The sequence below is a fragment of the uncultured Roseovarius sp. genome, from assembly GCF_963972555.1.
GTDB classification, from domain to species: domain Bacteria; phylum Pseudomonadota; class Alphaproteobacteria; order Rhodobacterales; family Rhodobacteraceae; genus Roseovarius; species Roseovarius mucosus.
On record NZ_CAXAUM010000004.1, the window covers coordinates 1 to 115,343 of the forward strand.

Below are 115,343 nucleotides of genomic sequence, written 5' to 3' on the forward strand. Positions count from 1 at the left end.
TGGAGGCGAGTAGGAGAATCGAACTCCTGTACACGGATTTGCAATCCGCTGCGTCACCACTCCGCCAACTCGCCGTTCCATGTGGTTGGGATGAATTATCTGATCGGGCCGGGTGGCGCAAGTGGGCAAAGCGGGCTTTGAAGGGTCAATTTGCAAGTTGAAATTGTCCCGCGCCTTTGGGTCCTATAGCCGTTGCCGCCGAACGGGTTCTGTGCGAAAACCGAAAGCGACAGGATTCCGAACTTAAGAGCTTAGATCATGACAGACTATGCCGCGCGGCGCACGATGATGGTGGACACGCAAGTTCGCCCGTCTGATGTGACCAAATTCCCGATCATCGACGCCATGCTCTCGGTCCCCCGTGAGGCGTTTGTTCCCACCGCTCTGCGCGAGGCGGCCTATATGGGCGAGAATCTCGATCTGGGCGAGGGGCGGGTGATGCTCGATCCGCGCACATTGGCCAAGATGCTCGATGCGCTCGAGATTGAGAATGATGATCTCGTGCTCGATGTCGGCTCGGTCTACGGCTATTCGGCGGCGGTGATCGCGCGCATGGCAGAGGCGGTCGTTGCGGTTGAGGATAAGGCATCGGTGGTCGCCGAGGCACAGCGCACGCTTTCCGAGCAAGGTGCCGACAATGTGGTTCTGCACGAGGGGCCGCTGGGTGGCGGTGCGCCGGAACACGGGCCCTATGACGTGATAACGTTGCAAGGGGCGGTTGAACATCTGCCTGAGGGTCTCGTGGCGCAACTCAAGGAGGGAGGCCGCATGGCGTGCCTTTTCATGGAGGGTGCGCTTGGGGTGGTGCGGATCGGTTACAAGATCGACGGGCGTATCAACTGGCGCTACGCCTTCAACGCGAGCGCCCCGGTACTGCGCGGATTTGAACGGCATGCGGCCTTTACCCTGTGAGGGGTGCGGCGCGGCAAAATAGGGACGACAGGCGCATGAGAGCAGACAAGTTGCGGGCCTTGGGCGGTGTTTTCGGGTTGGCGCTGCTTAGCCTTGCACCAGGCGCGGCCAAGTCTGAGACCCTCGCGGATGCGCTCAAGAGTGCTTATATCAACAGTGGCCTTCTGGACCAGAACCGCGCCCTCTTGCGTTCTGCCGATGAGAACGTGGCACAGGCTGTGGCAAGCCTGAGGCCGATCATTGACTGGACATCGGGGATCACCCTCGACTCTACGGATACACGCGCACAGGGCGTCAATCGCAACAACACATCGACGGCGCTCAATCTCGGGATCACCGGCAGCCTTTTGCTCTACGATTTCGGGCGCAGCGATTTTTTGACTGAATCCGCCAAAGAGACTGTGCTGGCCACGCGCCAGACACTGATCAGTGTTGAGCAATTCGTTCTGCTGACAGGCGTTCAGGCCTATATGAACGTGATCCGTAATCAGGAATTCGTGGACCTGCGACAGAACAACCTGCGTTTGCTGCGAGAGGAATTGCGCGCCGCACAGGATAGGTTCGAGGTCGGCGAAGTGACTCGTACCGATGTGGCGCAGGCGGAATCCGCCGTTGCACTTGCACAGAGCGGATTGGCGGCCGCTCAGGGCGATCTGACTCGTGCGATCGAAGAATTTCGCGAGGCGATCGGGCGCGATCCGGGTAGATTGCAGACACCAAACGATCTGCCGCAACTGGGGCAGAATGTCGATGTCGCCAAGGCGGCAGCGCTGCGTCGTCATCCAGATCTTCTGCAGGCGCAGCACAACGTTGCCGCAGCCGAGTTGAACATCCGCGCGGCTGAAGCAGCGCTGTTGCCTACGCTTAATCTTACGGCGCGTGTCGGGGCGTCTGAGGATATTGACGGATCTGACATGTCGCGCACCGGCAGTCTTGGCGTCGAATTGCGCGGCCCGATTTATCGCGGGGGGCGTCTTACGTCGCAACAGCGTCAGGCCATGGCTCAGCGCGACGCGCAATTGGCTCAACTGCATCTGGCGGGACTTCAGGTCAAACAGGATGTCGGCGACGCCTATGCCAACCTGCGCGCCGCCCGGGCCAGCCGCACTGCCAGCCGCGAGGCGGTACGTGCCGCCCAAGTGGCCTTTGATGGAACCCGCGAAGAGGCGACGTTGGGAGCCCGCACCACGCTGGACGTGCTGGATGCGGAACAGGACCTGCTGGATGCTAAGGCCAATCTGATTTCGGCCAATGCGGATGTGGTGATTGCCTCCTACTCTGTGCTTGCGTCGATTGGTGAGTTGACGGCCCGGGACCTGAACCTTGGGGTGCAGACCTATGATCCGGCGGCCTATTACGAACTGGTCAAGGATGGGCCGATCCAAAGCAGTCCGCAGGGTCAAAAGCTTGACCGCGTCTTGCGGGCCTTGGGAAAAAACTGAAAAGTTTTTGAATCGGTTGTGTGGCGGGGCGTGCAGCGGTAAGCTCTGCATAGGCAAGAATGGTACAAGAGCATGTCCGACCCCGTAACCAATGTGGAAATCGAGGATGTCCTGTCGTCGATCAGGCGGCTGGTATCGAATGGCCAGTCTGAACGCCTGAACGTAACCGTGGCCGCGCCGCAGGGGGCTGAGGTGCAAGGTGCGGATCGTCTGGTGCTGACACCGGCCTTGCGGGTGGATGAGCCCATGGCAGAAGTGCACGCCCACTCGGCAGAAGCTGCCGAGCCTGAGGCTCAGAGCGTATGGACTGATACGGTCGGACCAGAGGCTGAGACCGAGTTCCAGAATGAGGGCACCCCAGAGGGTATCGAGGCAGAGGACGCTCAGGTCGACGACGCGCCTGATGTCCCGTCGGAGCTGAGCGCGCAGGCGGCGGAATTCGAGGCGGTGGTCGCTGGGCGGGACGATCAGTGGGAGCCGGATGGCACCTCTGATGATGATTACGCCGGGGATACTGCGGCATCGGCGCTGAGTTGGTCTGAGACGAACGAGGTTGAGGCAGAGGTTGACGAAGACGAGGCTGCGCCTTCAATTGATCCCGATTGGGACGAGGCTGACGATCTTGCCTCGGACCGCCATGTGCAGGACTGGCAGGATGCTGATGCAGACGCGGAAGCGGTGCGCCCGACACCTGCTGCAGACGCGGACCATGGCGAGGGTCTGCTGATGGATGACGCGGTGCTGGATGAAGAGGCGCTGCGCGATCTTGTGGCCGAAATCGTCCGGCAAGAGCTACAAGGTGCGCTTGGCGAGCGGATCACACGCAATGTGCGCAAGCTTGTGCGCCGCGAGATTCACAGGGCATTGACCAGTCAGGATTTCGACTGAGCCGCGGTTTCCGCGCTGAGGGACAAGAGTAGGTCCAAATCCATATGCTCCTCCAGATGCGCGGCGAGGGCGTCGAGCGTGTCCTCGACATCTGCCACATAGTGCAGATCGGACGGCGCGCCCAATTCCGCCAAAAACGCCCCGCGAAATGCATCTGAGGCGAAAAGCCCGTGCAGATAGGCCCCGCGCACCCGGCCATTGATTGAGGCAGCACCCTCGGGTCGATCCCCGACTTGCAACCATGCCTGCGCGCAATCGGGGCCGGTGGTTTCCCCCAGATGGATTTCATATCCTTCGACAGTTTCGCCACTGGCGAGATAAGTGGCCTGTGTCAGGGCAAGCCGTTTTTCCGGCTTCATGATCGTGACCACATCGAGATGTCCCAGACCGCTGACCGACGCGGGCGGTCCCTCGATCCCCTCGGGGTCGTCGATCCGATGGCCCAGCATCTGATAGCCACCGCAGATGCCCAGCACATGCCCCCCGCGCCGGATATGGGCGGCAAGGTCGATGTCCCAGCCCTGGGCCCGGAAATGCGCCAGATCGGCAATGGTCGATTTGCTGCCGGGGATGAGCACCAGATCGGCATCGCCGGGCAGGGGGGTCCCTGCGCTTATGATCTCGACGGTTATGCCCGGTTCGCTGCTGAGCGGGTCAAGGTCATCAAAATTCGCGATGCGGCTTAGGCGTGGAACTGCAACCTTGAACGCGCCGCCCTTGGTCGAGCCGATGTCCATTACATCCTCTGCCGGAAGCCGCCACGCATCGGAAAACCATGGCACCACACCCAAGGAGGGCCAGCCGGTGCGTGCCACGATCTCGCGCAGCCCTTCGTCAAAGAGGCTGACATCGCCGCGAAACTTGTTGATGGCAAAGCCCTTGATCCGGGCGGCATCCTCGGGCGGCAGCACCGCCTGGGTGCCCACAACCTGCGCGATGACCCCGCCCCGGTCGATGTCGCCCACAAGAATCACCGGAACGCCTGCGGCCTCGGCAAAGCCCATGTTGGCGATATCACCTGCGCGCAGGTTGATTTCTGCCGGGCTGCCTGCGCCTTCGATCAGCACCAGATCAGCGGTGGTGGCGAGGCGGTGAAAACTCTCCAGCGTGGGGGCCAGCAATTGCGGTTTGGCGCGGGCGTAGTCGCGCGCGCGCAATGTGGCAAACCGGCGGCCTTGCACGATGACCTGTGCGCCGATGTCGCTCTCGGGTTTGAGGAGGACGGGGTTCATATCGGTATGTGGCGCGCGGTAGGCGGCCAGCGCCTGGAGCGCCTGCGCGCGTCCAATTTCGCCGCCATCCACCGTCACGGCGGCATTGTTGGACATATTTTGCGGCTTGAAGGGAGCCACGCTCAGGCCGCGCCGGGCATAGGCGCGCGCCAGCCCGGCCACCAGCATGGACTTGCCCACGTTCGAGCCTGCCCCTTGGATCATGATCGCGCGTGTCATTGCGATGCCCCTCTTGCCACCCTGTGCTGATACCTTTTGCCGGGGCAGGGGGCCGGTTGGTTTCCGTCACAAAGGCCTGTTTTCCCGACCGTAATGCAAAAGCCCTGCCGAAAGGGCAGGGCTTTGCGAATTGGTAAGGCAAGTATGCTCAGGCGGCTTCGGCCTGTGCCGCTGCATTGCGGCGTTCACTTTCCTCGCGCGACAGGGCCACGGAGGTGCGCACGCCCTTGGATACGAAATCCATCAGGCCAGCCACAACCCGCTCATTCGGGTCAATCCCGGCGCAGGACAATACTTCGCGGCCATCGCGAGACCGTGCCCAGCGGGCGATCTGCTCGGGGCCATTGCCATATTTCTTGTCATCGGAAATGGCATCATCCAGCGCGGCCAGCACGACGGCCGCAAAGAGTTTACGAGCACGGTTGCCCTGTTCGGCGTTGAAAGCCGTACCGTCAACGAAATCCTTCATCATTCGTCCTTGTTCTTATTGCTCTTGCGTTTTGGGCGTGACGGACCTTATGGCGGAGTTTTTGCGATTCGGATAGAGCGCAGTTGCATAACTTCTATGCGAATTTTGCATATCTCGACCCGACACATCACGACATTTCGTTGTCTTGCCACCCATCATCCCTCCAGATATAGGGAGGATCAATCTCACATCAACCTTTTGACACGGTTTGAACGCAATGCCCAAGATCAATGGAAACGAAATTCGCCCCGGTAATGTACTGGAGCATAACGGTGGCCTCTGGGCTGCTGTGAAAGTCGAACATGTCAAGCCCGGCAAGGGCGGCGCCTTTGCGCAAGTCGAAATGAAGAACCTGCGCAATGGCACCAAGCTCAATGAACGCTTCCGCAGCGCCGACAAGGTGGAGCGCGTGCGTCTTGAGCAAAAGGACCAGCAATTCCTCTACGAGGAAAATGGCAAGCTGGTGTTCATGGATACTGAAACCTATGAGCAGATCGAATTGCCCGCCGACCTCTTGGGTGAGCGTCGTCCGTTCCTTCAGGATGGCATGACCATCACCGTGGAATTCCACGAGAGCGAAGCGCTGCATGCCTCGCTGCCGCAAAAGGTAATCTGCCGCATCGTCGAGACGGAGCCGGTTGTCAAAGGACAGACGGCAGCCAACAGCTTCAAGCCTGCGATCCTCGATAACGGGGTCAAGGTCATGGTGCCACCCTTTGTCGGCCCGGATGAGGACATCGTCGTCAACACCGAGACGATGGAATATTCCGAGCGCGCTTGAACAGGCCATGCCATAGGACACAAGACGGGGGCAGACCAGCAATGGCCTGCCCCCGTTTTTTTCGTCAAGCAAGTGTCAGCCGCGGCGGGCGCCTGTCAGAACGGCGGCGAACCCTGCGATCAACACGCCGACACAGATGATCAGCAGTTGTTCGTATTTATGCGCCTCAGGCAGGATTGCCATGGCCCATTCTGCCCCGCGTGCGAAATAGAGCGCGGCCCCGAACATGGCTGCCCCGAAGGCCGTGAGGTAGGACCAAAGCGCAATCTGCCGTCCCATCACCAGCCCTACGATAAGAATGGGGGTGAGGAACATGCTGGCGGTGCCGCTGATGGCCACCGCATCAAACAGCGTCTGATTGCCCCAGAGTGTGAGGCCCGTGCCCAGCACCATGAAGGCCACCATCGCCGCGCGCCCGCCCGCGAGCGACCTGCGCCCAAGCCTGAGTTCGTCCACCACAAGCCGTGCGGCGCTGGCCAGTGCCGAGTCAAGCGTGCTGAGCGCCGAGATCAAGAGCGACACCAAAAGGGCAACAAAGAGCCAGGCCGGGAACATCGCGGCCCAGGTGCCGATCAACTCGCCCTCGTACTCCGCCCCGACCAGCCCGGCCTGAATGCCGAAAAACCCAAAGCCGATAATGCAGAGTGTCGAAATCCAGAAGGCATGCAGGAACGAGCGGCGTGTGGTTTCGGGATCGGCGATAAAGCCGCGATCCATCATCACCGGGTCATGCGCCGGGTAAGAGAAGACCTGTAGCAGGGCGACCACCAAAAGGACCTGACCATTCCACGCCCCAGAGGTTCCCGGCGCGGTCAAAACGGCCCCGAGATCAAAGCCGGGGCTGACGATCAGAGCCACAAAGGCCGCCGCGAAAACCAAAAGAAACACCACCATCTGCAACACATCGGTGCGCAGCGCGGCACTGAGCCCACCCCAGGCGCTATAGGCGAGGCCCAGCACCGCAACGATCAGGATCGAGGCATCGCGCGCTGCGCCCATCTCGGGTATCGCAGCGGCAAAGATCAGCCCCACCACCAGCAGGTTGGCAAAGACTTCGGACAAGAGCCGCAGGCCGATCACCAGATTGTAACAGGCCTTGCCAGTGGCGCCAAAGCGCGCGCCAAGCCAGTCCTGCACAGATCCCGCGCCGCCTGCGCGCAACCGGCCCACGATATAGCCGCCTGTCAGAAAAGATCCGTAGTAGGCGGCATAAGCCAGCGTGCCCCAGATCCCATAGAAATAACCCAGAATCGCCGAATTCATCAGGGAACGGGCGAAAATCCAGGTCGTGACCTGGCTCAGCACCAGCACCCAGAGACCGGGTGCGCGGCCATCCGTGCCCGTGCCACTGAAAAATCCTTCGATGGTGGCGCGACGGGGGGCGACCAATAGGCTGCCCAAAATGACCAAGCCGAAAAGGCCAATGATCGCCATTGCTTGCATGATAGATGTTCCCCTGTGGTTATGATGCCTTAGTGCTAATGAGCGGCTCTCTCAGGCACCAGAGCCTACGCGCGCGCCTCCCGGTTTCGTGATCGCGCGGGTCAGAGCGTCGCGTTCACACCGCCACCATCGAGCAGGATGTTCTGTCCCACGATAAAGCCTGCATGCTGGCTGCAGAGAAACGCACAGGCCGCGCCGAATTCCTCTGCGGTGCCATAGCGCCCCGCTGGAATGCCGGCGCAGCGGCGCGCTTTTGCCTCATCCATGCTGATTCCCTGCGCTTCGGATACGCCCCGATCGAGTGAGGTGGCGCGGTCCGTGGCGTGGATGCCCGGCAGCAGGTTGTTGATCGTGACGCCCCGGCCCGCAACCTGGCGCGACGTGCCCGCGACGTAACCGGTTAGCCCCGCGCGCGCCGAATTGCTGAGGCCTAGCGCAGGGATAGGAGCCTTGACCGATTGCGAGGTGATATTGACCACCCGACCCCAACCGCGCGCCATCATCCCCGGCACCAGCGCCTTGATCAACGCGATGGGGGTTAGCATGTTGGCATCGAGCGCGCGGATGAAATCCTCGCGCTCCCAGTCCGTCCACATCCCCGGTGGTGGGCCCCCGGCATTGGTGACAAGAATATCCACGTCCTGCGCCACAGCGAGCACGGCGGTGCGCCCGGTTTCGCTGGTGATGTCCGCCGCGACCGTCTGAACGCTAACCCCGAACTCGGTGCGAATGGCCGCGGCTGCCGCCTCGAGCGCCTCGGCACCGCGCGCGTTCATCACCAGATCGACCCCAGCCTCGGCCAGCGCCCGGGCCGAACCCAAGCCCAGCCCCCTGGACGCGGCGCAGACCAGCGCCCGCTTGCCCCTGATCCCTAGATCCATCTTCCACCCTCCTGTTGCATCAACGTCGAATTAACACCCTCTGGGCGAGAATGGCCAGATGCTTGCACAAGGCCTGATGCGGGCCACGAACGGAAATGGATTTTCCACTACATTGACGTCACCGCACCACAATTCTAAACTACGCTGCCTGAAAGAAAATTATGTCCCTAGCCCCGTCTGGATCGCCTGCGCTCATGCCCTCTGATCTTGCCAACTCCGACCACATCCTGCCCGTGTATACCGGGCTGGATTTTCGCGTGGTCAACGGGGCCAACATGGGAGATGCGTTGTCTTTTGCGAGTGAGCTCGACCTGGATGACGTTTACGAGCTGCAGCCGCAGGCCCGGCAACTCCGCCTGTCGCTCTCGCTGGCGGGTGGGGCGCCCTTCACCGTTGCGCAAGAGTCCGACGTTGGCCGCCCCGGCGCGCAAATTCATCTCGATTGTTGTCTCACGCTGATGTCGGGTACCGGGCGCACCACTGAGATGATCGTGTTGGTCGAAGTGGACGAGGCTGGCAATATGGTCGAGATTTTTGCCATGCCCCTGGCGCAGATGCGGCCCAAGACCGGTTATGCGCTGGTGGGGGTCGACGTTGACAACGTGCTGCAACGCTTTGCGCAGGTGGCCTGCGTGTCGTTTTCGCGTGGGACGCATATCACAATGGCCACAGGCGAACAGCGCCGGGTTGAAACCTTGGCTCCCGGCGACATGGTCCTGACCCGCGATGACGGGGTGCGACCGATCCGCTGGGTCGGGCATTCGACGGTGCGGGCGGTGGGCGATTTCGCCCCTGTTCGGATTGCGGCAGGGGCCTTGCACAATGAAAATGACCTGCTGGTCAGCCCGGATCATCGACTCTTCATCTATCAACGCTCGGACGCCCTTGGGGCGGGCCGCGCCGAGGTGCTTGTGCGCGCGCGGCATCTGGTCAACGGTGATACAGTGCGGCGTGAGAGCGGCGGCTTTGTCGATTACGTGCAGCTGCTGTTTGACCGGCATCAGATCATCTATGCCGAAGGGATCGCGGCCGAGACGCTATTGGTCGATCCTCGCACCTCTGCGGCACTGCCTGCCGATCTGAAAGAGGCGCTGAGCCAGCAATTGACGGGGCAGGGCGCGCCCAGCCACCTCCAGTTCGAGGTTGGGCAGGCATTGCTCAATCACCCCAATGCGGCGGATATTCTCAAGCGTGCATCGACACGCTGACATCAGCCGAACCGCGATGACCGCATTTCAGCTTGGATAAGGGCCGTCATCTAAAATCCTGAGTCATTGGCGATCCCGGGAGGACTCGAACCCCCAACATCCTGATTAGAAGTCAGGTGCTCTATCCAGTTGAGCTACGGGACCGCTGAGCAGGCTCTTAGCGTGCCAAGGGCGCAAGATCAAAGCCTAATCTTGGGCGGCAAAGGGGTCATGCTCATAGCCGACCCCCGCGAGATAGAGACCATGAGGCGGGCAGACCGGGCCACAGGCCGCACGGTCGCGGGCGTCGAGGGCGGCGCGCACCTGGTCGGGATGCCAAGACCCCGCACCCACGCGCTCGAGCGTGCCGACGATGCTGCGGACCTGATTGTGCAGGAAAGACCGCGCGCGCAGGCGAAAATGAATCTCGGTGCCTGCAGGTCCAAGTTGCTCGGAAATCTCGACCTCGTCCAAGGTCTTGATCGGGCTCGCGGCTTGGCAGATTGTCGAGCGGAAGGTGGTGAAATCATGCAGCCCGATCAGGTGCTGCGCTCCTGCGCGCATCGCGGCGATGTCCAGTTTTGGCCGCACATGCCAAACCCGCCCGAAATCCAGCGTGACCGGCGCGCGCCGCGACATGATGCGGAACAGATAACGCCGCTCGTTTGCAGAAAACCTTGCGTGCCAGTCTTCGGACACACGCGCACAGTCTGTAATCGCCACAGGCAGGGGTTTGAGATGATAATTGAGCGCCTCTGACAGGCGAAACGTGGCCCAATCCCGCGACAGGTCGCAGTGCGCCACCTGTGCCAGCGCATGCACGCCCGCATCGGTGCGCCCCGCTGCGGCGATAGTGTGGGGGCCGGGCTCGATCCGCGCCAAGGCGGCCTCGATTGCCCCCTGCACCGTTGGGTGTTCGACCTGCCGCTGCCAGCCGGCAAAGGGCGCGCCGTCATATTCGATCCGAAAAGCGTAGCGTGGCATGGGAGGCGGTTCTTGTTTCTGCGGAGGGGATCATCTGGCCCGAAATACCTTGGGGGCCCGGGGGCAGTGCCCCCATCCGGCGCAGGTGTCAATAGTCGGGAGTGCCGCCTTGCTGCCAGGGTTTGACCAGATTGCCAAAGCGGGTGAACTGCGCCTCAAAGCTCAATTCGACCGTGCCGATGGGGCCGTGGCGCTGCTTGCCGATGATGACCTCGGCCTTGCCATGCAGCCGCGACATCGCCTCTTGCCACTCTGCCATCTTGTCCATTTCGTGATCGCCCGGTTTCTCGCGTTCTTTGTAATACTCTTCGCGGAACACGAACATCACAACGTCGGCGTCCTGTTCGATCGAGCCGGATTCGCGAAGATCCGAAAGTTGTGGACGTTTGTCCTCGCGGCTTTCGACTTGGCGCGACAACTGCGAAAGGGCAATTACGGGGATGTTAAGTTCCTTGGCTATCGCCTTGAGGCCCATGGAAATTTCGCCGATTTCCTGCACCCGGTTGTCGGAGGAACCGCGCACCAGTTGCAGGTAGTCGACAATCAGCAGGTCAAGGCCATGGGTCCGCTTGAGGCGGCGTGCGCGGGCGGCCAATTGCGAGATCGGGATTGCCGCAGTGTCGTCGATATAGAGCGGGCAGGATTCGAGCGTCTTGGCCGCCTCGACAAAGCGGCGAAACTCGCTTTCGTCCATGTCGCCCTGACGAATCTTGTGCGATGAGATTTCCGACGCCTCGGCCAGCACCCGTCCTGCCAGTTGCTCGGCGCTCATTTCGAGAGAGAAGAAGCCGACGACACCGCCATCCACAGCCCCTTCGGAGCCATCTGTCAGGGTGCCACGGCGATAGGCCTTGGCCACATTGAAGGCGATATTGGTGGCCAGCGAGGTCTTGCCCATCGAGGGGCGACCGGCGAGAATCAGAAGATCTGACTTGTGCAGTCCGCCCAGTTTGCTGTCGAGATCGACCAGACCGGTCGAGATACCTGCGAGCCCGCCTTCGCGTTGATAGGCGGCGTTGGCCACGTTAACTGCGTCCGTTACCGCTTTGAGAAAGCTTTGAAATCCGCTCTCGGCCTGACCTTGTTCCGCGAGTTGGTAGAGCTTTTGCTCGGCCTCGACGATCTGATCTTTGGGCTCGCTGTCGACATTGACGCGCGCGGCCTTGCCCGCGATGTCATGGCCTAGGGCAATCAGCGCGCGGCGGATCGCCAGATCATAGATCATCTGCGCATAGTCGCGCACCGCAAAGGTGGAAATCGCGGCACCTGCCAGTTTGGCAAGGTACGCAGGCCCGCCAAGTTCTTTCAGTCCTTCGTCGTTTTCCAGAAAGGCGCGCAGGGTGACGGGCGAGGCAAGGTTATTTTTGGCGATGCGGGCGGCGGCGGTCTCGAAAATGCGGGCATGCACGGGGTCGTAGAAGTGTTGCGGCCCTATGACGGCGGCGATGCGGTCATAGACATCGTTGTTGGTCAGGATCGCGCCAAGGAGTTGCTGTTCGGCCTCGATGGAATGCGGCACACTTTCGGCGGATTGAATCTCGGCCCCGGTCGGATTGAAAGCGGTGATCTCGTTCATGCCTGCGTTCCCCGTGTGTCGGTTTTTTATCGGTTTTGTGTCGGTCGTGTTGGTTCGGCAGTTCTAGGCCAAGCACGGCGCGCGCGCCACTTGTATAAAGCTGTGGACGTTCGGCGGGATAAACCGGTGGATAGAGGGCAAGCCGCCTGCAGGCCGCCCGTATCCTGCGTCTACATGACAGCATCCTACCATATCTGGAGGCGCTTGGCGATTCGAGCGGTGGGTTATCCTCAGCCCCTGGGGATAAATTATTTCTGGCGCGCCGCCTGCCACTTACGTGGATCGCGCAGGAAATCCTCGACCGCGTTCAGCGTTGCGGCATCGAAAACCGCCTGCGTGCGGGCCTCGGCCAGAACATCCCACCACGTGCAAAGGTGATGCAGGGCGACGCCATGATCGCCCAGGGTTTTTTCGGTCTCGGGGAAGATGCCGTAGTAAAAGATCACTGCCGTATGACCGCAGGTTGCGCCGGTTTCGCGAATGGCATCGACGAAAGAGAGTTTCGAGCCGCCATCCGTGGTCAGGTCCTCGACCAGAAGAACGCGCTGTCCCTCGGTCATGGCTCCTTCGATGCGGGCGTTGCGCCCATAGCCTTTGGGCTTCTTGCGCACATAGGTCATGGGCAGGGCCATACGCTCGGCCACCAACGCCGCAAAGGGAATGCCCGCCGTCTCGCCACCCGCGATATTGTCAAACGCCTCAAACCCGGCCTCGCGCATCACGGTGACGGTGAGAAAATCCATCAGGGTCGAGCGGATGCGCGGGTAGGAAATCAGCTTGCGGCAGTCGATATAGGTGGGTGAGGGCAGACCCGAGGCCAGCGTAAAGGGCGTGTCCGCGTTGAAATGCACCGCGCCGATTTCCAGCAGCATCCGGGCGGTGAGGCGGGCGATTTCATCCTTGGGCGGGTAGGTGGCAGGGATCATGACGGAGTCCTTGGTTTGGGCGCTGCGCCGGAGAGTTATGAGGCCTCCGACGGGGGTATCAAAGGAACGATGACACTCAGGTCACGTGCCAGTCGAGCGTGAATCCGGGGTCAAAAATGGTGACGGGCCCATCGCCGGTGTCGATTTTTTTGGGGTATGTGATCGGGTCGCCCTTGGTCAAAGTCAGGGTGGTTTCATTGGCGGGCAGGCCATAGAAGGCCGGGCCGTTGAGGGATGTGAACGCCTCAAGCTGTGCGAGCGCGCCTTCCTCCTCGAACACATGCGCGAGGATTGACATCGTGTTGGTCGCGGTGAAACAGCCCGCGCAGCCACAGGCGCTTTCCTTGAGCGGATCAATATGCGGTGCGCTGTCAGTGCCCAAGAAGAACCGCGCATCACCCGAGGTGGCGGCGGAGCGCAGGGCAAGGCGGTGTTCCTCGCGCTTGGCCACAGGCAGGCAGTAGTAGTGCGGCTTGATCCCGCCCACGAGGATATGGTTGCGGTTGATCACAAGGTGATGGGTGGTGATCGTGGCCCCAAGATCGCGCTCATGGGCGCGCACATAGTCCACGCCATTGGAGGTCGTGATATGTTCCATCACCACCCGCAGGCCGGGGGTGGCGCGGCGCACCGGGTCGAGCACGCGGTCGATAAAGACCGCCTCGCGGTCGAAGATGTCGACACTCGGGTCCGTCACCTCGCCATGCACGCAGAGCGGCAGGCCGATTTCCGCCATCTTTTCCAGCACGGCGCGCACCTTGTCGAAATCGCGCACGCCCGAGGCGGAATTGGTGGTGGCCCCGGCGGGGTAGAGCTTGACCGCTGACACAAGCCCGCTGGCATGGGCGGCGGCCACATCCTCGGGGTCGGTTTCTTCGGTGAGATAAAGGGTCATCAGCGGGGTGAAATCCGCGTCCGCGGGCATGGCAGCCAGGATCCGCGCGCGGTAGGCGGCGGCATCTTGGCCCGTGACCACCGGCGGCACCAGATTGGGCATCACGATGGCGCGTGCAAAGTGCCGGGCGGTTTCTGGCAGAACGGCGCGCAGCATAGCGCCATCGCGCAAATGCAGGTGCCAATCATCGGGGCGGCGGAGGGTCAGGGTCTGGCTCATGGCTCTTGCGCATACACAATCGCGTGGGCCAAGACCAGAGGCCGCCTAGTCCTGCGCGACGTCTTTGTCAGGGGATTTCGAGAGCACATGCCGCAGGGCACGGCGGAAGCGGGGGCCACCCACACCTCGCGCGATGGCGTTACGGCAATGCAGGATGGTCAGATGATCCCGCTCATCGGCCATCAGGCGTTGCATCACGCTGGCGAGATAGGGCGTATCTTCGCGCCGTTTGCGATAAAGCTGTGCGAGGCTGAGCCGGGTGAGGCGGTTGGCGCTCAGTTGCGCCAGCAAGCGAAACAGCACGCCCATGCGCAATAGCGCCGGTTCGATCTGATACCCCAGATAGCGGGTGCGGAATTTCATCACATTGGGGCGGGTGAAAAGAGCGGCATGCATGGCATCAAGCTCGATCTCGGGATCGTAGAGCAAGACCGCCGCGGCGGCGGCATCGAGCATATCGGGGGCATAGCCATAGCGGTCGCTGAACGACACGCGCCGCATCCGCAGGAATCGGTCGTCCCATTCGGCGACGCGCGGGTCCAGTGACGCCTGTGGGCTGAGCATCACCACCTTGGCACCGGGGGCCGACACGGAAAAGGCCGCGGCCGCATAACCGCAGGGACCCGCGCCGTAAAAGATCACCTGTTCGAAATCGTCAAAAAAGCCATCATCGATCAGCCGGTCGAAATACCCATAGACCCGTTTGTCGCGAAACCATGTGTCGCGCTCGCTGATTAGGCAGAGATGCGACCAGCCCAATGCCTTGGTCAGCGCCCAGCCTAGGGGCTGGGCCTGCGGCGAGAGCGTCGGCAGACGGTGAAACGCCTCGAAGGAGACGAGCAGCGTGGGCTTGCGCTCGATCAGAACGGCGGCGTGTCTGTCGCCCAGGCGCTCGGCATAGCCGTCATCGCCTGCCAACTCGTTGGCGCGCTCGCACCACGCGGCCCAATCCAGGCCGGAGAGATCGGCATCAAAGATATCGGCATTGTCCTGCATGGTCGCTCAAGTCCTCGATCGTCGTGGCACCGTTCGGATGCGGGCCTGTTGCACGTGAGAGTGCCGGTGAAATCGGGCGAAACTTTGGAGAAAGCGTGGGCTTTCAAGGAAGGCTCGCACGATTAGGCGAGGGCGCTGCCCTTGACCCGGGGGCACTTGCGATGCAGTTCTGTTGCAGGCGGCGGCAAGCGGAGGCTTTAGCGTGCAAAACCCCACATCCATTGACGCGGTACAGCGCATACTCGCGGAGCAGGATTATGTCTGTGGTCGGGCGTTGGGCACCGTGACCTATCTGGCGCTGACGCTGGGCCGCCCACTCTTTCTCGAGGGCGAGGCCGGCACAGGCAAGACCGAGATCGCCAAGGCGCTGGCGCAGGCGCTGGGGCGGCGGTTGATCCGCTTGCAATGCTACGAGGGGCTGGATGCCGCGAGCGCGGTTTACGAGTGGAACTTCACCGGCCAGATGATCGCCATCCGCGCCGCTGAGGCATCCGGGGGCGTGGATCGCGGCCACCTCAAGGATGAGCTTTTCACCCAAGAGTTCCTGATCGAGCGCCCGCTCTTGCAGGCGATGCGCCCGCAGCCGGGCGGCGCACCGGTGCTGCTCATCGACGAAATCGACCGCACGGACGAGCCGTTCGAGGCGTTTCTATTGGAGGCCCTCAGCGATTTTCAGGTGACGATCCCTGAATTGGGGACAATCCATGCGCCAGAGCCGCCGATCGTCATTCTCACCTCGAACCGCACCCGCGAGGTGCATGATGCACTCAAACGGCGCTGTCTCTATCACTGGGTCGACTATCCGACTTTCGAACGTGAAATCGAGATTTTGCAGGCCCGCGCGCCTGAAGCGGCAGAGGTGTTGAGCCGCGAGATCGTGGCCTTCGTGCAGCGGTTGCGCACCGAGGATCTGTTCAAGAAACCGGGGGTGGCGGAAACGATTGATTGGGCCAAATGCCTGCTGGCACTGGATGTGATCAGCCTGAGCCCCGAGGTGATTGCCGATACGCTGGGAGCGATCCTGAAATATCAGGACGATATTGCAAAATTGCAGGGCTCCGAGGCCAAGCGCCTGCTGGATGAGGTGCGCGCGGGGCTGGAGCCAGCGTAATGTTTCAGCTGGCTCAAAATACCTCGGGGGTGTGGGGGCAGCGCCCCCATGTCGCGCTATGACCGAATACGCGCCGCTCGACCTGCCCGACGATCCCAAGCTGAGCCATAACATCACCCATTTCGCGCGCGCGCTACGGGCGGCGGGCCTGCCGGTTGGGCCGGGGCGGGTGCTGGATGCGATCCGGGCGGTGGCGGTGGCGGGGTTTTCCAGCCGGAGCGATTTCTTTTACACTCTGCGGGCCTGTCTTGTGACCAAGCCCGAGCATCTGGTGGTTTTCGCGCAGATTTTCCGGCTCTACTGGCGCGATCCGCGCTACATGGAACATATGATGGCAATGATGCTGCCCGCCATTCGCGGCGTGCAGGAGGACCGCAGCGCGCAGGCCGCAGAGAAGCGCGCGGCCGAGGCGCTTCTCGACGGGGTGATGCGCGATGCGCCGCAGATCGAAGAACACGACGATGACGAGGTGCAGATCGACATTGACGCAACCGCCACGATGTCGGGCGAGGAACGTCTGCGGCGTCTCGATTTCGAGCAGATGAGCACGGCAGAGGCGGCAGAGGCCAAGCGTATGTTGGCGCGGCTCACGCTGCCGGTAAAACCCTTTGCCTCGCGGCGCGGCATGGCGGCGCCGAATGGCGCGCGGATGGATGCGCGTCGGACCCTGCGCGCAGGCCTGCGGCATGGGGGCGAGTTGCGCCGGATTCATTGGCAAAAGCCACGCGAGCGTTGGCCGAACCTCGTGGTGCTTTGCGATATTTCTGGTTCCATGAGCCAATACAGCCGTATGGTTTTGCATTTTCTCCATGCCGTTGCCAATCACAAAGGGGCGGGCTGGGCAAAGGTGCATGCCTTTACCTTTGGCACGCGACTGACCAATATCACCCGGCAATTGGCGACGCGGGATGCGGATGCGGCCCTTGCCGCCGCCGGAAAACAGGCGCAGGATTGGGAGGGTGGCACGCGCATCGGTGCCTGTCTGCATGCCTTCAATCGCGATTGGTCGCGGCGGGTGATGGGGCAGGGGGCGGTTGTGCTCTTGATCACTGACGGGTTGGACCGCGATGCGCCCGAGGCCCTGAGCCACGAGATGGAGCGGCTGCACCTCAGCGCACGGCGGCTCATCTGGCTGAACCCGCTCTTGCGCTGGGAAGGCTTCGCGCCCAAGGCCCAAGGGATCAAGGCGATGTTGCCGCATGTGGACGCGTTCCGCGCGGGCCATTCCATCGCCACGCTGGAGGAACTGGCCGAAGCCATCTCGCGCCGCGATGACAGTGGCGAAAAGGCACGGCTGATGGCGGCCATGCAGGGGAGTTGAGAGAATGGATCGCTTTGACGACATCCCGGAGACGGCGCTGGCCTGGCATCAGGCAGGCAAGGGGGCGGCCTTGGCGACAGTGGTCGAGACCTGGGGCAGCGCGCCGCGCCGTGTGGGCAGCCAATTGGCGATTTCTGGGGAGGGTGAGATTGCCGGATCGGTGTCGGGCGGCTGTGTCGAGGGCGCAGTGGTGGCCGAGGCGCTTGACGCAATAGAGGCGGGTCGGTCGGTCATGCTGGAGTATGGCGTGTCGGATGGCGATGCGTTCGCCGTGGGACTGGCCTGTGGCGGCACCATTCGGGTGTTGGTGGAACCCATCGGATCGGTGATGCCCGAGGCGCTGCTGGCCGATCTGGTGCTGGCACGGGAGGCGCGGCTGCCAGTGGCCTATGTCACCGGGCCGGGTGGGCGGCGGCTGGAGCGCGAGGGCCACGTGGCGCGATTTCGCATGGATCGTTCGGGCTTTGAGGACGATGGCGAGACCTTCGTGGCCATTCACAATCCGCCCTTGCGCCTCATTATCGTGGGGGCGGTGCATATTGCGCAGGCCCTCGTCCCGATGGCGCGGATTGCGGGTTATGATCCGCTGATCATCGATCCGCGCGACAGCTTTGCCTCAGAGGCGCGGTTTCCGGGCGAGACTGTGGTGCATGACTGGCCCGACGAGGGCGTGCGTGCCTTTGGTCTGGATGCGCGCACCGCATTGGTGCTGCTGACCCATGATCCCAAGCTGGATGATCCGGCGTTGATCGAAGCGCTGCGTTCGGAGGTCTTTTACATCGGCGCCTTGGGATCGACCCGCACCCATGCCAAGCGGGTGGCGCGTTTGCAGGAGGCGGGCTTTGCCGAGGCTGACATCGCGCGGATCCATGGCCCCGTCGGGCTGAACATTGGTGCGGCGAACCCGTCCGAAATCGCGGTGAGCATCCTGGCCGAGATGACCCGCGTGCTGAGGCACGGCGCATGAGATTTGGCCCCGTGCCTTTGGAAGAGGCGGAGGGGGGCATTCTTGCGCATTCCGAGCAGGTGGCGTCGGGGCGACTGCGCAAGGGGGCCATTCTGGATTCCGCGCAGATCGCGGCGCTGCGCGCGGCGGGGTATCGCATGGTCACGGTGGCAATGCTGGATCCAGAGGATATGCACGAGAACGAGGCCGCAGCGGGGCTGGCCGCAGCCTTGGCCGAGGGGACAAGCGGTGTGATATGCGGCGCGCCCTTTACAGGCCGGGTGAACCTGATGGCCGAGCGGCCCGGCGTGGTCTGTCTCGATGTGGCGGCGATTCATGCGGCCAATGCCGTTGATCCGATGATCACGCTGGCCACCGTGGGGCCACATCATCAAATCCACGCAGGCGGTATGATCGCCACGGTCAAGATCATCGCCTATGGTGTGCCGCGCGCGGCGCTGGAGCGGGCGGCAGAGGCCGCGCGCGGCGCGGTGCGGCTGGCGGTGGCGCAGTATCGCACGGCAAGCCTGATCATCACCGATGTACCCGGCGGGCCGGGGGACAAGGGGGGCGATGCGATTGCGGCGCGTGTCACCGGGCTGGGCATGGAAATGGTGGAAACGGTGCTCTGTGCGCATGAGGAGGCGGCGCTGGCGGCGGCAATCACCGGGGCCAAGGGCGACATCGTGCTGATTCTCACCGCGTCGGCCACGTCGGACCCCTTTGACACCGCACCGCAAGCGCTGCGCGCAGCCGGCGGAATGGTGGAGCGGTTCGGGATGCCCGTGGACCCCGGCAACCTGCTCTTTCTCGGCCGTCAGGGCGCACGGCCTGTCATCGGCCTGCCCGGCTCGGCGCGCAGCCCGGTACTGCATGGGGCCGATTGGGTGCTGGCACGGGTGGCCTGTGGTCTGCCTTGTGGTGCAGCCGAGATCGCGGCAATGGGCGTGGGCGGGTTGCTCAAGGAAATTCCGACCCGGCCTCAACCGCGCCGGGGTGGCCGCGGCTGAGGCGCAAGAAACCGGGTTCTCAAGTCGTGGGAGGCATGCTTTAGTCGCACTGGACAGCGGGGCCTTTCCTACTAAGGTCTCATGAGGAGACGGACAATTCAAACCGGGAGGAGCCAATGCCTGAGGTCAAGATGACCGTGAATGGCAAGCCAGCGTCGGGCCAGATCGAGGGCCGCACGCTTCTTGTCGAATTTCTGAGAGAGACCCTTGGCCTGACGGGCACGCATGTGGGCTGCGATACCAGCCAATGTGGGGCCTGCGTGGTGCATGTCGATGGCAAGGCCGTGAAATCCTGCACCATGTTCGCGGCTGAGGCGGAGGGCGCCGAGATCAAGACGATCGAAGGCATGGCCGAGCCGGATGGCACGCTGCATCCGATTCAGCAGGCGTTCCAGGATCATCACGGGCTGCAATGCGGGTTCTGCACGCCGGGCATGGTGATGTCTGCGGCGGCGCTTCTGGCCGAGAACCCGACGCCGACAGAGGCGGAGGTGCGGGATTATCTAGAGGGCAATCTCTGCCGCTGCACGGGCTATCACAACATCGTCAAGGCGATCTTGGCCGCCAGCGGTCAGGATGTGAGCCGGATCGCGGCGGAATAACCGAAACACTGGGGGCGCCGCCCCCGCGCCTGCGGCGCTCCCCCGGAGTAGTTCTGGAACAGTGAGTGCGCTGAGGGTGATCATGGGGGCAGACCCCGTTCGATCAGGGAGGAGAACGACATGCCGAAAGACGGAGGCATTGGCGCCAGCACCAAGCGGCGCGAGGATATCCGGTTTCTGACCGGAAACGGCAATTACACCGATGACATCAATCTGCGCGGGCAGGCCTATGTGCATTTCCTGCGTTCGGATGTGGCGCATGGGCGGCTGAACAAGGTGGATACCAGCGCCGCCGAGGCCATGCCGGGGGTCTTGCGGATCTTTACCGGCAAGGATTTCGAAGGTGTGGGCGGCCTGCCCTGCGGCTGGCAGGTCACCGACCGGTTTGGCGAGGTGATGCAGGAGCCGGGACATCCGGTGCTGGCACAAGGCAAGGTGCGTCATGTGGGGGATCCGATTGCCGCCGTGGTGGCCGAGACCTATGCGCAGGCGCGCGATGCGGCCGAGGCGATCGAACTCGATATCGAGGAACTGCCAGCGGTCGTGGACATGAAGAAAGCCCTCGAAGAGGGCGCCCCCTTGGTGCATGACGAGTTGAAGAACAACCTCTGTTATGACTGGGGCTTTGTCGAAGAGAACAAGGCAGCGGTGAACGAGGCCTTTGAAAAGGCGGCGCATGTCACCACGCTCGAGTTGATCAACAACCGGCTGGTGGCCAATCCGATGGAGCCGCGCGTGGCGGTGGGCGATTTCAACCGCTCGACCGGCGACTCGACGCTCTATACAACGAGCCAAAACCCGCATGTGATCCGTCTCTTGATGGGCGCGTTCGTCTTGGGCATCCCGGAGCATAAATTGCGCGTGGTGGCCCCTGATGTGGGTGGTGGATTCGGCTCGAAAATCTTTCACTACGCGGAAGAGGCGTTTTGCACTTTTGCCGCCAAGGCGCTCAATCGTCCGGTGAAATGGACCTGTTCGCGGTCCGAGGCCTTCATGACCGATGCCCATGGGCGCGATCACGTGACCAAGATCGAGTTGGCGCTGGATGCGGAGAACAACTTTACCGCCATCCGCACAGATACCTACGCCAATATGGGGGCCTATCTCAGCACCTTTGCGCCGTCGGTGCCGACATGGCTGCATGGCACGCTGATGGCGGGGAATTACCGCACGCCGCTCATTTATGTGAACGTCAAGGCGGTGTTCACGAATACCGTGCCGGTCGATGCCTATCGTGGGGCAGGCCGCCCCGAGGCCACGTTCCAGCTGGAGCGGGTGATCGACAAGGCGGCGCGGGAACTGGGCGTTGATCCCATCGCGCTGCGGCGCCAGAATTTCATCACCCAGTTCCCCTATGCCACGCCCGTGGCGGTGGAATATGACACTGGCAACTATCACGCCACCATGGACAAGCTCGAAGAGATCGCGGATTTCAGCGGATTTGAGGCGCGGCGCAAGGCGAGTGCGGCCAAGGGCAAGCTGCGCGGTCTGGGTATCAATTGCTACATCGAGGCTTGCGGCATCGCGCCGTCGAACCTTGTGGGGCAATTGGGGGCGCGCGCGGGTCTCTATGAGAGTGCCACGGTACGTGTCAATGCCACGGGCGGTCTAGTGGTCATGACCGGCAGTCACAGCCACGGGCAGGGGCATGAGACCTCTTTCGCACAAGTGGTGGCCGAGATGATCGGAATTGACGCCAATATGGTCGAGATCGTGCATGGCGACACTGCCAATACGCCGATGGGCATGGGCACCTATGGCAGCCGCTCGATTGCCGTGGGCGGGTCGGCCATGGTGCGGGCTACTGAGAAGATCATCAACAAGGCCAAGAAGATCGCAGCGCATCTGATGGAGGCCTCTGAAGCCGATATCGAGTTGAAAGATGGCAAGTTCAGCGTGGCAGGTACGGATAAATCCGTGGCCTGGGGCGATGTGACCCTCGCCGCCTATGTGCCGCACAACTATCCGCTGGCGGATATCGAGCCTGGGTTGGAAGAGACGGCGTTTTACGATCCGTCGAATTTCACCTATCCGTCTGGCGCCTACGCCTGTGAGGTCGAGGTGGATCCGGACACGGGCAAGGTGACGATCGAGCGGTTCGCCGCCGCCGATGATTTCGGCAATATCATCAATCCGATGATCGTGTCGGGGCAGGTGCATGGTGGTATCGGGCAAGGCATTGGCCAGGCGCTGCTCGAATCCTGCGTCTATGACGAGAACGGGCAGCTTCAGACCGGCTCTTACATGGATTATGCCATGCCCCGCGCCGACGATGTGCCGTTTTATCAGGTGGATCATTCCTGTCAGACGCCCTGCACGCACAACCCCTTGGGCGTCAAGGGCTGTGGCGAGGCAGGGGCCATCGGCAGCCCGCCTGCGGTGGTCAATGCGGTGATTGATGCGCTGCAATGGTCCGGGCGGAACATCACCCATATTGATATGCCACTGTCGCCGTCGCGCGTCTGGCAAGCGATGCAAGGGTAAGGAGAGCGATCATGTATGCATTCGATATCGAACGTCCCGCTACCATCGCTGATGCCATAGCGGCTCTGGGCACGGAAGAGGCGCAGGCGCTGGGCGGGGGGCAGACCCTGATCCCGACGCTGAAGCAACGTCTGGCCGCACCTGCCAAGCTGGTGTGCCTGTCGGCCATCAAGGAGATGCAGGGGATTTGCACCGCTGATGACGGCGCGCTCTGCATTGGTGGGGGAACCACCCACGCCGAAGTTGCGGCGGGGGCTGGCGTCTATCCGGCGCTCGCATCGCTCGCGGCACATATCGGCGATCCGGCGGTGCGCAACCGGGGCACCATCGGTGGCAGTCTGGCCAATAATGACCCCTCCGCCTGTTACCCGGCGGCGGTTCTGGGATCAGGGGCGACGGTGATCACCTCAAACCGCAGCATCGCGGCGGATGACTATTTTCAGGGCATGTTCACGACTGCGCTGGAAGATGGCGAGATCATCACCGAAGTGCGGTTTCCCGTGCCGGAGAAGGCCAGCTATCAGAAGTTCGAGCAACCCGCCTCGCGCTTTGCCCTCGTGGGTGTGTTCGTTGCCAAATACGCGGACGGCGTGCGTGTGGCGGTGACAGGAGCCTCGGAAGAGGGCGTGTTCCGCTGGACCGAGGCCGAGGCGGCGCTTTCGGACAACTTTGCGCCCGAGGCGCTGGATGGGCTGAGCCTGTCGGGGGACGGCATGATCTCGGACCTGCACGGATCAGGGGCCTACCGCGCGCATCTTGTGGGCGTGATGACGCGTCGGGCAGTTGCGGCAGCAAGCTGAGCGCTGTTAGAGTGAGGTGAGGTTTGAAATGGCGGGTCTCAGGACCCGCCATTTTCATAAGGAACAGGGGAAGAGATGCAAGAGATCGACAATCCGTGGCGCGGCACCGGCTTGCCCGAGGCGGTGCTGACGGGGGCGCCATGGCCGAGTGTGGACGCGAACGCGGTGCTCGGGTTGTTGGGGCGGTGCCCGGCGGCGGCTGAAACGCCGCTGGTGCCTGTGGCAGGATTCGCGGCAAAGGTCTGGGCCAAGGATGAGCGCGGGCGCATGGGGCTGGGCAGTTTCAAGGCGTTGGGCGCGGCTTATGTGATCGCGCATGAGGCGGCAGAGACTGGGGCCGCGGATATGTCCTGCGCGCTGGCGGGGCGCACCTATGTGACGGCGAGTGCTGGCAATCACGGCATGTCGGTCGCGGCCGGGGCGCGCCTCTTTGGGGCGCGGGCGGTGATCTATCTGGCCGAGACGGTGCCAGAGAGTTTTGCCGCGCGACTGCGCGCCAAGGGGGCCGAGGTGGTGCGCGAGGGCGCGGATTACGAGGCCAGTATGGTCGCTGCGGGGCGTGCGGCGCTGGATCAGGGCTGGACGCTGTTATCCGATAGCTCGTGGCCGGGGTATTTCGATCTGCCACATAGGTTGATGGAGGGCTATCTCGCGATGGCCGAGGAAGCCGCGCGCCAGATGCCGGAGGTGCCCACCCATATCCTCTTGCAGGCGGGTGTTGGGGGGCTCGCCGGGGCCTGTGCGGCATGGTTCCGGCAGATCTGGGGCGCGACGCCCCGGATCATCGTGGTGGAGCCTGACCGCGCGCCCGCCCTTTTCGAGAGCATCCGTGCGGGGCGACCTGTTGAGACAGCCGGGCCGGTGTCGAACATGGGACGGCTTGATTGCAAGGTGCCGTCGCTGATTGCACTCAAGGGGTTGGCGCGGGATGCCGATGCATTCGTGACAATCACGGATCAAGAGGCCGAGGCGGTGTTGGAGGGATTGGCCGCACAAGGGCTGGCCACGACGCCGTCCGGCGCGGCGGGGGTGGCGGCGCTGGCGGGGTTGGCGCTTGGGGCCGATGCAAGGGTGCTGTGTATCCTGAGTGAAGGGCCCGAAGCATGAGGCGCGGGTTCGCGCCGGATGAGTTTCAGGCGCGGCTGCGCAAGGCACAATCCGGCATGGCCGAGGTGGGGCTTGGTGCGCTCTTGCTGACGACAGAGCCGGAAATCCGCTATTTCACCGGCTTTCTGACCCGGTTCTGGGAAAGCCCGAGCCGCCCGTGGTTTCTGATCCTGCCTGCGATGGGCGATCCGGTGGCGGTGATCCCTGCGATTGGCGCGCCCTTGATGGGGCGAACCTGGGTAAGGGACATTCGCACTTGGGCAGCCCCCGATCCCGAGGATGATGGCGTCTCGCTCTTGGCCGACACGCTGCGCGAGATTGGCGGTCCTGTGGGTATGCCTTCTGGCCCCGAAAGCCACTTGCGCATGCCTTTGGCGGAATTCGAGCGGGTGAAGCGGGCGAGTGCCCTCGCGTTTCGCGATGATGCCGGGATCGTGGCGGGGCTGCGTGCCGTCAAATCCGAGGCTGAGATCGTCAAGATCGCGCATATCTGTGGGATTGCCGGGCGCGCCTTTGACCGTGTGGGCGAGATTGCGCAGCCGGGCGTGCCGCTCAGCACGGTCTTTCGCAATTTTCAGCGGCTTTTGCTGGAGGAAGGGGCGGATTGGGTGCCCTATATCGCTGGGGGTGCCGGGCCAATGGGCTATGCCGATGTGATCTCGCCTGCGGGAGAGGCGCCATTGGCAGCGGGCGATGTTCTGATGCTCGATACCGGCGCGGTCTGGGATGGGTATTTCTGCGATTATGACCGGAATTTCGCGATTGGTCATGCCACGGCAGAGCAGAGCGCTGCCCATGCGCGGCTGATCGAGGCGGCGGAGGCTGGGGAAGAGGCCGCGCGCGTGGGGGCCACAGCCTCTGACGTCTGGCGGGCGATGGCGCGGATCACGGGCAGCGATGAAACCTCAGGGCGTTTGGGGCATGGGCTGGGCATGCAACTGACAGAAGGTCTGTCGTTGACACACAAGGATCATAGCGTGCTCAAGCCCGGCATGGTGATCACGCTTGAGCCTGGCCTAGAGCTCGCGCCGGGCATGATCATGGTGCATGAGGAGAACATCGTGATCCGCGAGGGTAGGACACAACGCCTGTCCCGTTTCGCGGCATCGACCCTGCCGGTGATCTGAGCGGTCTGCCTCAAATTGCGGCGGAACGAAAAAAAAGGCCGAGCACTAAGCTCGGCCGAAGTCCAACAGGGAGGTATGAAGGTGACCGCCTTGCGGCTATCACCGTCACGATTGGCAAATAAGGGCGCAGTTCTGACCAATCAAGATTAAAATTGCCGCAGGTGCATCATGCCCGCTATGCGGTTTGCGCATGGCTGGGGCATGATCTGCGCGAAACCTCAGCTAACCGCCTGTTCCTTAAGCGTTTTGCGATAGGATATGATTTCGTCCTGCACAAAGTCGCGAAAGGCGGCAATCCGCTTGGAGTGGCGCAACTCCTCAGGATAGGCGAGAAAAACCGGCACTTCGACCGATTGCACTTCGGGGAGGACGCGGACAAGCTGTGGAAAATCGCGGGTCAGGTAATCGGGCAGCACACCGATCCCGAGATTATTGAGCACGCCCTGAAGCACGCCAAAGTAGTTGTTGACGGTCAAAAGTGTGGAGATGTCATTGGTCATCAACTCATTCACCAGCATCGCGCCTGCGCCCACCTGTGCCGAGCGCGGGTTCTGACAGATCAGGCGGTGCGCGCTCATGTCATCAAGCGAGGTGGGCTCGCCTCGCGCATCGAGATAGGCTTGGGTGGCATAGAGGCACATATGCACACTCATCAGGCGCTTGCGGATCAGATCGGCCTGCGAGGGTTCCTTCATGCGAATGGCGACATCGGCCTCGCGCATGGGCAGGTCGAGCACGCGTTCTTCGAGCATGAGGTCGATTTTGAGGTCGGGATACTTTTCGTAGAGTTTGGGAAGGCGTGGGGCAAGCCAGAGCGTGCCAAATCCAGTGGTGGTGGTGACGCGCAGATCGCCGAACACCTCTTCTTCGCTATCGCGAATGCGGGCGGTGGCGGCGTCGAGACGTTTCATCATCGCGCGGGTGGCGTCGAACAGCAATTCCCCCTGTTCGGTGAGAATCAGCCCGCGTGCGTGGCGGTGGAAAAGCGTGGCATTGAGTGATTCCTCAAGCGCGCGCACCTGCCGACTGACCGCGGATTGCGAGAGGTGCAGTTGCTCTCCGGCATGGGTGAGACTGCCCGCATCCGCGACGGCATGAAAGATTCTGAGCTTGTCCCAATCCATAACTTTCGCTTTCTTATGAAGCCGGCACCGATAACGTAATAGCAGATAATCATCCATCTCTTATAGGACAGCTGCGACATTTTCACAAAATTCTCCTTGGTAGGTCATAAATTATGACCTAATATCGCCCTATATTGAGGCATGGCCCTCAACCAAGGGAGGCACGCTATGACCACGCAAAAGGTAACGCTGAACGACCGTTTCGATCTTGAGAAATCTCCTGTCCTGCTCAATGGCACGCAGGCATTGGTGCGGCTGATGCTGATGCAGGCGGCGCGGGATCGGGCGGCGGGGATGAACACTGCCGGGTATGTAACGGGCTATCGCGGTTCACCTCTTGGAGCAGTGGATCAGCAGATGCGGCGCGCGGAAAAGGTGCTGCGCGCGGCGCAGGTGCGATTCGAAGAGGGGTTGAACGAGGATCTGGCGGCGACCGCCCTCTGGGGATCGCAGCAGGCAGAATTGCGCGGCGAAGGTAAATATGACGGTGTTTTCGGTCTCTGGTACGGCAAGGGGCCTGGGGTTGACCGCTCGGGCGATGTGATGCGCCATGCCAATATGGCGGGCACGTCCAAACATGGTGGCGTGCTGATGGCGATGGGCGACGACCACACCGGCGAATCCTCGACCGTGCTGCATCAGAGCGAATGGGCGCTCGTGGATGCCTATATGCCGGTTGTCAGCCCGGCGGGCGTGCAGGAAATTCTCGATTACGGTATTTACGGCTACGCGCTCAGCCGGTTTTCCGGGCTCTGGGTCGGGCTCAAGACGATGAAGGACACGGTTGAGGCGACCTCGGTCGTGGATGGCCACCCGGACCGCGTGCAGCTTGTGACGCCCGATTTCCCGATGCCCGAGGGCGGATTGAACATTCGCCTGATCGACACGCCGCATGCGCAAGAGGCGCGGATGATCGACTACAAGCGCTTCGCCGCCGAGGCATTTTCCCGCGCCAATGGCATGGACAAGCGGATCCTGGGCAAGCCGGGGGCCAAGATCGGCTTTGTCGCGGCGGGCAAGAACTGGCTTGATCTGGTGCATGCGCTCGACCTTCTGGGGGTCGATGCCGCAGAGGCGGAGCGGTTGGGGATCACCACCTACAAGGTGGGGCAGGTCTTTCCGCTCGACATGCAGGGGTTTCACGACTGGGCCGAAGGGCTCGACCTGATCGTGGTGGTCGAGGAAAAGCGCAAGCTGATCGAGGTGCAGATCAAAGAGGCGATTTTCGACGACCGGCGCGGGCGGCGCGTTTATGGCTGGTACAAGGGCGGCGCTGGCGGCATGCACCGCGAGGAGCTGTTTCCGACGCGCGGCGCGCTCGATCCGATCTGGATCGCGGAAAAGCTGGGGGCTATCCTCATCGAAGAGGGGCGCGGCACCGACCGGATCAAGGCGGGGCTCGACGCGCTGAGCGAGGCGCGGCGCAACGACAACGCCACCGAGATTGCCAGCCGTCTGCCCTATTTCTGCTCGGGTTGCCCGCACAACACCTCAACCCGCCTGCCTGAGGGCGCGCGGGCCTATGCCGGGATCGGTTGTCACTACATGGTGCAGTGGATGGACCGCGAAACGACCGGCTTTACCCATATGGGCGGCGAAGGGGCGAACTGGATCGGCGAAGCACCGTTTTCGACGCGCAAGCATGTGTTCCAGAACCTTGGCGACGGCACCTATAACCATTCAGGCGTGCAGGCCATTCGCGCGGCCTTGGCCTCGGGCACGACGATCACCTATAAAATTCTCTACAACGATGCCGTGGCCATGACCGGGGGACAGCCAAACGAAGGCGGGTTAAACGCGCCGCGCATTGCCGCCGAACTGCGGGCGATGGGGGTGCAGAATTTGGCGGTCGTCTATGACGAGAAAGAGGATGTGGACCTTAAGTCCTTTCCGCAAGGTGTTGAATTCTCGGAACGATCCGAGTTGATGTCGGTGCAGGAGCGGCTGGCCGAGGTCGAAGGTGTGAGTGTGATCCTCTATATCCAGACCTGCGCGGCAGAAAAACGCCGCCGCCGCAAGCGGGGTAAATTCCCCGATCCGGATCGCCGCGTGTTCATCAATACGGACGTCTGCGAGGGCTGCGGCGATTGCGGGGTGCAATCCAATTGCGTCTCGATCGTGCCCGTGGAAACCGAACTGGGCCGCAAACGGGCGATTGATCAATCCAGCTGCAACAAGGATTTCTCTTGTCTCAAAGGGTTTTGCCCGTCCTTTGTCACGCTGGAAGGCGCGAAGGTCCGCAAGGACAGCACTGCCGATTTGACGCTGCCGGAGATGCCCGCGCCTGCGCTTCTGGCGATTGACGGCACCTACAATGTGGTCATCACCGGCGTGGGCGGCACCGGGGTTGTCACCATCGGCGCGGTGATGGCGCAGGCGGCGCAGATTGATGGCAAGGGGGCTGGCATGATGGAGATGGCCGGTCTCGCACAAAAGGGCGGTGCGGTGCATATCCATTGCCGTCTGGCTGAGAATCCCGAGGACATCAGTGCAATTCGCGTGGCAACGGGCGAATGTGACGCGCTCATCGGTGGCGATCTGGTGGTCAGCGCCGGGGCCAAGACGCTAGGCCTCACACGTCAGGGGCGCACCGGGGCGGTGGTCAACAGCCACGAGATCATCACAGGCGATTTCACCCGCAACACCGAATTCACCCTGCCTGCCGACCGGCTGCGTCTGGCGCTCGAGGCGCGGTTGCGCGACGGGGTGCAGATGTTCGATGCCTCTGATCTGGCCAAGACCGTGATGGGCGATTCGATCTATTCCAACATGATGATCTTTGGCGCGGCGTGGCAGCGGGGGCTGATCCCGCTCAGCCATGAGGCGATCGCAAACGCCATTCGCCTCAACGGGGCGGCGGTGGATGCCAATCTGAGGGCGTTCGAGGTAGGCCGTTGGGCGGCGCTCTATCCGGAGGAGGTCGAGAACCTGTTGACGCCCAAGGTGATCGCCAAGCCGAAAACTTTGGCCGAGCGCATCGCCTATCGTGAGGCGCATCTGACCGCCTATCAGGGCAAGCGGCTGGCCAAGCGTTATGGCCGTATGCTCGACAAGATTACCGACGAGGGCGTCAAGGACGCGGTGGCGCAGGGGTATCACAAGCTCTTGGCCTACAAGGACGAATACGAGGTTGCCCGTCTGCATCTGGAAACGGCAGAGAAGGCGCGGGCCGAGTTTGACGGCGATTTCACGCTGAAATTCCATCTCGCGCCGCCGATGCTGTCAAAAACGGGCAGCGACGGGCGCCCCAAGAAACGGGAATTCGGTGCCGGCATCCTGCGGAGCTTCGGTCTCCTGGCGCGGCTCAAGGTGCTGCGCGGCACGCCGCTCGATCCTTTTGGCCGCACCGCCGAACGGAAAATGGAGCGGGCGCTGATCAAGGAGTATGAGCGGGACATGACCGAAGTTCTGCCGATGCTCAATGCCCGCACCCGCGACGCGATCATCGCACTGGCGCTCTTGCCTCTGTCGATCCGGGGGTTTGGCCCGGTGAAGGAGGCCAACGCCGCCAAAGCTGCGACCCGGCGCTCAGAACTGCTTGCAGTGATCCAGTCGGGTGGGGCGGAAATGGCACAGGCGGCGGAATAGGCGTCACGAAACTGTCACGTGATCTGGTCACATCTGTCGCATAATTTTAACGAGACGCGACTCAGCCGAGGATCGCCCATGCGCACAGATCGCCAGATCGCCCGTGACATTTCCTATTCCTACTCTGCCCAGACCAAGGGCGGGCGCGCGATGATCCGCACGATGGAAAACCTCACGGGGAGGATTTCGCTGATCAAGCGCGCGGCGGGCTATGAGACCGAGGTGTCACGTGGCCGTGATTTCTGGGAAGTGATTGTCGAGCGCTATGGCCTCACGCTGGACGTGGTGGGCGGTAGCCTGTCGAATATCCCGAAAGAGGGTCCTTTGGTTCTGATTGCCAATCACCCTTACGGCATTCTTGACGGGTTGATGATGGGCCATATCCTGAGCCAGACGCGCGGCGATTTCCGCATTCTGGCGCATCAGATTTTCCGCAAGGCCGAGGATCTCAACAAGGTCATTCTGCCGATCAGTTTTGATGAAACCAAGGAAGCCGTCGCACTCAATCTCGCCACGCGCAAGACAGCACTTGATTATCTGGGGCAGGGCGGTGCGATCGGTATTTTTCCGGGCGGCACGGTCAGCACGGCGGCCAAACCCTTTTCGCGCCCGATGGACCCCGGTTGGCGCGGCTTTACTGCCAAGATGATCGCCAAATCGCAGGCGTCCGTGGTGCCGGTTTATTTCGATGGGCATACGAGCCGCCTGTTTCAGCTGGCCAGCCATCTGCATGTGACGCTGCGTATGGGCCTCTTGATCAAGGAATTCCGCAAGCGCGTGGATACGCCCGTGCGCGTCGTCGTGGGCGACCCCATTCCGCGCAGCACGCTGGCACAATATGCGGGTGATACGAAATCCCTCATGGCGTTCCTGCGCGCCAAGACCTATGAATTGTCCCCAAGCCCGATTGTCGCCTCTGAAATCGGGTTCGAATTCGAGTAACGGCACTGGACGTGGGACATGGCGGTAGGGATTTTCGACAGCGGGCTGGGCGGTCTGACGGTGTGGGATGCGGTGAGCAAACGCTTGCCGGACGTTCCCTTTGTCTATCTCGGCGATAACGCCCACGCGCCCTACGGCGTGCGCGATGCCGATGACATTTATGACCTGACCACCAGGTCGGTGGATCGCCTCTTTTCAGCGGGCTGTGATCTCGTGATCCTCGCTTGCAACACCGCGTCGGCAGCGGCGCTGCGGCGGATGCAGGAATCCTGGGTGCCGCGTGACAAGCGCGTGTTGGGCGTTTTCGTGCCGTTGATCGAGGCCCTGACAGAGCGGCAATGGGGCGACAATTCCCCGCCCCGCGAGGTGGCGGTCAAGAATGTGGCGCTCTTTGCCACGCCGGCGACCGTGCGCAGCCGCGCATTTCAGCGCGAATTGGCATTTCGCGCGATTGGCGTTGATGTCGAGGCGCAGGCCTGTGGCGGCGTGGTCGATGCCATCGAGGATGGCGACATGATCCTGGCCGAGGCGCTGGTGCGCAGCCATGTCGATGCGCTCAAGCGCAAGATGCCGCATCCCGAAGCGGCAGTTCTGGGCTGCACCCATTATCCGCTGGTGCAAGAGGTGTTTCAGGACGCGCTTGGCCCCGATGTGGCGGTCTACTCGCAGCCCAATCTTGTGGCCTCGAGCCTTGCGGATTACCTCGGACGCCACCCGGACAAGATCGGGTCGGGCACCGAGGCTGCGTTTTTGACCACCGGTGATCCCAAGCGGGTTTCCTCGCGCGCCACACAGTTCTTGCGACGAGAGATAACGTTTGTGGCGGCTTGACGCGCAGGCCTTGGGCATCGCGCCGCATTGCGGCGGTGCCGGAATTCTAATATCCTTAATCCATCTGAAAGTGAGGTCGCGATGACCCATAAAATCGCCATCCTGGGCGCCTCGGGCTATACCGGGGCCGAGCTTGTCCGGCTTATTGCCACCCATCCCGGCATGCAGATCAGCGCGCTTGCGGCCAATTCCAAGGCGGGGCAGAGCATGGGCCAGGTATTTCCGCATTTGCGGCATCTCGATTTGCCCGATCTTGTCACCATCGAAGAGATTGATTTCTCTGGCATCGACCTCTGTTTCTGCGCGCTGCCGCACAAGACCAGCCAAGAGGTGATCGCGGCCTTGCCGCGGGATTTGAAGATCGTGGACCTGTCCGCGGATTTCCGACTGCGCGATCCAGAGGCCTATCGGAAATGGTATGGCAATCCCCATGCCGCGCCGGAGGTGCAGAAAGAGGCGGTCTATGGCCTCACCGAATTTTACCGCGAGGGTATTCGGGCGGCGCGGTTGGTGGCGGGAACCGGCTGTAATGCGGCCACGGGGCAGTATATCCTGCGCCCGCTGATTGCGGCCGGGGTCATTGATCTGGATGAAATCATCCTCGATCTCAAATGCGGCGTGTCCGGGGCGGGGCGCAGTCTCAAGGAGAACTTGCTCCATGCAGAGTTGAGCGAGGGCTATCATGCCTATTCGGTCGGCGGCACGCATCGGCACTTGGGCGAATTCGATCAGGAGTTTTCCGCGCTTGCCGGCCGGCCGGTCGAAATCCAGTTCACCCCGCACCTCATCCCCGCCAATCGCGGGATTCTCGCCACCGGCTATGTCCGGGGCGAGGCGGCGGAAATCCATGCGACGCTGGCGGCGGCCTATGCCAACGAGCCCTTTATCGTGGTTCTGCCGATGGGCGAGACCCCCAGCACGCGCCATATTCGCGGCAGCAATTTCTGCCACATCGGCGTGGTGGCGGACCGGCGTGCCGGCCGCACAATCGTTGTGGCGGCTCTTGATAACCTGACAAAAGGTAGCAGCGGCCAAGCGTTGCAAAACGCCAACCTGATGTTATCTGAGCCTGAGACGACGGGGTTGATGCTGGCCCCCGTGTTTCCGTAAAAGGGACTACACCGATGAAATCGCTCAAGAAAAAGCGCCGCGTTCAGATCATTGCGATTGCCGCCGTGGCCTTGGTCATGGCGACCGGTCTCATTGGCTACGGAATGCGCGACGGGATCAACTTCTTTCGCTCGCCGACGCAAGTTCTGGCCGAGCCGCCCAGCCCCTCGGAGGTCTTCCGTATCGGCGGGTTGGTGGAAGAAGGCAGTCTCAAGCGCGGCGAGAGTGAAACCATCCGGTTCAATGTGACCGATGGTAACGGTGTGGTGGCTGTGACCTATAAGGGTGTGCTGCCTGATCTCTTTGAAGAAAATCAGGGTATGGTCGGCACCGGCAGCTATCGTGACGGGATATTTGTCGCTACCGAAATCCTCGCCAAACATGATGAGACCTATATGCCCAAGGAAGTGGTGGACGCGCTCAAGGCGCAAGGCGTCTACAAGGAACCGGACGGTAGCTAAGGCCACCGTTAACCCATCGGCCTCAACCTCTTGCCAGAAATTGGCAACAGGTGGGGCTGATGAGAGACATAGCAGAGCTTGCAAGTGAGATTATCGCCCGTGAGGGCGGTTATGTGGATGACCCCGACGACCCCGGCGGGGCCACCAATTTTGGCGTGACGATCCATACGATGCGCCGTTTGGGCATGGATTTGACGCGCGATGGGGTTGTCGATGCGCTGGATGTGCGGGCGCTCACGCGCGGTCAGGCGGTCACGCTGTTTCTCGGCCATTACTACGAGCGTCCCGGTATTGCGCGCCTGCCGGAACGCCTGCAACCGAGTGTGTTCGACATGTATGTCAACGCGGGGACCAACGCGGTCAAGATCTTGCAACGGCTGCTGCGCGAGATGGGGCAGGGAATCGAAGTGGATGGTCTCATTGGCCCGCAGACCGTCGCCGCGGCAGAGGCGGCGGCCAAGGCCGCGCCGGATCATATTGCAGATGCCTATGGAATCGCGCGGCGCAATTATTACCTGAGCCTCGCCGACGCTCGCCCCTCCAGCAGAAAATTCGCACGCAGCCGCGCAGGCGGTAAGGGCGGCTGGATCAAACGTGCGGAAGAGTTCATCTCGCCGCGCTTTCATCTCTCAGAGGCAGAATTCAAAGCGAGGATCAGCGCATGGTGATGGACATTCTACGGGCGCTTTTCGGCAGCGGTGCCAATGTGGTGCGCGAAACCGCCGAGGTTTTCCGCGTCAATGCCGAGGCCGCCGACCAGCGCAGTGTCGAGACGCAGCGCGCGGCGCTGGAACAGATGGCGGGCGAGTTTCGCCTGGAGAATCGGGGCCTGTTCGACCGGATCATTGACGGGTTGAACCGCATTCCGCGCCCGGCGATGGCACTTGGCACGATCGGTCTTTTCGTGGCGGCCATGGTTGATCCCTTGTGGTTTGGCGAACGCATGGCGGGACTGGCACTTGTGCCCGAACCGCTCTGGTGGCTGTTGGGGGCGATCGTCAGTTTCTATTTCGGCGCGCGCTATCAGGCCAAGGGGCAACAGTTCCAACGCGCGATTGCCAGCACCATTGCCCGCGCCCCGCAGGTGGCACAGAGCATCCAGAGCTTGCGCAGCTTGCGTCCCACCAGCCCCGGAGTGGCCGATAGCAGCAATGATGCGCAGGTCGCGCTGAGCGCGCTAACCCCAACGGACAATCCCGCGTTGGCAGAGTGGCGGCGGCGTGGTTGAGCCCCGCGACAATGTGAACCGCACGCCGTGACGATTGCGATTGGCCGGGGCGTGGTCCTGTCCTATATTCAGGGCATGATTACAGAACTCGGTCACTTCGCCCTCATCCTCGCCTTTCTGGTGGCCTGCGTTCAGGCCACTATTCCCCTTATAGGTGCCTATAAACGCTGGCCGGGTTGGATGGCGCTTGCCGAACCGGCGGCCACGATCCAATTTTTGTTGACGGCTGTGGCCTTTGCCGCGCTGACATGGGCCTTTGTCACGTCAGATTTCTCGTTGCGTCTGGTGGTGCTCAACAGCCACACGGACAAGCCGATGCTCTACAAGGTCACGGGCGTCTGGGGCAATCACGAAGGCTCGATGCTCCTGTGGGTGCTCATTGTCACGCTCTTTGGTGCGGCGGTGGCGTGGTTCGGCTCCAATCTGCCGCCGTCACTGCGCGCGCGTGTTTTGAGCGTGCAGGCCATGGTAGGGGTGGCGTTCTTTGCCTTTATTCTGCTTACCTCCAACCCGTTCTTGCGCATGGCGGTGCCGCCCTTCAACGGGCAGGATCTGAACCCGCTCTTGCAGGACCCCGGTTTGGCGTTTCATCCGCCGTTCCTCTATCTCGGCTATGTCGGTCTTTCGATGACCTTCTCCTTTGCCGTGGCCGCTCTGATAGAAGGGCGCGTCGATGCTGCTTGGGGGCGGTGGGTGCGGCCCTATACGTTGGCGGCGTGGATTTTCCTGACCATCGGTATCGGTCTTGGCTCTTGGTGGGCCTATTACGAATTGGGTTGGGGTGGCTTCTGGTTCTGGGATCCGGTGGAAAATGCCTCGTTCATGCCATGGCTGATTGCCGCCGCCCTCTTGCATTCCGCGATTGTCGTGGAAAAGCGCGAGAGCCTGAAAAGCTGGACCATCCTCTTGGCGATTATCGCCTTCGGCTTTTCCATGGTGGGCGCGTTCATCACCCGCTCCGGTGTGCTGACGAGCGTGCATGCCTTTGCTACGGACCCTGAGCGCGGTGTGTTCCTGCTCGCCATCCTCGCGGTGTTCATGGCAGGGGCGCTCACGCTCTTTGCCGCACGCGCAGGCGTGATGCAGGCCAAGGGCGTGTTCAGCCTTGTCAGCCGCGAATCCGTTCTGGTGCTCAATAATCTCTTGCTGGCGGTGGCCTGTTTCGTGGTCTTCATCGGCACGATCTGGCCGCTCATCGCCGAAATGCTGTTTGATCGCAAGCTTTCGGTGGGCGAGCCGTTTTTCAACGCGGCCTTCACGCCGTTCATGGTGGCGCTTGGCCTTATCCTGCCGGTGGGGGCGATGTTGCCATGGAAGCGCGCCACTTTGGGCCGGATTATCCGGCAATTGGCACCTGTCTTTGCGCTCGCCGTTGCGATTGGCGCTCTGGCTTGGGCGATGCAGACCGGCCGCTCGGCGCTTGGGCCTGTGGGGCTCTTTCTGGCGGCATGGTTGATCGGCGGCGCTGCTGTCGATCTTTGGTCGCGCACCGGGCGTGGCGCCGGGCGGTTTGCCCGCCTGACACGGTTGCCGCGTGCCGATTGGGGCAAGGCGGTGGCACATGGCGGTCTGGGTGTAACCATGGCCGGCATTGCGGCGATGATGGCCTGGCAACAAGAGGATATTCGCATCCTCAAGATCGGTGAGCAGTTCGACATCGCAGGCTACACCCTGCGCCTCGACGAGGTTCACGACGAGCAAGGACCAAATTATTTTGCAACGATGTCGACCTTCACGCTGTCCAAGGACGGGCGCGAGATTTCGATCATGACACCAGAAAAGCGCGAATATCCCGTGGCGCAGATGCCCACGACAGAGGCCGCGCTCGATAATGGCTTCCTGCGTGATATCTATGTTGTGATCGGCGATCCGCAGATCGGCGGAGGCTGGGCGGTGCGCAGCTATTACAAACCGCTGGCGAATTGGATCTGGGGTGGCTCTATCCTGATGGCGCTTGGCGGGGTTCTGTCACTCAGCGATAGGCGTTACCGCGTGGCCGCCGGGGCGCGCAAGGTGCCGCACGGGGTGCCTGCGGAATGAAGCGTCTGATCCTTGCGCTCTGCGTGATCGCTGCACCGGTGTTTGCGGTGCAGCCAGATGAGATCCTGGATGATCCTGCGCTTGAGGCGCGGGCGCGGGATATTTCCTCGGGCTTGCGCTGTTTGGTCTGCCGGAATGAGAGCATTGACGATTCCAACGCGGAATTGGCCCGCGATCTGCGGCTTTTGGTGCGCGAGCGTCTGGTGGCAGGGGATACCAACGATGAGGCGGTCGATTTCATCGTGGCGCGCTATGGTGAATATGTCCTGCTCAAGCCGCGTTCGGGCGGCGCCAATATGCTCTTGTGGTGGGCGGGGCCGCTCATGCTGGGGGCTGGCCTTTTGATCGGCGCAGTTTACCTGCGCGGTCGGGCACGCACGCCCGAGACCGAAGTTGCCCGGTTGAGCGAGGCCGAGGAAAACCGTCTGCGCGAAATCCTCAAGGACTGACGCGCGGTTTCGCTTGGCGCGGGGGGTGGTCTGGGGTTTGATGCCGAAAACCAGACCGAAAGGCCCGAATCCGTGAAAGACTATCAAACCATCACGCTAGACATCAGCGACGGTGTTGCGCTCCTCAGCCTTAACCGCGCCGACAAGATGAACGCGCTCAACACCCAAATGCGGGCCGAAATCACCGATGCGATGATCCATGCGGGGCGCGTGGCGCGGGTCGTGGTTCTGACGGGTAAGGGCAAGGCGTTCTGCTCGGGGCAGGATCTGAGCGATGGGGGCAATGCCACGACGCTCGATCTCGAACGGGTGCTGCGCGAGGAATATGTGCCGATGTTGCAGGCCATCACCGATTGCCCGGTGCCCACCGTCAGCGCCGTCAATGGGCCTGCGGCGGGGGCAGGGGCCAATCTGGCGCTGTCTGCGGATGTGGTGATTGCGACGGAAAGCGCCTATTTCCTCCAGGCCTTTGCTCGAATTGGCCTCATTCCCGATGCGGGCGGCACCTATGCGCTGCCGCGTCAGATGGGCATGGCCAAGGCGATGGGGGCGGCACTCTTTGCTGAACCGATTTCCGCCCGGCAGGCCAGCGATTGGGGCATGATCTGGGAGGCGGTGGCCGATGATGCGTTCGATGCCCATTGGCGGGCGCGGGCGGCAAAACTGGCTACGGGGCCCACGCAAACCTATGGGGCGATCAAACAGGCGATCCGTGGCACATGGGACAATACGCTTGAGGCGCAATTGGATCTAGAGGCCAAATTGCAGGGCGCTTGCGGACAAAGCCGCGATTTCAAGGAGGGCGTGGTGGCCTTTCTGGAAAAACGCCCCCCGAGTTTCGAGGGGCGCTGAGCAATTACGCGGCGGCTGGTGCGCGCGCGATAAGCGCGACATCGGCAGCGGTCAGCGTTGTGCCTGCGCCCAGCACTCGGGCCACCGCGATCCCATCCGCAAGCACGGTGACATCCCCGGTGGCGCTGGTCGCGAGGGTGATAACCGGCGGTGGTGCATCTGCAGTGGCGGCTGTGTAGACATAAGCGATCTGATCATCGGCCCGGTCGAAATCGGTGATCGTGGCTACATCAGCACCGCTTCCCCATTCACCTAGCCAGAACTGATCTTCGCCCACGCCGCCCGTGGCCGTATCGTCCCCGCCGATGATAAGCACGTCGTTTTCACTGCCACCGAACAGACTGTCGTCGCCGCTTGTCTCTTCTGCAGGGCTACGCGCAATGTCATCGAGCAGGGCACGCGGTGCGGCAGGGTCGAGACCCTGCGCCGCGATGTCTGCGGCACTGCCTGATCCAATCTCGATATCAACCCCAACAATCAGGTCATTGCCCGAACTGCCGAACAGTACATCGCGCAAAGCACCTCCGATCACGACGTCATCTCCGGCCTCGCCCCAAACGCTGTCCGAGCCGGTGCCCCCGTCGAGAACGTCATTGCCGCCGCCCCCGAAAACCTGATCATCGCCGCCACGCGCGCCGACCACGTCATCGCCGTCCAATGCGCTGATTTCATCGCCGATCGAGCGCCCGGTGATCAGATCGTTGGCGCCGCTGCCTGTGATTTCATTGAGCGCGGTCGCACGTTCTACCAGCACGATTTCGGCGACTGTCAGGGTGCTGCCCGCACCCGCGACCTCGGCGACGGCCACGCCGTCTGCAAGAATGATCGCGTCTCCGGCCGCGTTGGTGGATAGGGTGATCACAGGGGGCGTTTGCCCAGCAGCTAGGGGGCTGTGGTAATAGACGATCTGGTCCGCAGCAGGGTCATAATCCGTGATCGTGGCCGTGTTCACACCGCCGACCCATTCCCCAAGCCAGAAGCTGTCATCCCCGGGTCCGCCGGTCGCGGTATCGTCGCCGCCAATCACCAGCACATCGTTGCCGCTGCCGCCCAAGAGGGTGTCATCGCCGCTAAGCTCGTCAGCCGGGGTTCTTGCCAGACCTTCAAGGATCGCTGCAGGTGTTGCGGGATCGAGGTTAAGCGCCGCGATGTCTGTGGCGCTGCCGGACCCAAGCGGAATGTCGAGCCCGAGGACAAGGTCATCACCGGCATTGCCCTGGAGGGAATCGCCACCAGCACCGCCGATGACCACGTCATTGCCAACACCGCCCCAGACGACATCCGCAGCATTTCCACCAGAAACGATATCATTTCCGTCCCCGGCGAATACCATGTCACGCCCACCGTTGGCCGCAATCACATCGTCGCCTTCTTGGCCAGAGATCTCATCGCCAACTTCCCGTCCGTCGATGAGATCGGCCTCGCTTGTGCCCGTTATGATGTTAAGCCCGGTATCGGATGTGTCATCGCCTGCTCTCTCGACGAGGGTCACTGCCGAAGCGGTCAAGGTCGAGCCTGCACCGGTGACTATCGCAACCACCTCGCCATCGACACTCAGCAAGGCGTTGCCGTCGTCATCCGGTGTCACACTGACTTGGGGCGCTGTTCCTGTGTTCACATAGCTGTATTCCAGAAAATCAGCGGCAGGGTCATAGTCGGTGATTGTGGCCACGCTTCCAGCTTCGATCCAGTCACCGATGATGAAGCTGTCTTCTGCTGCGCCGCCGGTGCCAACATCGCCGCCACCGAGAAAGAGCGCATCCTCTCCGTCGCCGCCAAGCAGGGTATCGGAGCCGTGTCGATCCTCGCCTTCGTCAGGAAACGAGGCATCACCGATCAGACCGCGTTGCAGTAAATCGTCCAATTCGCCGGTGGTCTGGCTGTTCAGGCCGCGGTCGATCCCGACAAGCACATCATCGCCAACGCCGCCTTCAAGAACGTCGTTCCCGGTGCCTCCAATCAGAACATCATCCCCGCCGTCGCCCTCGAGCGTATCAGCGCCACTGCCGCCAAGAATGAGGTCAGTTCCGGCGCCACCTTGAACGAGGTCATTTCCCCCGGCCGCCGACACGATATCGTCACCACCACGTGCCAAGATATCGTCCGCGCCTGACGTTCCATCAACGGAGTCATCACCGGCTGTCCCGGTAATGCTATCATCATCGTTGTCGTCATCCAATTCGTCGATAACGAATGCCGTCAGACCTACACTGGCCAAGAGACCGAGTAAAAGCAAACCACCCATAATTCAAAGTCCCCCCAGACCAATCAAAAACTCGCATCCGCGCATACATTCTCACACTCCAATACGTTCCAAATATGTTGAAAATCAATCATAAACTCGGTTTCAATCGAGTTTCTGGCAGCATCGGAAACAATGTCAGGTCGCGGATGTGGATTGTTGTTGAAGGCTTTCCAAACAGAAACCCCGGCCTTTTAGCCGGGGTTGGGGGCCGTGTGTTTGAGAGCTTAGCGCTTCTCGATGTCCACGTAATCGCGCAGCGTCGCCCCTTTGTAGAGCTGGCGAGGACGGCCGATCTTGAGCTGCGGATCGGCAATCATTTCCTTCCACTGGGAAATCCAGCCGATGGTGCGGCTGACCGCGAAGATCGGCGTGAACATCGAGGTTGGAAAGCCCATCGCCTCGAGGATAATGCCCGAGTAGAAATCGACATTCGGGAAGAGCTTCTTATCCGCAAAGTAGGGATCAGCCAGCGCCTGACGCTCCAGTTCCTTGGCAACCTGAAGCGTCGGGTTGTTCTCGACGCCCAAGAGTTCCAGAACCTCATCGGCGGATTGCTTCATCACCTTGGCGCGCGGATCGAAGTTCTTGTAGACCCGGTGGCCAAAGCCCATCAGGCGGAAGGGATCGTCCTTGTCCTTGGCGCGGGCGATATATTCCGGGATACGATCCGGCGTACCGATTTCCTGCAACATCTCGAGGCAGGCCTGATTGGCGCCGCCATGTGCCGGACCCCAGAGACAGGCGATGCCCGCCGCGACGCAGGCAAACGGATTGGCACCAGATGACGAGGCCAGACGCACGGTCGAGGTCGAGGCATTCTGCTCGTGATCGGCATGGAGCGTGAAAATACGGTCCATCGCCCGGCTGAGGATCGGGTTGACGACGTAATTCTCGGCGGGCACGGCAAAGCACATGCGCAGGAAGTTCGACGCATAGTCGAGGTCATTGCGCGGATATTCGAACGGCTGGCCGATGGTGTATTTGAACGCCATCGCCGCAATGGTCGGCATCTTGGCGATAAGGCGGATCGAGGCGACTTCGCGCTGCCAGGGATCGGCAATGTCGGTGCTGTCGTGATAGAACGCGCTGAGCGCGCCCACGACGCCCACCATGATCGCCATCGGATGCGCATCCCGGCGGAAGCCACGGAACAGGAAATGCATCTGTTCGTGGATCATGGTGTGATTGGTCACGCGGCTCTCGAAATCCTCGAGCTGCGCGGGGCTGGGCAACTCGCCGTAGAGCAGCAGGTAGCACACTTCGAGATAGTGCGATTTCTCGGCCAACTGGTCGATCGGATAGCCGCGATGCAGCAACTCGCCCTTGTCACCGTCGATAAAGGTGATGGTGCTGTCACAGCTTGCCGTTGACGTATAGCCGGGATCGTAGGTGAAGACGCCCGCGTCGGCATAGAGCTTGCGGATGTCGATCACATCCGGGCCCGCCGTGGGCGAGTGCATCGGCAACTCATAGGTCTTGCCGTCGATTTCCAGCTTTGCCACTCTTTTGACTTCTGACATCAGGGGTCCTCCCTCTCAGCGCCCGCTTGCGCCATGCGCGCATCGAGCTGAATAAACGTAGTGCCATGCCAAGGGATCATTCCCCCCCACAGGCCGCATCGGTCAACCGGGCGATGGTTTCGTCCCGCCCTAGGACCAGCATCATGTCGAACACACTGGGTGTCGCACTGCGGCCCGCCAGTGCCGCCCGGAGGGGGCCTGCCAGCTTGCCGAATTTCGTTCCATGGTCTTCGGCGAATTGGGTCGCCAGACCCTCGATAGCCTCACGCGTCCACGTAGCAGTTTGCAAGTGCGGCGTCAATTCTTTCAGTATACCACGGGATACTGTATCGAGATGCCCCGCAGCCTTCTCCTCGATCTGGATTGGCCGCGTCGCAAGGATAAATGCCGCTTTATCAAGGAGTTCGGGAAAGGTCTTGGCCCGTTCCTTGAGACAGTACATGCCGCGCGCAAAGAGCGTCAATTTCGCGTCATCCAAGGCTGGCTGCCCTGTTGCGGCCAGAAATCCCTGCAATTCATGCAGCAGCGCAGCATCGTCGGCCGCGGCGATATGCTGACCGCAGAGATTCTCGAGTTTCTTGAAGTCCAGACGCGCCGGGGATTTGCCGATTCCCTTGAGGTCAAACCAAGCCTGCGCCTGCGCATCGTCGAAGAATTCGGCATCGCCATGGCTCCAGCCGAGGCGCGCCAGATAGTTGCGTATCCCCGCCGCCGGATAGCCCATCTTCTGATATTCCTCGACGCCAAGTGCGCCATGGCGCTTGCTCAGCTTCTTGCCATCGGGGCCGTGAATGAGCGGGATATGGGCATAAACCGGCAGGGGCCAGCCCATCGCCTGATAGATCATCATCTGGCGCGCGGCGTTGTTGAGGTGATCGTCGCCCCGGATGACATGGGTGACACCCATGTCGTGATCGTCGACCGCCACCGCCAGCATATAGACCGGTGTGCCGTCGCCGCGCAGCAGGACCATATCGTCGAGCTGATCGTTGCGGATGGTGACATCGCCCTGCACCTCGTCGCGGATCACGGTCACACCGTCGCGGGGGGCCTTGATTCGGATGACATAGGGCACACCCTCGGGGTGTTTATCGGGCGTCGCGTCGCGCCAGGGGCTTTGGAAAAGGGTCGATCGGCCCTCGGCGCGCGCGGCCTCGCGGAAGGTTTCGATCTCGTCCTGCGTGGCAAAGCATTTATAGGCCATGCCCTCGGCCAGCAATTTGCGTGCCACCTCGGCGTGGCGGTCGGCGCGCTCGAACTGGCTGATCGCCTCGCCATCGTGGTCAAGGCCAAGCCAGGCCAACCCATCCAGAATCGCTTGGGTCGCTTCTGGGGTCGAGCGCGCCCGGTCGGTATCCTCGATCCGCAGCAGGAACTTGCCGCCGCGACCACGGGCATAAAGCCAGTTGAACAGCGCTGTACGCGCCCCCCCGATGTGCAAATAGCCGGTGGGCGAAGGGGCAAAGCGGGTCACGACCTGTTGCGACATGGGGAGAATTAACCTTTCGGTAACGATGATGCGGCTAGCGTTGGCGACTGTCTATCGGCCCGTCATGAGGGAAACAAGCCTTGGGCATCTGGCACCCGATCTGGCCCCGGATTGAGGCGGTCTGGCTGGCGCAGCGCGGCGCGCTTTTCCCGTGGGTGCCGGTTGGCATGGCCTGTGGCGTGGGGGCCTATTTCGCCCTGTTGCGCGAACCTTCGGTGATGGCCCTGTGGGGCTGTGGCGGCGGGGCGCTTGTGTTGGCGCTGTTGGCCGCACAAGGGCGGGAATGGTCGGGGCCACTGCTCTGGGCGGTGGCGCTGATGCTGGCGGGCTTTGCCCTCGCGGGTCTGCGCGCGCATCTGGTGGCGGGGCCGGTTCTGGGCTGGCGCTACTACGGCCCGGTGGAGGGGCGGATCGTGGGGATCGACCGCTCTGCTTCGGACGCGCTGCGCCTGACGCTCGACCGCGTGGTGCTGGAACGCACCGATCCCGCGCGCACGCCCCACCGGGTGCGTGTCTCGCTTCATGGCGATCAGGGCCATTTCACACCCCGCGCCGGAGAGCGGGTGATCCTGACGGCGCATCTGGGCCCGGCGGGTGGTCCGGTCGAACCGGAGGGCTTTGATTTCCAGCGACATGCGTGGTTTCTGAGGCTTGGCGCGGTGGGTTATACCCGCACGCCGGTTCTGCGGCTGGACGCGGGGGCGGGGGGCCAAGCACTCTTTCGGGCGCGCATGGCTCTGTCGCAGCATGTGCAGAGCCGCCTGCCGGGGCAAACGGGTGCTTTTGCCGCTGCGATCATGACCGGCGACCGGGCTGGTCTCAGCCTATCGACACTGGAAGCAATGCGCATTTCCAACCTTGCACATCTCTTGGCCATTTCAGGGCTCCACATGGGGCTATTGGCCGGGTTTGTCTTTGCCGCCTTTCGTTTGGGCTTTGCCGCCGTGCCGCGCCTGGGGCTGCGCCTGCCGACCAAGAAGCTTTCGGCCTTTCTCGCGCTTCTGGCCGGGGCCGGGTACTTGGGTTTGTCGGGGGGGAATGTCGCGACCGAGCGCGCCTTTGTCATGGTCGCGGTGATGCTGGGCGCGGTGATGTTGGAGCGGCGCGCATTTAGCCTGCGGGCGGTTGCGGTGGCGGCGATTATTGTACTGGCCCTTCAGCCCGAGGCGCTGCTTGGTCCGGGCTTTCAGATGTCCTTTGCCGCGACAGTGGGATTGGTTGCCGTGTTCGGCTGGGTGCGCGATGCGGGGTGGGCTCTTGGTCCCCGCTGGCTGCGCCCGGTGTTGGCCGTGGTGATTTCGTCCGCCGTGGCAGGGGCCGCGACAGCGCCGGTCGCTGCGGCACATTTCAACCAATACGCGCAATTCGGCCTCTTGGCCAATCTGGTGAGTGTGCCATTGATGGGGGTACTGGTGATGCCAGCGGCGGTTTTGGCCACGCTTTTGTTGCCGCTTGGCCTCGACTGGATCGCGCTGCGCGTGATGGAGCTTGGCTTGCGCTGGATACTTGGCGTGGCGGAATGGGTGGCCGCACTGGACGGCGCGCGCGTGCCCGTGATGGCCCCCGGTCCCCATGTGCTGCCGCTTCTGGCACTCGGGGCGCTCTTTATCGTGCTTTGGCAGGGGTGGACGCGGATATTGGGGGCCGTGCCGGTGGTCGTCGGCGTTTTTCTCTGGGGCGCAGCAGAGCGCCCGGTGATGATCGTTTCCGACACGTCTGGCCTGATCGGCATCATGACCGAGGCGGGGCGCGCGCTCAACAAGGTGTCGGGCGGCGGGTTCGTGGCTCAGAACTGGTTGGAGAATGACGGCGACGCGGCAACGCGCGAGGCGGCTTTTGAGCGATGGTCCGAGGACCTTGCCTTGGCCAACGATGTTCGGATCTTGGCAGGCAAGGATGCAGCCGCCAAGCCGATCCTGTGCGAGGGGGCCAAGCTGATCCTAATAAGCGCGACACCGGAGCCACGCCCAGAGAGTGCGCTGACCCAAAACCGTGACTGCCAGATCGTAACACCCGATACACTACGCGTGACAGGATCGCTCGCGCTCTACGCAGATGGATCGGATTTGCGCCTTGTAACCGCGCGCGACTTGAGCGGCGCGCGGCTCTGGAATTCTCAGTAGCTGCGGATCAGACCAACCAACCGTCCCTGAACCCGGACCTGATCGTCAGGAAAGAGCCGGGTTTCATAGGCGGGATTAGCCGCCTCAAGCGCGATGGCATTGCCCCGGCGGTAAAAGCGTTTGAGCGTCGCCTCCTGATCCTCGATCAAGGCCACGACAATGTCCCCGTTATCCGCAACCGATGTCTCGCGGATGATCACCACATCGCCATCGTTGATCCCCGCCTCGATCATCGAGTCGCCGCGCACCTCCAGCGCATAGTGATTGGCTGTGCCTCGGACCATACCGCTGGGCACCGAGACATTGTGCTGCACTTGGGCAATCGCCTCGATCGGCACACCGGCGGCGATACGGCCCATAAGCGGCACCTCGAAGGCATGAGCCACCTCGACCGGTTGGGCATTGGCGGGGCGGGGGGCATCGGGGCGGTCGCCGTCGATCACGCGGGGGGTAAAGCTGTGCCGCGCCTCGCCGCCCAGGCTCTCGGGCAGGCGCACGATTTCCAGCGCGCGCGCGCGATGCGCCAGACGGCGGATGAACCCGCGTTCTTCCAACGCCGTGATCAGCCGGTGGATGCCGGATTTCGACCGCAGATCAAGCGCCTCTTTCATCTCGTCAAAGCTGGGCGGCACCCCATCGCGCTGCACACGCTTTTGGATGAACTCCAGCAAATCGAGTTGTTTCTTGGTCAGCATGGGCCGGGTCCTCTCGCGGGTCATTTGGTTTTGTTCTACACATGTTCCCGTTTTGTGTCAATCGCTGCGACCCTCTCATGCGCGTCTCAGGGTCGCTCTGCCATTGCATCACAGGGGCGGGGGGGGTATGCGCTGCGCAACCGTATGACCCTGTGACAGCAAAGGGGGGCCAGATGATTCCGACACCCTATTACCTGATCGACGAAGAGCGCCTCTTACAGAACATGCGCAAGATCGAGCGCCTGCGCGCGCTGTCTGGGGCCAAGGCGCTTTTGGCGCTGAAATGCTTTGCCACATGGTCGGCCTTTCCAAAGATGCAGCCTTACATGGATGGCACCACCTCATCTTCGCTCTTCGAGTTGCGGTTGGGGCGCGAGAAGTTCGGCAAGGAGACGCACGCCTATTCGGTCGCCTGGTCGGACGCCGAGATCGACGAGGCGGTGTCCTACGCCGATAAGATCATTTTCAACACCGTCGGGCAGTTGCAGCGCTATGACAGCCAATCGGCAGGAATTGAACGCGGTCTGCGCCTCAACCCGCGGTTTTCAACGTCGAGTTTCGATCTGGCCGATCCTGCGCGACCCTTTTCGCGGTTGGGCGAATGGGAAGTGGACAAGATTCTTGGCGTGATCGACCAGATTTCCGGCGTAATGATCCACTATAACTGCGAAAACAGTGATTTTGACCTCTTTGACCGCCAGTTGACCCGGATCGAGGACGAGTTTGGGCCGGTTTTGGAGCGTCTGGAGTGGGTCTCGCTTGGGGGGGGCATCCATTTCACCGGGAACGATTACCCACTGGAGGAGTTAGCGGCGCGGCTCAAGGAGTTTGCCGAGAAGTTCGAGGTGCAGGTCTATCTGGAACCGGGCGAGGCGGCGATAACCCAATCGACCACGCTTGAGGTTACGGTGCTCGACATTCTCGACAATGGCAAGGAATTGGCCATCGTCGATTCCAGCACCGAGGCGCATATGCTTGACCTCTTGATCTACCGCGAGAGTGCGAAGTTGCCGCAAGAGGGCAGTCATGCCTATCAAATCTGCGGCAAATCCTGCCTTGCGGGCGATATTTTCGGCGAAGCGCGCTTGGCTGCACCGCTCGCTGTCGGCGACCGTATTTCGATCGGCGATGCTGCCGGTTACACGATGGTCAAGAAAAACTGGTTCAATGGCGTCAACATGCCCGCTATTGCCATCCGACGCTCTGATGGCACGGTCGATCTGATCCGCAGTTTTACCTTCGAGGACTATGCCGCCTCGCTCTCATGAGGACCACCCACACTCTTTCCCGGGGCTGATCGCCCTCCTTCCCCTGTCCTGCAAGAAAAGGAGACAGCAGAAGTGAAACGTAACGTGCTCATCATCGGTGCCGGAGGCGTGGCGCAGGTCGTCGCCCATAAATGCGCCCAGAACAACGATATTCTGGGCGATCTGCACATCGCCTCGCGCACGCAGGCGAAATGCGACGCGATCATCGCCTCGGTTCACGACAAATCGGCGATGAAGGTGCCGGGCACCTTTGCCAGCCATGCGATTGATGCCATGGACAGCGCCGCCGTGGCCGCGCTTATCCGCGAGACGGGCGCGCAGATTGTCATCAACGTCGGCTCGCCCTTCGTGAACATGTCGGTTCTGGACGCCTGTAGCGAGACGGGCGCCGCCTATATCGACACCGCCATTCACGAAGACCCCGCCAAGATTTGCGAAACGCCGCCCTGGTATGGCAATTACGAATGGAAGAAGCGCGATCTTTGCGCGCAAAACGGCGTGACCGCCATTTTGGGGATCGGCTTTGATCCCGGCGTCGTCAACGCCTTTGCCCGTTTTGCCGCTGACGAATACATGGACAAGGTGACGTCCATCGACATCGTGGACATCAACGCAGGCTCGCATGGCCGGTACTTCGCGACCAATTTCGACCCCGAGATCAACTTCCGTGAATTCACCGGCACGGTTTATTCATGGCAGAACGGGGATTGGCAAGAGAACAAGATGTTCGAGGTGGGTCGCGATTGGGACCTGCCGGTGGTTGGCACCTGCCGCGCCTATCTCTCGGGCCATGACGAGGTACATTCGCTTGCGGCCAATTACCCGGATGCCGATGTGCGGTTCTGGATGGGCTTTGGCGAGCATTACATCAACGTCTTTACGGTCCTCAAGAACCTAGGCCTTTTGTCGGAGCATCCCGTAACAACCGCTGAGGGGCTGGAAGTGGTGCCGCTCAAGGTGGTCAAGGCGGTGCTGCCTGATCCGGCATCGCTGGCGCCGAACTACACCGGCAAAACCTGTATCGGTGATCTGGTCAAGGGCACCAAGAATGGCGCGCCCGTCGAGGTGTTTGTCTACAACGTGGCCGATCACAAAGAGGCCTTTGAAGAGGTTGGCAGCCAGGGGATTTCCTACACCGCTGGCGTGCCACCTGTCGCCGCCGCGATCCTTATCGCCCAAGGGGATTGGGATGTGGGCGCGATGCGCAATGTCGAAGAACTTGACCCCAAGCCCTATTTCCCGGTGCTGGATCGTCTGGGCCTGCCAACGCGGGTTCAGATCGACGGCGTCGACAAGGCTTGGAACGAATAGTCTGAATCCTTGGGGCAGGTGGGTTTCCCGACCTGCCCCAAGGCTTTGCTTAGGCGCTTTCCTTATGGGCAAAGCGCGCGTCAAGATCGTCGCCCGAAGAGCCCAGATCGAATTCGAAACCGCCCTCCGATTTCGCGGGTTTCGACGATTGCGGCTTGGTAGATGCCTTGCCTCGCTTGAGCGGAACCACCGAACTTGTTGAAGAACTGCGGGTTTCTCGCCGAAGCTCGACGGCAGGTTGATCCGCTACCTTGAAGAAGCCCACCGCGACGGTCAGCTCATCGGCGAGGCTGGCAAGCTCGGTCGCGCTGCTGGACAGTTCCTCTGAGGCGGCGTTGTTGGTCTGGGTCACAAGGTCAAGCTGCTGGATGGAAAGGGCAATCTGCGACGAGCCGCTCGAAAGCTCGCGCGAGGCATCGCTGATTTCCGTCACCAGACCCGAGGTGCGTTCGATATTGGGCACCAGCTCCGCCAACATCGTCCCGGCCCCGACGGCGGTGCTCACCGTGGTGGCGGACAGCGACGAAATTTCGGCGGCGGCGGTCTGGCTGCGTTCGGCCAGTTTGCGCACCTCTGCGGCGACCACGGCAAAGCCGCGCCCATGCTCGCCCGCGCGTGCGGCCTCGACGGCGGCATTCAGCGCCAGAAGATCGGTCTGCCGCGCGATTTCCTGAACGATCATGATGCGGTCCGCAATCGTCTGCATCGCGGTTACGGCATCGGCCACGGCGCGCCCACTCGTGCGAGCATCCTCGGCGGATTTGGTTGCGATACCCTCGGTGATCTGTGAGTTTTCGGCGCTCTGCTTGATATTCGCAGTCATCTGTTCGACAGCGGACGAGGCTTCTTCCGTCGCCGCCGCCTGATCGGAGGCACCGCGCGCCAACTCTTCCGAGGTTTCCGCCAGTTGCGCCGCACCAGAGGACACGTTGCGCACCGAATTGGTCACGTCGGCCACGATATCGCGCAGACGCAGAACCATGTCGTTGATCGACGCCTGCAAGGTCGACACCTCGTCACGGCCACGCACGTCGAGCGTGTGACGCAGGTCGCCTTGGGAAATGCCGTGCGCCAGTTCTGCGGCCTGTGCCACCCGCCGCGCGATGGAGAGCGTGATCACGGTCGCCGCGGCAAGACCCACAAGCAAGGAGAGGATCAGCATCAGCACCAGGTTGAACTTGGCTGTTTCATAGGCGACGGTTGCCTCTGCGGCGCGCTGACTGAGGTTGCCGACGATGGTCTCGCGCATATTCTGAAGCGAGGCTCGAATGTCGACCCCCATGTCCATCAGGTCTTTATGAAAAAGAGTATTGGCCGCGTCGCCATTCCCGGCGGCCTCCAACGCGATCACGCGGGTGTTCATCGCAAAGGCGCGTTTGTGCAACTCTTCAAAAGCATTCAACTCGGCCACCAGCTCGGGGTTTTTCGCCATGGCACCCAATTCGATGATCTTGTCATCGACGATAGAGGCTTGGGCTATGACGCCTGCCTTGATCTTGTCGAGGTGGTCAGCCGGCGCATCGGGCAGGCCGATCAGGAAAGCGGCGACACCGGTCAAGACCTGCAATTTTGCCTCGAACATTTCATTGATCACGCCCAGTTCGGTGACTTCCAGGCGCATGATGTCCTGAAGCTCCTGATCGGCGGCTCTGAGGTCGCGCAGCGCCATGACGACAGAGGCGCCGAACAAGGCAAAGATAAAGATAAAGGTTCCGGCCAGCTTGGCTTTGATACTCAGTCTCATGGTTGGTCCTTTGGTCAAGTTGCGTCACAAGTTGTTGTGGACGCGAAAAAATTAAAAAGCGTGAGAACACCGAAACCGGACAAAACAGGCGACACACCGGGGGCTCTCCGATCGCTCGGCGCTGGTGCTACGGCACGTTTTTGTCCCTTGCTCGGCTCTTTCACGGTCCGTCACGGGTGATCATCCTTGGCTGGGATGGCATGATGCGCTCCTCAAAGGTTTGAACGGCGGGTGAGCGCGGGGGGTTAACTATCCTCATGGGTAGTTGGGGCGCCGAGAAGCGGTGAAAATGACGAAACAGCGCTGATTTGACCCGAAGTTGCAGGCATAGGGGCCGTAACCGGCGCGGGTGTAGCGCTATAGATAGCGCCGCCAACTTTTACACCCAGTTGTGATCTTTCGAAGGTCAAACTGGCCTTTGGCGTTTGTAAACAATGCCAAGGCGCAACCGTTGATCGCGATGACACCTGTTGTAGCTGACATATTTGAAAAGGTCATAAAGTGGGCCTTTTCAGATCTGTCCCCAAGTACGGACCACAGACCTCATGACCAAGAAACTTCCTCTGACCGGGGATTTGAAGATCGCCTCGGCAGACGATCTTGCCCAGCAATTGAACACCGCCCTGACCAACGGTGACGTCACCCTTTGCACCAAGAAACTCGTCAGTATCGATGCCGCCAGCCTTCAGGTTCTGTTGTCGGCCTTCAAGACGGCGCAGGGCCTTGCGCATCGGTTTGCCGTCGACATGCCCTCGGGGAGCGTTCTGGAAACCGCGCTCGATCGGATCGCGCTCTTGCCGCTGGCGGTGGTCGAGAATGGCGTTCTCGTCGGGATCAATAGCGTTCAGACTAGGCAGGTGGCAGCATGAAAACGGTTCTCGCGGTCGACGATTCTCCGTCCATTCGGCAAATGGTCGGCCTGACCCTGCGCGGGGCAGGCTATAATGTCATTGAGGCCGTTGATGGGCGCGATGCCCTGGAAAAGGCCACCACACTCAAGATCGACGCGGTTCTGACCGATCAGAACATGCCGAATTTGGATGGTCTGGGCTTTATCCGCGCCTTTCGCGCCCATCCCAGCAGTCAGGGTATTCCGGTCGTCTTTCTGTCCACCGACTCGGCGGATGCGCTCAAGCAAGAGGCCCGTTCGGTCGGTGCCCTTGGCTGGATGGTCAAGCCGTTTTCACAGGCGCAACTTCTCAGCGTCATTCAGAAGGTTCTGGGATGATGGATAATGACATTTCTGCGGTCTTTCTCGAAGAGGCCAGTGAACTTCTTGAAAGCCTCGAGCAAGGCCTGCTGAAGCTGCAAGCAGACCCGAACAATATGGATCTGATAAATGCGGCCTTTCGGGACCTGCATACAATAAAGGGGTCCGGTGCGATGTTCGGATTCACAGACTTGGCGGCGTTCATTCACAAATTTGAAACCGCGTTTGAAAAAATCCGTTCTGGGGAAATCAAGGTCAGCGCCTCTTTGATCCGCGTGGCGCTGCGCGCCGCCGACGAAATCAAGGGCTATCTGGCCGGAGAAGCCGCCATGACCCCCGCACGACAGGCCATCCTTGATGACCTCGCGCAGGCCGTCAGCCCCGGCAACGACACCGTCGAGCCGCATGTCGAGGCACCTGCCGAGCAGGGTTGGCGGTTGGATTTCCGACTTGCCACAGACGCTTTGGCGCTCGGCGCGCGACCTGAGGTGCTCTTGGACGAGTTGCGCGGCCTGGGGGCCACCAATCTTGTGGCGGACATCAGCCGGATTCCGGCTCTTGAAGGGATCGAGGCGCAGGCCTGTTTGCTGGGGTGGTCCATGGATCTGCCCGCCTCTGCGCGTGAGGACGACATCAACAGCGTCTTCATGTTCCATGAGGGCAATATGGAGTTGAACCTCGTCAACCTTGCGGCCCCCGCGCCGGATGTCACCGCGAGCGCGGTGCCTGCCGAGGTCGTGGTCACCGGCCCCCAAGCCGCCCAGCAAAGTGCGACGATGCGCGTGCCGGCCGAGCGTCTGGACGAGTTGATGGATCAGGTGGGCGAGTTGGTCATCGCCGAGGCCCGCCTCAGCGCCTTGGCCAACAGCAGCAAAGATCCCTCCATCATGGCTGCCGCAGAGGATATTCAACGCCTCTCTGCCCGGATGCGTGACACCACCATGAGCATCCGCATGGTGCCCATCAGCTCGATCATCGGCCGGTTCCGCCGCCTTGTGCATGACCTCTCCGAAGGCTTGGGAAAAACCGTCGATTTTGTCGTCACCGGGGCGGATACCGAGCTCGATAAAACCGTGATCGAACGGCTGGGCGATCCGCTGGTGCATATCATCCGCAACGCGATTGATCACGGGCTAGAGACCGATGAGGCGCGCGCTGCCGCAGGCAAGCCGGATCGCGGCACCATCGAGCTCAGCGCCGAGCATCTGGGGGCCGAGGTGGTGATCTCGGTCAAGGATAACGGTCGCGGTCTGGATCGCAACAAACTGCGCGCGCGCGCTATTGACCAAGGGCTGCTGACGCCAGACGCCACGCCGTCCGAGGCCGAGCTTTTCGCGCTCATCCTCGAGCCGGGATTCTCGACCGCTGCCAAGGTCACAGAGCTGTCGGGGCGCGGCGTTGGCATGGACGTGGTCAAGCGTACGGTCGAGGGCCTGAGAGGCCGGATCGTGATCTCTTCCGAACCGGGCCACGGCACAACCTTCACCCTGCGCCTGCCGCTCACGCTGTCGATCATCGAAGGCCTTCTCGTAGATGTGGGGGGCGATCACTACATTATTCCGATGGCCGCGGTGCAAGAAATTGTGGAATTGCCTGCCTGCGATACGGCAGACGATACGGCCTCGAGCTTTCTGCAGATCCGCGACTCTCTGGTGCCGTTCCTGCGGCTCAGAACGCTTCTGGACTGCGCCGAGGAACGCAACACGCTTCAGAATGTGATCGTTGTCTCCGCCTCCAGCATGCGCGTCGGGCTGGTGGTGGATCGCATCCTGGGCACCAATCAGACGGTCGTCAAACAGATGTCGCGCCTGCACGCCGGCGTCAAATCCATCTCTGGGGCCACCATCCTTGGGGATGGCTCGGTCGCCCTCGTGCTCGAAGTCGGCAATCTTGTCGAGCTTGCCCGGACTGACCTTAGAAAAATCGAGAAAGCAGCATGACCAAAGACCTCAACGGATCGGGCAAGACCCTCACGGTGGTTGCCCTGCGCCTTGGTGAACGGATTTTCGCCATTGAAACCAGCGCGGTTCTGGAAATCCTCTCGCCCATCCCCGTGACCAGCGTCCCCCATGGCGGCGCCTTTGCGCAAGGCGTCATCAATGTGCGCGGCGGGGTTGTTCCACTGGCTGATCTGCGTGTGATCTTCAGCATTCCCAAGCGGCCAGTCGATCAGGACACACGTATTCTGGTTCTGCAAATCCCGATCGAGAATGAGCAGATCACCGTGGGCATCACAGCCGACGAGGTGCGCGAGGTGATAACCATTGATTGCGATCGTATTGAACCCTTACCGCCCACCGGCACGATCTGGCCCGCCGATTACGTGCGGGGCCTCATACAGGGCCCCGAGGGCATCACCATTCTGCCCGACCTCAACAACATCTTTGCCGCGCATATCGCAACAGCTAACGCTCTTTGATTAAGGGAAATCATATCATGAGACTGACCATAAAAGCGAAGCTGGTCGCAACATTTCTCTTGGTTTTGGGGCTGACTGGATTTGCCATGTTCCTTGCTCTCAAGGATTTGGCGGAGTTCAACCGCAACCTGGACATTATCTCGAACGAGGCGGGGGAGCGGGTGCATTTGTCGGAAAGCCTGATCTCGGCGCAAACCCGATTTCAACGCGATACCCTTAGTTATCTCCTTGCCGAGAACTTTGCGACCAAGCGCGAGGTCAAGGCAAGTATCGAAGAAAATCTGAACGGCAAAAAGGCCTTGTTTGATCGCCTCGCGTCCATCGCCAGTGCAGAAGCACAGCCTCTCTTGGAGGAATATAGTCGGATTGAGCAAGAGCTTATGGCTGTCAATGCCAAGGCCATGTCTATGAAAGATATGCGGCAACAGCGTCAGGCGTTTCGTTACCTTCAGGCCGAAGGAAAGGAGGCGGCGCTCGCGATGCGTGAGATATTGCGTCGGATCGTCGAGCTCAACGAGGCCACGATGACCAAAATGATCGCGGAGTCCGCTGCACAATACGCCAGCTCACGCAATGTGCTTCTGGTTCTGATGTCGGCGGCCATCGTGATCGGTGTCACTGCTGCCTCTTGGGTCACGTTCTCGATCTCCAAGGGTCTGGGCAGAGCCATCGCCATCACCGGGCGGGTCGCCGCAGGCGATCTGACGCGAACTGCTACCATCCGCAGCAATGACGAAATCAGCGATCTTTTACAGTCGGTCAATGCGATGGTCCTCAAGTTGCGAGACGTCGTGGGGGATGTGTCATCGGCCATCCGCAATGTGGCCTCGGGCAGTCAGCAAATGGCCGCCACATCCGAGGAATTGTCGCAAGGGGCCACCGAGCAGGCGTCGTCCACCGAAGAGGCGTCGGCCTCGATGGAACAGATGTCCGCCAATATCAAGCAAAGCGCCGAGAACGCCGCCGAGACCGAGCGTATGGCCATCAAATCAGCAAAAGATGCCCGTGAGAGCGGCAAGGCCGTTGCCGAAGCAGTGACCTCGATGCAGGAAATCGCCAGCCGGATCATGGTGGTGCAGGAAATCGCGCGTCAGACCGACCTTCTGGCGCTCAACGCGGCGGTCGAGGCCGCGCGCGCGGGCGAACATGGGCGCGGTTTCGCGGTTGTCGCGGCAGAGGTGCGTAAACTGGCCGAACGCAGCCAGACGGCGGCGGCAGAGATCTCTGCCTTGTCGGCCACCACGGCTCGGACGGCAGAAAACGCAGGGGCAATGCTCCAGGGTCTTGTGCCCGACATCGAACGCACATCGGCCCTCGTCACCGAAATCTCGACGGCTTCGCAGGAACTGTCGTCCGGTGCCACGCAAGTCAATCTGGCGATTCAGCAACTCGATAAGGTCACGCAAGAGAACACTTCGGCGGCCGAAGAACTTTCGGCCACAGCCGAGGAACTCTCGAGCCAATCCGAGCAGTTGCAGGATGCGGTGTCCTATTTTGTCCTGTCAAACGACGCCGTCGCGCAGCCGCAGGAGAAATCCAGCCCGGCCCGCGCAGCCAAAGCTACTCTTTTCAGAACCACACGGAACCCCGGTGGCTTTTCTTTCAATCCCGGTGCGAACAAGGATGATCTCGATCATGGTTTTGCATCGCGCGACGCAGCGTGAGGATAGAACCATGAACGAGAATACCCAAGTCGTCACCTTTCAATCGAGCGGCTCGCTCTTCGCTGTTCCCGTGAACCGGGTACAGCAGATCCTGGATACTCAGCCGATTGCAGCGCTGCCCAACAGCCCTGCAGAGCTTCTGGGGCTCATTGACGTGCGCGGCGAGAGCATCGCTGTCACCGACCTCTCCGAGCTTTTGTCGCGTGGGCCGACCAAAGACACCTCCGAGACCCGCATTCTCATCCTGAGCCTGATGAACGGCCAGCAGAGGTCAACCGTAGGTCTGAAAACCGAACGCGTGATCGAGGTGACGGAACTTGACGAGGGCGCGATCAAATCCCCCGCCGACGCAGGAATCACCACATGGGATGAAAGTGTGCTGACCGGTATTGGTCGTCGCAACGGAGATTTCGTCTGTATTCTCGACCTCGAAAAGCTGTTTGGCGAGGGGGCGCGGCGCAAGACGACTGAATTCGCATCTCAACGCGCCACCGAAACTTCAGAAGGGTTCGCCCTGACATGAGCCTGTCTCGCGCCAAATCCTATCACGACCACTTTGCAGAGGTGATTTCCCGCGAAACCGGGATCAAATTGCCCTCTGGCAAGAAGGTGATGATCGAAAGCCGCCTGCGCCGCCGGGTGCAGACCCTCGGCTTTAGCTCGATTGAAGACTATTACCGTCACCTCTTTGAGGACGGCGGATTTGGCGCGGAACGTGATGATGTCATTGATCTTATCACGACCAACAAAACCGATTTCTTCCGGGAACCGGCCCATTTCCGCTGTCTCATGAATGAAATGCTGCCACAGATTCTGCGGCGCAAGCAGCGGCTCAACAAACCTGTCGATGTTAAGTTCTGGAGTGCGGCCTGTTCGGATGGGTCCGAGGCCTATACGGCGGCAATGCTCATGGAAGAGGCCGTGCGCAACGGCGCAGAGTTTCAATACGCCATCCTTGGTACGGATATTTCCACCCGCATGGTCGATGCCGCCAAGCGCGCGATTTACGCGGCTGACGCCCTTGATCCGGTCCCGTCTGCCTTGCGCGCGCGGTATACCATGCCGGGGCGGTCCGAAGATATGCGCGGGATGGCACGGATCGTGCCAGCCCTGAGAAGCAAGGCAAACTTCACGTATCTCAACCTGATGGATGAAAGCTACCCGGTGGATCAGGATGTAGACATCATTTTCCTGCGCAACGTGCTCATCTACTTTGAGCCCGAGGATCAGGCCAATGTCATCGCGCGCCTTGCCCGTCACCTGGCACCAAAGGGGTATCTGGTGGTTGGACATTCCGAATCCATGACCGTGAAACAACCCAATCTCAAACAGCTTGCCACGGCTGTGTTCCAAAAAGAGTAGACCGCGATGCTGGACAGTGCCTGCAAACCTCAGATTTCAGTCTTGATCGTGGACGATTCAGCCTCGGCGCGGGCCATGTTGATGCGGATTGTGGAAACCGATCCGACCCTGAAACTGTTCGGAACGGCGGCGGATGCGTTTATTGCCGTGTCGAAAATGCAATCTGGGCTCCCCGATGTCATGCTGCTCGACATGGAGTTGCCGCGCATGTCCGGGCTTGATTTTCTCCGCAAGATCATGGCGCAGCGCCCCATTCCGGTGGTGATCTGTTCCAGCCATGCCGAAGCCGGATCAGATCTTGCACTGACGGCCCTTGCCAGTGGCGCAGTCGAGGTTGTCTCAAAGCCGACACCGAGGACCGATGCCGATTTTCAGGAATCCGCCATCGCCATTTGTGATGCCATTCATGCCGCCGCCGAGTCCGGGCACAAAAGCGCACGCAGGGTCGCGCCCCCGCGTGAGACCGGCACCAAGCTATTGGCGGATGCCTTGATTCCGCCTGCGCGGCCCAAGAACATCGCCCACACCACGCCGATCGTCTGTATCGGCGCCTCTACCGGCGGCACAGAGGCGATCCGCTCGGTTCTGGAGGAGCTGCCGGTGACATGCCCTCCCGTCGTCATCGTGCAGCATATGCCAGCGGGGTTCACGAACGCCTTCGCGCGCCGCCTGAACGGGCTGTGCCGGGTCAATGTCAAAGAGGCGGCTGATGGCGATCTGTGCAATCCCGGAGAGGTTCTGATCGCGCCGGGTAATTTTCACATGATGCTCGTTCGGCAGGGGCGCAGCTATGGCGTCAAGATCGTGGATGGTCCCTATATCTGTCGGCACCGTCCCTCGGTTGATATCCTGTTTCGCTCTGCCGCACAGTCCGCAGGGCAAAATGCACTTGGGATCATCCTCACGGGCATGGGCGACGACGGCGCGCGCTCGTTGCGCGAAATGCGCGAAGCGGGGGCCACGACCCTTGCCCAGAACGAAGAGACCTGCGTCGTCTTTGGTATGCCGCGCGAGGCGATCCGCATGGGGGCTGCCACGCGCGTTGTTTCTCTCTCCGAGGTTCCGGGCGCAATCGCGGCCTTTGCCAATTCCCATCAGCTCCGCGCGAGGTAGCCCCGATGCATCCTACCCTGCGAACCCTTTTGTCCAACGCCTATATCGACAGCCTGAACAAGGCGACAGGCACAATCGAGACGATCTTTCTGCGGGCCGGGCAGGGGCTTGGAACGAGCGTGGAAGACCTCATGCAACTACGCACGGTGCTTGCCCGCCTTAGCGTGGTTTTGGGCCCGGAAGAGACCCAGACGCTCCGGATGTTGTGCCTGCACTCTGTCGAGCACAGTGCGGAAATCAGCGAAGATGTACAGACCTTCGTCCAGATGGCCGAAGCGCTGCGTGCGGGTATCCGTAAAATCCAGAGCAATGTCAGCCATCTGTCTGTGGTCATTCGCACCATGTCTGCCTCTGCTCCTATTTCGCGGATATTGGGGAAATCTCTCACACGGCAGGAAGCCAAGATCGATGAATTCTCTATCGAGCTGGCTCGCATTGCAGCCTCGGCCGACGAGCAACTCAAAGCGTTGCAAGCTCATATAGAGATCATCGAAGTCGAGATGGCGGATCTTGACATGATCTCTTTGAACCTCTCGCGGGACATGACCGATAGGGCCACGCCAGCGCTGGAGGGGCTCGAGGCGCAGATCCATGAAATTCAACAGGACCGGGATGAATTGGCGGCTGGCAATGCGGTGATCGAAGCCGGCATGCGGGACATCTTTGCCGAAATCTCTGCCATCGTCGGGGAACTTCAAACAGGCGATTCTGTCCGGCAACGGCTGGAGCATGTCGAGGTGATAGCGCGCGCCTCTCTCGATGCCGCTCTTGCCCAAGAGCGGCCAGAGGCAAGCGACGGGCTGAGCTATCTGGCGATTTGTCAAGCCGAGGCAAGTCGGGACGAAATCGCGCGCGATGTCGCCTCCGTTCTCAAACGCCTTGGCGGTATTCGTCGCAAATCAGAACAAGTGCTCGGGGCTGCGGAACAGGTCTATCTTGATCCCAATGACACACAAAGGAAGCGGGTTTCAACGATGATAGGCTGCGCCAACCGGCTGTCGAGCGCGCTGCAATCCAGCCAGTCGAACTTGGATGTGTTGCACCGGATTGGCCGGACCACGCAGGACCACATCGGGTCGATTCAGACGATCGCCGCAGAAATGGGCTTGCTTGATCATCATATCCGGATGCTTGGCCTCAATACATTCATCGTCTGTTGCAACATGGGGTCAGAGGCGGGCGCGCTTCAGGAACTCTCACGTCAGGTCTTGTCCCTGACCAAGATCTCCAACGAAATTTTTGAACAGATCGCCACGACAACACGTACTCTTGCCGCCACGACCATGCCCGATGTTTCACAAGCGGATGATATGATGTCCCGCACCGTGGGGTTTGCGCAGGATATTTCTGACCGGTTGAAGGCTACGGATCAGGCGGTCCGTGCGACCAAACAGGGCTGTGCCATCAAGGGTGACGCGCTCAAGATTGCGCTCCACGCAAGTGAGACATCGCTGGCGTCGCTGGTCGCCGCCAAGGTCGAACTCGATACTTTCATTTCGGGTTTCAATGAATTGATTTCAAACGAGAATGTGGAGTGTGAACTGTATGATGTACTGCCCTCAGAACAGGATCGTTTGGCCAAGCTCTATGCGATTTATACGATGGATGCCGAGCGTCTGATCCACGACAGAATTTTCGTGGGGGCGGAGACGCCTCTTGCCCTGCCCGAGAATCCCGCCCAGTCCGCCGGAGACGAACTGGCGGATATATTCTTTTGAGGGCGATGGGACGCGTGCTGCCTGAAAAGGTGCTAGAGCGTATTTTTTCCCGTGTTCGAGGCGCTCAAAACCGGTTCCCGCTTTCGCGTAATATGCGCTAGCGTGCAGTCCTGTGTTTCCCCAAAACGGGAGAACGCGCGCAGACAGTTGATGCGCGCGTTCTTGTTTTAAATCAAATACCTACATCGCAAAGCTTATGCGGGCAGGTGGATCTTGAACTGGGCGCGGATAGCCGCATCCGTCACCGGGTCAAACCGGGCCGAGGCCCGTTCCGACAGGATCTTCAACTTTTTTTCCGTGGCCTTTGCGATCAGGTCCGGCTTGCCCAACTCATCCCATTCCTTGGGTGACGAGCGATTGGCGATGCAGGGATAGAGGTAATCCGTCTGCATCCGCCCCAGTGTCTGTTCCGCCCCGAGGTAATGGCCCGGCCCGCCGATGCAGGTGGCGCGGATCACCTCAAGGCTGAGCGTATCCTCGTCCACTTCGATGCCCCGTGTGCAGCGCAGGGCCTGACCGATGAGGTCGTCCCCCAGGATCAGCGATTCAAGACAAAAGCCCAGCAAGGACGCATGCATGCCCGCCGCCTCATAGACCATGTTCAGGCCCGAGAGGCCCGCCATGACATTCGATGTCGCCTGTTCCCAGCCCGCCTGCATGTCGGGAAGCTTCGCATCCGCAATGCCCGCGGCCGCCCCGCCGGGCAGGCCGTAATACTTGTGCATCTGTGCGCAGCCCGCGGTCAGCAGCGCCTGTTCGCCCGATCCGCCCGACATCGCCCCCGTGCGCAGGTCGCTGACAAACGGCCAGGTGCCGAAAATGGCCGGGAACCCCGGTTTGATCGCGTTGACATAGACGAGGCCCGCCAGACACTCCGCCGTCGCCTGCACGATGGCCCCGGCGATGGGGGCGGGGGCGGTGGCCCCGGCCTGACCGGCCGAGAGCAGCAGCACCGGCATGCCCAAGCGGATACACTCCTCCATCACCAGACAGGATTCGGTGGCGAATTTCATCGGCGGCACGACAAAGCAGTTGGAATTGCTCACAAACGGCCGCTCGCGCCATTTATCCTCGCCGCCCGCGATCAGGTGCAGCATCTCGATCGCATCGGCAACGAATCCCGGCTCGGTAAAGGAGGTGCCCACGTGTTTCGTGGTCCCCGAACAGCAGGCATAGAGCGTGTTGAGGTCCATCTCGCGGTTGTCGACGATATCGCGGCAGACCATCGGGCGTTGCACGAAATGGATGTTGTCGAGTTGATCCGCAATGCGGGCCGCGTCATGCAGATCCTGCACCGTGCTTTCGCGGTAGCTGCGGGTGTGAACATCGACCACATGCACCGCCGCCCCTGCCGTGCCGTAATGCACGCGATTGCCCTGCAAGAGCATGTCGTGGCGCGGGTCCCGGCCAAAGAGCGTGATCTCGCGGTTGGCCTTGGCGATGGTGTCCTCGATCAACGCGCGCGGAAAACGGATCCGCCCGTCAGAGCCGAGGATCGCGCCAGCCCCCGTCAGATAGGCCACGCCCGAAGGGGGCGCATCGGCCAGCCCGATTTGTTCGAGCGCGTCGAGCACAGCCTGATGAATGCGGTCCATCTGCATTTGGCTCAGCGGGCGATAGGTGCCGCCCTCTTGCCCTGGATGCACGGGGCGCAGATTGGCAGCAAGCGGGTTGGAGCGGGCCTCGCGGCGAGCAGCGCGTCCACCGGCGCGGCGCGTAATCGTCTCGGTCATGTCTTGGGTTTCCTGAAGGAATGAAACGGGTTTGTTTGGCTGGGCTCAGGCCACCAAAGGACGCCCGCGCGCCGCACGGCCCCGTTCCGCACCAATGGTGCGGACAACGAGCGCGATCTTGCTGCGTGGGTGCATGATGTTCTCCGTCAGATCCGCAGAGAGCATCTGATTCTGCGGTATCTGTCTGTTCCAATTCCGACGCGCGTCGCAAATGCGACCTCGATCGTCGCGCTTGACGGGCGCAATGGCGGGGGATAGGACAAGCCATGAGCACCGCACCCTGCATTATCTGCTGCATTATCACCTGAGTTTTCTCAGGCGGGCCGGTCTTGTGTTTCCAAGCGATCACGAAGTTGCTAAGCCCGCCGCGGGACCGCGCGCGAGGACAAGATGACGACGATCAAGCTGCACAACACCCGAACCCGCCAGAAAGAGGATTTCGCGCCTCTCGATCCAGATAACGTGCGGATGTATGTCTGCGGCCCGACGGTCTATGACCGGGCGCATCTGGGCAATGCGCGCCCTGTGGTGGTGTTCGACGTGCTCTACCGGTTGCTGCGGCATGTCTATGGGACCGAGCACGTGACCTATGTGCGCAACTTCACCGATGTGGACGACAAGATCAACGCCCGCGCCGCCGAGTCGGGGCGCTCGATTGGGCAGATCACTGCGGAGACGACGCAATGGTTTCTCGACGACATGGCGGCCCTGGGGGCGCTCGAGCCTGACCACATGCCGCGCGCCACGCAGTATATCGCGCAGATGGTGGCGATGATCGAGGGTCTGATCGCCAAGGGCCACGCCTATGAGGCCGAGGGTCATGTGCTCTTTGCCGTCGATAGCTGGCGCGAGCATTACGGCAAGCTGTCGGGCCGCTCGGTCGATGACATGATCGCGGGCGCGCGGGTCGAGGTGGCACCGTACAAACGCAACCCGATGGATTTCGTCCTGTGGAAACCGTCGAGCGATGATCTGCCGGGGTGGGACTCGCCTTGGGGCAGGGGGCGGCCCGGCTGGCACATCGAATGCTCGGCCATGGCGCACGAGCTCTTGGGCGATAGCTTTGACATTCACGGCGGCGGCAACGACCTGATGTTCCCGCACCACGAAAACGAGATCGCGCAAAGCTGCTGCGCGCACCCCGAGGGAGAATTCGCGCGCTACTGGCTGCATAACGAGATGCTGCAGGTCGAGGGCAAGAAGATGTCCAAGAGCTTGGGCAATTTCTTTACCGTGCGGGATTTGCTGGAAGGCAAGACTGAATTCGGAAACGTGACCGGCCCCGAGATACGTATGGCGTTCCTTATGTCGCATTACAGATCGCCGATGGATTTCAGTTATAACCGATTGGAAAATGCAAGGAAGGCTCTGAATGAGATTTGTGAGAACCTTGCAAAACTGGGTTCTGGTGTCGTGAAGCGTCTTGTGTCGGGACGGCCCATCGAGGCTGTGATAGAGCATCTTAGCGATGATCTAGAAACACCTGCGGCTCTTGCGGAACTGAGGGTAAGGCTGCTCAACAAGCAAAATATCAAACTGGAAAAACATTTTTTGGAAGCGGCGGTCGGAACGCTTGAGGTTATGGGACTGGATCTCGCGCAGCACTGCACAACAACGGATTTCGCGAGGCTCTACGATGATAAACCTGAAGCCCATTCTTGTGATCAACTCGCGAATTATGAGAGCCAACTGACTGAATTGCGAACGAATGCCAAGGCGACAAAGGATTTCAGCAAAGTTGACGAGTTGAAATGTCAACTCACTAAGGTGGCCGTTGAAGTTAGAATGACTAACAAGGGTGTGTTCCTAATTCGCCAGATTAATTTCGACCCCGCCAAGCTGGAGGCGTTGAAGTGATGCGCCTGCCCGCACACCACCTTCAAGCCGCGCGGTGCCCGACCGCCGGGGGGGCGCTGCGACGGCTGTGGGGAGCAGTTTATGGTGCGAAATACTTGAACGATTGTGAGGATTGCGGCGTTGCAAAAGCGCCCGCCCGTCACGCCGGAGGCGTGCCGACTATCCACGGCGCACCTCCGGTGCGACGGGCGGTCGGGCGCTCGCGCGGCGGTGCCTGCGGCACCTTGATTTCGCGCGGGGGCATAGCATGACCCGCGAGCGCCTCTACCTCTACGACACAACCCTGCGCGACGGGCAACAGACCCAAGGGGTCAGTTTCTCGACGCCCGAGAAAATCCAGATCGCCCATGCGCTCGACCGGCTGGGCGTCGATTACATCGAGGGCGGCTGGCCGGGGGCAAACCCCACCGATAGCGCCTTTTTCGACGACGCCCCGCAAACGCGCGCCACGATGACCGCCTTTGGCATGACCAAACGCGCTGGCCGCTCCGCCGAGAATGATGAGGTCTTGGCGGCTGTGCTGAACGCGGGGACCAAGGCGGTCTGCCTTGTGGGCAAGACCCATGATTTTCACGTCACGACCGCGCTCGGCCTCAGCCTTGAGGAAAATACCGACAACATCGCCCGCTCCATAGCGCATGTCGTGGCCGAGGGGCGCGAGGCGCTGTTCGATGCCGAGCATTTCTTTGATGGCTACACCGCCAATCCCGCCTATGCGCTGGACTGCTTGCGCGCCGCACTGGACGCAGGCGCGCGGTGGGTGGTGCTCTGCGATACCAATGGCGGCACGCTGCCGCCGCAGATTGGCCGCATCGTGTCAGAGGTCATAGCGGCAGGTATCCCCGGCGACCGCCTTGGCATCCACACCCATGACGACACCGGCAATGCGGTGGCGGGCAGCCTTGCGGCGGTGGATGCGGGCGTGCGCCAGATTCAGGGTACGCTCAACGGGTTGGGCGAGCGCTGTGGCAATGCCAATCTGACCACGCTCATCCCGACCCTGCTGCTCAAGGAACCCTATGCCTGCCGCTATGAGACCGGCATCACGCGCGACGGCCTGCGGTCTCTCACCGCGATCAGCCGGCAGTTGGACGAAATCCTCAACCGTGTGCCGCTGCGCCAAGCGGCCTATGTCGGCGCCTCCGCCTTTGCCCACAAGGCGGGGCTGCATGCCAGTGCCATCCTCAAAGACCCAAGCACCTACGAGCATATCGACCCTGCGGCGGTCGGCAATGCGCGGATCATCCCGATGTCAAATCAGGCGGGGCAATCGAACCTGCGCCAGCGTCTGACCGAGGCGGGGATCGTGGTCGAACCGGGCGATCCGGCACTGGCGCGCCTGCTCGAGACGATCAAGGCGCGCGAGGAAGAGGGCTATACCTATGACAGCGCGCAGGCGAGTTTCGAAATCCTCGCGCGCAAGGAACTGGGGCAGATGCCCGAATTCTTCGAGGTCAAGCGCTACAAGGTCACGGTCGAGCGCCGCAAGAACAAGTATGACCGTATGGTCAGCCTCTCGGAGGCGGTTGTCGTGGTCAAGGTCGATGGCGACAAGAAACTGTCAGTGAGTGAATCGATGGACGATCACGGCTGCGACCGGGGGCCGGTCAACGCGCTGGCCAAGGCGCTGGCCAAGGATCTGGGCCGCTATCAGGGCCAGATCGACGACATGCGGCTGGTGGATTTCAAGGTGCGCATCACCCAAGGCGGCACCGAAGCTGCGACGCGGGTCATCATCGACAGCGAGGATGGGCAGGGGCGGCGCTGGTCCACGGTGGGGGTCAGCCCCAATATCGTTGATGCCAGTTTCGAGGCGCTGCTCGATGCGATCAACTGGAAGCTTCTGCACGGGCAGGGGGCGGCGTGAGCCAAGGGTTCGATGCCGATCTGACCGCCTGTGCCGATCTGGTACGCCGGGCCGATCCTGACCGCTTTCTGGCCGCAATGGCGGCGCCGGTCGCGGCGCGTGCCGTGCTCTTCCCGATATATGCTTTCAATGTCGAGGTGGCGCGCGCGCCGTGGGTCACGCAAGAGCCGATGATCGCCGAGATGCGCCTGCAATGGTGGGCCGATGCGTTGGAGGAGATTGCGGCCGGTGGCCTTGTGAGGCGGCACGAGGTGGTGACGCCTTTGGCGCATGTGTTGGGCGCGCCCGGTGCCGCGCTGCTGGCGGATCTGGTCGAGGCACGACGCTGGGACATCGCGCGTGATCCGTTCGAGGATGCGGCTGATTTCACGCAGTACATCGAGACCACGTCGGGCAATCTGATGCAGGCGGCGGCAAGCGCACTGGGTCCCGTTGCGCCAAAGGTTGCGCTTGATGCTGGCTATGCGCTGGGTCTCGCCAATTGGTTCCGCGCCATTCCAGCGCTCGAGGCGGCGGGGCGCAAGCCCTTGGTCGATGGTCGGCCCGAGGCTGTGCAGGCCTTGGCCAAGGATGGGTTGATGCGGCTGCGCCGCGCGCGGGCGGAGCGCAGGCAGGTGTCGCACAGGGCAGGGGCTGCGTTCTTGCCGCTCTGGCTGGCGGGGGCGCTGCTTCGGCAGGCAGAGCGTGATCCGCGCGCGGTGGCTGAGGGACGGCTAGGGGTGGCACCGGCGCGCGCGCAACTCAGCCTGCTGGCGCGCACGCTCGCGGGGCGTTGGTAGGCGGATCACCGGAGCAGATTATGCACCTGCGACAGAATGGCGGTAACAGAGGGGCTGTCGCGATTGGCGCGGGTCAAGACCAAAAGGCCGATCATCAGCCCTTGCAAGACCTTGGCGGTTTCTGAAATTTCAGCACTGCTGCGAATGCGATCCTCGAACTGGCTGAGGCAGTCGGCAAAAAACGCCTCGACCTCGGCCATGCTGTCCTCGATGACGCGGGCGATTTCATCGTCATGCGGGGCAAGTTCCATGGCTGAATTGACCATGAGGCACCCACCAGGCATGGTGTCATTGCCTTGGGCAATGGCGTCAAACGTAGCCAAGATCGCGTCTCTCGGGTTTCTGTCCTTTCGCAACTGCGTGAGAAATCCGACGCGGTAGCTTTGATCGTAATGTTTCAGCGCACGTAAAAAGAGCTCTCGCTTGTTGCCGAACCCGGAATAGAGGCTGCCGCGATTGAGGCCCGTCACCGCGACCAGATCGGCCATAGAGGTGCCTTGATAGCCATTTTCCCAGAAGGCGCGCATCGCGGCTTCTAGCACCTCTGCTTCTTCGTAGCATTTTTCCCAGGGCATCGTTGGGTCATTTCAGCCAAAGGGCATAAACAAAAATCACTCGTCACGATAAATTCTACCACTTCCCCGACATCTTGAACAAGGGTGAGTAATGGGCCCTTGCCCAAGATGCCGGGTACTATCGTAGCGTCCCGCACTGCCTAGCGGGGCGACACCTGTTCGTGAGTGATGGCGCAAATCGCCTGCTACGACTTGATCCGGTTTTGAATGATCGGTCAAATAACATTTTAGTGGGCGATATGTGACAAATCTAAAGCGTGTGTCGACCTGAGGATGGCAACCCCGGCGTGCCGGCCTCTTCGGGATGTGTTGCGAGATAGCGCTCTTTGATGGTCTGCGACGTGCCCCGGCTGTTGTCATGGCTCCAACCCGGCGGCATGACGCAATACATCAGTCGCTCGCGCCAGGTCAGCCCCGGTTGCGTCGCATCGCGCCAGATGCCGATCCATTCGTGAAAGGCTACGCGCAGCGGGTTGAACGTGCCGAGGTTGTGGACAAGCCCGTAATCCACCTTTTCCCGCTCCAGTTCCGGCACGAAGGTGCCAAACATCCTGTCCCAGATGATAAAGACTCCGGCATAATTGCAATCGAGATAGCGCGGGTTGCGCCCATGGTGCACCCGGTGATGGCTGGGCGTGTTCATCACCGCCTCGAACCAGCGCGGCAGGCGGCCAATCGCCTCGGTGTGAATCCAGAATTGATAGATAAGGTTGAGCCCCCCCACGAAAAGCACCATGGCGGGATGAAAGCCCAAGAGGATCAGCGGCGCGCGCACGATCATCATAAAGGTAAAGGTGCCGGTCCATGTCTGGCGCAGCGCTGTTGTCAGGTTGTAATGCTGCGAAGAGTGGTGATTGACGTGGCTTGCCCAGACCCAGCGGATGCGGTGCCCGAACCGATGCACCCAGTAGTATCGCAGGTCATCGAGCACAAAGCAGAGCGCGATCACCCAGATCGAATGGCCCAAATCGAGCGGTGTGACCTGCCACAGCACCATGAAAAAGCCATAGGCGACAAAGCCTAGCACGATGCCCTCGGCCACATTGCCCGCCCCGAGCAAGAGCGAGGTCAGCGCGTCGCGGGTCTCATACCGCCCGCCGCGCCCCTTGATCACGATCCAAAGCAGTTCCGCGAGGATCGCCGCGATAAAGAGCGGCACCGCCCAATTCACGACGTCGGGATAGATCAGCGTATCACTCATACGCGGGCCTCCAATAGGGCGCACCAGCTTGCGGCTTCGTCGGGCGCGAGTGTCAGGCGGATGCGCGGGGCGGTATAGTCAGGCAGATCGAGCGTGAGACCGGTTTTGCGCTGCCTGATCCGCGCGCCATTCAGGTAACGGGCGGTGGTATCGGCCCCCATTGGCCAGACCACGCCGCGCCCCTGTGCGGTCTCGATCAGGGCGGCGCTGTGATCGTGACAGAGAATGACGCGAATGGGGGTGTCCTCGGGAAATTCCCGCAGCCATGCCGCCCGCGCCGCCGCCGCATCCGAGAGCGTCGCCCGGCGCGAGAGGCCCAAGACATGCAGCAGCACCGCGATGCCCGCGATGCCCAAAACGACCATCGGCAACAGGATGCTCAGTGGCATGGGTCCTCTCCCTTGGCAGGCATTAGCCCAAGGTGCCGGAGATTCGTCAAAGGTGGCGTTACGTCACCACCGCGCGCCGCCGCCCTTCCCGCCAGAGGAGCAAGCCTGCGCCGCCGAGGATCACAACTGCGCCAAGGATGGATATGGCATCGGGCCAGACACCAAACACCAGCCCGTCATAAAGCCCGGCAAAGATCAGGGCGGTGTAAAAGAATGGCGCCACATAGCTCGCATCCCCTCGCGCCATGGCATTGATGAACGCCGTCTGCGCAAGCGCCATCAGACCGCCAAGGGCTGCAAGGGCGGCCCATTGCGCCGGCGTGGGCGTGGCCCAGACCCAGACCACCGCCAGCGTCGCGATGCTCAGCCCAATGGCGTTGTTCACAAGCAGGATCTGCCACGGCCCTTCCCGCCCCGACAGACGCTTGATGAAGATAAGCTCCGCCCCAAGGCATAGCGCTGCCCCAAGCGCCAGAAGTGCGCCGGTCTCCACCACCCCGCTGCCGGGGCGCATCAGGATCGCGGCCCCTGTCAGGGCAATGCCCGCTGCCGTCCACCGCACCGGACCCACCCGCTCTCCCAAAAGCGGGATGGCGAGGATCATGCCGAACACCGGGTTGAGAAAACTGATCGCGGTGGCGTCCGACAGCGGGATAAAGGCGGCAGCTGCGAACATCAGCGTGACCCCACCCCAGCCCAGGGCCGAGCGTTTGGCATGGGTGCCCAGATCGGGACGGATGAACCGGGGACGCACCAGCGCGCTCATCCCCGCGATGGCCACAAGCGCGAAGAGAAACCGCCCATGGCTGATCTGAAACGGGCTCAGCGCCGGCCCAAGCGCGTCTGTTCCAAGCGCCTTGGCCAAGAGCGTGGTGCCCGCCAACAAGGCGGCGGCGAGCACGGTCAGCAGGGCGGCAAGACCCGGATTGGAGGCGCGGGGTACGAACATCGCCGCAGCATTGCCCTCAGATTGCGCCCGCCGCAAGTCGCAAGGTTGGCGGGAGGGATCAATAATTTTTACATCCCTCACAACAAAAACGACAGGATGTCGTCGTTTGCCAATCACGCGTCCTGCATCCGTGGTCAGTCTTACGAAAAATCGGAACGACTCCATGCACCAACGCCGCATTCCCGAATGGCTCCGCCATGCCCCAACACCTTCTGTGCGCGGCTTTGCCTCGCTTGCTGGGACAGAGGCCATGGCGCGCGGCATCCTGATTTCTGTGATGCCGCTCGAGATGTATCGCGCGCTCCGCGACGCGGCGCTCGTCTCCGAGATTTACTTCATGGTGGGGCTGCTGTCGCTGGCAACGGGCCTCATGGTGCCTTTCGCCTCTCGGTTCATGCCGCGCCGCTGGATCTATGTGACCGGCTGCGCGATGTTCGCGGGCGGGGCCGCCATGGGGGCGCAGGGCGGGGCGCTGGGCATGATCGCGGCGCTGGCGCTGATTACGGCGGCCACGGTCACGGTCTTTGTCTGTTTCAACGCCTATGTGCTCGATTTCATTTCGAAATCCGATCTGGGCCGCTGCGAGACCTCGCGCATGTTCTACAGCGCGCTGGGCTGGACGGTGGGGCCCTTCCTTGGCGTCACGCTCTTGGGGCTATGGCGGCCCTTGCCGTTTCTCATCGCGGGGCTGGCGGCGCTGAGCATGATGGCGCTTTTTCTCTACATGCGGCTTGGCAATGGCAAGCTGATCACGCGCGCGCGCCGCCCGGCCCCCAATCCGCTGGCATGGATGCCCCGGTTCTTTGCACAGCCCCGGTTGGTGGCGGGGTGGATCTTCGCGGTCATTCGCTCCTGCGGCTGGTGGGCCTATGTGGTCTATTTGCCGATCTTCGCGGTCCAGCAGGGCTTGGGTGAAGACTTGGGCGGCATGTTGCTCTCGGCCTCGAACGGCATGCTCTTTCTGACGCCCCTCATGCTGCGCTGGATGCAGCGCCGCTCCATCCGCCACGCGGTGCGGGCGGGCTTTCTGGTCTCCGGGCTGCTCTTCCTCTTTGCTGCGGCCTTCAGCAGCCTGCCATGGCTGACGGTTGCCAGTCTCGCTGTGGCGTCGGTCTTTCTGGTGCTGCTCGACGTGTCGGCGGGTCTGCCCTTTCTCATGGCGGTCAAACCGTCGGAACGCACCGAGATGTCGGCGATCTACGCCAGTTTCCGCGATGTCTCGGGCATCCTCACGCCGGGGGCGGCATGGCTCGTGCTTCTGGTGGCGCCGTTGCCGGGGATTTTCGCGGTCACGGGGCTGGGTCTGATGGGGTGCTGGCATCTGGCGCGGCGGTTGCATCCGCGCCTCGGGGCCGCGCGCGTGGCGATGGAGCCGGGGGGACATCTAGACATTTCTCTTCCCATGCCGCGCAAAACTGGCTAGAGCGTCTCCATGATCACACGGACCAAACATCCCGCTCTGCGACGTCGACGCGCCCGCGTCTGACGACCCGTTCCGTTTTGATCCCTGCGCGTTGCCGCGCGTGACCCCTAAATCCTCCAAATGATTGACTTGGCTCTGCCCTTGCGGCACTCAATGGGCCTGTTTGATAAGGAAACCGCCATGATCCCTTCGATCCTGCCAACCTATAACCGCGCGCCGCTCTCTTTCGTCAAAGGCGAAGGGACCTGGTTGATCGAGGCGGACGGGCGACGTTTTCTCGATCTGGGCGCGGGCATTGCCGTCAACGCGCTGGGCCATGCGCACCCCAAGCTGGTGGCGGCGCTGACCGAACAGGCCGGGGCGCTCTGGCATACCTCGAACCTCTACCAGATCCCGAAACAACAGGAGCTCGCCGACCGGTTGGTGGCGGCGAGTTTTGCCGACACGGTCTTTTTCACCAATTCCGGCACCGAAGCCTGTGAACTGGCGGTCAAGATGGCGCGCAAGCACTTCTACGATGCAGGCCAGCCCGACCGCACGGACATCATCACCTTCGAGGGGTCCTTTCACGGCCGGTCCTCGGCGGGGATTGCCGCCGCCGGATCGGAAAAGATGACCAAGGGCTTTGGCCCGCTCCTGCCCGGTTTCAAACATGTCGCCTGGGGCGATCACGAGGGGCTGCATGCCGCGATTGACGATCATACCGCCGCCATCCTGATCGAGCCGGTGCAGGGCGAGGGCGGCATCCGCCCGCTGCCAGATCAATGTCTCAAGGGGCTGCGCGCCCTCTGCGATGAACGCGGCATCCTGCTTATCCTTGATGAGGTGCAATGTGGTGTGGGGCGCACGGGGCGGCTCTTTGCCCATGAATGGGCGGGGGTGACACCTGACATCATGATGGTCGCCAAGGGCATCGGCGGCGGCTTTCCTCTCGGCGCGGTGCTGGCGACAGAGCATGCCGCCTCCGGCATGACGGCGGGCACCCATGGTTCGACCTATGGGGGCAACCCTCTGGGCTGTGCCGTGGGCTGCGCGGTGATGTCCGAAGTCGCCACGCCCGAGTTTCTGGCCGAGGTGAACCGCAAGGCCGCGCTCATGCGCCAACGGCTCGAAGGGCTGGTGGCGGCGAATCCGGCCGTGTTCGAGGGGGTGCGGGGCATGGGCCTCATGCTGGGGCTCAAGTGCAAGCTGCCTAATACCGAGGTGGTGCAGGCCGGTTACGCCGCCCTTGTCGCCACGGTTCCGGCGGCTGACAATGTGGTGCGCCTGCTGCCGCCACTTACCATAACCGACGAAGAAATCGCGGAGGCCGTGACACGCCTTGATGCGGCGGCAACGGCGCTGGAAACGGCCTGATTTCATCGTTCCCGAAATACTCCGGGGGTGTGGGGGCTGACCCCCACGGACCCTCCCATCGAAAAGCGATACGACCATGACCCATTTCCTCGATATCCACAAAACTTCTGAAACCGACCTTCGGGCGATCATTGATCAGGCCCGCCTCATGAAAGAGGCACGGCAGGGCCGTCCGCGCGGCACGCCCGATGACGAACAGCCGCTGGCCGGTCGCATGGTTGCGCTCATCTTCGAAAAACCCTCGACCCGCACCCGCGTCTCGTTTGACATGGGCGTCCGGCAGATGGGCGGGCAGAGCATGGTGCTGTCAGGCGCCGACATGCAGTTGGGCCATGGCGAGACCATCGCCGACACCGCCCGCGTCATGAGCCGCTATGTCGATCTCATCATGATCCGCACCTTTGACGAATCCGTCCTGCTGGAAATGGCGGAACATGCCGATGTGCCGGTGATCAACGGTCTCACCGACCGCACCCACCCCTGTCAGATCATGGCCGACATCCTGACCTACGAAGAACATCGCGGCCCGATCAAGGGCAAGAAGGTCGTGTGGTCGGGGGATGGCAACAATGTCTGTGCGTCCTTCCTGCATGCCGCCGGGCAATTCGGATTCGACCTGACGTTTACCGGCCCGATGCAGCTTGACCCGGAGCCCGAGTTCATCGGCCTTGCGCGCAAGGCGGGCAGCACGATCACCATCGAACGCGATCCGTTCAAGGCGGTGGACGGGGCCGATCTCGTCGTCACCGATACCTGGGTCAGCATGCATGACAGCCAATCCACCAAAGAGCGGCGGCACAACATGCTGCGGCCCTATCAGGTCAATGACAAGCTGATGGCGGCGGCCAAACACGATGCGCTCTTCATGCATTGCCTGCCTGCGCATCGCGGCGAAGAAGTGACGTCAGAGGTGATGGACGGGCCGCAATCGGTCATTTTCGACGAGGCCGAAAACCGTTTGCACGCGCAAAAGGCCGTGATGCGCTGGTGTCTCGGCGTCTGACGGCAACACATCTGGACGCAGCGCGCTTGCAAACCCTTAGCCAAAGCGCTTAGCCTGATCCAAGGCTGTTAGCGATAGCAGGGAGGGGCAAGTGGCGCAGATTGGCATCTATGGGCTGGGCACCATGGGCAGCGCCTTGGCGCTGAACATCGCCGAACATGGCTTTGACGTGGCGGTGACCAATCGCGAGGCGGACTGGATCGCGCCCTTCCTCGACGAGGCGGGCGATCTGGCGTCGCGGCTGCACCCCCACGAACGGTTGGAGGATTTCGTCGCGGCGCTGAAATCGCCTCGGATCATCCTCTTCATGATCCCCTCTGGCGCGCCGATGGACGCCATGCTGGCGCAGATCACGCCGCTGCTCAGCCCCGGTGATACGGTGATCGACGGGGGCAATGCCGATTTCCACGACACCCGCCGCCGCGCAGAGGACCTTGCGAAACGCGATCTGCATTTCGTGGGTCTGGGGGTGTCGGGCGGCGAGGCGGGGGCGCGTCACGGCCCCTCGATGATGATGGGGGGCAGTGATCACAGCTGGGCGCAGCTGCACCCGATCCTGACCGCCATTGCCGCCCGCCATGACGGCGTGCCCTGCGTCGCGCATCTGGGGCCGGATGGGGCGGGGCATTTCGTCAAGACGGTGCACAATGGCATCGAATATGCCGATATGCAGGTCATCGCCGAAATCTACAGCCTCTTGCGCAATGGCGCGGCCCTGCCACCCTCCGAGATTGGCGCGCTCTTCGCCACTTGGGACAGGGGGCCGCTCAAATCTTATCTGGTCGAGATCACGGCCCGGCTCTTGACCTATACCGATCCCGAGACCGGCCATCCGATGGTCGATGTGATCAAGGATGCGGCGGGGCAAAAGGGCACCGGGCGCTGGACCGTGATCGAGGCGCTGCGTCTGGGGCAATCGGCCAGCATGATCGAGGCGGCGGTGGGCGCGCGGGGCTGGTCCTCGGAAAAGGCCGCGCGGCAGCGCGCCGAGGCGATCCTTGGCGGGGCGGTGGGCGTATTTGACGACGCCCCCGAGGTTCTGGCCGAGGCGTTCCTGGCCGCGCGCCTGCTGGCCTATGCGCAGGGGTTTCGCATTCTGGCGGCGGCATCCGAGGAATATGCCTGGGCGCTGGATCTGGCGACCATCGCCCGTATCTGGCGGGCGGGGTGCATCATTCGCTCTGCCCTGCTGGATGACATCGCGGCGGCCTTCGATCAGGACCTGCCGCATGGCGAATTGATCCTTGCCCCGGAAATCGCGCAGACGCTGGCGCGCTGCATCCCCGCGTTGCGACAGGTGGTGTGCAGCGCGGTGCATGGCGGGCACCCGGTGCCGGCGCTTTCGGCCGGGCTGGCGTGGTATGACAGCATGCGTTTGGGCCATGGCAGCGCCAATATCATTCAGGCACAGCGCGACATGTTCGGGCGTCACGGGTTCGAGCGTTTGGGGCGTGCGGGTCTGCACCATGGCCCTTGGTGGGACTGAGGCCACGCAGAGTTTCGGAGAGTTGGAGCAGGACAAAGATGGATCAGGGATCGGACTGGCCCCAGGGCTATGGCCGCCGCGTGTTGGCGTCGGTGGACAGCACCAATGCGGAAGCGGCACGTATTGCGCCGAATCTGGCGGGGCCGGAATGGATATTGGCGCATCAGCAGACGGCGGCGCGCGGACGGCGGGGGCGGGCCTGGGCCAATCCGGCGGGCAATTTCGCGGCCACCCTCGTGATGCGCCCGACCGAGAGCCCGGACCGCGTGGCGCTGCGCTCTTTCGTGGCGTCGCTGGCGCTCTTTGATGCGCTGGTTGCGGCAACGGGCCGGGCCGAGGTCTTTGCCCTCAAATGGCCCAACGATGTGCTTCTGAACGGTGGCAAGCTGGCGGGGATCTTGCTCGAAAGCGCCGGGGCAGGCGGCAGCCTCAGCCATTTCGCCATAGGCATCGGGGTGAACCTCTCGCGCGCGCCCGAGGTGTCGGAGGTAGAGCAAGGCGCGCTGCGTCCCGTTTCGCTCTTGTCCGAAACGGGCATCGCGATCGACCCCGAGGCGTTTCTGGACCTCTTGGCCTCGGCCTATGCACGAGCAGAGGCACAGTTCGTGACCTTCGGCTTTGCCCCCATCCGCACCGCATGGCTGGCACGGGCGGCACGGCTGGGCGAGGTCATCACCGCGCGCACTACCCGCGAGGTATACGAGGGCCGGTTCGAGACGGTGGACGAGGCGGGCAATCTTGTTCTATTGACCGCCCAAGGGCGACAGGCGATTGCCGCCGCCGAGGTGTTCTTTTGACCATACGGGACCGGGCGCATGCTTTTGGCGATTGACTGCGGCAATACCAACACGGTGTTTTCCATCTGGGACGGGCAGAAATTCCTCTGCACCCTGCGCACCGCCACGGACCATCAACGCACCGCCGATCAGTATTTCGTCTGGTTCAAGACCCTGCTGCATCACCATGGCATCAAGGCCGATATCACCGGGGTGATCATCTCCTCGACCGTGCCGCGCGTGGTGTTCAATCTGCGAGTCTTTTCGGATCGCTATTTCAATTGCCGCCCGCTGGTGGTGGGCAAGCCCGAGTGCCGCCTGCCGGTCGATGTGCGGGTGGATGCGGGCACGCAGGTCGGACCTGACCGGCTGGTCAACACGGTCGCGGGGTTTGATCTCTATGGCGGCGACCTCATCGTGGTGGATTTCGGCACCGCCACCACCTTTGACGTGGTCGCGAGCGATGGGGCCTATATCGGCGGGGTGATTGCGCCGGGGGTGAATCTGTCGCTGCAAGCGCTACATGAAGCGGCAGCGGCCCTACCGCATATCGACGTGACCAAACCAGAGCGGGTTATCGGCACGAATACCGTCGATTGCATGCAGTCGGGCGTATTCTGGGGTTATGTCGGGCTGATCAATGGGCTATGTGACCGGATAAAGGCCGAGCGTGGCCGCACCATGAAGGTGATCGCAACGGGTGGGCTGGCACCTCTCTTCCAGCAGGGAACGGACATGTTCGACGTGTTCGAAGACAATCTGACAATGCACGGCCTGACCGTGATTGACGCGTATAACAAGGAGGGCTGACGCCCCATGAGCAGCGAACGACTTATCTACCTGCCCCTCGGTGGGGCGGGTGAAATCGGTATGAACGCCTATGTCTATGGCTATGGCAAACCCGGCAAGGAGCGGCTGATCCTCGTCGATCTGGGCGTGACCTTTCCCGATATGGATGGCACGCCGGGGGTTGATCTGATCCTGCCGGACATCTCCTGGCTCGAGGCCCGCAAGGGGCAGTTGGAGGCGATCTTCATCACCCACGCCCATGAGGATCACGTCGGTGCCGTGGCGCATTACTACGCGCGCCTTGGCGCGCCGATCCACGCGCGCGCCTTTACCGCCAATATCGCCCGCCGCAAGATGCAAGAGCATGGCAATCCCGAAAAGGCGGTGCACACCGCCTCCGCTTGGCCCAATACCGTCAAGGCGGGGCCGTTTACCGTGGGCTTCGTGCCAATCTCGCATTCCATTCCCGAAAGCTCCGGTCTGGTGATCGACAGCGCAGGTGGGCGGATCGTGCATACCGGCGATTTCAAGATCGACGTCAACCCGGTGGTGGGCGAACCCTTTGATCGTGATCTCTGGGCCAGCCTCTCCGAACCGGGCGTCAAGGCGCTGGTCTGCGATTCCACCAATGTCTTCAGCCATCACGAGGGCCGCTCCGAGAGCACCGTGGGCGGGCCGATCACCGATCTGGTCGCGGCTTCCAAGGGGCTCTTTGTCTGCACCACATTTGCCAGCAACGTCGCCCGCGTGAAATCGCTGGCCGAGGCGGGCGTGCGGGCCGGGCGCTCGGTCTGCCTCATGGGCCGTGCCATGCAGCGCATGGTCGAGGCGGCGCAGGAAACCGGCGTTCTCACCGGATTTCCCAAGACAATCAGCCCGGAAGAAGCCGGGAATGTCCCACGCGACAGCCTGATGCTGATCGTCACCGGCTCTCAGGGTGAGCGGCGCGCCGCCAGTGCGCAACTGGCCAATGGCAAATACAACGGCATCACCCTCAAGGATGGCGATACCTTTCTCTTCTCCTCCAAGACCATTCCGGGCAATGAGCGTGGCGTGATCCGCATCATCAACCAGTTTTCGGAAATGGGCGTCGATGTGATCGAGGGCGATGATCGCTATCACGTCTCGGGCCATGCTAACCGGCCCGATCTCGACGAGATGCACAAGCTGATCAAGCCGCAGATGGTGATCCCGATGCACGGCGAGCACCGGCATCTGCGCGAGCATGTCAAGCTGGCCAATTCCAATCGGCTCAAGGGAGTGCTGGCGGTCAACGGCATGATGATCGACCTCAGCGGCAATGCGCCCAAGGTGGTCGAGTATGTCGAGACAGGCCGCACCTATCTGGATGGATCGGTGCAGGTGGGCGCTATGGATGGCGTGGTGCGCGACCGGATCCGCATGGCGCTGAACGGGCATGTCATGGTCAATGTCATTCTGGACGAGGACGATGAGCCCTTGGGCGATCCTTGGGTAGAGGTCATGGGCCTTGCCGAGACCGGGCGCTCCAACGCACCCCTGGTCGATGTGCTGGAAGAAGACCTGTCGCAGTTCATGGGCCGGGCCGGGGCCAAGACCCTGACCGACGATGACAAGCTGGAAGAGGGGCTGCGCCGCGTCGCGCGGCAGAGCACGCAGACCGAAATCGGCAAGCGGCCCGAGGTGACGGTGGTCATCAGCCGCCTGACCGCCTGAAGGGGACGGGCGCGTATGCGGATCGGCTATGTCATAGCGAAAGGGCGCGGGGAAACCGATCTCTTGCTGCATGACGTGGCGCGCGCAGCACAGGCGCGGGGTTTGCGCCTGTGTGGTACGGTGCAGGTCAACACCAATTGCGGAGATGACCGGCCCTGCGACATGGATGTCGAGGTGCTGCCCGACGGGCCGGTGATCCGCATCTCGCAAAGCCTGGGACCCGGCGCGCGTGGCTGTCGGCTGGATCCGTCCGCGCTTGAATTGGCGGTGGCCGCCGCCGAGGCGCGGCTGTCCGAAGGCTGCGATCTGGTGATCGTCAACAAATTCGGCAAGCATGAGGCCGAGGGGCGCGGCTTTCGCACGCTGATCGCCGAGGCGCTCAGTCGGGATGTGCCGGTTCTGGTGGGGGCCAACCGGCTCAATGCGCCGCATCTTGACGCCTTTTCCGGGGGTGTGGCCGAGGCGCTCAACCCGGAGTTTGCGCAGATCCTCGATTGGCTCGATCACGCGGTGCCCGCCACGCACCCGTGACCCAGAACGCAATTGACCGGGCGGGGGGCATCTGTCATGCAGCAGGTTCAGTCAGCATGAGGCAAGGACGATGAAGGTCATCATCTGCGGCGCCGGTCAGGTGGGCTGGCAGATCGCGCGGCATCTGTCGGGAGAGCGCAACGACGTCACGGTCGTGGACAACAATCCCGATCTGGTGCGTCGCGCCACTGATACACTCGACGTGCAGGGCATTACCGGCTTTGCCTCTTATCCCGATGTGCTGGACAGGGCAGGGGCGCGGGACGCCGACATGATCATTGCCGCGACCTATTCGGACGAGGTCAACATGGTCACCTGCCAGGTGGCCCATTCGGTCTTTGGCATCAGCCGCAAGATCGCGCGCCTGCGCAGCCAATCCTATCTCGACGCGATTTATTCGGACCTCTACCGCCGCGATCACATGCCCATCGACGTCGTGATCAGCCCCGAACGCGAGGTGGCGCAAGCGGCGCTGCAACGGCTTGCCTCGCCCGCGGCCTTCGATACCGAGCTTTTCATGAGCGGGCAGGCGCAGCTCATGGGTATCCGCTTGGAAGAGGATTGCCCGGTGCTCAACACGCCCCTGCGGCAGTTGAGCGATCTATTCTCGACCCTGCGGGTGGTGGTGCTGGCGGTGCGACGCGAGGGGCGATTGTTTGCGCCGGAAGCGGGGGATCAGCTCTTTGCCGGGGACGAATGTTACCTCTTCGCCCCCATCGAGGATGTGCCTCGGACGCTCGAAGTGTTCGGCAAGTCGCAAAAGAAACAAGAGCGTGTGGTCATCATCGGCGGCGGCAATATCGGCCTTGCGGTGGCCCAAGCGCTGGAGACGCGGCCCGGTGGGCGTATCCGGGCCAAGGTGATCGAGAAAAGCCGCTCTCAGGCGGAGCGCGCTGCGGATGCGCTGGAACGGACCATCGTGCTCAATGGGGACGGCCTTAATTCCGCGCTGCTGGCGGAAGCAGGGATTGCCCGTGCCGATGCGGTGCTGGTTGTGACCGACGATGACAAAACCAACATGCTGGCCGCCGTGCGTGCCAAATCCGAGGGCTGCCCCTTTGCTGTGGCGCTGATCAACGACCCCACGATGGTGCCGCTGCTCGAACCCTTGGGGATTGACGCCTATATCAATCCGCGTGCCACCACGGTCAGCTCGATTTTGCGTCATATTCGTCACGGCAAGGTGCGCGGCGTCTATTCCATCGGGGATGCCGAGGGCGAGGTGATCGAGGCTGAGGTGATGTCGACCTCATCCATCGCCGGGGCGGCGATCCGCGATATCGACTTTCCCGAAGGCGTGCTTGTGGGGGCAGTGCGCAAAGGCGGCAAGATACATAAACCCGCAGGCGGTCTCAGGGTCGAGGCGGGCGATGTGATCGTGATCTTTGCAATGGCGGCGGATGTGGCGGCGGTCGAACAGCTGTTGCAGGTCTCGATCGACTTTTTCTGATCCGATGATCGCCCGACTGCTGACATTCCCACTCATCCTCATCCTCGCCGGGATTGCCGCATTGATGATGTATCTGCCCGCGATTGACGCGGGCATGCGCGGCTTTAGCGGTGTGGGCAAGGCCTTTGCGTTTTCCGGCACCATCGGTCTTGCGCTGGTGATCACGATTGGGCTTGCGTTGTCGGGGCGATCCAACCAGCGGATGAGTGACACGCAAAACCTGATGTCGCTCTTGCTGGCCTATGTGCTCTTGCCGGTGTTTCTGGCCATTCCGTTTTACACTGGCGTGCGGAACACCACCTTTATCAATGCATATTTCGAGATGGTGTCGAGCTTCACCACCACCGGGGCCACACTCTTTGGTGCGCAGGGGCGGTTGGTCGATAGCCTGCATCTGTGGCGCGCTCTGGTGGGCTGGGGCGGGGGGCTGCTGCTCTGGATCTCGGCCTCGGCGGTTCTGGCCCCGCTCAACCTTGGCGGCTTTGAGGTAACGGCGCGGGGCGAGCCGGGACAGGACGAGACGGTCCTGAGCCGGTTCGAGCGTGCAACCCCCGCCAAACGGCTGGCACAATCGACGCGGGTTCTGGCCCCGGTCTATATTGGCCTCACGGGCGCACTCTGGATCTGCCTCTTGATCGGCGGAGAGCGGGCCTTTGTTGCCGCCGTTCACGCGATGTCGACCATGGCCACGAGCGGGATTTCTTCCATTGGCGGGTTGCAGAACGGTGCGTCGGGCTTTGCCGGGGAATTCGCGGTGTTCCTGTTTTTCTTCTTTGCCCTGTCGCGGCTTACCTTCTCGTCGGACACGATCACCTCGGTGCGCCCCGGCGTGCGCAACGATCCTGAATTCCGGCTGGGGGTCTTGCTGCTCGTTGGGGTGCCTCTCATCCTGTTCCTGCGGCACTGGATTGCCACCTTGGGGGTCGAGGATACGTCGGATTGGCGACTGGCACTCCGGGCATTGTGGGGGGCGGTGTTTACCGTTCTGTCGTTCCTCTCCACCACCGGTTTCGAGAGCGCGGATTGGCAGGAGGCGCGGGATTGGTCAGGTCTCGGCACGCCCGGTCTGATCCTCTTGGGGCTCTCGCTGGTGGGGGGCGGGGTGGCCACTACGGCGGGCGGGGTCAAGCTGCTCAGGGTCTATGCGCTCTATCTGCATGCCCGGCGTGAAACAGAGCGGCTGGTGCATCCCTCGTCTGTGGGGCGTGCGACCGGCCTTGGGCGGCGCATCCGGCGGCAAGGGGCCTTTATTGCATGGATTTTCTTCATGCTCTTTGCCATGTCCCTGACCTTTGTCACCGCGCTCTTGGCCTTTGCCGGGCAAGGGTTCGACTCTGCGCTGATTCTGGCGATTTCCGGGCTTTCGACAACCGGGCCGCTGATCCTGACAGCAAGCGACACGCCCATTCGCCTTCTGGAACTCAGCGATGCAGCCAAGATGATCTATGCCATGGCCATGGTGCTCGGGCGGCTTGAAACGCTGGCCCTGATTGCCTTGCTCAACCCCTCTATCTGGCGGGATTAGCGCTATTTTGTAATCCCTGCCGCAGATTGGAACGATTTTATTTTTGGGCTGGAAAGTCTTGCACGGGCAAGACATACTCTGATCTGTATGCAAGACCCCTCGTGCCGGTTCGCGGTGCGCGCAATAAAAAAAGGCAGGAAGACGCATGGCTTCTGATCGACAAAATTTACAGGACGCATTTCTCAACCAGGTCCGCAAGACCAAGATTCCTGTGACGGTCTTTCTGATCAACGGGGTCAAATTGCAGGGCGTGATCACGTGGTTTGACAATTTCTGCATCCTGCTGCGCCGGGATGGACAATCGCAGCTTGTGTACAAGCATGCGGTGTCAACCATCATGCCGTCGCAGCCGGTCAACCTCTACGATGGTGACGACGCCAATTGATGGACCATGAGCGCCCGATAACCCGGGCTTGGGTCATCCACCCCGAAATCGACGGTGCCAATCGCGCCCGTGATCCCGCCCTGGCCTTGGAAGAGGCGGTGGCGCTGGCGCATGCTCTGCCCGATATCGAGGTGGTGGGCGCCGACCTCGTGCGCCTGCGCAAGCCGGATGCGGGGCGTCTTTTTGGCAAGGGCAAGCTGGAAGAGCTGCATCAGGCGATGGAGGCCGCCGAGGTCGAGCTGGTTCTTGTGGACGGGCCGGTCACGCCCGTGCAACAGCGCAACCTCGAAAAGGCTTGGGGCGTCAAGCTTCTGGATCGCACCGGGTTGATTCTCGAGATTTTCAGTGACCGTGCCGCGACCCGCGAAGGCGTGTTGCAGGTCGAAATGGCGGCGCTCAGCTATCAGCGCACGCGGCTCGTGCGCGCCTGGACCCACCTCGAGCGGCAGCGGGGCGGGCTTGGTTTTGTGGGGGGACCCGGTGAAACCCAGATCGAGGCGGACCGCCGTGCAATCGACGATCAGCTCGTGCGACTGCGGCGTCAGCTGGAAAAAGTATCCAAGACCCGAACCCTGCACCGCGCCGCGCGCGCAAAGGTGCCGTTTCCGGTGGTGGCCCTCGTCGGCTATACCAACGCGGGCAAATCCACGCTTTTCAATCGCCTGACCGGGGCGGATGTCATGGCCAAGGACATGCTCTTTGCCACGCTCGATCCGACGATGCGCCGCGTCAACCTGCCCGAAGGCGGGCCAGAGGTGATCCTGTCCGACACCGTGGGCTTTATCAGCGATCTGCCGACCGAATTGGTCGCGGCGTTCCGGGCGACACTGGAAGAGGTGCTTTCTGCGGATCTGATCTGTCATGTGCGCGACATTTCGCATCCCGAGAGCGTGTCGCAGGCGCGCGATGTGGCGAGCATCCTCGAAAGCCTCGGGGTCAGCGACAAGACCCCCCAAATCGAAATCTGGAACAAGATCGACCGCTTGCCAGAGGACGCGCGCGCCGCCGCCGTGACCCAAGCGGCGCGCCAAGACGATGTCATCGCGATTTCCGCGATTTCGGGGCAGGGGCTGAGTGAACTGATCGCGGCCATAGGCGACAAACTGTCCGACGCAACCCACCTGACGCAACTGCACTTGCGCTTTGCCGAGGGGCGCAAACGGGCCTGGCTCTTCGAGAAAGAGCTGGTCGAAGCCGAGACACAGACCGAAGATGGCTTTGATCTGACCGTGCGCTGGACCGCGCGACAAGAGGCGCGCTTTCGCGCCTTGTGATGGCGGATTTGATGGGTGCGGGGGCGCGCGCCGGTCCTTGGGGGCCGATGGGAAAAATCTAGCTTTTGCCGTGAATGACAGCATTTAGGTACCCCGTCGCCCTAGTCTGCCCCTTGAGAACGCCTCGTGCCAAGTTTCGCCTTGATAGACCACGCGGGATTGGGGATACCTCGTTTGATTTACTGCGGGGTTGAAGAGATATCCTATGATTACTCCGGTTCTTCTTTGTGGCGGGTCTGGCACGCGGCTTTGGCCTCTGTCGCGCAAGTCCTATCCGAAACAATTCGTGGCACTTTTGGGCGATGTGACGCTGTTCCAGGCCTCGGCGCAGCGGTTGTCGGGTCCGGGTTTCACGGCGCCGATGGTTCTGACCAATGCCGATTTCCGCTTTATCGTGGGCGAGCAACTGGATGATATCGGGATCACCCCGGGGGCGGTTCTGATCGAGCCATCGGGGCGCAATACGGCCCCTGCGGTTCTGGCGGCAGCGCTCTGGCAGGCGCGCCAGGACCCGGAGGCGCTGATGCTTGTGGCCCCCTCGGACCATGTGGTGCCCGATCCCGAGGCGTTCCGTCAGGCGGTCGCGGCGGGCGTGGGGCCTGCGCAGGCGGGGCAGCTCGTGACCTTCGGGATCCGGCCCACCCATGCCGAAACCGGCTATGGCTATCTGGAACTGGACGGCGCGCCGGGCGATCTGGCCCCGCATCCCATCGGCCTCAAGCGGTTCGTCGAAAAGCCCGATGCCGAGGCGGCGGCGGCGATGCTGGCAGAGGGCACCTATCTCTGGAATGCGGGGATTTTCCTTTTCAAGGCGTCCACCATGCTGGATGCGTTCCGCGCCCATGCGCCGCAGCTCCTGGCGCCGGTCGAGGCCGCCGTCGACAAGACCACGCCCGATCTGGGCTTTTACCGGCTCGACCCCGAGGCGTGGAACGGGGCCGAGGATATCTCGATCGACTATGCGGTGATGGAAAAGGCCCATAACCTCACGGTCATTCCCTTTGCCGCCGGATGGTCGGATCTGGGGGGATGGGATGCGGTCTGGCGGGAAACCGGACCGGACGCGCGCGGCGTGGCGACCTCTGGCCATGCCACGGCGATTGATTGCGACAACACGCTGTTGCGCTCCGAGGAGGCCGGGCTCGAGGTGGTCGGGATCGGCCTCGAGAATATCATCACGGTGGCCATGCCCGACGCGGTTCTGGTGGCGCATGTCAGCCGGGCGCAGGATGTGAAACAGGCGGTGGCCGCCCTCAAGGCCAAGGGGCGCAAGCAGGCCGAGAGCTTTCCCAAGGATCACCGCCCCTGGGGCTGGTTCGAGAGTCTGGTGATCGGCGAGCGCTTTCAGGTCAAGCGGATCCATGTGCACCCCGGCGCGGCCCTCAGCCTGCAGAGCCATCACCACCGCTCCGAGCATTGGATCGTGGTCGAGGGCACCGCCAGGGTGACGGTGGACGCGGAGGTCAAGCTCGTGACCGAGAACCAATCGGTCTATATCCCCTTGGGTGCGGTGCACCGGATGGAAAACCCCGGCAAGGTGCCCATGGTGCTGATCGAGGTGCAGACCGGCTCTTACCTCGGGGAAGATGACATCATCCGCTATGAAGACATTTATGCGCGCGGCTGACGGGCGCGCTGCGGATTGTCGGGCTTCAAGCGGCCAAAACCGCTTTATATTAGCGGCGCGTGATGTCGAGGATCTGACCAAGACGCTGTCATTGGCCTACGCTCTACATCTTGGCGTGTTGCCGCCCCGTTGCGCGTCGTCAAGCGTTTGATCTCCAAGTACGTCTTGTGCCTCGCGACCATGCGGACCCGGCGGTTTCCCTCGGACTGTGTTGACGTGACAGGCGGGGTAATGGCCGCTCACTATCCCCTTAAGGGGCGCTACAAAGATTGGTTGAATCCTTGCGGATGATGACCATACTACCGTGAACCAACGCCGCGATTGCGCTGGAGAGTTCAACAAAAACAAGATTGGCTGGGCAAAACTGGCATGAGTGAACACCCTGTGATCAAGACCAAAGCGCGCACTTTCATTCATGTTGGGGCAGGGGCGGGCAAGCGACTTGCGGAGTTTCAGCGCCACGAACCGGATAAGATCGTGCTGGTCGAGGCAGAGCGCTCTGCCGCCGCGCGATTGACCCAGAAGAATGCGACGGCGTCACATGTGCAGGTGATACAGGCGGCATTGGGCAGGGAAGAGGGCGAAGCAGAGTTGTCTCTCTGGAATTTCGCGCGACTGAACAGCATGCAAGAGCCGACGTCCGAATTGCACGAGCTCTTTCCGGGGTTGATCCGAAAGGAACGTCAAAGCGTGCCGGTCATTACGCCCGCGCGCTTGATGTCCGAGATGGGGCCACTGAAACGGCCTCTGTCCGTTATCCTTGAGACCCCCGGCAATGAGATGATTTTTCTGGAGGCCTGCAAGGCGGATGGCGTGCTGGATCAGATCGACCAACTCGAGCTTCTTGCGGCAGAGGAGGTGTTGTACGAAGGGGCCGCCACCCGCGCTGAATTGGAGGCATGGCTGAGTGAAGAAGGCTTTGTTGTCACGCTGCGCGATGAGGAAGACGCGGATTGGACCGTGCTCCACCTTGTCGCGGATCAAAAGGCCATTGCGCTACTGCGTGCCCAGGCCCGTATCGATGCATTGAATGAGAATGTCGCATCCTTGGAGGCAACGCTGTCCGAGACGCAGGCCGCGCTGAAAGCGGCCAAGGAACGCGCAGAACAGCACGAATCGGCCTTGTCCGCGGCGGCAGAGGCAAAAGCCAAGGCTTTGGCGGAACGCGATGCGGCGTTGAAGTCGGCGACCGAAAAGACCTCTGGCTTTGAGGCCACCATGGCCAGTCTGGAGAAGCAGCGGAACAGTGCCGAGCAGAAGCGCGACGAAGCTGTGGCAACCCTTGATTTTCAAACGCGTTTTCAAGCCATGGTGCAAGTCGATCTGGAGAACTTGCGCGCGCGCTTGGAGCAGAGTGAGACACAGCGTCAACGCCAAGAAGACTTGCTGGGCAAGCTTACGGCCAAACTGTCGCTGGCGGCCGAGTATCTTCGGCATATGCCCACCAATGGGCCGGAGAGTTTGGCTGCGTCACCCTCGCCAGAACTATACTCACCCCGTGGGCGCACCGACGCCAAAAGAAAGAAAACAAAGGCTGGGAAAGGGTCAAACGCGTGACGGCGATGACCAATGCAAAATCAATCGCGGATGAGATCGAGGCGGCGCTGGACATGCTGCAGGCCTACAAGACCTCTGTGCCGACATTGCCAATCACTGACAGCTTTCCAAGCCTTTTGGAGCAATGCGAGGCAATGTGTCGGTCTTTCACGGGACCAGCGCCGATCCGGACATTGCACCATTTTGCCTGTTCCGGCGGCACCCTGATCGCGAAATGCATTGCGGCATTGCCCGGCGTTGTTCTGTTGAACGAAATTGACCCGCTCAGTCAAATGCGTTTGGCCGCCCTTAAGCGGGCTCCGCAATTCGCGCCCACTGATCTGTTCGGGGCGCTGATGCTGTCCCAACGCCAGATCAATCCGACTGCGATCGCCGCTGGTTTTCGTGAGGCAACGCAGGCAATCGTTGCCGACCTGGCACCCAAAGGACAAAGTCTGGTTATCCGGGACCATTCACATTCCCATTTCTGCACCCGGATTGATCATGATGCGCGCCCGTCGCTTTACGAAATCCTGGCCGAAGGGCGTCATCCTGTGATGTCGCTGGTCACGGTCCGGCATCCGCTCGACAGCTTCTTGTCTTTGCATACGAACGGGTGGCTGCATTTTTCGCCCCCCACGCTTGAATCCTACAGTCAGCGATACCTTGCATTTCTGGATCGTCATGCAGATTTGGACCTCGTGAAATACGAAGACTTTGTGGCTGCGCCCGAGAGCACATTGGCGAAGATTTGCCAGATTATCGACTTGCCCTATCACGCGTCGGCCTTGGAGCTGTTTTCCATCATCCGCCTGTCTGGCGATAGCGGCCGCAAGGGCCGCCAGATTGCCGAGCGGCCACGCCGTGAGGTTCCAGACGAGATCAATGCCCAACGGGGAGAGGACCGATACCGATCGTTATGCGCGCGTTTGGGTTATGAACCGTGAAGGTCACACGACTTTTCAAGCAAATGCGCAAACCCACTGCGGGGCAAGAGGTATCGGGAGATCGAAACGCGCCCCTACGACGGAGCCGAAGCCCGCTGGTGCGACTTGTAAGATTTGATAGAGAGAGGTTCTGATTTGGATTTGCGCAAGGCCAGCCGCAGGAAACCTGACCGTCTCGCCGATCTGCGCGCCCGCAGAAGCCTTGCGCCTGATTGACCCCGATGCAGAGGTCAAAAACCTCGTGGCGCGCACGCTTGATAGCTCTTTCCCTGATCGCCGGTTGAGCACGCATCTAGAAAAATGCATCGCCTTTGCACGCAAGAGGGCTTGGGCATGGCCGGGGTGCTTGCGACGGTCCACTCCCTGTGCTGTAACGCGCCCAAGATTGGCGGGATGTTTCTATTGAATGACGGAGAGATGACGGAATGAAAAAAGCGTTGATCACTGGGGTGACGGGGCAGGATGGCTCTTACCTTGCGGAGTTCCTGCTGGAAAAGGGCTATGAGGTGCATGGGATCAAGCGCCGCGCCTCGCTTTTCAACACGCAGCGGGTGGATCATATCTATCAGGACCCGCATGGCGGGCGGCAGAATTTCAAGCTGCATTACGGCGACCTGACGGACAGCTCGAACCTCACCCGCATTCTCAGCGAGGTGCAGCCTGACGAGGTCTATAACCTCGGTGCGCAATCCCATGTCGCCGTCAGTTTCGAGGCACCGGAATATACCGCCGATGTCGATGCCATCGGCACGCTGCGCCTGCTCGAGGCGATCCGCTTTCTGGGGCTGGAGAAAAAGACGCGCTTCTATCAGGCGTCCACCTCCGAGCTTTATGGTCTCGTGCAGGAAATCCCGCAGCGCGAGACGACACCCTTTCACCCGCGCAGCCCCTATGCGGTGGCCAAGATGTATGCCTATTGGATCACGGTCAATTACCGTGAGGCCTACGGCATCTATGCCTGCAACGGGATCCTCTTCAATCACGAGAGCCCCCGGCGCGGCGAGACCTTCGTGACGCGCAAGATCACGCGCGGGTTGGCCAATATCGCGCAGGGGCTCGAGGATTGCCTCTATATGGGCAATATCGATAGCTTGCGCGACTGGGGCCATGCCAAGGATTACGTCCGCATGCAGTGGATGATGCTGCAACAAGAGGTGGCGGATGATTTCGTCATCGCGACGGGGGTGCAGTATTCCGTGCGCGAGTTCATCACATGGTCGGCGCGCGAATTGGGGATCACGCTGGAATTTACCGGCACGGGCGTGGACGAGATCGCCACGGTGACGGCCGTGACCGGCGATATGGCCCCTGCGGTGGCGCCGGGGCAGGTGATCATGCGCATCGACCCGCGCTATTTCCGCCCCGCCGAAGTGGAAACACTGCTGGGCGATCCCACCAAGGCCAAGGAAAAGCTCGGCTGGGTGCCCGAGATTACGACACAAGAGATGTGCGCCGAGATGGTGGCCGAAGACCTGAAGACCGCGCAGCGGCACGCTCTGCTGAAAGTGCATGGTATGGAGTTGCCGGTGAGCGTGGAAGGGTGATGGCTTTGCCTGAAATCTCGGCAAACTATCTGGTTGGCCCAAAGCGCACGGTTTTACTCCGCAAGAGTTGGCGGCGTGTTTGATGGGCTGGAGCGTGTGCCAAACAATTTTGTCGGGGACCGGATGACGCGGGATACGTGGTTCGGGTTTGTCGAGGCTTGGCTGTGACTGGAATACGATGCAAACAGGCTTGCCGGCCAACTGAATGCAGCCCCTCCTCAGTGCGCCATCTGGGACCTTTAATTCAGGTTTGAATGTCACAAGAACGCATCGGCTTTGACCTTACAATTTTGGGCCTAAACCTTACAAACCTTACAGGAGTAACTCTATGACCCGCATCTACATCGCAGGACATCGCGGCATGGTCGGGGGGGCGATCCTCCGCCGCCTTCAGGCCCGCAAAGACGCGGGCGAGGACTTGACTCTGCTCACCCGCACCCATGCGGAAATGGACCTGACCAGCCAATTGGCGGTGCGCGAGTTCATGCAGGCCGAGCGGCCCGATGTGGTTATTCTTGCCGCCGCCAAGGTCGGCGGTATCCATGCCAACAACACCTATCCAGCTGATTTCATTTACGAAAACCTGATGATCGAGTGCAATGTAATCCACCAGGCCTTTGACGCGGGCGTGCGGCGGCTGTTGCAATTGGGCTCTAGCTGCATCTATCCCCGTGCTGTGCCCCAGCCCATGCGCGAGGACGCGCTCCTGACCGGCGTGCTCGAGCCCACCAACGAGCCCTATGCCGTGGCCAAGATCGCTGGCATCAAGCTCTGCGAGAGTTACAATCGCCAGCACGGCACCGATTACCGCTCGGTCATGCCCACCAATCTCTACGGCCCGGGCGACAACTTTCACCCTGAAAATTCCCATGTTTTACCGGCACTTATCCGTCGCTTTCACGAGGCGGCGCTGGAGGGGCGCGACGAGGTCATGATCTGGGGATCTGGCACGCCACGGCGCGAATTCCTGCATGTCGATGACATGGCCGAGGCCAGTCTCTTTGTGCTGGACCTGCCACAGGGTGTCTATGCCGCCAATACAGAGCCGATGCTGAGCCATATCAACGTGGGCTGCGGCACCGATGTTTCAATTCTGGAACTGGCGCAGATGGTGGCCGAAGTAACTGGATTTCAAGGAAAAATCTCGACCGACCCCAGCAAACCCGATGGCACGATGCGCAAGCTGATGGATGTCTCGCGGCTGGCCGACATGGGCTGGCGTGCGCGCATCGGTCTGCGCGAAGGGATTGAGGATGCCTATCGCTGGTATCTCGATCAGGCACCGGGCAGCGTGCGCGGATAGCTTAATCTGCGCCGGATCCTGCTCATCCGAAGGGGATTCGTTCAATTGAGCACCCATTCTGGTGGCGTGTTGCTCGACCGTGGTGACGCCGAGATTCCGGTAACAGGTTGAAAAAGCGACGAGATCTCAATTCACCGTCGCGGATGCTGCTCCTCCTGTCATACGCTTTCGCTCAACGGAAAGCGTTAGGTGCCTAGGCGCATATTTCCCGACCTGACCGGTCGGTTACGCAGCTGACTTCTTCAGCCCCGGACGCGTCGATCTACGCAGTGTTTGCTGTGCGTCTTCGATGTTTGAAAAGAAAAAGGACTTAGCGAGCGAGCGCTAAGTCCCTGAAATCTTTGGCTCCGGCGGTAGGGATCGAACCTACGACCAATTGATTAACAGTCAACTGCTCTACCGCTGAGCTACGCCGGAACATGTGGGCCGTATAGCAACCGGATTCGGAGAGGTCCAGAGGCTTTGTGACAAAAATTTAGGGAGAAGAGCATGTCGTTTAGGAGCGTGCGAATTTTGCGTCCGCATGCAATCTACCCACCGGCGCGACTTGGGATTTCTGCATCAAATCGATGAGATGCGCGAGCACGTTGCGGCGGGCGGCGGGCAGGAGGTTTTGGGGCGTGTCGGCATAGACGCGGGCCGTGATTTCCGTTGTGTCAAGAGGCGCTTGGGTGAGGGTCTCGAGGATTGCCGCCTCGCGTGCCTTGCGATGCGCCACCAGCCAGTCAAGGCGGGCTTTGGGTTGTTCGATCGGGGCACCGTGGCCGGGCAGGAAGCGCCGCGCTGACAGCCTTCCAAGCCGCGCGCAAGAGCGCAGAAAATCCGTCAGGTCGCCATCTGGCGGCGAGACCAGCGAGCTGGCCCAGCCCATCACAAGATCACCGGTCAACACGCTGTCGGCGATCTCGAAGCTCATGTGATTGCCAAAATGTCCCGGTGTCCAATGTGCGGTGATCTGCCAACCATCGCCTGTTATCCGCTCGCCGTCACAGAGCACCAAATCAGGGGTAAAATCCGCATCCACCCCTTCGCCACCGCCCATCAGCCCACTCTGGGCAAGGTGCTGCATCATCGCGCTGCGCCCTGCCCGGGCATCGCCATAGGCCAGCACCGGCGCGCCAGTTTCGGCCGAGAGGCGCGCAGCGAGGGGCGAGTGATCGAGATGCGCGTGGGTGACGAAGATGTGGCTCACGCTCTGGCCTGAACCTATGGCAGCCAGGATCGCCGCGAGATGGGCCGGATCATCGGGGCCTGGGTCAATCACTGCAAGGCGCCCTGTGCCGACGAGATAGGTGTTGGTCCCCCAAAACGTCATGGGGGACGGGTTTGGAGCCAGAATGCGGCGAATATCTTGCCCGAGGTCCTCAGCGATGCCGATGGGCGGGCTTTTTTCTTGGGTCGCTTGCATGGCTCTTCCTTCTGGCAGCGCGCGCAGCTAGGTTTAGCCATGTCGCTGCGTTGGCTCAAACCCTATCTTCCGCGAAGCCTCTATGCTCGGGCGGTTTTGATCCTGCTGTTGCCGGTGATCACGCTGCTGTTGGTCGTTTCGCTCGTGTTTGCCCAGAGGCTGTTTGACGACGTTACGCAGCAGATGGTCAAGACCGTGGCGCGCGAGGTGCGGCTGGTTCTGGACGAGCCCGAGGGCAGTCCGGTGGCCGCAATGCTGGAAATCGACCGGCGGCACGTGCCCGCATCCGAGATGCCAGAGGCCGATGACTATGATTGGTTTGACCTTTCGGGCAGCGTGGTCATTCGCGAATTGCGCGGCTATTTCGAGGATCTCGAGCGCGTTTCGTTGACTGACAATCAGTATGTTATGCTTTATTTTCAGAAAGATGGCTCAGTGATCGAGCTTGTATTCGACCGGCGTCGGGTCTCGGCGCGACGGCCCTATCAGGTGCTGCTCAATCTGGCCTTCTATGGCATCCTGATGACCGTTGTTTCTTATGTTTACATGCGAAAGCAGCTCAAGCCGATTACCCGCCTTGCAGAGGCGGCAGAGGCCTTTGGGCGCGGCCGGCATGTGCCTTATCGTGCGTCGGGCGCGCTCGAAGTGCGGGCGGCGGGCAATGCCTTTCTCGATATGCGGGCGCGATTGGAACGGCAGATCGAGCAGCGCACGTTGATGCTCTCGGGGGTGAGCCACGATCTGAGAACGCCACTGACCCGCCTGCGGTTGAGCCTTGCCATGCTGGAGGATGAGGAAGCGAGCCCAATGCTGCGTGACGTGGTCGAAATGGAGCGATTGCTGGAAGGGTTTCTGGCCTTTGCGCGCGGGGCGCATGAGGGTGAGCCGGAGCCGGTAGATCCGATCGCCCTTGTGCGTCAGATTGTCGAGGACTCCCAAAGGGCGCAGAACCCCGTGACCTTGATCGAAGCACGGGGCGAAGGAACTGTAGCCCTGCGCGCTGAGAATATTCGACGGGCGGTCGAAAATCTGATCAACAATGCTGTGCGCTATGGTTCGCGGGCAGAGGTTTCGGTGGTAATGACCGAAAAATCTTTGAGAATCAGGGTTGAGGATGATGGGCCTGGTATTCCGCCAGATAGCAGGGGCGATGCGATCAAGCCATTCACGCGGCTGGAACCGGCCCGAAATCAGAATCGTGGGATGGGCGTGGGCCTTGGCCTGTCCATCGTGCTTGATGTCGCGCGGGCGCATGGCGGAACGCTGCGGCTAGGAGAGAGCGCACGGCTCGGCGGACTCAGCGCGGACATCGTGATTGCGCGCTGAGCTTTCTCGAAAGAAAAATTAAATCAGGTAGTTATCCGGCGCGCCTCTCGTCAAAGCTGAGCGCGATGAAGCTGGGAAGGTGATCGCCGAGCCCCACGACACGCGGCCCGCTACCATGATCCTGACGCCCACGCCCTTCTCTTTGACGCGGCGCGTTATTGTCATTGCGGTCGCGATTGCGGTCCGGGCGGGGCTCATTTCGCTCCTGCCGAGGCTCGGGCGTGCGCTCTGTCCGGCGCTCCTGCTGGCGTTCCGGCTGTGGGGCCGCTTCGATTGCCTGTTCGGCCGATGTCTCCGGTGCCTTGTGGGCGGCGACCGGGCGCTCTTCGGGCTTGCCACGGCTCACGCTGCGGGTACGGCGGGGCTTTGCGGGACGCTCGTCGCTGCCTTGCGGCGCTTCGGTCTCCGTGGTCGAAGGGGTGAAGGTTACGGGGCTCTCGACGCGTGGAATTTCCTTTTGAAGCAAGGCTTCTACGCCGGCTAGGTTCTTTTCGTCGCGCGGGTTGCAGATCATCAGCGCCTTGCCGCTGCGCCCGGCGCGCCCGGTGCGACCGATGCGGTGGACGTAATCCTCGGCATGGCTGGGTACGTCGAAGTTGAACACATGGCTGACCGCGGGCACATCAAGGCCGCGGGCGGCCACATCAGACGCGATCAGAAAGCGCAGGGTGCCCGCACGAAAGCCGTCGAGTGTGCGCGTGCGTTGGCTCTGATCTAGGTCACCGTGAATAGGTGCCGCATCATAACCGTATTTTATCAAAGACTTAGCGACCACATCTACATCAATCTTGCGATTGCAAAAGATGATGGCATTGCTACAAGAGTCGCCTTCGCGATCGATCAGGGCGCGCAGTAGTTTGCGCTTTTCGCTGTCGGCCTTGTCTCGACGCGACGGTTTGAACATCACGACACCTTGCTCGATTGTCTCTGAGGCGGTGGCTTGGCGCGCAACTTCGACCCGTGCTGGGTTCGACAGGAAGGTGTTGGTGATCCGCTCAATCTCGGGTGCCATGGTGGCGGAGAAGAAAAGCGTCTGGCGCGTGAACGGTGTTAGGCTGAAAATTCGTTCAATATCAGGGATAAAGCCCATGTCGAGCATGCGATCGGCCTCGTCCACGACCATGATCTGCACGCCGGTCAGCAAGAGCTTGCCGCGCTCGAAATGATCGAGCAGGCGGCCGGGGGTGGCGATCAGAACATCGACGCCCTTGTCGATCAGCTTGTCCTGCTCCTTGAAGCTGACGCCACCAATGAGCAACGCCTTTGTGAGCTTCAAGTGCTTGGAATACGTATCAAAATTCTCAGCGACCTGAGCCGCTAGTTCGCGCGTGGGGCATAGAACGAGGCTGCGCGGCATGCGGGCGCGGGCGCGTCCGCGCGAGAGAAGTGAGAGCATCGGCAGGGTAAAACTGGCGGTTTTGCCTGTGCCGGTTTGGGCTATTCCGAGTACGTCGCGCCCTTCGAGCGCGTGGGGGATGGCTTCGGCCTGAATGGGGGTTGGCGTTTCGTAACCGGCCTCTTCGATGGCCTTCAACACCTTGGGATTCAGGTTCAGATCGGAAAATTTTGTCATGTGTATCCGTGGTTTACGGACACAATCCTGGCCCGTACGACTGATGCGGGTTCGGGCCCCTCATGGGCCTGTGGTTCTCCACATGGATGACCCGCTGCGCAGCACTTACCTGAGAACGCGGTCAGCGTCAATGCACAGCGGATTCTTGGCAACAATACTGGCGTAGTTTGCCAAGATTATGGTGTATTTGGAAACACTTACATGTGTTTCGGAAAGTGGCGCATGCGTTTGGTGTCAAGGTCGAGAGAGATGCGGTGTAGATGTCCGAAAGAGTCCAGCCGCTCTTGCAATTCCGGGGTGGCGGTGCAGACCTCGGTAAAGAAGCGGTTCAGGGCAGCTTGCCCGCCGTCCTCTTCGAGCATCTGAAAAAACTCATGCATATTAAAGGCATAGCCGTCGGAGTGGGGGGCGGGTTTCAACTCGGCGCGGTAGGAGCCCATGCTGAGGCGGTAGCGATAGGCGGCGAGCCAGTGATCCCATGTGGCTGCATGGTGATGGCAGAGGCGCAGTTCATGTAATTCTTCAGCTTTGTTGTCCATCTGTTTGGTTATAAACGCATTATGGATGCGCAGGTTGATGTCGGGCAGGCCGGTGCGGACAAAGACCTTGCCTGCCACATGGCTGAGAAATCCGCCATTCAGATAGGGGCCATAGGTGGGATAGATGGCGTTGGTTTGCACCCGTCTTTCGGCTTGGGAGAGGGCGCAGGACTTGTAAGTTCTGTAAGGTTCGGCGTCGATTTTGTAAGGTTCAGGGGCGAGCGCCTCGACCGGGCGGACGCGGGCGCTGATCCGGTCCGGCGCGACCTGTGACAGGCGGTCGGCAATGGTCATTTCGGACCAGAGGAATTCGTCCACGTCGATATGCGCGAGCCAATCGACCTGGGCCCGCCGGTTGAGGCAATGGGTGGCGTTGAGGGTCTGGCGGGACTGATGCTTGTCGGGACGTCCCTTGCGCGCCCGGCGGCGCCAATAGTCCTCGTTACACAGGACGACGCGACATTTGGGATGGGCGCGCAGGGCAGCCTCGGCCTCTGGGTCGGGGGCATCAAGATAGACATGCACGCGGTGCGCGCCCAAATCGAGATGATGGGCGGCAAAGTTGAGCGTGTCGCGGGTGGGGGCCTTGATCGTGGCGACCACGCCCCAGGTGGGTGATGCGTTCATGGGCGCAGGATGCGGTCAAGCCGCAGGGCGCGCAAGGGGCGTCAGTCGAACTTGCGCGAGGGGGCCAGAACGGTGGCTTCGCCGATCAGAACCTTCTTGCCATTCACCAGACACCGGCAATCGAGTTGCACGCGGCGCTTGCCGTGGTCGATGCCGATCACTTCGACCTCGGCATGAACCATGTCGCCGGGGCGGACAGGCGCGAGAAACTTGAGGGTCTGGCCCATGTAGACGGTGCCATGCCCCGGCAGTTGCTCGCCGATCACGGCAGAGATGAGGCCAGCAGTCAACATGCCATGGGCGATGCGCCCCTCGAAAATGGTGTCCTGCGCGTAGTCGTCATCGAGATGCACCGGGTTGCGGTCGGTCGAGACCTCGGCAAACAGCTCGATGTCGCGGTCGGTCACGACTTTGCGCAGATGGCGGGTCATGCCCATCTCGATGTCTTCGATGCAGATCGTGCCGCGCGGCATATTGTCCAACATTCGCCCCTCCGGTGGGTTTGGTGGGTAATTATCGGGCGATATATTGGCCCATGTTGGAATTTTATTACTTTGCGGTTGCAGAAAAATCAAGCGCTTTCTGTCAGCGGAGGAAACCGATCGTGTAGGTGGGAGAGGCGTTTTCCTTTGAAAGATAAGCAGTTAGTGCCGCCTCGTCGGGTTGGTGCGACGTTTTGGTCTCATTGGCTGCAAGCCCGCCCGAGATGAAGAGGGAATCGATATCCTCGCCCATTGCACCCGCCACATCGGTATGCACACCGTCACCGATGGCGAGGATGCGGGGCGTCTCGACATCGCGACCAAGTGACAGCAGGCGGCGGCGGGCGAGGTCATAGATGGGCGGATGCGGTTTGCCGAAATAGAGGCTTGTCCCCCCCATTTCGGTATAGAGGCGCGCGAGGGCGCCCGCGCACCATTCCCGCACCTCGCCGCGATCCACAACGATGTCGGGATTGGCGCAGAGGAGTTTCAGGCCCTTTTGCTTGGCATAGAGAAACTGTGGACGCAGGTCGGCGGGATCGGAATGGGGATCGAAAGGGCCGATGCAAACAATGCCTTCGGCCTCTTCCAGCGGAACGCGGGTGATCGGCACGGGGTTCTCGATCAGGTGAAGCGGATCGAAAAAGCGGTCATCGAAGGGTTGGCCAATGAACCAGACCTTTTCGCCGACGACGCCCTGAAACATCGCGGCGCGGGCGCTGTCGCCAGAGGTGGCGATGGTATCCCAGGCGTCGCGGGGCACGCCAAAGCCGTCGAGCTGCTTTTCCACACCGCCGCGCGCGCGGGGCGAATTGGTGACAAGTACCACGGTGCCGCCCTGCGCGCGGTAGGATTGCAGCGCTGCCACCGCATCCGGAAGGGCGCGCACGCCGTCATGCACACAGCCCCAGAGATCGACAAAGAGCGCGTCATACTTGTCGGAAATGTCGGTGAGGGCGGTGATGAGACGGGTCATTTGCGGCTCCTGTACTGGCTTTGGTGCAGATATGGCAGGGGGGCCGCAGTTTGGCCAGCGGTGGAATGGAGTATTTGGGCCAAGAAGAAGCGGGCGTGGTTCAGTGGCCGTGCGGACGCACGATGTGGTAATCGCCGCTGAGATAGGTCAGCGGTTTTTGCCCGGCATTGGTCAGCGCCGTCACGGTGCCAATGCAGATGGCGTGGCTGCCGTGGATGATCCGGTCGGTGAGGTGGCAGGAAAAGGCGGTCGCACGCGGCAGTACCGGGCCTTCGGGGCGGGGCGTGATTGGCAGACCATCAAACCTGGCGGCGGGATTGTCCGGCGAGGGGCCGGCAAAGGCGCGTGCCACCTCGACGGCATCCTCGGCCAAGACATTGACGCAGAAAGCTCCATTCTCGATCACCGCGCGGGCGATGCGGCTGTCGGTGCGCAGGCACACAAGCACCGAGGGTGGATCGGCGGAAAGCGAGGAAAAGGCGCTGACCGTGGCCCCGGCGCGGCCGGCCAGCCCGTCGGTGGTGACAACCGTCACGGTGGCCGCGACCTGCCGCATGGCGGCTAGAAAGGCGTCGCGGTCTACGCTGCGTGTGTCTGAGGTCACGGGTGCTGCTCCTGTTGGGGGCGGACCCTTTGGGTAGCCCCGAATTGTGGCGGGGTAAAGGAAATCCCGATCCGAGCGCGCAGGTAGCTTGGTTCCCGGGCGTTTCAAACGTGGTGGAGAAGAAAAAACCACGCAGGCCGGGCCTGCGTGGTCAGGGGGACGGTTGATCCGTCCTTGTGGTCTATTTCGTGATGATCTCTGGTCCCATCACCGCATTGGGCAGCGCGGTCGAGATCCATGGCACATAGGTGACGATGATCAGGAACACGAAGAGCACGGCGAGGAAGGGCAGGGCCGCACGCACCACCGCCATCATCGGCATGCCCGCCACACCGGAGGTCACGAAGAGGTTGAGGCCGACGGGGGGCGTGATCATGCCGATTTCCATGTTCACCACCATGATGATGCCAAGATGAATGGGGTCGATGCCCAGTTCGATGGCGATGGGGAACACCAGCGGCGCGACGATCACCAGAAGGCCCGACGGTTCCATGAACTGTCCGCCGATGAGCAGGATCACGTTGACCACGATGAGGAACGTGACAGGCCCGAGCCCCGCGCCGAGCATGGCGTTGGCTATATGCTGGGGGATCTGTTCCTCGGTCAGCACATGTTTGAGGATGAGCGCGTTGGCGATCACGAACATGAGCATTACGGTGAGTTTGCCCGCATCCAGCAGCGTCTTGCGGGTGTCGCGGTGGAAAAAGGCCGTGATGAGGGCCGAGGGGCGTTGATAGAGCGCCAGCGGTGCCTGACCGTCGCCGCGCGCCAGAGGACCCATGTCGCGGTAAACGAAGCTTGCCACGAGGAAGGCGTAGACGGCGGCCACGGCTGCTGCCTCGGTGGGGGTAAAGATCGCACCCGTGATGCCGGGGATGCCGTAGATCCCGACCATGATGATGACGATCAGGAAGAGGCCCCAGAACGCCTCGCGGAAGCTGTCGAGCATTTCCCCCACGCCGCGCCATTCGCCCTTGGGCATGTTCTTGAACTTGGCGATGACATAGATGGTCAGCATCAGCATCGTGCCTGCCAGAAGCCCCGGCAGCACGCCTGCGAGGAACATCCGTCCAACGGAGACATCGGTGGCACTGGCATAGACCACCATCACGATGGAGGGCGGGATCAGGATGCCGAGCGTGCCTGCGTTACAGATCACACCGGCCGCGAATTCCTTGGTATAGCCCAACTGGCGCATCGCCGCGATGACGATGGTGCCGATGGCCACCACCGTGGCGGGGGACGAGCCCGAGAGGGCCGCGAACATCATGCAGGCCAGCACGCCTGCGATGGCCATTCCGCCGGGCAGGTGCCCCACGCAGGCGATGGCAAAGCGGATGATGCGTTGCGCCACGCCGCCTGTCGACATGAAGGACGAGGCCAGCACGAAGAAGGGAATGGCCAGCAGCGTGAAATGCCCGACGAACGCGTTGAGCAGCGTGCCCGCGATGGAGGCGAGCGACGTGTCGGAGTAGATCAGCATGAAAAGAGTGGAGCTGAGCCCGAGCGAGATGGCGATCGGCACGCCGATCAGCATCAGGCCCACGACCATGGAAAAGAGCAGGACGACGTCCATCAGTTTTGTCCCCCTTGGGCGTTACGGGCTTCGGCCGCGCGCAGTTGTTCGATCTCGTCCTCGACCTCGTGGCTGGCGATCAGGCGATCGCTCTTGCCGCTCCAGATGGCGAAGGCGACCTGGGTAAAGCGCAGCACCAGAAGGAAAGCCGAGAGCGGCAGAACGAGATAGGGCACCACCTTGGGCAATTTCTCGTAAGGGTCCCCGTAGTTGATCAGGTCTTCGAGAAAGCGGAGCACGGCCAGCATGGGCACGTCCTGCACCTCGTAAAAGCTCTGGGAGCGGGCGGAGGTGTCGAAACCGGTCGGGAACCAGCGCCCGGAGGTGGGGGGCAGGTCGGCAAAGACGGCCCAGTAATCGTAGCACCCCTTGAGCAAGAGCAGCGAAAAGAAGAGGCAGGCCCCAACCGCCAGCAGCCCCACGAGCCGGCGCGCGGGGGCGGAGAGCAGGTTGATGACTGCGTCTACGCCCAGATGCGCGTGTTTCTTGACCGCGTAGGAGGCGCCCAGAAGAACCAGCCAGCCGAACATGAACACGGTCAGTTCGAGCGCCCAAAGGATATTCGTGTTGAACACATATCGGGCGATGACATTTGCGAAGGTCAGCAATGTCATCATCCCCAGGAGAGCGGCGATCACCGTCTCCTCGATATGGTCGATTAGCCCAGTCTTGTGCTGCATCGTCCCATTCCCAGATTTTTGTGATTGATTGCGGGCTGCAGGACGGGCGGTTTCCGTGGAAATCCGCCCGCTGCGCCCAATGGCCCGCCCGAACAGGGGCGGGCCGCACCGTTAAAGCCGGATCAGCTGCTGGAGTTTGCCGCTACGGCAGCGTCGATGTTTTCCTGACCCACGTCTTCTTTGAACTTGTCCCAGACGGGGTTCATCGCCTCGACCCACTTGGCGCGCTGTTCGGGGGTCAATTGGCGCACAACGCCACCGGCGTCGATGATGGCTTGTTTGGCCTCTTCGTCGACCTTGGTGGATTCGGCGTTGCGGACTTCGGTCACTTCCTTGACGATGGTCAGGAACTGGTCGCGCACATCGGCGTCAAGGCTGTCGAGGAAATCGACGCTGGTCACGACGAGATAGTCGATGATGCCGTGGTTGGTCTCGGTGGTGCCGTCCTGCACCTCGAAGAACTTTTGCCCGTAGATGTTGGACCAGGTGTTTTCCTGACCATCCACAACGCCCTGTTGCAGCGCGCCGTAGACCTCGGAGAAGGCCATTTTCTGCGGGCTGCCGCCGATGGCTTCCATCTGGGCCACGAGCACGTCAGAGGATTGCACGCGGAATTTGAGGCCATTGGCGTCCGACGGATCGAGGAGGGGTTTGTTGGCCGACATCTGCTTCATGCCGTTGTGCCAGTAGGCGAGACCCTGAAGGCCGCGCCGCTGCATCGAATCGAGCATGGCCTGGCCGGTCTCGGAGGCCTGGAAGCGGTCAACCGCCGCGACATCGGTGAAGAGGAAGGGCAGGTCGAAGAGGCGGAACTGCTTGGTGAACTTCTCGAATTTCGAGAGAGAGGGCGCGGCCAGTTGCACATCGCCCTGAAGCATCGCCTCAAGCACCTTGTCATCGTCATAGAGGGTGGAGTTGGGGAACACCTCCATGCACATCTTGCCGTTCATCTCCTCGTTGACGCGCGTTTGCAACAAGGAGGCGGCGATGCCCTTGGGGTGTTTGTCGGTGTTGGTGACGTGGCTGAACTTGACGACGATTTCGCCGTCTTCGCAGGCGGCCATTGCGGCGCCCGCGCCAACGGTCAGTGCCAATGCCGAGACGGCAGCGGTCAGGAATTTCATGTGGGTCTCCTCCCAAGTCAAACTGTTTTGGACTGCGCCCGAACCGAGCGCGGTGCAGTCAAAGTGAGAGAAAGCGGCGTTCCGCTCAAGACTTTGTGCAATCTCTGTGCGGGATGCCTGATTTGTGACGGGTTTACAGAGGCTTGCGCGGCATTTTCAGGATAGCGGGTTTGCGCCTGCTGCATGGCTTGTGCGAAATCCCGCACGGGCTTTGGCGGGCTTGTGCGGTAATTCGCACAAACCGGCGTGCGCCTAGCGGCGGTAATCCTCGGGGCGAATCCCGTAGCGGGCGAGCTTGTCGTAGAAGGTCTTGCGCGGGAGTTTGAGCGCCTCGGCGGCCTGTGCCGCGCGCCCGTTCTGCCGCCCCAGGGCCGCGATCAGGAGCGAGCGCTCGACCCGCGCCATCTGTTCGGCAAGGCCCAGTTCCGCCGCTTCGGCGGCGCTGTCGGGCATCCCCAGCACGAAGCGCATGGCCGCCGACATGAGCGAGCGGGCATTGCCGGGCCAATCCTGCGCCATGAGGGCGGCGAGATGGTCGGGGCCGATCTCGGGCGCGGACAGCCCGGCCTGTTCTGCGGCCTGCGCGACGTAGTGGCGAAACAGGACGGGAATATCCTCGGGACGCTCAGAGAGGGCGGGGATGCGCACGCGCATGACTTCGAGCCGGTAGTAGAGATCGGCGTTGAAGCGGCCCGTGCGCGCCGCCTCTTCGAGATCGGCGGTGCTGCCGGCGATGAGCCGGGTTTCAGAGCCGGATTCGATGCGGTCGAGAAGGGCGTATTGGCTGTCCATCGGCAAGGCGAGGATTTCATCTAGAAAGAGCGAGCCGCCATGCGCGGCCAAGAGGGCCGCGTCCAGCGCCGGAGGATCGAGCCGGGCGGCGGCGCGTTTGACAAAGGGGCCACTGGCGCGGGGCGACATGAGGTGAATGACCTCTGCCACCTTGGACACGCCCGCGCCGGGGGGGCCGATCACCAGCGTTTCGGTGCCCGCGCGGGCCGCCTGGCGGACGGTCTGGCGCATGTCCTCGGCCACGCGTGAGGTGCCAAAGAGCATCCGCGCTGCCGGATCGCCGGTCTCGAGCTGGGCCTTGAGGCGGCGGTTTTCGAGCACTAGCGCGCGGTTTTTCAGCGCCCGGTCGAGGACCGGGATCAGGGCATCGGGCGCGCAGGGCTTTTCTAGGAAGTCAAAGGCCCCTTGGCCCATCGCCTTGACCGCCATGGGAATATCGCCCTCGCCGGTGAGCAGGATCACGGGCAGTTCCTCGTCAAGTGCGCGGGTATGGGCCAGAAGGTGAAAGCCGTCACGTCCCGGCATGCGGATGTCCGACAGGATCACGCCCGCGAAATCGCGGGCGATATGATCCTTGGCCTCGATGAACGAGCCAGCGGCGCGCACGGTATACTCGGCCAGTTCCAGCGTCTGGCTGAGCGCCTCGCGCACGGGTCTGTCATCATCGACCACGAGGACATTGCGGATCATGCGGCACCTTTTTCCTGAGCGTCCGGGTCTTGCCATGGTTCCAGCGCCACGGTGAATTCCGCCCCGGTGCCGGTGTTGCGGCCGGTGATCTGGCCGCCAAAGCTCTGGACCAGACCGTAGGAGATCGAGAGGCCAAGGCCCATGCCCTCGCCGTCGCCCACGAGTTTGGTGGAATAGAAGGGATCGAAGATCTTTTCGGGCTCTTCGATGCCGGGGCCAGTGTCGCGCAGGCAGAGCGTGACGGGGGAACCGGGCGTGAGGCTGATGGTGAGGCGTTTGTCGGTGCTTTTGGCCATGGCATCGGCGGCATTGGTGATGAGATTGACCATGACCTGACCCAGCCGCACCTCGCCGCCGCGCACCCAGACAGGGCCGGGGGGCGGTTGCCAGTCGAGGGTGATGGAATCGTTGGCAAGGCGTGCGCCGGTCATTTCGAGCGCCGTGTCGATCACGCGGGCCATGTCGACCCGTCCCATCGGTTCGTTTTCATTGCGCACGAAGGCGCGCAGGTTGCGGATGATGCGGCTCATGCGGTGGGCCATCTCGTCGATGCGGCTGAGGTTCTCGGCGGCGCGCGCAGGCTCGCCGCGCTGAAGAAAGGCCCCGCCATTGGCGGCGAATTGGCGAATCGCCATCAATGGCTGATTGAGTTCGTGGCTGATGCCGGCGCTCATCTTGCCAAGCGCGCTGAGTTTGCCCGCCTGCACGAGTTCGGCCTGCGCGCGTTTGAGCGCTGCCTCGGCCTCTTTGCGCTCGCGAATCTCGTGGCGCAGGGCGAGGTTGGTGCGGGTGAGGGTGGCGGTGCGGTCGGCGACGCGGCTCTCGAGCAGGGCATTGGCGCGCGCCAGCGTGCGGCGGCGTTCCTGTGCGAGAAAGAGCAACGTTCCAAAAAAGAGCAGCACGCCCGCCACGGCGCCTGCCTGAAGCCCGGCGATGCGGCGGGCGGGGGCCACGTTGACGAGCGCCGCGCCCGTCATGCCGATGCGCGGCAGGCTCTGGCTGATTTGCAGCGCGCGGCGGGGCAGGTAGGGGCCAAGGTCAATCTGCCAGATGTCGTGCCCTGCCGTTTGATTGAGGCCAAAGGGGATGGGCGTGCCCCCCGGTGGAATGAGCACCGTGTCTTGCGGTACCTTGCGCCAGCCGAGGAGTTCGGAGCGGTTGGAGAGAAAGACGCGGCCCTGATCGTCCATCAGGAACACCGCCGTTTGCAGCCCGCGCCAGCCGAATTCGACCGCTTCGGCATCGGCAATGGCGATGAGCGCGCCGCGCACCTTGCCATCGGGGCCAAAGGAGGGCGCAGCAAATTGAAAGCGCCGTTCGGAGGCATCGGCGCTCATGCTGTGGCCGGTGCCGAGCGCGCCGTCCATGGCGCGGCGGAACGGGGCAGAGGTGGCCAGACCCTCGGGCAGGCGCGCGCCGGTGCCTGCCAGCAGGTCGCCATTTTGATCGACGTAATAAAGCCCCGTCGCGCCGGTGCGGTCGGCGGAGGCGGTCAAAAGCCGGCGCGCGGCGGAATCCTGATGCCGGGTGTCGGGGCGGTTGAGGGCGGTGAGTGTCGGGTGATCGGCCAGCGCCACCGCCTGATCGCGGTAGCGTTGCAGATCCGACACAAGGCCGCCCAGCACCAGCGCCATATCGGCGCTGCCGCGGCGTTCGAGATCCGAAAGCGCCGCGCGGTAGCCATAGTGCCAGAGCGCGCCGGTGATCAGCCCCACGGCCAGCAGAAAGGGGGCGATGATCACGAGAAGGGGAGACCTGGGCAACATGGTGTCAATCTATCAGCGCGCCCGCGCCCTTGGCCAGTGGCAATGGGTTTGGGGCGATGGACCGATCAGGCGCGGCCAGCATCCGAGGACAGCATGAGCGGCGAGATGCCAAGGCAGGTCAGCGCCGCCTCCCATTTGGCGGAATTGGCCGTGTCGAATACAAGGGATATATCGGCATTACAGGTGAGCCAGCCGTTTTGTGCCAATTCGGATTCGAGCTGTCCCGGCCCCCATCCCGCATAGCCAAGCGCCAGAAGCGCGCGGTCCGGGCCGCTGCCGCGCGCCAGATCCTCTAGAATGTCGAGCGTGGCAGTCATGGCGAAGTCGTCGTTTACCTCAAGCGATGTGAGGGTGGATTGATAGCCCCGGTCATGCAAAACGAATCCGCGCCCGTGTTCGACCGGGCCGCCGAAATGCACCGGTAGATTGCGGGTTTGGCCGGTTGGTGCAATCGAGAGTTGTTCCAGCAGGTCGCGCAGCCGAAGATCGCTGGTCGGTTTGTTGATGATCAACCCCATTGCGCCATCGGGCGAATGGGCGCAGAGCAGCACGACCGAATGGGCAAAGCGCGGATCCCCCATGCCGGGCATGGCGATGAGCAATTTGCCTGTCAGATCCATATCTTGAGTGGTTTGGGTCACGGGTCGTCCCTGTGCTGTTCTCCTTTGAAAATGGGGGGAGCAGGCCGAGGGTGCAAGCAATCTCTTCATCCTTTGGCAAGAATTCTCGCCGGATTGTGAGTTGGCAATTGGCGTGGAATGGCGCATGTCAGCGGCATGATACAGGTTTTGCGCACGATTTTTCTGGCCGCTCTTTCGGTTCTGGTGCCCGTTTCGGGCGTGCGGGCGCAAGAGGATATGGTCGCGGTCAGCATCGTCAACGGCTGGCAGATGGCCGATGGCAGCCATGTGGCGGCGTTGAAATTCGTGCTGGCGGACGGGTGGAAAACCTATTGGCGCGCGCCGGGCGAGGCGGGGATTCCGCCACAGTTCGATTGGCGCGGATCGCGCAATCTGGCACGGGCCGAGATCGAATGGCCGACGCCCAAGCAGACCATGACCAATGGCATGCGCACCATCGGCTATGAGCATGTGCTGGTCCTGCCGCTGCGTCTGACCCCCGAGCGTGCAGGCCAGCCGATCACGTTGAGCGTCGATATGGAAATCGGGGTATGCAGCGATATCTGCGTGCCGGTGTCACTGACGGTGACGCAGCCGCTGGATGGCGGGCAGCGGCGGCCTGATCCGCAGATTGCCGCCGCACTGGCTGCGCGCCCCTATACCCAGGCAGAGGCCGGTGTGGGACGGGTGGCGTGCAAGGTGTCGCCCATCGAGGGCGGCGGCGTGCATCTGGTGGCTGAGGTCGATGTCGCGGCGATGGGATCGCAAGAGATGGTTGTGGTCGAGACCGGCAATCCGGCTCTCTGGGTCACGCAAGCCATGAGCGCGCGGCAGGGCAACCGTCTGCGTGCCGAAGCCGAGATATTCCATGCCGAGGGGCGGGGCTTCATGCTTGATCGTGGGGGCCTGCGGCTGACCATCCTGAGCACCGGCGATGCGGTCGACATCCGGGGCTGCCCGGCGGGGTAGCGCGGGCCTTTGGCGGGTGAGGGGCCGTGCCTGCCTGTCAGGCAGACCTGCGCGGGCATCTTAGAGTATACGTTGCTCCTGATTGGGGTCACATCGGCCCGAGGCCCGGCGCTGTCTTGGCGAGAGCCCGGGTCAAGCCCGGGACGGGTGTGTTTCAGACGATACGCACCATGCGCTAGACCGAGCGGGCGCGCAGCGGTCGGCCATCGGGCAGCGAGATATTGGCCACCTGTTCGGAAATCGGATCATTGACGAGGGGATGCGCCTGAGCGCGGAAATCCTCGGGATTGCGCATTTTCTGCCAGCGGTTGCCGACATAGACCTCGAGCCCGGAAAATCCGGCCTTGTAGCCCATCTTGGGGCTGCCGGGCACCCAATAGCCCAGATAGACATAGGGCAGGTCGTTTTCGCGGGCGATGTCGATGTGGTCGAGAATCACATAGGTGCCGAGCGATGCGCTTGTGTGGTCGGGATCGTAAAAGGAATAGACCATGCTGACCCCGTCATCGAGGATATCGGTGAGGCAGACAGCGATCAGCGCGCCGGTATCGGTGTCGGTATATTCCACGACGCGGGTGCGGATGGGCGTTTCCTCGACCATGGCGGCGAATTCGAACGTGTCCATATCGGCCATGCCGCCGGTCGCGTGGCGGCTTTCGAGATAGCGGCGAAAGAGGCTGTATTGTTCCTCGGTGGCCCAAGGCGAGGTGGCGCGGCGCTTGAGGCCTGCGTTGCGACGGATCGTGCGGCGCTGGCTCTTGGAGGCGGCAAACTCGGCCACGTTGATGCGGGCCGAAAGACAGGCGGCGCAATCGGCGCAGGAGGGCCGGTAGAGCACGTTTTGCGAGCGGCGAAACCCCTGTTTCGACAGCCCGTCATTGAGGCGTTGCGCACCTTCGCCCTGAAGCGCGGTAAAAAGCTTACGCTCCATCCGGCCCGGCAGATAGGGGCAGGGTTGCGGCGCCGTCACATAGAACTGGGGCGCGATGGGAAGGGTATGCCGCATGGGTGATCCGTTGACTGTCTTAGCGGGACGATAACAACGATAAAGCGCCCCGCCAAGAGGGTTGTCACGGGGGCGTTACATGGCGGCGCGGCGGTTGATTGCAACGCAGCCCAGCACCCGGTCGGTGAGGCCCTGCGCACGGTCGCCCGTGAGCATGAGCACGATCGAGATGACCTGAAGGATCGGGATGGTCAAAGAAACGGTAAAGCCCAGCGTGTGCAGGAAGGCCTGAGACAGATCAAAGCGCGCGCCGTTCGCATCGCGGAATTCGATGGCCGCAAGCCGCATGCCCCAGGTGGCCGAGCCGTTCGCGAGGGTCACGACCCGGTAGGCAAACCCCACCACGGTCATCAGGATGGGAAAGAAGAAAATCCCGGTGAAGGCGGTCAAGGGCACGATGAGAAGGCTGAGACCGATGATCACGACCGTATCGACGACAAAGGCCAGAAGCCGCTTGAGCGGAACATCGGCATAGAACTCCGGCTGGGTGTCGGGATTGGGCAGGTGCCAGCTTGTGTCGGTCATGGTCGTTGTCCTTGTTGCGCCCTCAAGGTTGGGGGCGTGGCGCGGCTTTGCAAGGGTTCAGGCGGTGAATTCCGCGAGGGTCGCGCCAGAAATCTCCAAGAGGCGCGCAGGATCAATGCCGAAGAGGTGCCTCGGCGTGCCAGCGGCGGCCCAGACCGTTGGAAAGGTCAGAAGATGCGGATCGAAGAAAGCGCACGGCGGGGTGAGATGGCCCAAAGGGGCCACGCCGCCGATGGCAAAGCCGGTCTGCGCGCGGATGAGGGTGGCATCGGCCTTGCCCAGCGGTTCGCCCACCAGCACCGAGGCCCGCGTGTCGCAGACACGATTGGCCCCCGAGGTGACAAAGAGCAGGGCCGCGCCGCTGGTCTCGCCGCGAAACATGATGGATTTGGCGATTTGCGCGATGGTGCAGCCCACGAGGTCGGCCGCCATTTGCGCCGTGGTGGCATCCCCGATCTCTTGTGGGGTGATGTCGAGCCCCGCTGTTTGCAGGGCCAAGGTCACACGTCTGAGGCTCTTGCTCATGATCTTCTCCGATTTTTTCACAGTATTTCAGGCGCGTGGGGCATTGACCAGCCTCGCGCGGCTTGTATCACTCAGGACATGAATTTTCTTGATCGCCTCACCCGCTTGCCGCGCCCCTTTGATCCAGCCGAGGGAGAGGAGGCGCGTGCAGCTTTACCCGGTCTCGACCGCAAGCTGTCGGATCTGGTGGCCGGGGCGGCGGGGTGCAGCCCGTTTCTGAAGTCCTTGATCCTGCAAGAGGCGGCGTGGCTGGAAGGGGCGTTTGACGATCCCGAAGGGGCCTTCGCCGAGCTGGTGGGGGCTTTGAAGGAGACCCCGGCCGAGCGTCTGGGGTCCGCGCTGCGCGAGGGCAAGCGGCGGGTGGCGTTGATCACCGGGCTGGCCGATCTGGGCGGCGTCTGGCCTCTGGAAGAGGTCACGGTGCATCTGACGGAGTTTGCCGATCTGGCCTGTGATCTGGCGCTGAAAGCGGCGCTGGCGGCAGAGATCAAGCGCGGCAAGTTGCCGGGGATGACCGAGGCGGATGTGGCCACCGGCGCGGGCATGGTGGTGCTGGCGATGGGCAAGATGGGGGCGCATGAGCTGAATTACAGCTCTGACATCGACCTTATCTGCCTCTTTGACGAAACGCGGCTGGCGCGGGAGGATTTCCACGAGGCGCGCGCCGCCTATGTGCGGGCCACGCGCAAGATGTCGGCGATGCTGAATGACCGCACCGCCGAGGGCTATGTGTTTCGCACCGATCTTCGGTTGCGCCCGGATTCGGGGGTGACACCCGTCTGTATGGCGATGGCCGCCGCCGAGACCTATTACGAGAGCCTCGGGCGCACATGGGAGCGGGCGGCCTATATCAAGGCGCGGCCCTGCGCGGGGGATCTGGCGGCGGGCGAGCGGTTCTTGGCCACGCTCAAGCCCTTTGTCTGGCGCAAGCATCTGGATTTCGCCGCCATCGAGGATGCCCATAACATGCGGCTTGCCATTCGTGAGCACAAGGGTCTGGGCGGATCGCTCTGCCTTGAGGGGCACAACATGAAGCTGGGGCGCGGAGGCATCCGCGAGATCGAGTTCTTTACCCAGACCCGGCAGTTGATCGCGGGCGGGCGCGATGCCGATCTGCGGGTGCGTGGCACGGTCGCGGGGTTGGCACGGCTGGCGGAAAAGGGGTGGGTGCCCGCGGCGGCGGCAGAAACGCTGACCGGGCATTATCGCTTTCACCGCGAGGTCGAACACCGGGTGCAGATGTTGCGCGATGCGCAGACGCATTTGCTGCCCAATTCGGCAGAGGAGTTTGACCGGCTGGCGGCCTTCATGGGCCGCGACACGGCCGAGTTGCGCGCCGAGATCAAAGCGCGGCTGACCGAGGTGCATGATCTGATCGAAGGGTTTTTCCGCCCCGAGGAAGCCCCTGCGACACCAGAGGAGGCAGAGGCGCTGAATGGCGATGTGATTGCCCGCTGGCCGAGTTACCCGGCGCTGCGGTCGGATCGGGCGGTGCAGATTTTCAAGCGGCTGAAGCCGGATATTCTGGGGCGGCTCGCACGCACCGCGCATCCCAACGAGGCGCTTGTGGCCTTTGACGGGTTTCTGGCGGGTTTGCCCGCCGGGGTGCAGGTGTTTTCGCTCTTCGAGGCCAATCCGCAGTTGATTGATCTCTTGGTTGATATTGTCGGCACGGCACCCGCGCTGGCCGCACATCTGTCGCGCAATGCCGGGGTGTTTGACGCGGTGATCGCGGGGGATTTCTTTGCCGATTGGCCGGGGCAGGCAGCGCTTGAGGCGGATCTCGTGGCGCGGATGGCGGCGGAGAGCGATTACGAGCGCGCGCTCGATGCGGCGCGGCGCTGGCGAAAGGAGTGGCATTTCCGGATCGGGGTGCATCATCTGCGCGGGCTGACAGGGGCGGACCGGGCGGCAGCGCAGTACGCCGACCTGGCAGGCGCTGCGATTGCGGGCGTCTGGCCGATGGTTGTGGCGCAATTCGCCGAAAAACATGGTGCGCCGCCGGGACGCGGTGCTGTGGTGCTGGGGATGGGATCGCTGGGGGCCGGGCGGCTCAATGCCGGGTCGGATCTTGACCTCATTGTGATCTATGACGCGGGCGAGGCTGAAAGCTCGGATGGGCGCAGGCCCTTGGCCGCACGGCCCTATTATGCGCGGCTCACACAGGCGATGATCACGGCGCTGACGGCACCCATGGCCGAGGGGCGGCTCTACGAGGTGGATATGCGGCTGCGCCCATCGGGCAATCAGGGGCCGGTCGCGACAAGCTGGCCGAGTTTCCAGAGCTATCAGCAGGAGGAGGCCTGGACCTGGGAGCATCTGGCGCTGACACGGGCGCGGGTGATCACGGGCGAGGCAGGGCTGGCGCGGGATGTCGAGGCATTCCGCGAGCGGTTGATTGCCGAGAAGGGTGACCCCGAGGCGGTGCTCGAGGCGGTGGCCGAAATGCGCGCGCGCGTGGCAAGCGCCAAGGCGCCGGCCGGGCCATGGGATGCCAAGCTGGGGGCGGGGCGGCTCTTGGAATTGGAGCTGGTGTCGCAGGCGGGCAATCTGATGGCCGGGCAGGCGGCGCGCGATGTGACCTCCGGCTTTGCCGGTGGTGTCGCAATCGGCTGGCTGAGTGACGGGGATGGCGCAGCGCTCAGCGCCGCTTATGCGCTTTGCTGGCGGGTGCAGATGGTGGCGCGGTTGATCAGCGACAAGCCGCTCGAGCCCGAGCGCATGGGCGAAGGCGGTGCCGCTTTTTTGCTGCGCGAGACCGAGCAGGAGGGGCTGGCGATGTTGCAAGAGCGGCTGGAAACACTGTGTCACCGCGCGGCGCAGGTGATGGATGCGGCGCTGATGCGCCTGCCCAAGGGACGGTGAGACATGGCGCGTGATCCGATGGACCCCAAGGGGTTGATCTACGAATCCTACCGGATAGAGGGAATTTCCGAGCCGGAGTGCCGGTCGGTGTTCCTTGATTGGGCGCTGTCGCTGCCGGTGGGGCAAGAGGTGCAGAGCGCGATTGCCGAGATGGTCGCGCGCTATGATCGTGATCACGCCGATCACCCGATGACCCGCGTCTTACGGGAGGGGCTGGTCAGTGCCGCCCCGGCGCGCAGACGGGGGGGATGGCGATCCCGCCCGCGCGAGAGTGGGGATCAAGGCTGATCTTGCGTGTTCTTGCAGGGTAAGTTTCGCGTCTTGGTTGTGTTTGACACGGTAAAACACCGAGTCTGTCTAAAATGCGCCCTAATTCGGCGTCATCCATAGGTTGCGAAAAGACACACAGCCCATGGAGGAAGACATGAGCTATTTGAGACTCATCGCCGCGGCGATGTTGGGACTGGGTCTATCGGCCTGTGGCAGCGTGGATACGGCAACCCGAAATGCCCCGCTGGAGGGGCCCGCCCTGCAGGCGGCGGCAGTGCCATTGGATATTCAGCAAATTCGGGTCACTGTGCCCAAATCGCTCAAGGTATCGGAGGCCAACAGCTATTACCCCATGGGCGATATCGTCTGGCGCGAGGATGGGCGGGGCGACCGCCATGAACAGGTCAAGGCGATTTTCGAGACGGCGCTGGCGCGTGGTGTCGGTGGTGGCGTGCCGGGCGGGATGCCTGCGGTGCTCGATGTCCAAGTGACGCGGTTTCACGCGCTGAGCGAAAAGGCGCGCTATACCATCGGTGGCATGCATTCGATCCAGTTCACCGTGACCCTGCGCAACCCCGAGACGGGCGTGCCTTATGGCCCTGCGAAGCCGGTCAAAGCCAGTTTCAAGGCCTATGGCGGGCAGACGGCGATTGCTGCGGAACAGCGCGGCGAAACCCAGAAGGTGCGGATTACCGATCATCTGGCCAAGGTCATTCGGGGCGAATTGGGGCTGCCTGCGCGCGCGCCGACCGATCTGGTCGCGGCGTTGAGCGTGACCGAGTAAATCTGATCTTTTCCATGGGCTGCAATCGGCGTAAGGGGGCGGTATGACACCGCCCCCTTATCCTGTGATCCGCCTCCGCCCGAATGTCGAGCCGCGCGCCATCCGTCATGGTGCGCCTTGGGTATTCGATAATGAAATCGTGACCGACCGGCGCACCAAGGCGCTGAGCGCGGGCACCATCGCCCTCTTGGAGGATGCTGATCGCGCGCCTCTGGGTTTGGTTGCGGTCAATATGGCGTCAAAGATCATGGCCCGGATGATGGAGCGCGATGTGAGCGTCGCCATTGACCGCGCCTGGCTTGTGGCGCGCCTGACCCGTGCCCATGAAATGCGCGCGCGGCTCTATGATGCCCCCTATTACCGGCTGGTGCATGCCGAGGCAGACGGGTTGCCCGGTGTGGTGATCGACCGCTTTGACGATATTGCCGTCATTCAGCCCAATGCGGCCTGGGCCGAGGCGATGCTAGACGATCTGGTATCGGCGGTCCGAGAGGTGACGGGCGTCGGCACCGTGCTCAAGAACGCCGGGGGGCGGGCGCGGGGGCTAGAAGGGCTTGACGATCAGAGCGCGGTTCTGGCGGGAGTGGCGCCCGAGGGGCCGTTGCCGGTGCCGATGAACGGGGCCATTTACATGGCCGATCTTCTGGGCGGGCAAAAGACGGGTTTGTTCTACGACCAACGCCCCAACCATGCCTTTGCGGCAAGGTTGGCGCAGGGCGCGCGGGTGCTGGATATGTTCAGCCATGTGGGCGGGTTTTCTCTGGCCGCGCTTGCGGCGGGGGCAGAGCGTGCGCTGGCGGTGGATGGGTCGGAACCGGCGCTTAGCCTTGCTGCGCAGGGCGCGGCACGCATGGGGCGGGCCGAGCGTTTCGAGACGCGGCGCGGCGATGCCTTTGACGTGATGGAGGCGCTGGCCGCCGAGGGCGCGCAATTCGATGTGGTGATCTGCGATCCGCCTGCCTTTGCACCCAGCAAGCAAGCGATGGAAAAGGGGCTGCGTGCCTATGAGCGGGTGGCGCGGTTGGCGGCACCCTTGGTGGCACCGGGTGGGTATCTGGGGCTGTGTTCCTGTTCGCATGCGGCGGACCTGTCCAAGTTTCGGTCGGCCTGCACGCGCGGGATCGGGCGCGCTGGGCGGTCGGGGCCGCTCATCCACACCGGATTTGCCGGGCCGGATCATCCGTTGCATCCCAATCTGGCGGAATCGGGGTATCTCAAGGCGTTGTTCTATCGCCTATGAAGGTGCTCCTCGATACCTGCGTGATCTATCCCACGGTGATGCGGGAAATGATCCTGGGTGTGGCGGCCGGTGGCGCGTTCGAGCCGCTCTGGTCGGAGCGCATCCTGGCTGAATGGCTGCGCGCGGTGGTCAAGCTGGGGCCGGGGGCAGAGGCGCAGGCGGCGGGCGAGGCGGCGCTGATGGCGGCGCGCTGGCCGCGTGCGCGTGTGAGCTATCCCCCCTCGCTGGAGGCGCGGCTGTGGCTGCCTGATCCGGCGGACCGGCATGTTCTGGCGGCAGCGATTGCGGGGTCTGCGGATGGGATCCTCACCCTGAACGCCCGCGATTTTCCGCGTCATACCCTGGCCGAAGAGGGGGTGTGGCGGGCGGATCCCGATGGCTTTCTGCATGGTATATGGCAGGCGCAACCGGCGCTGGTGGCAAAGGTGGCCGAGGAGGTGCTGGAAAAGGCGCGGGCGCTGTCGACAGGAGATTGGGAGCTGCGCGCACTGTTGAAAAAGGCAAAGTTGCCGCGGCTGGCCAAGGCGCTTGCGGCCTGATCCAAGCGGCGTTAGCGGACCAAGCTGCGCATACCCTGATCGAGCCCTTCGAGGGTCATGGGGACCATGCGATCCTCGAAAATCTCGCGGATCATGGCGATGGACGGGGTATAGTCCCATTCGGCGCGCGGCACGGGGTTGATCCAGAGATGATCCGGCCATTGGCTTCGGGCGCGGGAGAGCCAGACCTGCCCTGCTTCGGCGTTCCAATGTTCATTGGCCCCGCCGGGATAGGCGATTTCATAGGGCGACATACTGGCATCGCCCACGAAGATGCATTTGTAATCCGGGCCATAGGTGCGCAGAACGTCCTGCGTCGGGGTTTGCGCGTTCCAGCGGCGGGTATTGTCGCGCCACACGCCCTCGTAGAGGCAGTTGTGGAAGTAGTAATATTCGAGGTGCTTGAATTCGGCGCGGGCGGCGCTGAACAGCTCTTCGACCACCTTGATATGCGGGTCCATCGAGCCGCCGACATCGAGAAAGAGCAGCACCTTGACCGCATTGCGCCGCTCTGGCCGGGTTTGCACGTCGAGATAGCCGTGTTCGGCGGTGGCGCGGATGGTACCGTCGAGATCGAGTTCCTCGGCAGCCCCGTCGCGCGCCCATTTGCGCAGGCGTTTGAGCGCCACCTTGATGTTGCGGGTGCCCAGTTCGACCGAATCGTCGAGGTTGCGGAATTCGCGCTTGTCCCAGACCTTGACGGCGCGGCGGTGGCGGCTTTGGTCCTGACCGATGCGCACGCCTTCGGGGTTGTAGCCATAGGCCCCGAAGGGTGAAGTGCCCGCCGTGCCGATCCATTTGGAGCCGCCCTGATGGCGGCCCTGCTGCTCTTTGAGGCGCTCTCGCAGGGTCTCCATCAGTTTCTCGAACCCGCCGAGCGCCTCGATTTCGGCGCGCTCTTCGGGCGTCAGGTGCTTTTCGGCCAGTTTCTGCAGCCATTCGGCGGGCAGGTCGACGGCATCGAGCACGTCTTGGGCGGTGATCGTCTCGAGCCCGGAAAAGCTGGTGGAAAAGGCCTGATCGAAGCGGTCGATATGGCGCTCGTCTTTGACCATGGCGCTGCGGGCGAGGTAATAGAAGGCTTCGACATCATAGGTGACAAGGCCACGGCCCATCGCCTCGAGAAAGGTCAGGTATTCGCGCAAGGAGACCGGCAGGCCCGCGCGTCTGAGGTTCTCGAAGAACGGCAGAAACATCGCGGATCAGAGCGCGTTGCGGTGGATGATCAGCGTTGCAAAGAGGCCGACAAGGGCGAAGATCAGCGCGTAGACAAAGGCATATTGCAAAATATCCGCCAGCTTGCCCTTGCGCCGCCGTGCCAGGAGCGCGCCGGTGAGCGCGCCCAATAGTGCCCCGATGATTACGATCATGCCTTACCCGTTCGGTCCTTTGAGCGGGCTGAGCGCGCCAACTTCGCGCAGTTTGGCACGCACGGCCCAATCCGCGCCATACCCGTAACGCGCCCAGCCCAGACTGTCCAGCCTGACGGCCTGCGCCTCGGAGACGCGGCCCGAGAGATCGAGCGCCTCGGCGCGCAGCATCATGAGCGTGGCCAGGAGCGCCGCGTTTTCGGCGCGCTCAGCCGTGGCCAGATGCGGGCCGATGAGCATGAGCGCATCCTCGCCGCGACCCTGCGCGATGGCATAGGCGGCCAGTTGTGCGGCGGCAAAGGCGCGGTGCAGTTCGGTGCCGGGGTTGGCCTCGTAGAAGCGTTCGGCGAGGACGAATTGTTCCTGTGCGAAATCGGGATCCGAGGCCTGGGTGATGCGGCCA

General features: G+C 62.0%; 101 protein-coding genes and 3 tRNA genes (1 of these 104 running past the window's edge). 63 read left to right on the plus strand and 41 right to left on the minus strand.

The features are described from left to right. Positions 1-74: transfer RNA gene (locus tag AACZ65_RS04865), tRNA-Cys, on the minus strand. A gap of 184 nt (positions 75-258) precedes the next feature. On the opposite strand from AACZ65_RS04865, the gene AACZ65_RS04870 reads away from it, so the two are divergent. From AACZ65_RS04870 to AACZ65_RS04880, 3 genes are all read left to right on the plus strand, one after another. Next, entirely contained in the window at positions 259-912 is a 654-nt protein-coding gene (locus AACZ65_RS04870; protein WP_339668491.1) for a protein-L-isoaspartate O-methyltransferase, read from the plus strand. 35 nt (positions 913-947) lie between these two features. Then, positions 948-2,354 carry a TolC family outer membrane protein gene (locus tag AACZ65_RS04875; protein ID WP_339668492.1) on the plus strand — a complete coding sequence of 469 codons (1,407 nt, stop codon included), beginning with the start codon at positions 948-950 and terminating at the stop codon, positions 2,352-2,354. 72 nt (positions 2,355-2,426) lie between these two features. Next, a complete protein-coding gene (locus AACZ65_RS04880; RefSeq protein ID WP_339668494.1) occupies positions 2,427-3,242 on the plus strand; it encodes a hypothetical protein in 816 nt (271 codons plus the stop codon). Here the strand turns inward: AACZ65_RS04880 and AACZ65_RS04885 are convergent. Continuing rightward, positions 3,227-4,693, minus strand: coding sequence for a cobyric acid synthase (locus AACZ65_RS04885; protein WP_339668495.1), 1,467 nt, complete (start codon positions 4,691-4,693; stop codon positions 3,227-3,229). The genes AACZ65_RS04880 and AACZ65_RS04885 overlap by 16 nt on opposite strands. 148 nt (positions 4,694-4,841) lie before the next feature. Beyond that, on the minus strand, positions 4,842-5,162 hold the full coding sequence (locus AACZ65_RS04890; protein ID WP_037271076.1) for a DUF6280 family protein: 321 nt from the start codon (positions 5,160-5,162) through the stop codon (positions 4,842-4,844). 217 nt (positions 5,163-5,379) lie between these two features. On the opposite strand from AACZ65_RS04890, the gene efp reads away from it, so the two are divergent. Next, positions 5,380-5,943, plus strand: a complete 564-nt coding sequence (efp, locus tag AACZ65_RS04895; protein WP_037270977.1) for an elongation factor P — start codon at positions 5,380-5,382, stop codon at positions 5,941-5,943. A gap of 75 nt (positions 5,944-6,018) precedes the next feature. Here efp and AACZ65_RS04900 read toward each other — a convergent pair whose 3' ends face one another. Together AACZ65_RS04900 and AACZ65_RS04905 are read right to left on the minus strand one after the other, a co-directional pair. Beyond that, entirely contained in the window at positions 6,019-7,386 is a 1,368-nt protein-coding gene (locus tag AACZ65_RS04900; RefSeq protein WP_339668508.1) for a sodium:proline symporter, read from the minus strand. Between the two features lie 101 nt (positions 7,387-7,487). Continuing rightward, positions 7,488-8,267: an SDR family oxidoreductase gene (locus AACZ65_RS04905; RefSeq protein ID WP_339668510.1), complete on the minus strand. Its 780-nt coding sequence runs from the start codon at positions 8,265-8,267 to the stop codon at positions 7,488-7,490. A gap of 194 nt (positions 8,268-8,461) precedes the next feature. On the opposite strand from AACZ65_RS04905, the gene AACZ65_RS04910 reads away from it, so the two are divergent. Then, positions 8,462-9,475 carry a Hint domain-containing protein gene (locus tag AACZ65_RS04910; RefSeq protein WP_339668982.1) on the plus strand — a complete coding sequence of 338 codons (1,014 nt, stop codon included), beginning with the start codon at positions 8,462-8,464 and terminating at the stop codon, positions 9,473-9,475. A gap of 67 nt (positions 9,476-9,542) precedes the next feature. On the opposite strand, the gene AACZ65_RS04915 is transcribed toward AACZ65_RS04910, so the two are convergent. From AACZ65_RS04915 to AACZ65_RS04940, 6 genes are all read right to left on the minus strand, one after another. Continuing rightward, positions 9,543-9,619 (minus strand) — tRNA-Arg (locus AACZ65_RS04915). Positions 9,620-9,661: 42 nt separating this feature from the next. After that, the gene (gene truA / locus AACZ65_RS04920) at positions 9,662-10,438 is read right to left on the minus strand and encodes a tRNA pseudouridine(38-40) synthase TruA (protein WP_339668512.1); all 777 of its coding nucleotides are present in this window, start codon (positions 10,436-10,438) and stop codon (positions 9,662-9,664) included. 88 nt (positions 10,439-10,526) lie between these two features. Next, positions 10,527-12,014, minus strand: a complete 1,488-nt coding sequence (locus AACZ65_RS04925) for a replicative DNA helicase (protein WP_339668514.1) — start codon at positions 12,012-12,014, stop codon at positions 10,527-10,529. 248 nt (positions 12,015-12,262) lie between these two features. Then, the gene (locus tag AACZ65_RS04930; RefSeq protein ID WP_339668516.1) at positions 12,263-12,940 is read right to left on the minus strand and encodes an orotate phosphoribosyltransferase; all 678 of its coding nucleotides are present in this window, start codon (positions 12,938-12,940) and stop codon (positions 12,263-12,265) included. A 76-nt stretch (positions 12,941-13,016) separates the two neighbouring features. Beyond that, positions 13,017-14,054 carry a dihydroorotase gene (gene pyrC / locus AACZ65_RS04935; protein WP_339668518.1) on the minus strand — a complete coding sequence of 346 codons (1,038 nt, stop codon included), beginning with the start codon at positions 14,052-14,054 and terminating at the stop codon, positions 13,017-13,019. A gap of 45 nt (positions 14,055-14,099) precedes the next feature. Further along, complete coding sequence (locus AACZ65_RS04940) at positions 14,100-15,050, minus strand: phosphoadenosine phosphosulfate reductase (protein WP_339668519.1); 951 nt, start codon at positions 15,048-15,050, stop codon at positions 14,100-14,102. Between the two features lie 202 nt (positions 15,051-15,252). Here AACZ65_RS04940 and AACZ65_RS04945 point away from each other — a divergent pair, with 202 nt between their 5' ends. The 9 genes from AACZ65_RS04945 to AACZ65_RS04985 all read left to right on the plus strand — a co-directional run bounded on the left by AACZ65_RS04945 (position 15,253) and on the right by AACZ65_RS04985 (position 25,558). Continuing rightward, complete coding sequence (locus tag AACZ65_RS04945; protein WP_339668521.1) at positions 15,253-16,161, plus strand: MoxR family ATPase; 909 nt, start codon at positions 15,253-15,255, stop codon at positions 16,159-16,161. 58 nt (positions 16,162-16,219) lie between these two features. Next, positions 16,220-17,482: a VWA domain-containing protein gene (locus AACZ65_RS04950; protein WP_339668523.1), complete on the plus strand. Its 1,263-nt coding sequence runs from the start codon at positions 16,220-16,222 to the stop codon at positions 17,480-17,482. A 4-nt stretch (positions 17,483-17,486) separates the two neighbouring features. Further along, positions 17,487-18,449, plus strand: a complete 963-nt coding sequence (locus tag AACZ65_RS04955; protein WP_339668526.1) for an XdhC family protein — start codon at positions 17,487-17,489, stop codon at positions 18,447-18,449. Beyond that, entirely contained in the window at positions 18,446-19,438 is a 993-nt protein-coding gene (locus AACZ65_RS04960) for a molybdopterin-binding protein (protein ID WP_339668528.1), read from the plus strand. The genes AACZ65_RS04955 and AACZ65_RS04960 overlap by 4 nt, the downstream gene beginning before the upstream one ends. A 116-nt stretch (positions 19,439-19,554) precedes the next feature. Beyond that, complete coding sequence (locus AACZ65_RS04965) at positions 19,555-20,040, plus strand: (2Fe-2S)-binding protein (RefSeq protein ID WP_037271115.1); 486 nt, start codon at positions 19,555-19,557, stop codon at positions 20,038-20,040. Positions 20,041-20,160: 120 nt separating this feature from the next. Next, on the plus strand, positions 20,161-22,524 hold the full coding sequence (locus tag AACZ65_RS04970) for a xanthine dehydrogenase family protein molybdopterin-binding subunit (protein ID WP_339668531.1): 2,364 nt from the start codon (positions 20,161-20,163) through the stop codon (positions 22,522-22,524). Positions 22,525-22,535: 11 nt separating this feature from the next. Then, positions 22,536-23,324 (plus strand): xanthine dehydrogenase family protein subunit M, encoded by a 789-nt coding sequence (locus tag AACZ65_RS04975; protein ID WP_339668533.1) that lies wholly within the window; start codon positions 22,536-22,538, stop codon positions 23,322-23,324. A 75-nt stretch (positions 23,325-23,399) separates the two neighbouring features. Then, positions 23,400-24,431: a pyridoxal-phosphate dependent enzyme gene (locus tag AACZ65_RS04980; protein ID WP_339668535.1), complete on the plus strand. Its 1,032-nt coding sequence runs from the start codon at positions 23,400-23,402 to the stop codon at positions 24,429-24,431. Beyond that, on the plus strand, positions 24,428-25,558 hold the full coding sequence (locus tag AACZ65_RS04985; RefSeq protein ID WP_339668537.1) for a Xaa-Pro peptidase family protein: 1,131 nt from the start codon (positions 24,428-24,430) through the stop codon (positions 25,556-25,558). Before AACZ65_RS04980 ends, AACZ65_RS04985 begins: the two co-directional genes overlap by 4 nt. 218 nt (positions 25,559-25,776) lie before the next feature. Here AACZ65_RS04985 and AACZ65_RS04990 read toward each other — a convergent pair whose 3' ends face one another. Beyond that, positions 25,777-26,682: a LysR family transcriptional regulator gene (locus AACZ65_RS04990; protein ID WP_037271122.1), complete on the minus strand. Its 906-nt coding sequence runs from the start codon at positions 26,680-26,682 to the stop codon at positions 25,777-25,779. A gap of 168 nt (positions 26,683-26,850) precedes the next feature. Between AACZ65_RS04990 and AACZ65_RS04995 the strand changes: the two genes are divergently transcribed. The 10 genes from AACZ65_RS04995 (at position 26,851) to AACZ65_RS05040 (ending at position 38,183) form a co-directional block, all read left to right on the plus strand. Further along, on the plus strand, positions 26,851-30,270 hold the full coding sequence (locus AACZ65_RS04995) for an indolepyruvate ferredoxin oxidoreductase family protein (protein WP_339668541.1): 3,420 nt from the start codon (positions 26,851-26,853) through the stop codon (positions 30,268-30,270). Between the two features lie 78 nt (positions 30,271-30,348). Then, positions 30,349-31,212, plus strand: coding sequence for a lysophospholipid acyltransferase family protein (locus tag AACZ65_RS05000; protein ID WP_037271126.1), 864 nt, complete (start codon positions 30,349-30,351; stop codon positions 31,210-31,212). Between the two features lie 18 nt (positions 31,213-31,230). Then, positions 31,231-32,043, plus strand: a complete 813-nt coding sequence (locus tag AACZ65_RS05005; protein WP_339668543.1) for an aspartate/glutamate racemase family protein — start codon at positions 31,231-31,233, stop codon at positions 32,041-32,043. Positions 32,044-32,124: 81 nt separating this feature from the next. Then, a complete protein-coding gene (gene argC / locus AACZ65_RS05010) occupies positions 32,125-33,153 on the plus strand; it encodes an N-acetyl-gamma-glutamyl-phosphate reductase (protein WP_339668545.1) in 1,029 nt (342 codons plus the stop codon). Positions 33,154-33,167: 14 nt separating this feature from the next. Beyond that, positions 33,168-33,614, plus strand: a complete 447-nt coding sequence (gene ccmE / locus AACZ65_RS05015) for a cytochrome c maturation protein CcmE (protein ID WP_037271133.1) — start codon at positions 33,168-33,170, stop codon at positions 33,612-33,614. Between the two features lie 59 nt (positions 33,615-33,673). After that, on the plus strand, positions 33,674-34,282 hold the full coding sequence (locus AACZ65_RS05020) for a holin-associated N-acetylmuramidase (protein ID WP_339668548.1): 609 nt from the start codon (positions 33,674-33,676) through the stop codon (positions 34,280-34,282). Continuing rightward, positions 34,276-34,842: a holin family protein gene (locus AACZ65_RS05025; RefSeq protein WP_339668550.1), complete on the plus strand. Its 567-nt coding sequence runs from the start codon at positions 34,276-34,278 to the stop codon at positions 34,840-34,842. Before AACZ65_RS05020 ends, AACZ65_RS05025 begins: the two co-directional genes overlap by 7 nt. A gap of 75 nt (positions 34,843-34,917) precedes the next feature. Next, entirely contained in the window at positions 34,918-36,882 is a 1,965-nt protein-coding gene (locus AACZ65_RS05030) for a heme lyase CcmF/NrfE family subunit (RefSeq protein ID WP_037271141.1), read from the plus strand. Then, positions 36,879-37,331, plus strand: a complete 453-nt coding sequence (locus AACZ65_RS05035; RefSeq protein WP_339668553.1) for a cytochrome c-type biogenesis protein — start codon at positions 36,879-36,881, stop codon at positions 37,329-37,331. The genes AACZ65_RS05030 and AACZ65_RS05035 overlap by 4 nt, the downstream gene beginning before the upstream one ends. 72 nt (positions 37,332-37,403) lie before the next feature. Then, positions 37,404-38,183, plus strand: coding sequence for an enoyl-CoA hydratase-related protein (locus AACZ65_RS05040; RefSeq protein WP_339668554.1), 780 nt, complete (start codon positions 37,404-37,406; stop codon positions 38,181-38,183). Positions 38,184-38,187: 4 nt separating this feature from the next. Here AACZ65_RS05040 and AACZ65_RS05045 read toward each other — a convergent pair whose 3' ends face one another. The 3 genes from AACZ65_RS05045 to gltX form a co-directional block, all read right to left on the minus strand. Continuing rightward, positions 38,188-40,428 (minus strand): calcium-binding protein, encoded by a 2,241-nt coding sequence (locus tag AACZ65_RS05045; RefSeq protein ID WP_339668556.1) that lies wholly within the window; start codon positions 40,426-40,428, stop codon positions 38,188-38,190. Positions 40,429-40,652: 224 nt separating this feature from the next. Then, positions 40,653-41,948 (minus strand): citrate synthase, encoded by a 1,296-nt coding sequence (gene gltA / locus AACZ65_RS05050; protein ID WP_339668558.1) that lies wholly within the window; start codon positions 41,946-41,948, stop codon positions 40,653-40,655. Positions 41,949-42,024: 76 nt separating this feature from the next. Further along, positions 42,025-43,437: a glutamate--tRNA ligase gene (gltX, locus tag AACZ65_RS05055; protein WP_339668560.1), complete on the minus strand. Its 1,413-nt coding sequence runs from the start codon at positions 43,435-43,437 to the stop codon at positions 42,025-42,027. Positions 43,438-43,517: 80 nt separating this feature from the next. Between gltX and AACZ65_RS05060 the strand changes: the two genes are divergently transcribed. Beyond that, entirely contained in the window at positions 43,518-45,560 is a 2,043-nt protein-coding gene (locus tag AACZ65_RS05060; protein ID WP_339668562.1) for a ComEC/Rec2 family competence protein, read from the plus strand. On the opposite strand, the gene lexA is transcribed toward AACZ65_RS05060, so the two are convergent. Beyond that, positions 45,554-46,255, minus strand: coding sequence for a transcriptional repressor LexA (gene lexA / locus AACZ65_RS05065; protein ID WP_339668984.1), 702 nt, complete (start codon positions 46,253-46,255; stop codon positions 45,554-45,556). The two genes, AACZ65_RS05060 and lexA, sit on opposite strands and share 7 nt — an antisense overlap. A 173-nt stretch (positions 46,256-46,428) precedes the next feature. Between lexA and AACZ65_RS05070 the strand changes: the two genes are divergently transcribed. Beyond that, positions 46,429-47,523, plus strand: coding sequence for a carboxynorspermidine decarboxylase (locus AACZ65_RS05070; RefSeq protein ID WP_339668564.1), 1,095 nt, complete (start codon positions 46,429-46,431; stop codon positions 47,521-47,523). Between the two features lie 72 nt (positions 47,524-47,595). Further along, positions 47,596-48,834, plus strand: a complete 1,239-nt coding sequence (locus tag AACZ65_RS05075; RefSeq protein ID WP_339668566.1) for a saccharopine dehydrogenase family protein — start codon at positions 47,596-47,598, stop codon at positions 48,832-48,834. Positions 48,835-48,883: 49 nt separating this feature from the next. On the opposite strand, the gene AACZ65_RS05080 is transcribed toward AACZ65_RS05075, so the two are convergent. Further along, positions 48,884-50,578 carry a methyl-accepting chemotaxis protein gene (locus AACZ65_RS05080; RefSeq protein ID WP_339668568.1) on the minus strand — a complete coding sequence of 565 codons (1,695 nt, stop codon included), beginning with the start codon at positions 50,576-50,578 and terminating at the stop codon, positions 48,884-48,886. A gap of 545 nt (positions 50,579-51,123) precedes the next feature. On the opposite strand from AACZ65_RS05080, the gene AACZ65_RS05085 reads away from it, so the two are divergent. The 9 genes from AACZ65_RS05085 to AACZ65_RS05125 are packed head-to-tail and all read left to right on the plus strand — an operon-like array spanning position 51,124 to position 60,064. Next, complete coding sequence (locus tag AACZ65_RS05085; RefSeq protein ID WP_037271166.1) at positions 51,124-51,447, plus strand: STAS domain-containing protein; 324 nt, start codon at positions 51,124-51,126, stop codon at positions 51,445-51,447. Beyond that, on the plus strand, positions 51,444-51,806 hold the full coding sequence (locus tag AACZ65_RS05090; RefSeq protein ID WP_339668571.1) for a response regulator: 363 nt from the start codon (positions 51,444-51,446) through the stop codon (positions 51,804-51,806). The genes AACZ65_RS05085 and AACZ65_RS05090 overlap by 4 nt, the downstream gene beginning before the upstream one ends. Further along, a complete protein-coding gene (locus AACZ65_RS05095) occupies positions 51,803-53,728 on the plus strand; it encodes a chemotaxis protein CheA (RefSeq protein WP_339668573.1) in 1,926 nt (641 codons plus the stop codon). Before AACZ65_RS05090 ends, AACZ65_RS05095 begins: the two co-directional genes overlap by 4 nt. Continuing rightward, entirely contained in the window at positions 53,725-54,207 is a 483-nt protein-coding gene (locus AACZ65_RS05100) for a chemotaxis protein CheW (RefSeq protein ID WP_339668575.1), read from the plus strand. Before AACZ65_RS05095 ends, AACZ65_RS05100 begins: the two co-directional genes overlap by 4 nt. 17 nt (positions 54,208-54,224) lie before the next feature. Further along, on the plus strand, positions 54,225-55,871 hold the full coding sequence (locus AACZ65_RS05105) for a methyl-accepting chemotaxis protein (RefSeq protein WP_339668577.1): 1,647 nt from the start codon (positions 54,225-54,227) through the stop codon (positions 55,869-55,871). A gap of 10 nt (positions 55,872-55,881) precedes the next feature. After that, positions 55,882-56,394: a chemotaxis protein CheW gene (locus AACZ65_RS05110; protein ID WP_075571717.1), complete on the plus strand. Its 513-nt coding sequence runs from the start codon at positions 55,882-55,884 to the stop codon at positions 56,392-56,394. Next, on the plus strand, positions 56,391-57,233 hold the full coding sequence (locus AACZ65_RS05115) for a CheR family methyltransferase (RefSeq protein ID WP_339668580.1): 843 nt from the start codon (positions 56,391-56,393) through the stop codon (positions 57,231-57,233). The genes AACZ65_RS05110 and AACZ65_RS05115 overlap by 4 nt, the downstream gene beginning before the upstream one ends. Before the next feature lie 6 nt (positions 57,234-57,239). Continuing rightward, on the plus strand, positions 57,240-58,346 hold the full coding sequence (locus AACZ65_RS05120) for a chemotaxis response regulator protein-glutamate methylesterase (RefSeq protein ID WP_037271183.1): 1,107 nt from the start codon (positions 57,240-57,242) through the stop codon (positions 58,344-58,346). Between the two features lie 5 nt (positions 58,347-58,351). Then, complete coding sequence (locus AACZ65_RS05125) at positions 58,352-60,064, plus strand: transducer-like protein, TlpC (protein WP_339668583.1); 1,713 nt, start codon at positions 58,352-58,354, stop codon at positions 60,062-60,064. 194 nt (positions 60,065-60,258) lie between these two features. On the opposite strand, the gene AACZ65_RS05130 is transcribed toward AACZ65_RS05125, so the two are convergent. Beyond that, positions 60,259-61,797 carry a trimethylamine methyltransferase family protein gene (locus AACZ65_RS05130; protein WP_339668585.1) on the minus strand — a complete coding sequence of 513 codons (1,539 nt, stop codon included), beginning with the start codon at positions 61,795-61,797 and terminating at the stop codon, positions 60,259-60,261. A 390-nt stretch (positions 61,798-62,187) separates the two neighbouring features. On the opposite strand from AACZ65_RS05130, the gene cysS reads away from it, so the two are divergent. The 3 genes from cysS to AACZ65_RS05145 all read left to right on the plus strand — a co-directional run bounded on the left by cysS (position 62,188) and on the right by AACZ65_RS05145 (position 66,300). Then, entirely contained in the window at positions 62,188-63,654 is a 1,467-nt protein-coding gene (cysS, locus tag AACZ65_RS05135; RefSeq protein ID WP_339668587.1) for a cysteine--tRNA ligase, read from the plus strand. Between the two features lie 247 nt (positions 63,655-63,901). Further along, positions 63,902-65,521: a citramalate synthase gene (gene cimA, locus AACZ65_RS05140; protein WP_339668589.1), complete on the plus strand. Its 1,620-nt coding sequence runs from the start codon at positions 63,902-63,904 to the stop codon at positions 65,519-65,521. After that, a complete protein-coding gene (locus tag AACZ65_RS05145) occupies positions 65,518-66,300 on the plus strand; it encodes a squalene/phytoene synthase family protein (RefSeq protein WP_339668591.1) in 783 nt (260 codons plus the stop codon). The genes cimA and AACZ65_RS05145 overlap by 4 nt, the downstream gene beginning before the upstream one ends. A 5-nt stretch (positions 66,301-66,305) precedes the next feature. Here the strand turns inward: AACZ65_RS05145 and AACZ65_RS05150 are convergent, their stop codons facing one another. From AACZ65_RS05150 to AACZ65_RS05165, 4 genes are all read right to left on the minus strand, one after another. Continuing rightward, positions 66,306-66,875 carry a TetR/AcrR family transcriptional regulator gene (locus AACZ65_RS05150; protein ID WP_339668592.1) on the minus strand — a complete coding sequence of 190 codons (570 nt, stop codon included), beginning with the start codon at positions 66,873-66,875 and terminating at the stop codon, positions 66,306-66,308. 250 nt (positions 66,876-67,125) lie between these two features. Next, positions 67,126-68,076 carry a sterol desaturase family protein gene (locus AACZ65_RS05155; protein ID WP_037271196.1) on the minus strand — a complete coding sequence of 317 codons (951 nt, stop codon included), beginning with the start codon at positions 68,074-68,076 and terminating at the stop codon, positions 67,126-67,128. Then, positions 68,073-68,465: a hypothetical protein gene (locus AACZ65_RS05160; protein ID WP_339668594.1), complete on the minus strand. Its 393-nt coding sequence runs from the start codon at positions 68,463-68,465 to the stop codon at positions 68,073-68,075. Before AACZ65_RS05160 ends, AACZ65_RS05155 begins: the two co-directional genes overlap by 4 nt. A 58-nt stretch (positions 68,466-68,523) precedes the next feature. Beyond that, positions 68,524-69,414 carry a DMT family transporter gene (locus tag AACZ65_RS05165; protein ID WP_339668596.1) on the minus strand — a complete coding sequence of 297 codons (891 nt, stop codon included), beginning with the start codon at positions 69,412-69,414 and terminating at the stop codon, positions 68,524-68,526. A 163-nt stretch (positions 69,415-69,577) separates the two neighbouring features. Here AACZ65_RS05165 and AACZ65_RS05170 point away from each other — a divergent pair, with 163 nt between their 5' ends. The 17 genes from AACZ65_RS05170 (at position 69,578) to AACZ65_RS05250 (ending at position 90,064) form a co-directional block, all read left to right on the plus strand. Continuing rightward, entirely contained in the window at positions 69,578-70,837 is a 1,260-nt protein-coding gene (locus tag AACZ65_RS05170; RefSeq protein WP_339668599.1) for an MFS transporter, read from the plus strand. A 180-nt stretch (positions 70,838-71,017) separates the two neighbouring features. After that, on the plus strand, positions 71,018-72,193 hold the full coding sequence (locus AACZ65_RS05175) for an aspartate aminotransferase family protein (RefSeq protein WP_339668602.1): 1,176 nt from the start codon (positions 71,018-71,020) through the stop codon (positions 72,191-72,193). Positions 72,194-72,269: 76 nt separating this feature from the next. Further along, entirely contained in the window at positions 72,270-73,196 is a 927-nt protein-coding gene (gene argF, locus AACZ65_RS05180; RefSeq protein WP_339668604.1) for an ornithine carbamoyltransferase, read from the plus strand. Between the two features lie 91 nt (positions 73,197-73,287). Beyond that, positions 73,288-74,682, plus strand: a complete 1,395-nt coding sequence (gene gndA / locus AACZ65_RS05185; protein WP_339668606.1) for an NADP-dependent phosphogluconate dehydrogenase — start codon at positions 73,288-73,290, stop codon at positions 74,680-74,682. Positions 74,683-74,720: 38 nt separating this feature from the next. After that, positions 74,721-75,479, plus strand: a complete 759-nt coding sequence (locus tag AACZ65_RS05190; protein ID WP_339668608.1) for a biotin--[acetyl-CoA-carboxylase] ligase — start codon at positions 74,721-74,723, stop codon at positions 75,477-75,479. A gap of 18 nt (positions 75,480-75,497) precedes the next feature. Then, positions 75,498-76,268, plus strand: a complete 771-nt coding sequence (locus AACZ65_RS05195) for a type III pantothenate kinase (RefSeq protein WP_297542815.1) — start codon at positions 75,498-75,500, stop codon at positions 76,266-76,268. 6 nt (positions 76,269-76,274) lie between these two features. Next, complete coding sequence (locus AACZ65_RS05200; protein ID WP_339668612.1) at positions 76,275-77,942, plus strand: ribonuclease J; 1,668 nt, start codon at positions 76,275-76,277, stop codon at positions 77,940-77,942. A gap of 15 nt (positions 77,943-77,957) precedes the next feature. Further along, a complete protein-coding gene (locus AACZ65_RS05205; RefSeq protein ID WP_339668614.1) occupies positions 77,958-78,473 on the plus strand; it encodes a DUF2478 domain-containing protein in 516 nt (171 codons plus the stop codon). 70 nt (positions 78,474-78,543) lie between these two features. Then, positions 78,544-79,923 (plus strand): Trk system potassium transporter TrkA, encoded by a 1,380-nt coding sequence (trkA, locus tag AACZ65_RS05210; protein ID WP_339668616.1) that lies wholly within the window; start codon positions 78,544-78,546, stop codon positions 79,921-79,923. 4 nt (positions 79,924-79,927) lie between these two features. Further along, positions 79,928-81,448, plus strand: coding sequence for a potassium transporter TrkG (locus tag AACZ65_RS05215; RefSeq protein WP_339668617.1), 1,521 nt, complete (start codon positions 79,928-79,930; stop codon positions 81,446-81,448). 145 nt (positions 81,449-81,593) lie between these two features. Next, positions 81,594-81,833 (plus strand): RNA chaperone Hfq, encoded by a 240-nt coding sequence (hfq, locus tag AACZ65_RS05220; protein ID WP_008283145.1) that lies wholly within the window; start codon positions 81,594-81,596, stop codon positions 81,831-81,833. Beyond that, a complete protein-coding gene (gene hflX / locus AACZ65_RS05225; protein ID WP_339668630.1) occupies positions 81,833-83,107 on the plus strand; it encodes a GTPase HflX in 1,275 nt (424 codons plus the stop codon). Before hfq ends, hflX begins: the two co-directional genes overlap by 1 nt. Before the next feature lie 205 nt (positions 83,108-83,312). After that, on the plus strand, positions 83,313-84,734 hold the full coding sequence (locus tag AACZ65_RS05230) for a mannose-1-phosphate guanylyltransferase/mannose-6-phosphate isomerase (protein WP_339668632.1): 1,422 nt from the start codon (positions 83,313-83,315) through the stop codon (positions 84,732-84,734). Between the two features lie 369 nt (positions 84,735-85,103). Further along, the gene (locus AACZ65_RS05235) at positions 85,104-86,291 is read left to right on the plus strand and encodes an FkbM family methyltransferase (protein WP_339668633.1); all 1,188 of its coding nucleotides are present in this window, start codon (positions 85,104-85,106) and stop codon (positions 86,289-86,291) included. Then, positions 86,288-87,217: a hypothetical protein gene (locus AACZ65_RS05240; protein WP_339668635.1), complete on the plus strand. Its 930-nt coding sequence runs from the start codon at positions 86,288-86,290 to the stop codon at positions 87,215-87,217. The genes AACZ65_RS05235 and AACZ65_RS05240 overlap by 4 nt, the downstream gene beginning before the upstream one ends. 425 nt (positions 87,218-87,642) lie before the next feature. Then, positions 87,643-88,761: a GDP-mannose 4,6-dehydratase gene (gmd, locus tag AACZ65_RS05245; RefSeq protein WP_037271233.1), complete on the plus strand. Its 1,119-nt coding sequence runs from the start codon at positions 87,643-87,645 to the stop codon at positions 88,759-88,761. A 328-nt stretch (positions 88,762-89,089) separates the two neighbouring features. Further along, on the plus strand, positions 89,090-90,064 hold the full coding sequence (locus AACZ65_RS05250; RefSeq protein WP_339668638.1) for a GDP-L-fucose synthase: 975 nt from the start codon (positions 89,090-89,092) through the stop codon (positions 90,062-90,064). A 342-nt stretch (positions 90,065-90,406) separates the two neighbouring features. Here the strand turns inward: AACZ65_RS05250 and AACZ65_RS05255 are convergent. After that, positions 90,407-90,481 (minus strand) — tRNA-Asn (locus AACZ65_RS05255). Between the two features lie 79 nt (positions 90,482-90,560). Beyond that, a complete protein-coding gene (locus AACZ65_RS05260) occupies positions 90,561-91,472 on the minus strand; it encodes an MBL fold metallo-hydrolase (protein WP_339668640.1) in 912 nt (303 codons plus the stop codon). Positions 91,473-91,511: 39 nt separating this feature from the next. Here AACZ65_RS05260 and AACZ65_RS05265 point away from each other — a divergent pair, with 39 nt between their 5' ends. Then, positions 91,512-92,798: an ATP-binding protein gene (locus AACZ65_RS05265; RefSeq protein WP_339668642.1), complete on the plus strand. Its 1,287-nt coding sequence runs from the start codon at positions 91,512-91,514 to the stop codon at positions 92,796-92,798. A 31-nt stretch (positions 92,799-92,829) separates the two neighbouring features. Here the strand turns inward: AACZ65_RS05265 and AACZ65_RS05270 are convergent, their stop codons facing one another. From AACZ65_RS05270 to AACZ65_RS05320, 11 genes are all read right to left on the minus strand, one after another. Continuing rightward, complete coding sequence (locus tag AACZ65_RS05270) at positions 92,830-94,371, minus strand: DEAD/DEAH box helicase (protein ID WP_339668644.1); 1,542 nt, start codon at positions 94,369-94,371, stop codon at positions 92,830-92,832. 197 nt (positions 94,372-94,568) lie between these two features. Further along, the gene (locus AACZ65_RS05275) at positions 94,569-95,537 is read right to left on the minus strand and encodes a glycosyltransferase family 2 protein (RefSeq protein WP_339668646.1); all 969 of its coding nucleotides are present in this window, start codon (positions 95,535-95,537) and stop codon (positions 94,569-94,571) included. Positions 95,538-95,578: 41 nt separating this feature from the next. Next, on the minus strand, positions 95,579-96,022 hold the full coding sequence (locus tag AACZ65_RS05280) for a MaoC family dehydratase (RefSeq protein WP_008282995.1): 444 nt from the start codon (positions 96,020-96,022) through the stop codon (positions 95,579-95,581). A 100-nt stretch (positions 96,023-96,122) separates the two neighbouring features. Beyond that, positions 96,123-96,995: a TIGR01459 family HAD-type hydrolase gene (locus AACZ65_RS05285; RefSeq protein ID WP_339668651.1), complete on the minus strand. Its 873-nt coding sequence runs from the start codon at positions 96,993-96,995 to the stop codon at positions 96,123-96,125. Positions 96,996-97,095: 100 nt separating this feature from the next. After that, complete coding sequence (locus AACZ65_RS05290) at positions 97,096-97,599, minus strand: flavin reductase family protein (protein WP_339668653.1); 504 nt, start codon at positions 97,597-97,599, stop codon at positions 97,096-97,098. 181 nt (positions 97,600-97,780) lie between these two features. Continuing rightward, the gene (locus tag AACZ65_RS05295) at positions 97,781-99,175 is read right to left on the minus strand and encodes a TRAP transporter large permease (protein WP_339668655.1); all 1,395 of its coding nucleotides are present in this window, start codon (positions 99,173-99,175) and stop codon (positions 97,781-97,783) included. Beyond that, positions 99,175-99,855, minus strand: a complete 681-nt coding sequence (locus AACZ65_RS05300; RefSeq protein WP_339668657.1) for a TRAP transporter small permease — start codon at positions 99,853-99,855, stop codon at positions 99,175-99,177. Before AACZ65_RS05300 ends, AACZ65_RS05295 begins: the two co-directional genes overlap by 1 nt. Before the next feature lie 122 nt (positions 99,856-99,977). After that, a complete protein-coding gene (locus AACZ65_RS05305; protein ID WP_339668658.1) occupies positions 99,978-100,979 on the minus strand; it encodes a DctP family TRAP transporter solute-binding subunit in 1,002 nt (333 codons plus the stop codon). Between the two features lie 252 nt (positions 100,980-101,231). Beyond that, entirely contained in the window at positions 101,232-102,461 is a 1,230-nt protein-coding gene (locus tag AACZ65_RS05310) for a sigma-54 dependent transcriptional regulator (RefSeq protein WP_339668659.1), read from the minus strand. Continuing rightward, positions 102,458-104,203 (minus strand): ATP-binding protein, encoded by a 1,746-nt coding sequence (locus tag AACZ65_RS05315; RefSeq protein WP_339668660.1) that lies wholly within the window; start codon positions 104,201-104,203, stop codon positions 102,458-102,460. The genes AACZ65_RS05310 and AACZ65_RS05315 overlap by 4 nt, the downstream gene beginning before the upstream one ends. Before the next feature lie 89 nt (positions 104,204-104,292). Beyond that, entirely contained in the window at positions 104,293-104,847 is a 555-nt protein-coding gene (locus tag AACZ65_RS05320) for a YqgE/AlgH family protein (RefSeq protein WP_037271959.1), read from the minus strand. Positions 104,848-105,003: 156 nt separating this feature from the next. Between AACZ65_RS05320 and AACZ65_RS05325 the strand changes: the two genes are divergently transcribed. Continuing rightward, complete coding sequence (locus AACZ65_RS05325) at positions 105,004-105,816, plus strand: protein-disulfide reductase DsbD domain-containing protein (RefSeq protein WP_339668662.1); 813 nt, start codon at positions 105,004-105,006, stop codon at positions 105,814-105,816. Positions 105,817-105,991: 175 nt separating this feature from the next. On the opposite strand, the gene AACZ65_RS05330 is transcribed toward AACZ65_RS05325, so the two are convergent. From AACZ65_RS05330 to AACZ65_RS05340, 3 genes are all read right to left on the minus strand, one after another. Next, the gene (locus AACZ65_RS05330; RefSeq protein WP_339668664.1) at positions 105,992-106,822 is read right to left on the minus strand and encodes an arginyltransferase; all 831 of its coding nucleotides are present in this window, start codon (positions 106,820-106,822) and stop codon (positions 105,992-105,994) included. Between the two features lie 75 nt (positions 106,823-106,897). Continuing rightward, the gene (locus tag AACZ65_RS05335; RefSeq protein WP_339668666.1) at positions 106,898-107,347 is read right to left on the minus strand and encodes an RDD family protein; all 450 of its coding nucleotides are present in this window, start codon (positions 107,345-107,347) and stop codon (positions 106,898-106,900) included. A gap of 57 nt (positions 107,348-107,404) precedes the next feature. Further along, the gene (locus tag AACZ65_RS05340; RefSeq protein WP_339668668.1) at positions 107,405-107,872 is read right to left on the minus strand and encodes a YbaK/EbsC family protein; all 468 of its coding nucleotides are present in this window, start codon (positions 107,870-107,872) and stop codon (positions 107,405-107,407) included. Between the two features lie 78 nt (positions 107,873-107,950). Here AACZ65_RS05340 and AACZ65_RS05345 point away from each other — a divergent pair, with 78 nt between their 5' ends. The 5 genes from AACZ65_RS05345 to AACZ65_RS05365 all read left to right on the plus strand — a co-directional run bounded on the left by AACZ65_RS05345 (position 107,951) and on the right by AACZ65_RS05365 (position 113,570). Beyond that, entirely contained in the window at positions 107,951-110,737 is a 2,787-nt protein-coding gene (locus AACZ65_RS05345) for a glutamine-synthetase adenylyltransferase (protein ID WP_339668670.1), read from the plus strand. Positions 110,738-110,740: 3 nt separating this feature from the next. Further along, positions 110,741-111,025, plus strand: a complete 285-nt coding sequence (locus AACZ65_RS05350) for a hypothetical protein (protein ID WP_339668672.1) — start codon at positions 110,741-110,743, stop codon at positions 111,023-111,025. Between the two features lie 136 nt (positions 111,026-111,161). Beyond that, positions 111,162-111,791, plus strand: a complete 630-nt coding sequence (locus AACZ65_RS05355) for a DUF6778 family protein (protein ID WP_339668674.1) — start codon at positions 111,162-111,164, stop codon at positions 111,789-111,791. Positions 111,792-111,834: 43 nt separating this feature from the next. Further along, the gene (locus AACZ65_RS05360) at positions 111,835-113,031 is read left to right on the plus strand and encodes a class I SAM-dependent rRNA methyltransferase (RefSeq protein WP_339668675.1); all 1,197 of its coding nucleotides are present in this window, start codon (positions 111,835-111,837) and stop codon (positions 113,029-113,031) included. Next, entirely contained in the window at positions 113,028-113,570 is a 543-nt protein-coding gene (locus tag AACZ65_RS05365) for a PIN domain-containing protein (RefSeq protein WP_339668677.1), read from the plus strand. Before AACZ65_RS05360 ends, AACZ65_RS05365 begins: the two co-directional genes overlap by 4 nt. A gap of 11 nt (positions 113,571-113,581) precedes the next feature. Here AACZ65_RS05365 and AACZ65_RS05370 read toward each other — a convergent pair whose 3' ends face one another. The 3 genes in view from AACZ65_RS05370 to AACZ65_RS05380 are tightly spaced (at most 6 nt apart) and all read right to left on the minus strand, a layout consistent with a single transcriptional unit that may run on beyond the window. Next, positions 113,582-114,766: a VWA domain-containing protein gene (locus tag AACZ65_RS05370; protein ID WP_339668679.1), complete on the minus strand. Its 1,185-nt coding sequence runs from the start codon at positions 114,764-114,766 to the stop codon at positions 113,582-113,584. A gap of 6 nt (positions 114,767-114,772) precedes the next feature. Continuing rightward, positions 114,773-114,940: a hypothetical protein gene (locus AACZ65_RS05375; RefSeq protein WP_037271288.1), complete on the minus strand. Its 168-nt coding sequence runs from the start codon at positions 114,938-114,940 to the stop codon at positions 114,773-114,775. A gap of 3 nt (positions 114,941-114,943) precedes the next feature. Further along, a protein-coding gene (locus tag AACZ65_RS05380; protein WP_339668682.1) for a DUF2927 domain-containing protein crosses the window boundary here: on the minus strand, positions 114,944-115,343 show its 3' end. Its footprint extends 974 nt past the window's final position; 400 of the gene's 1,374 nt are visible here — the last part of the coding sequence; its start codon lies beyond the right edge, outside the window; it ends in the stop codon at positions 114,944-114,946.

Coding starts and splice junctions, on each gene's coding strand:
- AACZ65_RS04870 (WP_339668491.1), top strand. CDS start 259: ATGACAGACTATGCCGCGCGGCGCACGATGATGGTGGACACGCAAGTT.
- AACZ65_RS04875 (WP_339668492.1), top strand. CDS start 948: ATGAGAGCAGACAAGTTGCGGGCCTTGGGCGGTGTTTTCGGGTTGGCG.
- AACZ65_RS04880 (WP_339668494.1), top strand. CDS start 2,427: ATGTCCGACCCCGTAACCAATGTGGAAATCGAGGATGTCCTGTCGTCG.
- AACZ65_RS04885 (WP_339668495.1), bottom strand. CDS start 4,693: ATGACACGCGCGATCATGATCCAAGGGGCAGGCTCGAACGTGGGCAAG.
- AACZ65_RS04890 (WP_037271076.1), bottom strand. CDS start 5,162: ATGAAGGATTTCGTTGACGGTACGGCTTTCAACGCCGAACAGGGCAAC.
- efp (WP_037270977.1), top strand. CDS start 5,380: ATGCCCAAGATCAATGGAAACGAAATTCGCCCCGGTAATGTACTGGAG.
- AACZ65_RS04900 (WP_339668508.1), bottom strand. CDS start 7,386: ATGCAAGCAATGGCGATCATTGGCCTTTTCGGCTTGGTCATTTTGGGC.
- AACZ65_RS04905 (WP_339668510.1), bottom strand. CDS start 8,267: ATGGATCTAGGGATCAGGGGCAAGCGGGCGCTGGTCTGCGCCGCGTCC.
- AACZ65_RS04910 (WP_339668982.1), top strand. CDS start 8,462: ATGCCCTCTGATCTTGCCAACTCCGACCACATCCTGCCCGTGTATACC.
- truA (WP_339668512.1), bottom strand. CDS start 10,438: ATGCCACGCTACGCTTTTCGGATCGAATATGACGGCGCGCCCTTTGCC.
- AACZ65_RS04925 (WP_339668514.1), bottom strand. CDS start 12,014: ATGAACGAGATCACCGCTTTCAATCCGACCGGGGCCGAGATTCAATCC.
- AACZ65_RS04930 (WP_339668516.1), bottom strand. CDS start 12,940: ATGATCCCTGCCACCTACCCGCCCAAGGATGAAATCGCCCGCCTCACC.
- pyrC (WP_339668518.1), bottom strand. CDS start 14,054: ATGAGCCAGACCCTGACCCTCCGCCGCCCCGATGATTGGCACCTGCAT.
- AACZ65_RS04940 (WP_339668519.1), bottom strand. CDS start 15,050: ATGCAGGACAATGCCGATATCTTTGATGCCGATCTCTCCGGCCTGGAT.
- AACZ65_RS04950 (WP_339668523.1), top strand. CDS start 16,220: ATGACCGAATACGCGCCGCTCGACCTGCCCGACGATCCCAAGCTGAGC.
- AACZ65_RS04955 (WP_339668526.1), top strand. CDS start 17,487: ATGGATCGCTTTGACGACATCCCGGAGACGGCGCTGGCCTGGCATCAG.
- AACZ65_RS04960 (WP_339668528.1), top strand. CDS start 18,446: ATGAGATTTGGCCCCGTGCCTTTGGAAGAGGCGGAGGGGGGCATTCTT.
- AACZ65_RS04965 (WP_037271115.1), top strand. CDS start 19,555: ATGCCTGAGGTCAAGATGACCGTGAATGGCAAGCCAGCGTCGGGCCAG.
- AACZ65_RS04970 (WP_339668531.1), top strand. CDS start 20,161: ATGCCGAAAGACGGAGGCATTGGCGCCAGCACCAAGCGGCGCGAGGAT.
- AACZ65_RS04975 (WP_339668533.1), top strand. CDS start 22,536: ATGTATGCATTCGATATCGAACGTCCCGCTACCATCGCTGATGCCATA.
- AACZ65_RS04980 (WP_339668535.1), top strand. CDS start 23,400: ATGCAAGAGATCGACAATCCGTGGCGCGGCACCGGCTTGCCCGAGGCG.
- AACZ65_RS04985 (WP_339668537.1), top strand. CDS start 24,428: ATGAGGCGCGGGTTCGCGCCGGATGAGTTTCAGGCGCGGCTGCGCAAG.
- AACZ65_RS04990 (WP_037271122.1), bottom strand. CDS start 26,682: ATGGATTGGGACAAGCTCAGAATCTTTCATGCCGTCGCGGATGCGGGC.
- AACZ65_RS04995 (WP_339668541.1), top strand. CDS start 26,851: ATGACCACGCAAAAGGTAACGCTGAACGACCGTTTCGATCTTGAGAAA.
- AACZ65_RS05000 (WP_037271126.1), top strand. CDS start 30,349: ATGCGCACAGATCGCCAGATCGCCCGTGACATTTCCTATTCCTACTCT.
- AACZ65_RS05005 (WP_339668543.1), top strand. CDS start 31,231: ATGGCGGTAGGGATTTTCGACAGCGGGCTGGGCGGTCTGACGGTGTGG.
- argC (WP_339668545.1), top strand. CDS start 32,125: ATGACCCATAAAATCGCCATCCTGGGCGCCTCGGGCTATACCGGGGCC.
- ccmE (WP_037271133.1), top strand. CDS start 33,168: ATGAAATCGCTCAAGAAAAAGCGCCGCGTTCAGATCATTGCGATTGCC.
- AACZ65_RS05020 (WP_339668548.1), top strand. CDS start 33,674: ATGAGAGACATAGCAGAGCTTGCAAGTGAGATTATCGCCCGTGAGGGC.
- AACZ65_RS05025 (WP_339668550.1), top strand. CDS start 34,276: ATGGTGATGGACATTCTACGGGCGCTTTTCGGCAGCGGTGCCAATGTG.
- AACZ65_RS05030 (WP_037271141.1), top strand. CDS start 34,918: ATGATTACAGAACTCGGTCACTTCGCCCTCATCCTCGCCTTTCTGGTG.
- AACZ65_RS05035 (WP_339668553.1), top strand. CDS start 36,879: ATGAAGCGTCTGATCCTTGCGCTCTGCGTGATCGCTGCACCGGTGTTT.
- AACZ65_RS05045 (WP_339668556.1), bottom strand. CDS start 40,428: ATGGGTGGTTTGCTTTTACTCGGTCTCTTGGCCAGTGTAGGTCTGACG.
- gltA (WP_339668558.1), bottom strand. CDS start 41,948: ATGTCAGAAGTCAAAAGAGTGGCAAAGCTGGAAATCGACGGCAAGACC.
- gltX (WP_339668560.1), bottom strand. CDS start 43,437: ATGTCGCAACAGGTCGTGACCCGCTTTGCCCCTTCGCCCACCGGCTAT.
- lexA (WP_339668984.1), bottom strand. CDS start 46,255: ATGCTGACCAAGAAACAACTCGATTTGCTGGAGTTCATCCAAAAGCGT.
- AACZ65_RS05070 (WP_339668564.1), top strand. CDS start 46,429: ATGATTCCGACACCCTATTACCTGATCGACGAAGAGCGCCTCTTACAG.
- AACZ65_RS05080 (WP_339668568.1), bottom strand. CDS start 50,578: ATGAGACTGAGTATCAAAGCCAAGCTGGCCGGAACCTTTATCTTTATC.
- AACZ65_RS05085 (WP_037271166.1), top strand. CDS start 51,124: ATGACCAAGAAACTTCCTCTGACCGGGGATTTGAAGATCGCCTCGGCA.
- AACZ65_RS05090 (WP_339668571.1), top strand. CDS start 51,444: ATGAAAACGGTTCTCGCGGTCGACGATTCTCCGTCCATTCGGCAAATG.
- AACZ65_RS05095 (WP_339668573.1), top strand. CDS start 51,803: ATGATGGATAATGACATTTCTGCGGTCTTTCTCGAAGAGGCCAGTGAA.
- AACZ65_RS05100 (WP_339668575.1), top strand. CDS start 53,725: ATGACCAAAGACCTCAACGGATCGGGCAAGACCCTCACGGTGGTTGCC.
- AACZ65_RS05105 (WP_339668577.1), top strand. CDS start 54,225: ATGAGACTGACCATAAAAGCGAAGCTGGTCGCAACATTTCTCTTGGTT.
- AACZ65_RS05110 (WP_075571717.1), top strand. CDS start 55,882: ATGAACGAGAATACCCAAGTCGTCACCTTTCAATCGAGCGGCTCGCTC.
- AACZ65_RS05115 (WP_339668580.1), top strand. CDS start 56,391: ATGAGCCTGTCTCGCGCCAAATCCTATCACGACCACTTTGCAGAGGTG.
- AACZ65_RS05120 (WP_037271183.1), top strand. CDS start 57,240: ATGCTGGACAGTGCCTGCAAACCTCAGATTTCAGTCTTGATCGTGGAC.
- AACZ65_RS05125 (WP_339668583.1), top strand. CDS start 58,352: ATGCATCCTACCCTGCGAACCCTTTTGTCCAACGCCTATATCGACAGC.
- AACZ65_RS05130 (WP_339668585.1), bottom strand. CDS start 61,797: ATGACCGAGACGATTACGCGCCGCGCCGGTGGACGCGCTGCTCGCCGC.
- cysS (WP_339668587.1), top strand. CDS start 62,188: ATGACGACGATCAAGCTGCACAACACCCGAACCCGCCAGAAAGAGGAT.
- cimA (WP_339668589.1), top strand. CDS start 63,902: ATGACCCGCGAGCGCCTCTACCTCTACGACACAACCCTGCGCGACGGG.
- AACZ65_RS05150 (WP_339668592.1), bottom strand. CDS start 66,875: ATGCCCTGGGAAAAATGCTACGAAGAAGCAGAGGTGCTAGAAGCCGCG.
- AACZ65_RS05155 (WP_037271196.1), bottom strand. CDS start 68,076: ATGAGTGATACGCTGATCTATCCCGACGTCGTGAATTGGGCGGTGCCG.
- AACZ65_RS05160 (WP_339668594.1), bottom strand. CDS start 68,465: ATGCCACTGAGCATCCTGTTGCCGATGGTCGTTTTGGGCATCGCGGGC.
- AACZ65_RS05165 (WP_339668596.1), bottom strand. CDS start 69,414: ATGTTCGTACCCCGCGCCTCCAATCCGGGTCTTGCCGCCCTGCTGACC.
- AACZ65_RS05170 (WP_339668599.1), top strand. CDS start 69,578: ATGCACCAACGCCGCATTCCCGAATGGCTCCGCCATGCCCCAACACCT.
- AACZ65_RS05175 (WP_339668602.1), top strand. CDS start 71,018: ATGATCCCTTCGATCCTGCCAACCTATAACCGCGCGCCGCTCTCTTTC.
- argF (WP_339668604.1), top strand. CDS start 72,270: ATGACCCATTTCCTCGATATCCACAAAACTTCTGAAACCGACCTTCGG.
- AACZ65_RS05190 (WP_339668608.1), top strand. CDS start 74,721: ATGGATCAGGGATCGGACTGGCCCCAGGGCTATGGCCGCCGCGTGTTG.
- AACZ65_RS05195 (WP_297542815.1), top strand. CDS start 75,498: ATGCTTTTGGCGATTGACTGCGGCAATACCAACACGGTGTTTTCCATC.
- AACZ65_RS05200 (WP_339668612.1), top strand. CDS start 76,275: ATGAGCAGCGAACGACTTATCTACCTGCCCCTCGGTGGGGCGGGTGAA.
- AACZ65_RS05205 (WP_339668614.1), top strand. CDS start 77,958: ATGCGGATCGGCTATGTCATAGCGAAAGGGCGCGGGGAAACCGATCTC.
- trkA (WP_339668616.1), top strand. CDS start 78,544: ATGAAGGTCATCATCTGCGGCGCCGGTCAGGTGGGCTGGCAGATCGCG.
- AACZ65_RS05215 (WP_339668617.1), top strand. CDS start 79,928: ATGATCGCCCGACTGCTGACATTCCCACTCATCCTCATCCTCGCCGGG.
- hfq (WP_008283145.1), top strand. CDS start 81,594: ATGGCTTCTGATCGACAAAATTTACAGGACGCATTTCTCAACCAGGTC.
- hflX (WP_339668630.1), top strand. CDS start 81,833: ATGGACCATGAGCGCCCGATAACCCGGGCTTGGGTCATCCACCCCGAA.
- AACZ65_RS05230 (WP_339668632.1), top strand. CDS start 83,313: ATGATTACTCCGGTTCTTCTTTGTGGCGGGTCTGGCACGCGGCTTTGG.
- AACZ65_RS05235 (WP_339668633.1), top strand. CDS start 85,104: ATGAGTGAACACCCTGTGATCAAGACCAAAGCGCGCACTTTCATTCAT.
- gmd (WP_037271233.1), top strand. CDS start 87,643: ATGAAAAAAGCGTTGATCACTGGGGTGACGGGGCAGGATGGCTCTTAC.
- AACZ65_RS05250 (WP_339668638.1), top strand. CDS start 89,090: ATGACCCGCATCTACATCGCAGGACATCGCGGCATGGTCGGGGGGGCG.
- AACZ65_RS05260 (WP_339668640.1), bottom strand. CDS start 91,472: ATGCAAGCGACCCAAGAAAAAAGCCCGCCCATCGGCATCGCTGAGGAC.
- AACZ65_RS05265 (WP_339668642.1), top strand. CDS start 91,512: ATGTCGCTGCGTTGGCTCAAACCCTATCTTCCGCGAAGCCTCTATGCT.
- AACZ65_RS05270 (WP_339668644.1), bottom strand. CDS start 94,371: ATGACAAAATTTTCCGATCTGAACCTGAATCCCAAGGTGTTGAAGGCC.
- AACZ65_RS05275 (WP_339668646.1), bottom strand. CDS start 95,537: ATGAACGCATCACCCACCTGGGGCGTGGTCGCCACGATCAAGGCCCCC.
- AACZ65_RS05280 (WP_008282995.1), bottom strand. CDS start 96,022: ATGTTGGACAATATGCCGCGCGGCACGATCTGCATCGAAGACATCGAG.
- AACZ65_RS05285 (WP_339668651.1), bottom strand. CDS start 96,995: ATGACCCGTCTCATCACCGCCCTCACCGACATTTCCGACAAGTATGAC.
- AACZ65_RS05295 (WP_339668655.1), bottom strand. CDS start 99,175: ATGGACGTCGTCCTGCTCTTTTCCATGGTCGTGGGCCTGATGCTGATC.
- AACZ65_RS05300 (WP_339668657.1), bottom strand. CDS start 99,855: ATGCAGCACAAGACTGGGCTAATCGACCATATCGAGGAGACGGTGATC.
- AACZ65_RS05305 (WP_339668658.1), bottom strand. CDS start 100,979: ATGAAATTCCTGACCGCTGCCGTCTCGGCATTGGCACTGACCGTTGGC.
- AACZ65_RS05310 (WP_339668659.1), bottom strand. CDS start 102,461: ATGATCCGCAATGTCCTCGTGGTCGATGATGACAGACCCGTGCGCGAG.
- AACZ65_RS05320 (WP_037271959.1), bottom strand. CDS start 104,847: ATGGATCTGACAGGCAAATTGCTCATCGCCATGCCCGGCATGGGGGAT.
- AACZ65_RS05325 (WP_339668662.1), top strand. CDS start 105,004: ATGATACAGGTTTTGCGCACGATTTTTCTGGCCGCTCTTTCGGTTCTG.
- AACZ65_RS05330 (WP_339668664.1), bottom strand. CDS start 106,822: ATGCGGCATACCCTTCCCATCGCGCCCCAGTTCTATGTGACGGCGCCG.
- AACZ65_RS05335 (WP_339668666.1), bottom strand. CDS start 107,347: ATGACCGACACAAGCTGGCACCTGCCCAATCCCGACACCCAGCCGGAG.
- AACZ65_RS05340 (WP_339668668.1), bottom strand. CDS start 107,872: ATGAGCAAGAGCCTCAGACGTGTGACCTTGGCCCTGCAAACAGCGGGG.
- AACZ65_RS05345 (WP_339668670.1), top strand. CDS start 107,951: ATGAATTTTCTTGATCGCCTCACCCGCTTGCCGCGCCCCTTTGATCCA.
- AACZ65_RS05350 (WP_339668672.1), top strand. CDS start 110,741: ATGGCGCGTGATCCGATGGACCCCAAGGGGTTGATCTACGAATCCTAC.
- AACZ65_RS05355 (WP_339668674.1), top strand. CDS start 111,162: ATGAGCTATTTGAGACTCATCGCCGCGGCGATGTTGGGACTGGGTCTA.
- AACZ65_RS05360 (WP_339668675.1), top strand. CDS start 111,835: ATGACACCGCCCCCTTATCCTGTGATCCGCCTCCGCCCGAATGTCGAG.
- AACZ65_RS05365 (WP_339668677.1), top strand. CDS start 113,028: ATGAAGGTGCTCCTCGATACCTGCGTGATCTATCCCACGGTGATGCGG.
- AACZ65_RS05370 (WP_339668679.1), bottom strand. CDS start 114,766: ATGTTTCTGCCGTTCTTCGAGAACCTCAGACGCGCGGGCCTGCCGGTC.
- AACZ65_RS05375 (WP_037271288.1), bottom strand. CDS start 114,940: ATGATCGTAATCATCGGGGCACTATTGGGCGCGCTCACCGGCGCGCTC.